Below are 115343 nucleotides of genomic sequence, written 5' to 3'. Positions count from 1 at the left end.
AGATCGCAGAGGAACTGATTGCTGCGATCACCACCATCATGCGCCGCGTCGAGACCGGGCCAACATGGGATGAGAAAACTCAATATAGCCCCATCATTTCGCAAAAGCAGATCGAACGCATCGACGCCATCGTACGCGCGGCCATCGGCGCGGGTGCCGAGTGCCTGACGGGTGGGCAGATCATGGATCGCGACGGCTATTTCTACGCCCCGACTTTGCTTGGCAACGTCACGCAGGATTCCCCTGCCGTGACAGAGGAAATCTTCGGGCCGGTTCTGACGTTGCAGACATTCCAGGATGAGGACGAAGCGCTCGCCCTGGCCGACCATCCGACATACGGACTGGCAGCAGGCGTCTTCACGCGTGATCTTTCGCGTGCCATCCGCGTGACCCGAAAGTTGCAAGCGGGTACGATCTGGGTCAATCGTTATGGCCGCTCTCGCGATCACATTCTGCCAACCGGCGGCTACAAAAGTTCCGGCATTGGCAAGGATCTGGGGCGCGAGGCCTATATGGCGAACCGGAAATCCAAAAGCGTTCTTATCGATCTCTAAGGCGGATATTGCATATGAAAAATCATTCCATCGCACTCATTCCCGGTGACGGCATCGGCACTGCTGTTATCGATGCTACCTGGGCCGTGTTGCAGGCAGCGGCCAAAAAGCAGGGCAGCTTCACGCTGAGCGAGACAACATTCCCGTGGTCTTGCGCCTTCTACAAGGAAACCGGCGCGATGATGCCAGCGGATGGAATAGAAACCCTGCGTGGTTTCGATGCCATCCTGTTGGGTGCCGTAGGTTGGCCGGCCGAGGTGCCGGATTCCGTTTCTCTGCACGGGTTGTTGCTGCCGATCCGCAAGGCATTCGTCCAATATGCCAATATCCGCCCCCACCGCCTGCTGCCGGGTGTCGAAGGGCCGTTGAAGAAGGACGCCTTCGATATTCTCTGCATCCGTGAAAACACGGAGGGTGAATATTCCGGTGCGGGTGGCCGGGTCCATGTCGGCACGCCGGATGAAGTGGCCGTGGAAACCTCGATCTTTACCCGCACGGGCGTAGAGCGCATCCTGCGCTTCGGCTTCGAGCAGGCACGCTCCCGTCGCAAGAAACTGGCGTCTATCACCAAGTCAAATGCCCAGAAATATTCCATGGTCTTCTGGGACGAGATGACGGCAAAAATCGCTGCCGAATATCCTGACGTGGAGGTGACGAACTATCATATCGACGCTATGGCGGCGCGCATGGTCATGGCACCGGAAACACTGGATGTCGTCGTGGCCTCCAACCTTTTCGGCGATATTCTGACCGATCTGGGTGCCGCCATTCAGGGCGGGCTGGGCTTTGCGGCCTCGGCCAACATCAACCCTGATCGCTCGTCACCCTCGATGTTCGAGCCCGTGCATGGCTCGGCACCCGATATCGCCCATCTCGGCATTGCCAATCCCATCGCAGCCATCTGGTCGGGCGCGATGATGCTCGATCATCTCGGCGAAAAACAAGCTGCCGCCGATATTATCTCGGCCATCGAGGCGGCCACCGCCAAGGGTGTTGGAACCGTGCCCGGCAAGGACAAAACCGACGTGATTACCGCAGCCGTGCTGAGCGCATTGGCTTAGAGGGAGAAAATGGAATGAATGCTCTTAAAGATCAGGGCCTGTTTCAGCAGCAAGGTTTGATTGGCGGTAAATGGCTGAACGCAGCGTCGGGCAAGACTGTCGATGTGATCGATCCCGCCACGCAAAAGGTGCTGGGAACCGTCCCGGATATGGGCGGGGACGAAACCCGCGCGGCTATCGATGCCGCGGCCAAGGCCTTCGAGCCGTGGAAGGCCAGAACCCATGCAGAGCGGGCAGCACTTCTGGAAAAGTGGTATGCGCTGATGATCGAGCACGAGGACGACCTCGGGCTGCTTTTGACCATGGAACAGGGAAAGCCGCTAAGCGAGGGCAAGGGTGAAATCCGCTACGGCGCATCCTTCGTCAAATGGTTTGCCGAGGAAGCCCGGCGCATCAACGGCCACACCATTCCATCCCCCACGACAGACCGCCGCATCGTCATCCTGAAAGAAGCGGTTGGCGTCTGCGGCATCATCACGCCGTGGAATTTCCCCAATGCGATGATTACCCGCAAGGTGGCACCAGCGCTTGCCGCCGGATGCACCGTCGTGATCAAGCCTTCCGAATTCACGCCCTATTCGGCGCTGGCTCTGGGTGTGCTGGCAGAGCGGGCGGGCATTCCGGCAGGTGTCATCAACATCGTCACCGGCATGCCAACGGACATCGGCAACGAATTGCTGTCCAATGAGACGGTGCGCAAGATTTCCTTCACCGGCTCTACGCGCGTCGGCTCGTTGCTGATGCGAGGTGCCGCAGACAGCATCAAGCGCCTAAGCCTCGAGCTTGGCGGCAACGCGCCTTTCATCGTGTTTGACGATGCTGATATTGATCTCGCTGTCGAAGGTGCGATTGCGTCCAAGTTCCGCAATGGCGGCCAGACCTGCGTCTGCTCCAACCGCATTCTGGTACAGTCAGGCGTTTACGATGCCTTCGCAGCCAAGCTGTCCGCAAAGGTTTCCGCCATGACCGTCGGGCCGGGCACGGAAGCTGGCGTCACCATTGGTCCGATGATCAACGCCGCCGCCATCGACAAGATCAACCGCCATGTTGAAGACGCACTCTCCAAGGGTGCCGAAATCCTGTCCAAGCGACCGACATTGCCTGCGGGCGATCAATTCACGGCACCCATCGTGTTGGGTGGCGCCACGACAGACATGCTGCTGGCCGGTGAGGAAACCTTCGGGCCTGTCGCCCCGCTCTTCCGCTTCGAAACCGAAGAAGAAGCGATTGCTATTGCCAATGGCACACCCTTTGGCCTTGCAGCCTATTTCTACACGGAAAGCCTGAAGCGGTCCTGGCGCGTGGGGGAAGCGCTAGAGTTTGGCATGGTCGGGCTCAACACCGGTTCCGTTTCCATGGAAGTCGCACCCTTCGGCGGCGTCAAGCAATCCGGCCTTGGCCGTGAGGGTGCGCAGTGCGGTATCGAGGAATATCTTGAGACCAAGGCCTTCCATATCGGCGGCCTGAACTGAAACGAAGAGGCCCGCAGCGTGATCGTTGCGGGCCTTTTACTTTCACTGAAACTTGTCGAGCATCTTGTAATAGAAGCCGACCACAGGCAGGAACCAGGGCTTGCCGGAATAGCCGGGCACGGCGTTCCAATCCAGACCTTTCAGCGGATTGCGATCCGGCTTGCCCAGCAGCTTATCGGCAATCAGCGTTCCCATATGGATAGACATCTGTGCGCCGTGGCCGGAATAGCCCATGGCAAAGTTCAGGCCTTCGACTTCGCCTGCGCGCGGGAAGCGGTCGCTGGTCATGCCGACAAGACCGCCCCAGCAATAGTCGATATCGACGCCACGCAACTGCGGGAACATCTCGGCAAGGCCGCTCCTTAGAATTTCACCGCTTTTCGCATCTGAGCGCGCATCCGATGTTGCGGAGAAGCGCGCGCGCCCACCGAAGATCAGCCGGTTATCCGGCGACAGGCGGAAGTAGTTGCCGATATTCATGGATGTAACGCAGGTGCGATTGCCGGGCATGACGGATGCCACTTCGGAATCGCTAAGCGGTCGTGTCGCCACGATGAAGCTGCCGACCGGAATAATGCGGCGCTTGAAATAATCGAACGGGCCGGATGTATAGGCATTGGTGGCAACGACGACATTGTGCGCTTCGACAAAACCGCGCGGCGTTGTCAGCCGATGAACGCCGCCATTTTCGCTGCGATCCGTCACGGGTGCCTTTTCGAAAATAGTCACGCCGTGGCGCACGCAGGCTTCCGCGATGCCATGCACGAAACGGCCCATATGCATCATGCCGCTTTTCTTCGACAGCATCGCGCCATGGAAGTCATCCGAACCGATTTCCGTTTTTAGATCGGCCTTGGAAAGAAGTTCGGTATCGGGATCGATCTCGCGATGGACAACCTCGAAATTCCTCGCAATCGCATCCATATGGGCGGGCTTCGATGCCAGTTTCAGCTTGCCGGCACGGCGGAAGCTGCAATCGATGCCCTCTTCGGCAACGATCGCCTCGATCGTATCGACTGACGCATCGTAGGCGCGGTAGAGCGCGCTGGCACGCTCCACACCCAAATGTTCCTTTGCAGAGATGAAACTGTGAGCGATGCCGTTGTTCAGATGCCCACCATTGCGGCCGGAGCCGCCAAAGCCGACATGCTGCGCTTCCAGCACCACCACTTTCGCGCCACCCTTGGCCAGACTGCGCGCGGCGGACAGGCCGGTAAAGCCGCCGCCGATAATGGCGACATCGAACGTGCCTTCCACCTGTCCCGTCGCCGCAGAGGTAAAGACGGGGGCGGTGTCGTGCCAGTAGGATTTGAACTGCATCGTCCTCATTCCCCTTGTTTACTGCGTTAAAGCCCGACGACACCAGCGAGACCAGAGATATCCTTGATTTCCGTATAGCCATAATAGGGGTTGGCCGGTTCATGGCCTCTGTTAACCCAGACCTTGTTCTTGATACCAAGATCATGTGCGGACATGAGATCGTAGCGGAACGACGAGGAGACGTGGAGAATGTCTTCCGGGCTGCAGCCCAGCATATCGAACATATATTCGAATGCCTTGAAGCGCGGCTTATAGGCATTGGCTTGCTGCGCGGTGTAAACCGCATGGAATGGCGCGCCCAGCTTTTCCACATTGTGCATGATCTGCTCGTTCATGGCGTTGGACAGAATGACCAGCGGAATTTCCTTGGCCACTTTGGACAGACCGGCGGGAACATCCGCGTGCGGACCCCAGCTCGGCACCTGCTCGTAAACAAAGCGACCGTCTTCATCCTTGAAGGTCACGCCATTCTTGCGGCAGGCGCGCTCTACGGCGTTGTGAATGACTTCATTATAAGGCTTCCAGTCTCCCAGAATTTCATCCAGCCGGTAGGCCGCAAAATTCTTGATGAACTGCGCCATCTGTTCGGCATCTAGCTGGTCGCCGTAAAGCGTCTGCGCTGCCTCGGCCATCTGGAAGTTGGTCAGCGTACCGTAGCAATCGAAGGTGATGTACTTGGGGCGAAACTGGGTCATGTCGTTCTGTCCTCTGGATTGGCCTTAGGGCTGCGCTCTTTATGACACCATAGTAGTTGCTGGAATTCGGCTGCGGTCACCGCAATCACCCTGAAGCGAAGCAGATTGTTGCGTAAAGATGCGGCGCTTTGGCAGAGAGTTGCGCAAACTCGTCTCGTCAGGGCGATCCTCCAGACCATCAGCCGTCGCCGCAGCATAAGATGCGGCAGCCACCGCCACAGACAGCGCAAACTGATCGAACCAACGCTGAGGTCAGGACGATCTTCTTTGCGCCAAGGGCTATCAATGAAGAAAGCAAACATGCCGCGAGGGAATACGCCATGCTGGCGAGCCAGATCGATCTCGTTGAATTCACGCCCGACCATCTGGAGGGTGCGCTGGCGCTTTCGCAACAGGCGCAATGGCCGCACCGGATCGAAGATTGGGCCATGGGCCTAGCACTCAGCAAAGGCGTCGCCGCCGTGCACCAGGGCCGCGTTCTCGGAACAGCCATGGCAACGCTCTATGGCGATGATGTCGCGACCATCAACATGGTCATCGTCGATGAAACCATGCGTGGGCTCGGCATCGGCAAGCGTTTGATGGATTTTGCGCTCAACGAAGCGCGCGGGCGCGAATGCAGGCTTGTGGCCACGCAGGACGGATTGCCGCTCTATGAAAAGCTCGGTTTTCGCGAGACCCACCGCATCGTCCAGCACCAGGGAAACGTGTCCTCCGTTCAGCCAGGTGACAGTGTGGAGTGGGCGGGGGCGCAAGATTTGTCGGAATGCCTGAGCCTTGATCGCGCAGCCTGCGGCATGGATCGCCACAATCTTCTTGGCTACTTGGCCGAATATGGCCGCCTTGCCGTCATTCGTCGTGGCGGCCGCATTTCCGGCTTCGGCGCGCTTCGCAACTTTGGGCGTGGTGAGGTCGCCGGACCTGTCGTGGCAGAAAATGCCGCAGATGCCAAAATGCTGCTTTCGTTTTTGTTTGCTGGAAGAGACGGACGTTTTCTCCGCGTCGACACAAGCGAACAAACCGGCCTTGCGCCGTGGCTGACGGACCTTGGTCTGTCCCATGTCGGCGGCGGTATCGCCATGGTGCGGGATGCAAAACCGCGAGAAAACACCACCGCTCAAAATTTCGCCCCTCAAACATTTGCATTGGCCAGTCAGGCCCTCGGTTGATCCTGGAGATCGTTATGCTCAGCAATTCCCTTATCGAACTCGACCGCGCACATCTGGTCCATCCGGTTGCGTCCTACAGAGGCCATGAAAAGCTCGGCGTGCGGGTGTTGAAATCCGCCAAGGGCGCCACTGTTACCGACATGAGCGGGCATCAGATGATCGATGGCTTCGCCGGTCTGTGGTGCGTCAATGCCGGTTACGGCCACGAAAGCATCGTGGAAGCCGCTGCAAAACAGATGCGTGAGCTTCCCTATGCAACAGGCTATTTCAGCCTCGGCTCCGAAGCCGCGATCCGTCTGGCATCGGAGCTGGCCGACCGCGCGCCCGGCGATCTCACCCATATCTATTTCACGCTCGGTGGTTCCGATGCGGTGGACAGCACGGTTCGCTTCATCCGTTATTACTACCACTCTCTCGGCACACCGCAGAAGGACCAGTTCATTTCGCTCGAGCAGGGCTACCATGGTTCCAGCACCGTAGGTGCGGGCCTGACCGCACTTCCGATATTTCATGCGGGCTTCGGCCTGCCGTTCGACTGGCAGCACAAAATTCCGTCGCACTATGCCTATCGCAACCCCGTCGGCACCGACCCACAAGCCATTATCGCCTCGTCCGTTGCCGCTTTGCGGGCGAAGATCGAGGAGATTGGGGCTGAGCGTGTTGCGGCCTTTTACGTCGAGCCCATTCAGGGCTCTGGCGGCGTTCTCGTGCCGCCGAAGGGCTGGCTGAAGGCCATGCACGAGGTCTGTAAAGAGTATGATGTGCTGCTGGTTGCCGATGAGGTCATCACCGGCTTTGGCCGCACCGGTCCGCTCTTTGCGTGTTCAGAAGATGATGTCGTGCCGGATTTCATGACCACGGCGAAAGGCCTGACTTCCGGTTACGTGCCGATGGGTGCTGTGTTCATGTCCGACAGGGTGTATAATGTCATTGCAGATGGTGCCGGTGCCGCCGCAATCGGCCACGGCTACACCTATTCGGCCCATCCCGTCAGCGCAGCTGTGGGGCTGGAAGTGCTGAGACTGTACGAAAACGGGCTTCTTGAAAACGGCGTCAAAGCGGGTGCGCGGTTGATGGCCGGACTTCATAGCCTTGCGGACCACCCGCTGGTCGGCGACGTGCGCGGTCGCGGCATGCTGGCGGCCATTGAACTGGTGACGGACAAGCAGAAGAAAACACCGCTGCCCGCCGCTGCCGATCCATCGCGCCGCATTTTCGACCGCGCCTGGGACAATGGCCTCGTCATCCGCGCCTTCGGCAATGGTGTTCTCGGCTATGCACCGCCGCTATGCTGCACCGAAAGCGAAATCGATGCCATCATCGAGCGTACGCGCATGACGCTGGACCAGACGCTGGAAGACCCGGACGTGCGCGCCGCTATGGCTTGAACGGGCTGCGCTGGAAATACCGCTTTGACGGCATATTCAGAATATTGTGCCGCAGGGGTCTGGTCTTTCAGCGAATCCCGCGATCAATTCTTGCGATGATGAACGGAAGAAGGCGGGAAAAGCGCGAAAAGCCACCGCCCAAGCCGGGAACAGAGCGATTACGGATCCAAACTGACAGCACAGAATTCTGCGACGACATCAAGACCATCCGTGATCCGCTTGCAAAACAGGAGCATGACATTGCCGAAGAGTTTAGCAGACTTCAAATATCTGAGCTTCGATGTGGTTGGAACGCTGATCGATTTCGAAAGCGGCCTGACCGCCTGCCTGAAGCAGATCGCTGAGGAGCATGGCGTCTCCATCGATGCCGAAGCTGCGCTGACGCTCTACCGCAAGGCTCGCTATCTGCCTGATGTCGGCCTGTTCCCGGATGATCTCGTTCGCGTTTATCTGGTGATCGCGCCGGACCTCGGCCTGCCCGCCGAACGCGCTCTTGGAGAACGGCTCCGCGATTCTGCAAAAAGCTGGAAGGCCTTTCCCGATAGCGCAGACGCCCTTGCGCGCCTGGCCAAGCGCTACAAGCTGATTGCCATGACGAACGCCCAGCGCTGGGCTTTCGAATGTTTTTCCAAGGAACTTGGAAACCCCTTCTACCAGGGCTTCACGGCTGATGACACCGGTACGGAAAAGCCCGACCCTGCCTTTTTCAACTATGTCTTCGAGTTCGTTCAATCCGAAGGCAATAGCAAAGACGACATTCTGCACGTCGCCCAGAGCCAGTACCACGACATCGGAATTTCCAGAAAGCTGGGAATGACGAATTGCTGGATCGAGAGACGCCACGCGCAGAAGGGCTATGGCGGAACCATCGAGCCGGAAAACTTTACCGAACCGGATTTCCATTTCACCTCCATGGCAGCACTCTCCGATGCTGTTGAGGAGAAAGCCAACGCCTGACACTGCCCGCCATGGGTAAAAGCGGCGCGCATAAGCCGTTCGACCCGCATGAATTTAACAAAAAGGGGAATGAACATGACCGATAAAACACTCATCAACTGGACCTCCGCCGATGATGCGATGGTCGAAAACGCCATTCGCCGTGGCGCGAGCCGTCGCGACCTTCTGAAGATGCTGATGGCGGGTGGCGTTGCCATGACCGCCGGCTCTGCCATTCTCGGACGCGCCGGCCAGGCCCTTGCCGCAGCCCCGGTTTCCGGCGGCTCTCTGAAAGCGGCTGGTTGGTCGTCTTCTACCGCCGATACGCTCGACCCGGCCAAGGCATCACTTTCGACCGATTACGTTCGCTGCTGCGCCTTCTACAATCGCCTTTCGACTATCGATCAGGCCGGCATGACGCAGATGGAACTGGCCGAGAGCATCGACAGCAAGGACGCCAAGGTCTGGACCGTCAAGCTGCGCAAGGGCGTAACCTTCCACAACGGCAAGTCGCTGACCTCGGCAGACGTCGTCTATTCTCTCAAGCGCCATCTCGATCCAGCCGTTGGCTCCAAGGTCAATTCCATTGCCAAGCAGATGACCGGTTTCAAGGCGGTGGACGATCTGACCGTCGAAATCACGCTTGAAAATCCCAACGCCGACTTGCCAACCATCCTGGCGCTGCACCACTTCATGATCATTGCCGACGGCACCACCGATTTCGCCAAGGCCAATGGCACCGGCGCTTTCGTCTGCGAGGTCTTCGAGCCGGGCGTTCGCTCGCTTGCCACGAAGAACAAGAACTACTGGAAGTCCGAAGGGCCTTATCTCGACTCCTTCGAGTTCTTTGCGATTTCCGACGACACGGCCCGCGTCAACGCACTTCTGGCAGGCGATATCCAGCTTGCCGCATCCGTCAATCCACGCGCCATCCGCCTGATGGAAGGTCAGCCAAACGTCGTCATTTCCAAGACGACATCTGGCAACTACACCAACCTCAACATGCGCCTCGACATGGCGCCGGGCAACAAGGCCGATTTCGTGCAGGGCATGAAAAATCTGGTCAATCGTGAGCAGATCCAGAAGTCCGTGCTGCGCGGTCTGGCCGAGCTTGGAAACGACCAGCCGGTTTCGCCCGCCAACATGTACCACAACAAGGATCTCAAGCCGAAAGCCTTCGATCCTGACAAGGCGAAGTTCCATTTCGAAAAAGCCGGTCTCATCGGTCAGTCCATTCCGATTGTCGCTTCCGAAGCCGCAGCCTCCTCGATCGATATGGCCATGGTGGTGCAGGCCGCTGGCGCGCAGGTGGGCATGAAGTTCGATGTCCAGCGCGTGCCATCAGACGGTTACTGGTCAAACTACTGGCTGAAGGCGCCGGTCCATTTCGGCAACATCAACCCGCGCCCGACACCGGATATTCTGTTTTCGCTTCTCTACGCATCCAACGCGCCATGGAACGAAAGCCAGTACAAGTCGGAAAAATTCGACAAGATGCTGGTGGAAGCACGCGGCTTGCTCGACATCGAAAAGCGGAAGACGATCTACAACGAAATGCAGGTGATGATCGCCGAAGAAGCTGGCACCATCATCCCGGTCTATATCTCCAACGTCGATGGCATTTCTTCCAAGCTGAAGGGCCTTCAGCCCAGCCCGCTTGGTGGCATGATGGGTTACGCCTTCGCCGAACACGTATGGCTCGAGGCCTGATCCCGGAACTTTGCCCGTCGCAACAGGCGGCGGGCAAAACTCCGTCTGCTCCCCCGCATTGCCATTGGCGCACTTTGGCCGGACAATGATTTTTAGCGGGAGCCAGGATTGTTTCCGAAAGAGAGGCCGCATGAACAAACATGTCCTTGCACTTGTGATAAACCGGCTCTTCGTGGCGATCATTACCCTCTTGATCGTCGCCTTCACCGTGTTTTTCGCAACCGAGATGTTGCCGGGCGATGTCGCGCAGATCCTGCTCGGACAATCCGCAACGCCGGAAGCCGTGGCGGGTCTCAGAACCGCCATGCATCTCGATGACCCGGCCATTTTGCGTTTTCTCCGCTGGCTTGGGGGACTGTTTGTTGGCGATCTGGGCAAATCCTACGCAAACAACATGGCCATCGTGGACCTCATCGGCGGACGTCTGGCCAATACGATGAAGCTCGCCGCCGTGACCGCGCTGTTTTCCATTCCCATCGCGCTGACGCTCGGCATCACCGCCGCCATCATGCGGGGCACGATTTACGACCGTATCGTCACGACAATCACCATCACGGTCATCTCCGTTCCCGAGTTCATGGTGGCGACCTCCGCTGTTTTGATTTTCGCGGTCTATCTGAAATGGCTGCCAGCGCTTGCTTTTGCCAATGAAGTCCATTCCTTCGGCGAATTGCTGCGCGTTTTCGCCATGCCCGTCATCACGCTCAGCTTCGTCATTTCCGCCCAGATGATCCGCATGACACGCGCTGCCGTCATCGAAACGCTCGACACGCCCTATGTGGAAATGGCGTTGCTGAAAGGCGCGTCACGCTCCCGCATGGTGTTGCGCCACGCTCTTCCCAATGCGCTTGGCCCCATCGTCAATGCGGTTGCGCTTTCGGTGTCCTACCTGCTGGGCGGCGTCATTATCGTCGAGACGATTTTCAATTATCCGGGCATTGCCAAATTGATGGTCGATGCCGTTTCCACCCGCGACTTGCCCCTTATCCAGACCTGCGCGCTGATTTTCTGCCTCGGTTATCTCATATTGATCACCATTGCCGACATCATCGCCATCGTCTCCAATCCGAGGCTCCGCTGATCATGGCAGGTTTTGCTCTTTCTCCCCGCAAGCTCGGATATCGTTTCAACGCGGTTGGTATTGCCGCTCTGACGGTCATTCTCTTCTGGGCCGTGATTGCGATCTTCGCGCCGCTGTTAATCCCCTACCCGGTGGGAGACATTGTCGATTTCGATTATTTCGGCCCGATGTCGCAAAAGTTCATCATGGGCACCGACTATCTTGGCCGCGATATCTTCTCCCGTATTTTGATGGGTGCTCGCTATACCGTCGGCATCTCTCTGGCATCGGTCGCCATCGCCTGCTTTTCGGGCGTGACACTCGGCATGTGCGCTGCCGTTACGGGCGGATGGTTCGATACGTGCTTATCGCGTTTTCTCGATGCGTTGATTTCTATCCCCAGCAAGCTGTTCGGCCTCGTCATCGTGGCGGCCATGGGGCCATCCATTCCGGTCCTGATTATGACGATGGCGATCATCTACACACCGGGCTCCTACCGCTTTGCCCGCTCGCTTGCCGTCAACATCAACACCATGGATTTCGTAACGGTTGCCCGCGCGCGTGGAGAAGGCGTTTTTTACATCATCCGTTCGGAAATCCTGCCCAATATCTTGGGACCGGTGCTGGCCGACCTCGGCTTGCGCTTCGTTTTCATCGTGCTGCTCTTGTCAGGCCTGTCCTTCCTCGGCCTTGGCGTGCAGCCGCCAAATGCAGACTGGGGTGCGCTGGTGCGGGAAAACATCGGCGGGCTTTCCTACGGTGCACCTGCCGTGATGTTTCCATCCATCGCGATCGCCACGCTCACCATCAGCGTCAACATGCTGATCGACAATCTGCCGCAGAAAATTCGTGACCGGAGTGCTTGATGGCCAATCTCGTTGAAATTCGTGACCTCAAGGTCGAAGCGAAAACAGACACTGGCCGCACAGTCGAAATCATTCGCGGTGTTAGTTTCGATATTGCCGATGGTGAAATCGTTGCTCTGATCGGTGAAAGCGGTTCCGGCAAGACGACCATTGCGTTGACGATGATGGGCCACACCCGTCCGGGCTGCAAGATCGTTGGCGGCTCGGTGCGTCTTGGTAACAACGACATGGCCGCAACATCACGCAGAGGCCTTGCGAAACTGCGCGGAACGGAAGTTGCCTATGTGCCGCAAAGTGCCGCTGCCGCTTTCAATCCCGCACAGCGCATCATGGATCAAGTCATTGAAGTTGTGCGCATTCACGGCCTGATGAGCGATGAGGCCGCCAAGGCCCGCGCCATCGAGCTCTTCCGCGCACTGGCCTTACCCAATGCCGATACGATCGGTGATCGCTACCCCCATCAGGTCTCCGGTGGCCAGTTGCAGCGGCTTTCCGCCGCAATGGCGCTGATCGGCAATCCACGCCTCATGATTTTCGATGAGCCGACAACCGCGCTTGACGTCACGACCCAGATCGAGGTTTTGCGCGCGTTCAAATCCGTCATGAAGGCTGGCAATCTCGCAGGCGTTTACGTCTCACACGATCTTGCAGTCGTCGCACAGATCGCGGATCGTATTGTGGTTCTAAAAGGCGGTGAAGTGCAGGAAATTGGCACGACCGAACAAATCCTGACCGCGCCGAAACACCCCTATACACAGGAGCTTCTTGCGGCTTTCAAACCTCATATTCACGCCAGTGCCGCGGAAACTGGCGCCAAGGTGCAAAAGCCGTTGCTGGAAGCCAAAGGTATCGTTGCCGGTTATGGTCCGATACAGGCAAATGGCATGCCGTTGGCGCTGGCCCTGAAATCGGTCGATATCTCGCTGGAAGAGGGCCGCAATCTCGGCATCATTGGCGAATCCGGCTGCGGAAAATCGACCCTTGCACGCGTCATCGCAGGCATTCTGCCGCCTGTTTCCGGCCACATCATCTTTGATGGCAAGGAGCTGGCCCCGGACGCCCGCCAGCGCCGGCGCGAAGAGCTGCGCAAACTTCAGATCGTCTTTCAGTTTGCCGATACGGCGCTCAACCCTTCCAAGGCGATTGGCGACATTCTGGAGCGCCCGCTGGCCTTTTATCACGACATGGACCGAGCCGCGCGCGAGGCACGGGTCGATCAGCTTCTCGACATGGTTCGCCTGCCCCGCACCCTGAAGTTCCGCCGTCCGTCAGAATTGTCTGGTGGGCAAAAACAGCGTGTCAATCTGGCCCGCGCTCTGGCTGCCGATCCGAAAATCATTCTCTGCGATGAGATTACGTCCGCACTCGACACGGTGGTGGCTGCCGCAATTATCGACCTGTTGAAGGAGTTGCAGCGGGAGCTGAAGCTTTCCTACATCTTCATCAGCCACGATCTCTCCGTGGTGCAGGCGATTTGCGATGAAATCGCCGTGATGTATGCGGGTGAAAAGGTGGAGCAGATGCCGCCATCTGCCGTGGGCAATGCCAATGCTCACCCCTACTCTAAGCTGCTGTTCTCTTCCGTTCCCAAACTCGATACCGGCTGGCTGGACGGTCTGGAACGAGACCCAGAACTGGTGCGGGCCTTCGCGCAGCGTTAGAGCGCTGGTTACATCGGAAACAGGCTGGTCAGCGGCATATGCGGCTTGACGATGGGGGATTTCAGCACGACGAAGCTGAAATATTTATCGATGCCGATATCCATGTCGATCAGCCGTTCCATGATCGTCTGATACTCGCCAATGCTGCCGGTGACGAATTTGAGCAGATAATCATATCCACCGGAAACCAGATGGCATTCGATGACTGAGTCCAGTTTCTCAACGGCGGCAAGAAACCGTGCAAAATCGATCTGGCGGTGGTTTTTCAACGTCACCTCGGTAAAGACGGTCAGTGTCTGGCCAAGCTTGCCGATATTGATCTGCGCCGAATAGCTGGTGATGAACCCTTCGGCCTGCAATTTTTTGACGCGCATTAGGCACGGGCTGGGCGAAAGGTTCACAAGTTCCGCCAGCTCGACATTGGTGATGCGGCCGTTCTTTTGAAGTTCATGGAGAATCTTGATATCGATTCGGTCAAGCTTCATTTCGCCAAACATCCTGCTGCGCCATCATCTCGCAGCATAATATGCGGCAAGGCCACTTTCGCAAGCAAAACCGCCCATACGGGCCCCTTCAAAAGCGTGAAAATCCGATTTTGGCAGAATGATGCGCGGCAAGATGCAGCTACAGAATAAAATGCTGCTCGCCGCTTGTCTTGCGGCAGGCGGGAGATTAGGCGGCTGCTAGAATGGTGCGTCGACAGGAGAACGCAATGCCCGCACCGCTGTATCGGATAGAATCCTCACCGCAACTGCCGAAAGAAGCCGATGTTGTCGTGATCGGCGGTGGCGTGGCGGGCGTGTTTTCCGCTTATTATCTGGCACAGCGCGGCTTGAAGGTGGCGCTGGTGGAAAAGGGCCTTGTGGGTGCTGAGCAAAGCAGCCGCAATTGGGGCTGGTGCCGCCAACAGAACCGCGATGCCCGCGAACTTCCCATGTCCACCCATAGCCTGACGCTGTGGGAACGCTTTGCCGAGGAAACCGGCGAAGACGCCGGTTTTCGCCGCTGCGGCCTTCTTTATCTGAGCAACGATGAGGCCGAACTGGAAGGCTGGGCCCGCTGGCGTGATTTTGCCCGCACCGTTAGCGTCACCACCCATATGCTGAATGCCGAAGAGACAAGGACGCGAGGCCACGCCACGAGCAGAGGCTGGAAGGGCGGCGTATTCTCACCGACAGACGGCATCGCCGATCCATCACGGGCTGCTCCGGTGGTGGCGCGGGCCATTCTCAAACGGGGCGGCACCGTGCACCAGATGTGCGCCGCGCGCGGTGTGGAACTTCAGGCTGGCAAGGTCAGCGGTGTCATCACCGAAAAAGGAACGATTGCGACCAAGACAGTCGTTCTGGCGGGTGGCGCTTGGGCCTCCTCCTTCTGCCACCAGCTTGGCATTCGCTTCCCACAGGCATCCACTCGCTCCTCGATTCTGTCTGTGACACCCGGCGCGCAGGGCTTGCCAGATGCCCTGCACACATCGGAAGTCTCCATCACCAGCCGTGGCGATGGCGGCTACACGCTGGCGATCAGCGGACGAGCGCGCGTGGACCCCACCCTGCAAATGCTAAGGTTTGCCCGCGAATTCGTGCCCATGTTCCTCAAGCGCCGCAAAAGCCTGGCACCGGGCGGGCTGGAAGGCTGGAAAGCGGGTCACGAATCTCTGAGCAAGTGGCGTATGGATGCGACCACGCCGATGGAGAAGAACCGTATTCTCGACCCCAAAGTCGACCAAAGCCAGATAGACGAAACCTTCCGCAGGGCGCTGAACCTGCTGCCGGAATTGCGCAAAACCACGATTGCAAACACTTGGGCGGGCTACATCGACAGCACGCCCGATGGTGTTCCGGCCATTGGTGAGGTCAGCGGCGTCCCCGGTCTGATCCTTGCTGCGGGATTCAGCGGCCACGGCTTCGGTATAGGGCCCGGCGCCGGGCATCTCGTTGCCGACCTCATCACTGGCGCGACGCCCATCGTCGATCCCATCCCCTACCGCCCAGACCGCTTGAATACGTCGGTCTGGGGCAAGGTCGCTGAGTTTTAGGCCGGGTTACGCAGCAATCTCAGGGCGTTGAGGGTTACCAAGACCGTCGCACCCGTATCCGCTAAAATTGCAGGCCAAAGGCCGGTGATGCCGAGAATGGTCGTGACCAGAAATACCGCCTTGAGCCCGAGCGACATGGCAATGTTCTGGTGAATATTGCGCATGGTGCGCTTGGAAAGATCGATCATTCGCGCGACATCGCCAACGCGGCCATGGAGAATGGCGGCATCCGCCGTTTCCAGTGCCACATCCGTTCCGCCGCCCATGGCAATGCCGATATCCGCAGCGGCAAGCGCTGGCGCATCGTTGATGCCATCCCCAACCTTGCCGACGATGAAGCCTTGAGCCTTCAACTCTCCGACAATGCGCTGCTTGTCTTCCGGCATCAATTCGGCACGAACCTCTATGCCCAGCGTCTGGCCAATGGCTGTGGCCGTTTGGGCATTATCACCGGTCAGCATCACAATCTTGACGCCTCTGTCCTTGAGGGATTTCAAGCCTTCGGCAGCGTCCATCCGTGGCTCGTCACGCATGGCGATGGCCCCGGCCAAGGTCTTGCCGATGATCAGCACCGAGACCGTCTTGCCCTCGTCGTTCAGCGTAGAGATGGTCTTCCAGTGTTGCTCAGAAATGGCCACACGCTCGGCAGCGGCCTTGGGAGACCCGAGGAAAATCTCCTGCCCGTCTATGATTGCGGTCACACCCTTTCCACCCAACGCTTTCGCATCCGTAGCTGAGGGAATGTCGATATTATTCCCCCCTGCCTTCGCCAGAATGGATAACGCAAGCGGGTGGCTGGAACCGGTTTCGAGTGCGGCAGCAAACTTCAGCACCTCTGCTTCTTCCGTGCCGAAAGATACGATATCCGTGACCTTCGGTTTGCCCTCCGTCAGCGTGCCGGTCTTGTCCAGGGCGACAGCAGTCAGCTTGCCCAAGCCCTCCAGAACGGCACCGCCCTTCATCAACAGCCCGCGCCGCGCACCGGCGGAAAGCGATGCTGCGATGGCAGCGGGTGTGGAGATGACCAGCGCGCAGGGGCAGCCGATCAAGAGAATGGCGAGGCCCTTGTAAATCCACTCGTTCCAATCAGCGCCAACAAAGAGCGGTGGAATGATCGCCACGAGAGCGGCGACAAGAACCACGGCGGGAGTGTAATATTTGGAGAAGCGATCGATGAAGCGTTCGGTCGGTGCCTTCTTCTCCTGCGCCTCCTCCACAAGTTTTACGACGCGGGCAATGGTGTTGTCCTGCGCCGTTGCGGTAACTGTTACGCGGAGTGCTGCATTGCCATTGACCGTACCGGCAAAGACGACATCGTCCTGCTTCTTGTTGACCGGCACGCTCTCCCCCGTCACCGGGGCTTCATCCACGGAGCTTTCACCGGACAGGATAACGCCATCAGCCGAGATGCGGTCGCCGGGGCGCACAAGAATGGTGGCGCCAATGGCAAGGCTTTCTGCAGGCACTTCGCGCGTTTTGCCAGCTTCCTCCAGAAGTGCGGTTTTGGGAACGAGAGCTGCGAGCGACTTGATGCTGTCTCTGGCCTTTCCAGCGGCAACACCTTCCAGCAACTCGCCGACCAGAAACAGGAAAACGACAGCTGCCGCCTCCTCCGTCGCATTGATGATGAGCGCGCCGATGGCGGCAATCGTCATCAGCATTTCAATGGAAAACGGCGTTCCAGCAAATGCCGCCATGATGGCGCGGCGCGCAATGGGAACCAGACCGACCAGCATGGCGAGCGCAAAGGCGTAGATTTGAATGGCGGGAAAGAGGTGGCCGATACCATAGGCGATTACCAGCGCAAGACCGGCCAAAATGGTCATCCGTCCCTTCTTGCTCTTCCACCACGGGCCGATGCTGGGGCCGTGGTCATGACCATGCAGACCTTCGACCGTAGCCACAGCACCCTTCTTATCAAGGGAGGCGTGGCTGTGATCGTGATGGTCGTGATTGCACGCCGGACCGTGTTGATGTGTCGCTTCAGACGTACTGGATGACCGGGCTGCAATCTGCTCGACATCATAACCGAGACCCGTCACCTTCTTGCCGATGGCGCTCAAATCGCTGCTTTCATCATGGCGGACGGTCATCGTGCCTGCGGTAACGGAAACCGAAACGTCGTCCACGCCGGGCATGCGGCGAACTGCGGTATCGATCTTAGCGGCGCAGGAGGCGCAATCCATGCCATCTACGCGAAATCTGGTCTGTAAAGACGTGCTCATATGCCATTCCTCTCAATTACAAACCACGTCTTACGACCTCTAGCAACTAGAGCTGCAAGAGCGAAAATCAGCTATTTTCATTTAAGTTGAATCGGAGAAGATGGGACCCGCCCGATTTTCCGCGAAATATAGGCACACGCAAATTCTTTTCCTAAGGCGGGTCTTTGAAGCAAGCTTTGCCTCTTGATTGCAGGCGCTGTCATGACTTATGTTCATTTTGTTCTCAGGGCGGGGTGCAATTCCCCACCGGCGGTATCGGGATTTTCCCGGAGCCCGCGAGCGCTTTCGGTGGAAGCCGAAAGGTCAGCAGATCCGGTGAGATGCCGGAGCCGACGGTATAGTCCGGATGGAAGAGAACAAGGTGACAGAACCCGCACACTGCGGAGGACCGTCGCGTTGTTCGCCCAAGGGAAATTTGGCGTTTTTAAAAAACGCGAAAGTGCTGGAAACGGCATAACCCTTGAAAGGCAAGACATGACTATTTCTAAAATTGAAGATGCGGTTGCAGCCATTGCACGCGGTGACATGGTCATCGTCGTGGATGACGAAAATCGCGAGAATGAAGGCGACATCATCGTCGCTTCAGACAGCATCACCGCCGAACAGGTTGCTTTCATGATGAACCACGCCCGTGGTCTCATCTGCGTGGCCATGCCGGGTGAGCGGCTGGATGAACTCGATATCCCCTTGATGGTGCCGCGCAATACCGAGTTCCACAAAACGGCATTTACCGTTTCGGTGGACTACATTCCCGGCACCACGACCGGAATTTCCGCCAGCGACCGCGCCAAGACGGTGCGCGCGCTGGTTTCTGCGGAAGCAAAGCCGGATGATTTTGCGCGTCCGGGTCACATCTTCCCGCTGCGCGCCAACCCGCTGGGCGTTCTGGGCCGCACGGGCCATACGGAAGCAGCGGTCGATCTCTGCCGTCTCGCTGGCAAGTTCCCCTCTGGCACTATCTGCGAAGTTGCCAATGACGATGGCACCATGGCGCGTCTGCCGCAGCTGGAAATCTTTGCGGAACGACACGGGCTGATCGTCGTAACAATCAAGGATCTGGTCGATTATCTGACGATGCGCGAGCACGGCGACATCGCCGAAAAGCAGGTCGCCTGATCAACGCAGCATTCCATGAAAGCAAATGCGCCCTGATGGGGCGCATTTTTGTTTGTGCATCTGTTTGCTCAAGGGGAGCGATCAGTTCGGATAACGCGATGTGTACCACGCCTTAAACAGCGCATACTGGTTTTCCAGCTGTCTGCGCTGGGAGGCGCTAAGCTCATCTGTCTCGTTGAAATGCAGCGCGTATTCGGTGTCGCCGTTCAAAACCATCAGATATTTGTAGTGAAGCACGAGGTCCGGGCCTTCGTCATAGGCGGAAAGAACGGTCAGCGCTTCTTCCAGCTCGCGTGCATCGCGACGCGCAGTCGCATCGCCTTTCGCGGCTTTTTCGCACAGGGAAACAAGGTGCAGCACTTCCTTCGGCAACGCATTGCCAATGCCGGTGATGGCACCGCCGGCACCGCAATTGACAAAGCCGTGATAAACGCCGGTATCGACGCCGACCATCAAAGTCAGGTCATCATCGCCTGCCGTGATGTTTTCAGCCGCATAGGTCATGTCGGCTTTGCCGCCGAATTCCTTGAAGCCGATGAGGTTGGAGTAGCGCGAGCGGAGATCGAAGAACAGGTCCGCGCGGGTGGCAAAGCCGTAATAGGGGCTGTTGTAGATCACCGCTGGCAGGCCGTTTGCGGCTTCCAGAATGGCCGAGAAATGCGCCTTTTGCGCAGAAGACGAGGAACCGCGCGACAGCACGCGAGGAATGACCATCAGACCCTTTGCGCCAACCTTCGCAGCGTGCGCAGCGTGGCTGACGGCAGACTTGGTGTTGATAGCGCCCGTGCCGACGATGACGGGAACGCCCGCTTCTGCCAGACGGCGCACGCCTTCCTGGCGTTCTTCATCCGTCAGCAAGGGCCAGTCACCCATGGAGCCGCAATAAACAACGGCAGACATGCCAGCAGCAATCAGCGCCTTGCCCTTTTTGACCAGCGCATCGAAATCCGGCGTGCGATCTGCCTTGCAGGGTGTCATGAGCGCGGGAATGCAGCCGGTGAATATCGTATCAGCCATGTTGTGAGCCTCTTTAAGCCAAGGGCGCAGAGGCCCAATCAATCTCTGAACAACCATCTAACACAGCGTCGAATTTTTGTCGACAAATAAAATACAGAGATTAAGGGCGTGTGAAATCACCTGCGTCAGGCCCTCAAATTTCAGAGAGACAGGTCCACGCTCTGGCGCGTATCGGCAGCGATGTAAGAGCGGATTTGCTGGACGATTTGGTCTGCATGGGCAACCGCAATGCGGTCTGCCTTTTCCACGTCCCGCTCAATGATCGCCTGGATCATGTCTTCGTGTTCAGTAACATAATGACGCGGCAGGACATCGTTGAAGGAAGAATAATAGAGACGCAGAATGCGGCGCCCTTCATCCAGCAATCGCGTGAAAAGCTCGGTGTAATGGCGGTTGCCGCCTGCAACAGCGATGGCAAGATGGAAATCGCGATTGGTCGCAATCATGGCCAGAACATCCCGCTCGTTCACAGCTGTCTCGAATGCGGTTTGAAACGCCTTGATCTTGGCGATGTCTTCCTCTGCATGTTTTGCAGCGGCTAGCCGCGTTGTTACGCGGTACATCAGCGTCAGCGCGTCGAAAAACTCCGGCAGTCCGAGAAAATCGATCTGCGATACGATCGTTGCGCGGTTCGTCAGGGTGGTAATCAGCCCCTCGGCAGACAGTTTGACCAGTGCCTCACGGATTGGCGTTCTTGAAAGCTCGAAACGTTCTGAAAGCTGCACCTCGTCGATGGGGCTGCCCGGGGCCAGTCTCAGCTCGATGATTTCATTGCGCAGCGTCTCGTAAACGGTGGAAACGCCAAACCCTCTGCGGTGGGTCTGTTTTTCCTTCTCGTCCACTTTATCGCTTACGCTCATGCCGCCATATCCCCGCAACCTTCTCGATAGGATCATTTACGATATTCAACGGGATAACGAAATCCCCAAACAGGCCCATGCCAGAGGCCAATGGTGCCGAAAGGAAGGTTTTGCGCCATTTTCGGTAACGCTATTCCCCTTCCCTCTTTCCCATCGAGAAAAAACTGTTGCGACCGTTGCCTTAAGTGAGCATGAGTTACTAAAGGCGATTCTAAATCGCCTCATATCGCGTTCATGGTAAGGGAGGAAATTCCATGAAAGTCGTTCTCACTTCGGTGACATCCGCAGTTCTTGCTACGCTCATGGCATCCAGCGCCATGGCCGCCACGGAAATCCAGTGGTGGCACGCCATGACTGGCGCCAACAACGAAGTCGTTGAACAACTTGCCAAGGAATTCAATGAAAGCCAATCCAACTACAAGGTTCTTCCGGTTTTCAAAGGAACCTACCCGGAAACCCTGAACGCCGGTATTGCCGCGTTTCGCGCAAAGCAGCCGCCTGCGATCATTCAGGTCTTCGATGCCGGTAGCGGAGTGATGATGGGTGCACAGGGCGCAATCGTGCCGGTGGCCGATGTGCTGGAAAAGGGCGGCTACAAATTCAACAAGGCCGATTATCTGCCGGGCATCGTGGCTTATTACTCCAAGCCTGACGGCACCATGCTGTCCTTCCCCTACAATTCATCGTCTCCGATCCTTTATTATAACAAGGACATCTTCACCAAGGCCGGACTGGACGCCGAGCATCCGCCGAAAACATGGCCAGACGTGTTCGAAGCCGCCAAGAAGATCAAGTCCAGCGGCGCAGCGCCTTGCGGCTTTACCTCCACATGGCTGACATGGATTCAGACCGAAAACTTTGCCGCCTGGAACAATCTTTCCTATGGTAGCAATGAAAACGGTCTGGCTGGAACGGATGTGAAACTGGCGTTCAACGCCGAGCCTTTCGTCAAGCACTTCCAGTCGATTGCCGATCTCGCAAAGGACGGCACCTTCCGTTATGGCGGTCGCACATCCGAAGCAAAACAGCTCTTTACCTCGAGCGAATGCGGCATCCTGACCGAATCCTCCGGTGGCCTCGGCGATATCGTCAAGAGCGGCATGAATTACGGCATCGGTCAGCTTCCCTATTACGAAGGCGACGGTCGTCCGCAGAACACCATTCCTGGCGGCGCCAGCCTGTGGGTCTTCGGCGGCAAGTCCGATGACGAATACAAGGGCACGGCTGAATTCTTCCACTTCCTGTCCCAGACCAAAATTCAGTCTCGTCTGCATCAGGTCTCCGGCTACATGCCCGTCACACTTGCGGCGTACGAGGACACCAAGAAGTCCGGCTTCTACGAAAAGAACCCGGCCCGTGAAACGCCGCTGCTGCAGATGATGGGCAAGCCGCCGACAGCGAACTCCAAGGGCGTTCGTCTCGTCAACCTCCCGCAGGTTCGCGACATCATGAACGAAGAGTTCGAGACGATGCTGGCGGGCAAGCAGGATGCGAAGGCTGCTCTCGACAAGGCCGTCGAACGCGGCAATGCGGCCATCCAGCAGGCCATCGGTCGGTAATGCGCTTTTGGCTGCGTGGTCTTCCAGGCCGCGCAGTCAAAGCTATCGAATGGAATGAAGATTCCATTTCGCTGCACGCATCCCAAACCCACGACCACCTTAGCTATCTCATAGAACGCATTTCGATGTTCTAAACCTCTACGCCATTCCATTCGCAGAGCCGCTTGCTGGATCTGCGCTAAAGGAGCCCGACTTTGCAAAGCGTTGTCTTTCCAAACAAGATTCTTCCCTATTTTCTCGTCGCTCCGCAAATCGTCCTGACCGTCGTGTTCTTCTTCTGGCCGGCAAGTCAGGCCCTTTATCAGTCGGCGATGCGGGAAGACCCGTTTGGACTTCAGAGCACATTCGTCGGTTTCGCGAATTTCTCGGCCATTCTTGCCGATCCCAATTATCTGCACGCGCTTCAGGTTACGGTGGTTTTCAGCGTTGCAACGGCGCTGCTGTCTATGGGCGTGGCGCTTTTGCTGGCAACGGCGGCTGATCTGGTGGTGCGGGGCAAGGGCTTCTACCGCACCATGATGATCATTCCCTATGCGGTGGCACCGGCGGTGGCCGGCATGCTCTGGCTGTTCATGTTCAATCCGGCCATGGGCACATTCGCCTATATTCTGCGCCGCAACGGCATTGCCTGGGATCCACTGCTGGACGGTAATCAGGCCATGACACTGGTGGTCGCTGCCGCCGCATGGAAGCAGATCAGCTATAACTTCCTGTTCTTCGTCGCGGGACTGCAGGCCATACCGAAATCGCTGCTGGAAGCCGCCGCCATCGATGGCGCACGCGGCGCGCGCCGGTTCTGGACGATCATCTTCCCGCTGCTGGCACCGACCACCTTCTTCCTGCTGGTGGTCAACACGGTCTATGCCTTTTTCGATACCTTCGGCATCATCCATTCCGTCACCGGCGGTGGCCCGGCCAAAGCCACGGAAACGCTGGTCTACAAAGTTTACAATGACGGCTTCGTCAACTTGAACCTCGGCTCATCCGCCGCCCAGTCGGTCGTCCTGATGGTCATCGTTATCGCGCTCACGGCCTTCCAGTTCCGCTTCGTTGAGCGGCGCGTGCATTACGGTTGAGGGAAAAACAATGATCCAGAACCGCCCTATCGCAACCTTGATGGCGCATCTAATGCTGGTCCTCGGCATCATCATCGTCGCCTTTCCGATCTACTATACCTTCATCGCATCCTCGGCGACGTCGACCGACATTCTTCGCCCACCGCTCTCGCTCCTGCCTGCGGGGCATCTGGCGGAGAATTATCATGAGGCGATTTCCGGCGGCGTCGAGCGGGTGGTTGGCGTCAGCCTTGAGCGGCTGCTGTTCAACAGTTTCGTGGTGGCCATGGCGATTGCCATCGGCAAGATCATCATTTCGTTTCTGTCTGCCTTTGCCATCGTCTTCTTCCGCTTTCCCTTCCGCATGGGCTTTTTCTGGATGATCTTCATCACCCTGATGCTGCCGGTAGAAGTCCGCATTCTGCCGACCTACAAGGTGATCGTTGATCTGGGCCTTTTGAACACCTATGCCGGTTTAACGTTGCCGTTGATGGCGTCTGCAACGGCGACTTTCCTGTTTCGGCAGTTCTTCCTGACGATACCCGGCGAAATGGTGGAAGCGGCGCGCATCGACAATGCCGGGCCATTCCGCTTCATGCGCGATATTCTGCTGCCGCTTTCCACGACGAATATCGCCGCCCTTTTCGTGATCCTCTTTATTTACGGCTGGACCCAATATTTGTGGCCCCTGCTGGTAACGGATCGCGCTGAAATGAACACGATCATAATCGGCCTGCGCCGCATGGTGGATTTCACCGACGCCTCGACACCCTGGAATTACGTGATGGTCACGGCAATCCTTGCCATCATTCCTCCGGTTCTCGTCGTGGTGCTGATGCAGCGCTGGTTTGTCAAAGGCTTGGTGGAGACTGAAAAGTAATGGCGACAATCGAACTCAAAGACGTTCGCAAGGTCTATGGCGGCAATGTCGAGGCGATCAAAGGCGTATCGCTGAGCATTCAGGATGGTGAGATGATCGTGCTGGTCGGACCTTCCGGCTGCGGAAAATCGACGCTTCTGCGCATGGTCGCCGGACTGGAAAGCATCAGCTCCGGGGATATCAACATTGCGGGCAAGCGGGTCAACGATCTGGAACCGGCAGAACGCGATATCGCCATGGTCTTCCAGAACTACGCGCTTTATCCACATATGACCGTAAGACAGAACCTGGCCTATGGTCTGAAAAACCGCAACACGCCGAAAGACGAGATCGACCGCCGCATTACCGAGGCGGCACGCGCACTGGAAATCGAACAGTTTCTTGAGCGCAAGCCCCGACAATTGTCTGGCGGCCAGCGCCAGCGCGTCGCCATGGGTCGCGCCATCGTGCGCAAACCTTCAGCATTCCTGTTCGATGAGCCGCTCTCCAACCTGGATGCAAAGCTTCGTGTGCAAATGCGGGTGGAAATCCGGCGTTTGCAGCGTTCGCTCGCAACCACCAGCATCTACGTCACCCATGATCAAATGGAAGCCATGACATTGGCCGACCGTCTTGTGGTGCTAAATGCAGGCCGCATCGAACAGGTCGGCACCCCAATCGAGCTCTATGAAAAACCCGCGACCAGCTTCGTTGCCACATTCATCGGCTCTCCATCCATGAACCTGTTGCCGCTCAACGGCTCGGTCTGGAAAGCGCCTGAGAATGGAACGATACCGGCCAATGCCAAGACAATCGGCATCCGCCCGGAAGACATCACCATTGCGGATGGCGTATCAAATAGCCCATTCCAGATTCCGGTAACGGTGGCTGCCGTGGAGCTGGTGGGGGCGGAAAGCTATGTTCACGGGGAAATGTCGGACGGAAGCCCAATCGTCTTTCGCGTGCCGGGCCGTTCCGCCATCGAGATCGCGGAGACACTGACCATCACCGCCGATCCTAGCCGCTTCCATCTTTTCGACGCGGAAGGAAAGCGCATCTGAACGGATGCGCCTTGGCGCTTAAACCACAGAGATCGGCATTACGAAGGTGAAACGCGTGGCGACATCATCGGAATGAACAGTGATTGTTCCCTTATGCGCCTTGGCAATCTCGGAGGCAATGTAAAGCCCTAGTCCCAGACCTTGCATACTGGGACGCACGTCTCGGCGACGGAAAGGCTGGAACAGCTTTTCCAATGTGTCCGGTGGGATCGGCGTGCCCGGATTGCTGACGCACAGTTCCAGATGATCGCCATTCATGGAACCGGTTATAGTGACAGGGCCGTTCTCGATGCCATGCGTCAAAGCATTGGACACGAGATTGGAGAACATCTGCGCAATGCGCAGACGGTCTATCAACAGCGGTGCCGGAATGTTGAAATCGACATCGATGTGCCTTTCGGGATGCGCGACACGGAGTTCATCGATGATGTGGGACAACGTCGTCGCAACATCATGCTCGGCAAGCTCCAGCGAAATACCACCGCCCAGCCGCGCCCGCGCAAGATCCATGACGTTATCGACCAGCCCGCCCATGCGGCCAATGCTCGATTTCATCAGCTTGAGAACCAGCGGACTGCGCTCCGTCCAGCCTTCTTTCAGCAGGCGCGATGTGCCTGCATCGACGGCGGCGATGGGGTTGCGCAGGTCGTGGCCGAGAACGGCAATGAACTGCTCGCGCAGTTCAGACACCTGACGTTCGCGCTCCAGTGAATTCTGCGCCGCTTTCAGCCTGTCATCCGCATCGAGATGGTGGCCGATCAATTCGGCAAAAAGCCTGAAGGCGCCCAGAACCTGCGGATTGTTGACCCGCGCCGGATTGGGGTCGATGGCGCAAAGCGAACCGAAGAACTGACCATTCGACAGGATGATCGGCACAGATATATAGCTGCGCAGGCCATAAATGCGTGGAGTGTGATGATCCTTGTAGAGAGGGTCAACGCTTGCATCATCGAAGACGACCGCCTCGCGGTGATCGCGGATTTCATTGCACAGCGTGCTTTCAATCGGCAATTCGTCGCCGGGTTTCAGGCCGAAACCGAGATGATCGAGCGACTGGCAGGTAATCCATCTTTCCTTCGTCACACGGGCGACGGCAGCAAAGCCCATACCCGTCATGCGAAGCACGACATCCAGAATGGTAGGAACGGCGGCAATACCGCCAACGCGCTCGATGTCTTTCAAAAAATCGTCCTGGCTGTCGCTATAATCCGGCAACTGGCTGCGCGCCTGCGCCAGATCATTGGACAGTGAACCGATGAGGTCGGCGGTTTCGAAGGCGGAGGCCGCCGCACTCGCCAAAGCTTCGAGCGTTTCGATTTCCCACTGCGTCGGCTCGTAGGCGTGAGACCAATATGCACCGATGGCTCCGACAGGATTTTCCATGCCGACGGGTGCCATTGCCAAAGCTTTTACGAAGGTGCCCGCATAAAGGTCATGCGGTATGCGCTCGTCCGTCACAATATCAGGAATGATCGCAGTCTTCTTGTTCACCATCGCCCAGCCGCTGATGCAGGCAACTGTCGGAAATCTCTGGCCTTTCCACAGTGGGCCGATGGCATCCTCTTCCACATAGTGGCAAAGGTCTCTGTCGCGGCGGATAATGGCGATGCCCTGGCAGCCGATCAATGCGCGTGCGGAAGACCTCACCGTCTCGATCACTTCGTCCCGTGTGCGGGCGCGCGAAATCCGAGCGGTTGCCTCAGTCAGACTGGCCAGCGACGTCACATTGATGGATGTAAAGTCCTGCAGCGCCATATCGGTCTTCTTTCCCGGTACTATGGCCGTGTTGCATATAGATCAGCACTTTCGCACATGTCCGAGAAGAGAGCAAATACATTGCATTCCAAGCCAATAGAGCCTGCTCGTTCATGTCGAACTGACGCCCGTTGAGAGGTCAATCCGGCTTTTTTTCATGTCAAATTGGGCGTCGTTTCCACAACAGGCTTGTGCCGCCCACGGCTCCACAGGGACTTGATGAAATCCGACAGTCGTTCGATTTCCACAAACACGACAGGGGTCATGAAGAGCGTCAATATCTGGCTGACGATCAGCCCCCCGACCACCGCGACACCCAAAGGCTGGCGCAGCTCCGAGCTTGCGCCCGTACCAAGCGCAATCGGTAGTGCGCCGAAGAGAGCGCAGAAGGTGGTCATCATAATGGGTCGCAGGCGGCGCACGGCGGCTTCGTGAATGGCCTCAAGCGTCGGCATTTTCTCATCGCGTTGCAGGGTCAGCGCCACGTCGATCATCATGATCGCGTTCTTCTTGACGATACCGATCAGCATCAAAAGACCGATCAGCGCGATGATGGACAGGTCGAACCCGAAGAGCTTGAGCGTGAGCAGAGCGCCGAAGGCAGCCGATGGCAGGCCCGAGAGGATGGTGATCGGGTGCAGGAAGCTTTCGTAGAATACGCCCAGCACGATGTAGATGGTCAGAACCGCCGCACCGATGAGAAGGCCGGTGCTATCGCTTGTCTGCTTGAATATCTGCGCGGCACCGGCAAGGTTTGTGGTGACGGTTGCCGGAAGATTGATCTGCTGCTTCAAGGCATCGATCTGCGCCGTGGCGGAACCCAGCGAGACACCCGCAGGCAGGTTGAACGAGAGAGTAACGGAGGTTAGCTGCCCTGTCTGGTTGACGGTGACCGGACCCGATACGCGCGACACAGTCGCGAAGCTCGACAATGGCACCAGCGTTCCGGACGAGGAGGCCACTCTGATTGCGCCCAGAGCCTGCTCCGTCCATTCGATGGACTGGTCATATTCCAGAATCACATCATAGCTGTTGCCAGTGGTCTGGATTTGCGTCGCGACATAGCTGCCGAAAGCCGCTTCCAGCGTCTTTCGTATGGACTCAGACGTCACACCCAAGCTGTTTGCCCGGTCGTGATCGACCGCGACATGAGCTTGCAGGGCGTTATCCTGCAAATCCGAGGCGACATCCACGAAGTAGCTGTTGTCGGCACGCATGGCGTCGGCCAGCGTTTGCGACCATTGCCGGGCAGCGGAGGCATCGATGGATTGCAGCACGACCTGATACTGGCTCTGGGTGCTGCGTCCGCCGAAACGAAGGCTTTGTTGCGGCGTGATAAAGGTTCGCAAGCCGGCAATCGTGGAAAGCGAATGGCGCAACTCGTTGAGCGTAACGTCAAGCGCCGGGCGGTTTTCGGCGGGCTTCAGCTGCACCAGAAGCGTGCCCGAATTCAGCGCCGAGCCGCCGGGGCCGGAGCCAAGCGTTGAGGTGACATGCGCCACGGCCTTATCCGCCGACAAAATCTCCGCCGCCTTGGACTGAAGAATGCTCATCGCCTTGTAGGAAATATCCTGCCGCGCCTGCGTGGAAACAGTCAGCAGGCCGATATCTTCGGTGGGGAAAAAGCTGCGGGCGAGGCTGGAAAACATCCAGCCTGAGCCGATCAGCGTCAGCACGAACATCAGCATTACGACCATGCGGTGCTCCAGGCACCAGCCGACCGACCAGCTGTATGCATCCGTCGCACGGTCGAACAGCGTTTTTTTGGCGTGTTCCGGTTCCTTGTGGTGCGGAAGACGCGCGGCCAGCATCGGCGTCACCGTCAGCGAAACGATGGCAGACGACATGATGGCCAGGGTGACGACGACACCGAATTCGTTCAGCACGCGCCCAACGATACCGCCCATCAACAGGATCGGCAAAAACACCGCGACCAGCGAAATCGACATGGAGATAATCGTGCCGGTGACTTCCTTGCTGCCTTCCACGGCGGCCTGAAATGGCGGCATCCCCTCTTCCACTTTGCGTACGATGTTTTCGAGCATCACGATGGCATCATCCACCACCAGACCGACAGAAAGCGTCAGCCCCAGCAGCGAGATGTTGTCGATGGAGAAACCCAGCGCATACATGGCACCCAGCGTTGCCACCAGCGACAGGGGAACGGCCAGACCCGGAATAAGCGTGGCCCAGACCTGACGCAGAAACAGGTAGATGACCAGAATGACGAGGCCGAGTGTGACCATCAGCGTCGTTTCGACATCGGCCACAGCGGCGCGGATGGAGACCGACGCGTCGTTGACGACATTGATATGCATGTTGGCGGGCATGCTGGCCTGAAGCTCGGGAAGCTTGGCCTTGATCGCATCCACCACCTGCACCGTATTGGCACCCGGCTGGCGCTGTACGGAAAGCACAATGGCGGGCGTGCCATCCAGCCAGCTGCCCTGATTGAGCACTTCAACGCTGTCATTGACGGTTGCGACATCCTGCAGGCGAACGGCTCGTCCGTTTGGATTGGCGATGATCAGCGTGCGAAAGGACGCGGCATCGGTGCGCTGGGTGGAGGCATCCAGTGTCAGCGCCTGCGACGAGTTCTGCAACGTGCCGATTGGCGACTGGTCATTGGCTGCTGCCAGCGTGTTGGACAACCCATCCAGCGACAGCCCGCGATTGGCCAGCTTGGATGGATCGACTTCCACACGCACGGCATAGGTTTTCGCACCGAAAATCTGCGCCTGCGCAACGCCTGAAATGGTCGATAGAGCCGGGGAAATAATGTTTTCGGCCAGATCGTCCATTTTTGTCAGATCGGCACCGTCGCTCGTCAGCGCCAGAATGATCACCGCCGCATCGGCGGGGTTGGACTTGCGGTAGCTCGGGGTCGACGTCATGTTATCAGGCAGTTGCCGCTGCGCGCGCGCAATGGCCGCCTGCACATCCGCCGCCGCGGCATCGATGTTGCGCGACAGGTTGAACTGGATGGTAATCTGTGTGTTGCCGAGGGAAGAGCTGGCGGTGATCGTATCGATACCGGCAATCGTTTCGAATTGCTTGATGAGCGGTGTGGCGACCGAACTCGCCATCGTATCGGGTGCAGCCCCGGCAAGCTGGGCCGAGACGTTGATCGTGGGGAAGTCGGCCTGTGGCAGGGCCGCGACCGGCAGGTTCTTATAGGCGGCGGCACCGGCAAGCAGCACGCCGATGATCAGAAGAATGGTCGCTACCGGTCGGCGGATGAAAATCTCGGAGATATTCATAGGGAAACACCGTTTTGAGATATTTCCGCCTTGGTATCCACAGGGTCTGCGGTCTGGTTGACCACCACATGGCTACCATCGGTCAGGCTCGCCTGCCCTTCGGTAACAACCAGCTCACCCTCTGTTATGCCTTGGGAGACACCGGCGAGGTTGCCATTGCTGAGCGCCAGCGTGACCTTTCTCTTCTCAACGGTCTTGTCCGGCTTCACGACGTAAGAGACATAGCCGCCCCCCTGCGGCTGAAGCGCAACCAGCGGCACCGTGACCAGATTGTCCATCTGCCCGGCATTGACGGTGACCTTTAGCGACTGACCCGGCCAGAAAGTTTCGCCTTGATTGTCCAGGAGAACACGCAGTTTGAAAGTGCCCGATGCCGCATCGACGTTGTTATCGAGGAACACGACGCTTCCCGAGGCGGACGCATCCTTGCCCTGAGCCTGCGTTGGGTAAACGTCCGCCGTCAAGCTTTTGCTGGCGAGGTTGGAACGGGCGAGATCGAGGTCCGGCTCCGGCAGCACGAATTCCGCATAAACAGGCTTCATCTGCGTCAGCAGCACGACGTCAGCACCAGGGGCGACATAGGCGCCTGCCGATAGAAGCACCGCACCCAGCTTGCCATCGAACGGCGCACGGATCTGCGTTTGCGACAGCGTGACATTGTCTGCCGCCAGATTGGCTTGATCGACCGCAACCGTGGCCGCAGCCTGTTTAGCGGCGGCAGCGGCGTCGCTGAATTGCTGTTGTGTATCGACACCGGATTTGCTGAGCGATTCCACCCGCGCCAGCGTCGTGTTGGCGGAATCCAGTGAGGCTTGGTCCTTGGCAAGCTGCGCCTCATCGCGCTGGATATTCGCCTTGATGGTGCGGTCATCCAGTTGAACCAGAAGATCACCGGCCTTGACCTCTGCGCCATCCTTAGCCAGCACATTGGCAACGATGCCGGAAATCGGGCTGGTCAGCGCTGTCGATGCCACCGGGACGATGGTCCCGATTGTCTGGCGAACCACCGGAATAGAGCCGGACTTTGCAACGGCCACTGTTACGGCAGATGTACGCGCGCCTCCCTGCGCTGCGCCGCCGCGCTTGTCGCCATTTCTGGTCTGGCCATTGGCCGCAGAATGGGTGGCACCCGAGGTTGCCTGTGTCGGGTTTGCCCATGCCGGCAGATAGGCCTCAAACTCTCCGCGATAGACAAAGAGCAGAAGAGAAATGGCGGCAACCAGCAGAATTGTAACGATGTATTTCATGCAGAAGTCCTTTGAGGAACCGAATCCGATGGACAGAAGGCACGTATGACGACGAGATTACACCAAGAAAAAACTAATTTTCACTTGCCGATGCTTGCCGTTGCTCGATGCGTATGCAGTTAACTTCGAATTGAATAATAAGCGCGGACGGTCTGGTGGGCTGCCGAGATAACCATGCCTCTTCAAGCTTTCACTATACAAAGAGGTCGGCAGACGGCGCAGCTGCCATTCTTCCTGGCGACCACTTAACGCGCCAACACAGGAAAACGAAAGATGATGGAAGATTAAATTACTGTAATATGTAAGCTATTTGGAAAGTAACGCTCTCGGATTAACTCACGCGAGCGACCGAGTTTTACCGTAGTTTGCTGGTCGCGGAGTGAAAGAAAGCGGATTTTTATGTTTGCGGGGAACGACATAGCGCGCGGACGGATCGGCACACAATACCGCGAAAACTGCTGCGAAGCACGGGAGGCGGCGACCGGTAGACTACTCGATCAGCTTGAATTCCAGCATCACATTTCGTTGCAGTAAGGAGTGGTTATCGTCAGAGACGACGATGAGGTGCGTCGAGCCGTCTGAAGCCTTCACGACATCGAGGCCTTCCATATTGTCGATCTGGTTGGAAAGATCGGCTTCGATGATGACGTCACCATCCACGATAGCGCCGGGCTTGATGGTTTCACCAGCAATCCGGCGGATGCGCATGCCGACGCCCTCGGCCAGATTGAAGCGTCTCTCCAACAGCAGCAAATCACCATCGTCCAGAAATGCACCGTCCGTGACAGCGAAAGAGCCGCCCTTGATAACCGAGAACAGCCCCTTGCGCGGTCCTTCCAGAATTGCGGCGTAGAGATTGCCGTGGCTATCGACACTCGCCTCGGCCACCGTGACCATGGCACCCCTCAGCGGGCTGTTGGCGGGTGATAGAGCGAGGGTTTCCATCCCTGCATTGCGGCGGAATTCATGATCGGGAATGAGATGCGGCAGTTGCCCGACTGGCTTGGCCGTTGCGAGATTGTCCGCATTGTAAATGTCGATGCGAGGTCTCTGTTCATAGCTGACAAAGGCCTGTTTGCCGCGTAGCGCCAGCCCTTCCGCATCCATATCGACCTTGCGCTTGGCCTCGCGTCCGTTCTCATCCAGCATGGGGTCGATGTGAACATTGGAAAGACCGGACAAGGCACCGGCCTGATTGCGCTCGATCTCCCCCTTCATCCAGTGTCCCGTGTCCAGCACGGCAAGAAAACTCCGCCCATCCGGCATGAAGCGGATGCTGGAGATGGCACCGAACAGCGGTTCAGGCGAATCCATGATCAGCCCGCCAACGAATTCCAGCTTGCCGAAGCGCTTCTGATCAGACCCAACCTTGAAAGCAGAGATCGGTCGCGCAGTGACCTCCACGTCAACTGTCGCTGCGGCCATGCCGGAAGGACAAAGCGCCCCCATAAGGAGGGCAGCGATTGCGAAGAGTTGACAGCGGATAAGATTGCCAGACCGTATCAAACCACGGTCGCCGCGCGGCTTAGCCCGCACGGCGCATCCTGCCGGAACGACGTGGCGCGGTACTGGTATCTTCAAACAGTGCAGCAAGCTGCTCGGTCATTGCCCCGGCCAGTTCGTCCGCATCCACGATGGTAACGGCGCGACGGTAGTAGCGCGTCACATCATGGCCGATACCAATGGCCAGCAGTTCGACAGACGAACGTGTTTCGATCTGCTCGATAACAGCCCGCAAGTGCCGCTCCAGATAGTTGCCGGGATTGACCGACAGTGTGGAATCGTCCACCGGTGCACCATCAGAGATCATCATCATGATCTTGCGCTGCTCTGGGCGGTTGATCAGGCGGTTATGCGCCCACATCAGCGCTTCGCCGTCGATGTTTTCCTTTAACAGCCCTTCGCGCATCATCAGGCCAAGGTTGCGGCGCGCGCGACGCCATGGGGCATCCGCCGACTTGTAGATGATGTGGCGCAGATCGTTGAGGCGACCGGGGGAAGGTGGCTTGCCACCCGCCAGCCACTGCTCACGAGACTGTCCGCCCTTCCAGGCCTTGGTCGTAAATCCAAGAATCTCGACCTTGACGCCTGACCGTTCCAGCGTGCGTGCCAGAATATCGGCGCAGGTGGCAGCAACGGTAATCGGGCGTCCGCGCATGGAGCCGGAATTATCGATAACAAGCGACACGACCGTATCGCGGAACTTCGTGTCGCGCTCCTTCTTGAAGGACAACGGCTGCATGGGGTCGATGATGAGGCGCACCAGACGTGCCGGGTCGAGGTAGCCCTCTTCCAGATCGAAATCCCAGGAGCGGTTCTGCTGCGCCATCAGGCGGCGCTGCAGACGGTTGGCCAGTCGTCCGACCGCACCCTGTAAATGCGCAAGCTGCTTGTCGAGGAAGGCCCGCAGACGGTCGAGTTCGGCTTCGTCGCAGAGTTCTTCGGCAGAAATCTCCTCGTCGAATTCCTGTGTGAAGATGCGGTAATCCACCTTCTCGTTGAAATCGTCAAAGGGGCTGTTGGGGCGGCGCGTTTCACCGGGTGTTTCGGAATCCTCATCGAGATCGTCGGACATTTCGTCCTCCGACATCTCAGCTCCGTCCATCTCGCCGTCTTCCATCTGCTCCTGAGAGGCTTCGCTCTCCTCGGCAGGGGCAGCATCGGAACCGGCGTCTTCTTCGACCTGTTCGTCCTGCGTTTCGTTGCTGGCGGGCTGGTCTTCGTCGGTTTCCGCTTCCTGAGTATCGGGCTCTTCTTCGTCGCCGAAATCCTCAGCCATCTGCATGGAGGTCAGCATTTTGCGGATGAGCTTCGAAAACGCCTTCTGGTCTTCGACAACGGTCGAGATATCGCGAAGGTCGGCAGCAGCCTTGTCTTCGATGAAGGGGCGCCACAAATCCAGCACCTTGCCGGCGCTTTCCGGGGGCTTTTCGCCTGTCAGACGCTCTCGCACCATCATGGCGACCGCTTCGGACAGCGGTGCGTCTTCCTGCGTATTGATGTTGACGAAATTCGCCTTGGCGTATTTCTCGGTGTTCATGGCGCGGATGTTGGAGGCCATGCCCGGCATGCGCCGCGCACCGATGGACTCAACACGTGCCTGCTCCACCGCATCGAAGATCAACCGTGCGTCGGCTCCCTGCGGGGCCATGCTGGCATGCACATCGCTGTCATGGCAGGCAAGACGCAAAGCCATGGAGTCGCCGAGACCACGGGTCACGGCAATTTCCTGCGCCGTCGGCTTCTTGGAAATTTCCGGTAGGCGCATCCGCTCACCGGCAAGGCCCGGACGCTCATTTGCGAAGACGACTTCAACTTCAGCGTCGCCAGCAATCGAGCGCACGCATCCGGTAATGGCCTGACGCAACGGTTCGGTGTCGATGACCATCCCCGATTTGGGTCTCACATTATCGCCGCGGCCTGCCATTGTCTTTCCTGTCGATTCTGGACGTTACCCACCTGCCGGAGGCAGAAGGATAACGTCTTCAACTCATCGGTGATGTTCTCCGGTCAAACCGGGGAAATCAGGCGCTCAGAACGATGTTCGCAGCGCTTTCCTTCAGCTCCACGCCGAATGCGCGCTGATACTGCTCAGCCACCAGCGTCCGCTCCAGCTCGTCGCACTTGTTGAGGAAGGTCACACGGAAAGCAAAGGCAATGTCACCGAAAATATCGGCATTTTCAGCCCAGGTGATGACCGTACGCGGGCTCATGACCGTGGACAAATCGCCATTGATGAAGGCCGAACGGGTTAAGTCCGCCACGCGCACCATCTTGGAAGCTGTCTCACGACCCTTGGGATTGTCGAGGCTCTTCACCTTGGCAACGACGATGTTCACTTCCTGCTCATGCGGCAGATAGTTTAGCGTGGTGACGACAGACCAACGGTCCATCTGCGCCTGGTTAATCTGCTGCGTGCCGTGGTAAAGGCCGGTGGTGTCACCGAGGCCAACCGTATTGGCGGTCGCGAAAATGCGGAATGCGGGGTGAGGACGGATGACGCGGCTCTGGTCGAGCAGAGTCAGGCGGCCGGAGGATTCCAGCACGCGCTGGATAACGAACATCACGTCCGGGCGACCTGCATCATATTCATCGAAAACCAGTGCGACATTGTGCTGGTATGCCCAGGGCAGAATGCCGTCCTTGAATTCAGTAACCTGCTTGCCGTCCTTAAGAACAATGGCGTCCTTGCCGACGAGGTCGATACGGCTGACATGGCTGTCGAGGTTGACGCGCACGCACGGCCAGTTCAGGCGGGCCGCGACCTGTTCGATATGGGTGGATTTACCAGTTCCGTGGAAACCCGACACCATGACGCGTCGATTGTGAGCAAAACCGGCAAGAATGGCGAGCGTCGTATCGCGGTCGAACAGGTAGTCGGGGTCTAGATCCGGCACATAGGCATCACCCTGCGTATAGGCAGGGACGCGCAGGTCCGTATCGATGCCGAAAACTTCGCGCACGGAAACAGTCGTATCCGGCAGGTTGGTAATATCCAGGTCAATTTTGCTCATAACGTCTCCAAGGCGGGTAGCAGCCACCCGGCCACATATCTTTCAGGCAATCACACAAAAGGGCTTAGCAGAAACCAGATTGCTTTAACAATTGGTAGGCTTGAATAACAGCACGAAAACGCTCTTCCGATCCGCGATCACCCCCATTAGCATCAGGATGATGCTTTTTGACAAGCTCCTTATAGCTTCGTTTTATATCTTCTTTCGCTGCATTGACGGAAAGACCAAGCGTATCGAAGGCTTTCTGTTCCAGCGTCTTCAACTTGCGGCTCTGCTGGTAACGCGGCCCGCCGCTACGCCCCTGCCCTGCAAATCCGAAGGGATCGCGGATGCGCGCATTGGCTGCGCCGGAGCGAAGTGTGGAATGCAAAGGGCTGTCACTGGCGGTTTTGTTCACGCCCACAGTCCAGGTGGGGCGGTGGCCGGTGATGGCCTCTTTCTGATAGCGCGCGATCTCGCTATCCGACAGGCCGGAGAAATAATTATAGCCCTTGTTGTAGTCCTTCACATGCTCGAAACAGAACATGAAGAATTGCCCCTCGGCATTGCGGCCGACGGGAGCACGGTGAACGCCCGGCTTGTCGCAGCCATCCCACTGACAGGTTACGGTTTGAACCTCAGGTTCCCGGTCCCGTTTGCGGCGCGTGCGAATGCGGTCGAAATATTTCGAATCCAGTTTCATGGTAACCTGATTATGGTGCGCGAAAACGCGCACAACAAGAATTGACAAAGCGGAATGTTACAGGTTTCTAGAGAGCCCCTTTTCACAGACAAACATCGATTTGGAGACCGAACAAATGTCCCTGCGCGAGCACATAGAAAGCAAGCTCAACGAGACGTTTTCGCCGGTCCGGCTGAATGTGATCGATGAAAGTCACATGCATGCAGGGCATCAGCCGGGCATAACCGGCACGGGCGAAACACATATGCGTGTTCAGATAGTGTCGGAGAGCTTCTCCGGCAAGTCACGGGTGGACCGCCACCGCGCCGTCAATGCGCTGCTGAAACCGGAGCTGGATGCAGGGTTGCACGCACTTGCCATCGAGGTCGCGGCCCCGGGTGAACCCACCCGGTTTTGACGGCGTCCCGTTAGCCGGGATGCTTCTCGCTGAGGAAGGACTGCACTTCCGACGACGCCACATCATCGGCCACGAATGACTGACCGATGCCGTGGGTCAGGATGAAAGTGAGCTTGCCGCCCTTGACCTTCTTGTCCTGCGCTATTGCCGTCATCAGCGTTTCAACTGGCGGCAGCTTACCCGGAATGTCTTTCATGGTCGTCGGCAGGCCAACAGCCTTCAGATGCGCCTCGACACGGGCGGCATCATCAGGGCTGGCAAGGTTGAGCCGCGCAGAAAACTGGTGCGCCAACACCATGCCTATGGCCACGCCTTCGCCATGCACCAGACGCTTGCTGTCATATTCGGTCGCGGCTTCCAGCGCGTGACCGAAGGTATGGCCGAGATTGAGAAGGGCGCGGACGCCATTTTCCTTCTCATCTGCCACGACAACATCGGACTTTGCCTGGCAGCTGATTGCAATGGCCTGAATGCGAGCCGGGCCGCCTTTGAGGACATCGGCCCAGTTCTTTTCCAGCCATTCGAAAAAGTCCGGCTTGTCGATGAGGCCGTATTTGACGACCTCCGCATAACCGGCGCGGAATTCGCGTGGGCTCAGCGTATCGAGGACGGCGGTGTCGGCCAGTACGAGATCAGGCTGATGGAAAACGCCGAGAAGGTTTTTGCCGTGGCGAGAATTGATGCCGGTCTTGCCGCCGACAGACGAATCCACTTGCGCCAGAAGCGAGGTCGGTATCTGCACGAAGCGCACGCCGCGACGCACGATGCCCGCGGCAAAGCCTGCCAGATCACCAATCACCCCGCCACCGAGCGCAATCACCGCATCGTTACGTTCAATCCGCGCTGCGAGTACGGTATCGCAAACCGTACCCAGATGCTCGAAGCTCTTGGTCTTCTCACCGGCAGGCAGTGTCAGCGAAACGGCCTCAATCCCATCCGTTTGCAGACCATCCATCAAGGCTTCCAGATAGAGCGGCGCGACATGCTCATCGGTGATGATGGCGGCGCGCTTGCCCTTGAGGCGGGAGGAGATTTCCCCACCGGCACGCCCGACCAGACCGGGCCCGATCAGAATGTCATAGGCGCGTTCGCCCAGCGGGACATGCACGAGGCGTTCTTCGATGTGGGTGTCGTGAGCGGTCATGGATCAGGCCTTCTGTTCGGTGCCAGCGATGGCTTCCAGCACTTCATTCACGATGATCTCCTTGCGGACATCGCGCGATTCGATCGTTATGTCGGCTTCCTCGTAGATCGGGTAACGCCGTTCCATCAGCGCCATCAGCGTGGCCTTGGGGTTTTCCGTCTTGAGAAGTGGCCGGTTGTCGCGTTTGTTGACCCGCTCCCACAACACGTCAAGGTCAGCCTTCAGCCACATGGAGATGCTGCCGCGCTTGATATGCCTGCGGGTGCTTTCATTGACGAACGCGCCGCCACCGGTGGAGACGACCTTCGGCCCGCCACGCAGCAGGCGCTTGATCACGCGCATTTCCAGCGCACGAAACTCGTCTTCTCCATAGGACGCGAAAAGCTCTGAAATCGTCATGCGCGACACGCGCTCGATTTCGACATCCGTATCGATAAAAGGAACACGGAGTTGATGTGCAACCATCCTGCCGATTGCGGACTTGCCCGCACCCATCAATCCCACGAAAACGAGGTTTCGTCTTCCGAGCTTAGCCCGTGCCCGTTCGCCGATACTTTTCTCACCCATACCGGGGTGAACCGCTGTGTTGGTTTCGCTCATGAATGATGGCCCGTTTGGCATCGGTATCTGCAAATGTTTACCAAGCGTCAAGCCTAATTGCGCCTTATAGAAAGAGAATCAGCTGGAAGACGCGCCTCTCGGCAGGGCATCGGCCTTGTCCTTGCTTCAGGCGCATCTCATATTATGCCCAAGACGTGCACCGGAGTGTCCATGCCTACCCTTTTCCGTTTCATCTTCGTGCTGGCTGCCATTGCGGGCATCATCTATGGCAGCATGGTTTCGCTTGTCATGCTGGTCCAGCCACGCGAACGTGAAGTGACGGTGCGCATTCCCTCCGAACGCCTGAACCCTCCTACCCCCTGACCTCTAGCGAAAGCATGAACCCATGGCCGGTCAGGATGCCGCAAGGCTCGACAGTTTTCTGGAGATGATGAGCGCCGAGCGTGGGGCTGCGGCCAACACGCTGTCGTCCTATGACCGCGACCTGAACGACCTCCGAGATTTTCTTCAGCAGCGCAAGGTGCCGATGTCTGACGCAGCGACCAGCGATCTCTCGGCCTATCTCGAACATCTTTCGGCCCAGGGATTTGCCGCATCCTCGCAAGCGCGCCGATTGTCCTCCATGCGGCAGTTCTACAAGTTTCTTTATTCGGAAGGTCTGCGTGGCGATGATCCGACGGGCATATTGGATGCGCCTAGGAAAGGTCGCTCCCTTCCCAAAACCATGAGCGTTGCCGATGTTACGGCACTTCTGGCTCAGGCATCCACCGAGGCCAGCAAGGAAGGGCCCGGTCAGGTCTCGCGAATCCGCATGCATCTTCTGCTGGAGCTTCTTTATGCCACCGGCATGCGTGTCAGCGAACTCGTGTCGCTGTCTGCAAAGGTTTTGCGGCACGAGGGTCGCTTCCTGATGATCCGCGGCAAGGGCAACAAGGACCGCATGGTCCTGCTCTCCCGCGCTGCCATGGAAGCCATGGACACCTATGACCGGGCGCGCAAAGCACTTATCCCCAAAAAAGAGGGCGTGCCGGAAAGCCCGTGGCTGTTTCCTTCCAACGGCAAGGAAGGACATCTGCCGCGACAGGTTTTTGCCCGCGACCTGAAAGACATTGCCATCCGGGCGGGTCTTTCGCCTTCGGCAATTTCACCGCATGTCATGCGCCACGCCTTTGCCAGCCACCTTCTTCAGAACGGTGCGGACCTGCGCGCCGTACAGGAACTGCTGGGCCATTCGGACATTTCCACGACACAAATCTATACACATGTGCTGGAAGAACGGCTTCAAGAGCTGGTACAAACGCACCACCCTCTTGCCAAACAGGCCAAAAACCTTGAATAGAGCGACCGGAACCGCCGGGACCACCCGGTCAAACCTTGCGCAAAACGATCGGAAACGGATCTCATGCACAGCTACCTCGACTTCGAAAAACCTATCTCGGACCTGGAAGGCAAGATTCTTGAGCTGAAAAAGCTCGCTGCCGAAGACGAGAGCATAGATACCTCGGAGGAGATTTCGCGTCTTGAATCCCGCGTCAACGACGCGATGCAGGACATTTACTCCAAGCTGAACGCCTGGCAGAAAACGCAGGTCGCGCGTCACCCGCAGCGTCCGCATTTCGTGGATTATGCCAAGGCCTTGTTTACGGATTTCACGCCGCTTGCAGGCGACCGCAAGTTCGCTGAAGACGCCGCAATCCAGGCAGGCCTCGGTCGCTTCAACGGACAGCCGGTTGCTATCATCGGCCAGGAAAAGGGCAGCGACACCAAATCGCGCCTGAAGCACAATTTCGGCAGCCCGCGTCCTGAAGGATACCGCAAGGCAATCCGCGTTCTGGAACTGGCCGACCGCTTCTCTCTGCCAGTCGTTACGTTGATCGATACGGCAGGTGCCTATCCGGGTGTTGGCGCGGAAGAGCGCGGACAGGCGGAAGCCATCGCCCGCTCGACAGAAATGTGCCTCAACGCGAAAGTTCCGATTGTTTCCGTGGTCATCGGTGAAGGTGGATCTGGCGGCGCAATCGCCATCGCCACCGGCAACCGCGTCTATATGCTCGAACACGCCATCTATTCGGTCATTTCACCGGAAGGTGCTGCTTCCATTCTCTGGCGCGATTCCACCCGCGCTAAGGAAGCTGCAACCAATATGCGCATCACTTCGGACGATCTGAAGGCGCTGGGCGTGATCGATGCGATCATTCCAGAGCCCATGGGCGGCGCCCACCGTGATCCCGCGAAAGTGATCGAAGCAACCGGCAAGACAATCGAAGCCGCACTGAAGGAACTCGTGCCTCAGTCCGGCACCCAGCTGCGCGCAGAACGCCGCCAGAAGTTCCTGGATATTGGCCGCAGCCTGTAATCCAACTCTATCGATGAAAAACAAGCCCACCGCGTGACAGCGCCGGTGGGCTTTTTGTTTGCATATAGGCCATCGATTCCACAAACAAAAAGGGCGGCGGCAATGCGCAGCCGCCCGATCATCAAGACGAAAGACCTGACCCGCCTTACTTCTTCAGTGCTTCCAAATCGATGTCGAGCTTGAAGTCTGGGCCAAGACCGAACTCTGTGAGTTTGGTGATGCCGAAATCGACGCCGTTGAAGCCACCCGTTGCGGAGAAGCCGGTCTTGATCTTCGTCGCATCCCATGGAAGCGGCGATTCATTGTTCCAAGTCACGTCGAGCGTAACGGGCTTTGTGGTGCCAGCCAGAGTAAGGTCACCGGTGACCTTCGCAGTCTTTTCGCCCGTCTTTTCGATGGCGGTGCTGGTGAAGGTGATTTCCGGGAATTCCTCGACGTTCAGGAAGTCCGGGCTCTTGAGATGCGTATCGCGCTTCTCATTGTTGGTGTCGATGCTGGCTGCATCGATCTTCAGTTCGATGGAGCTTTTCGTCACATCTTCCTTGTCGAAGGAGATGGTGCCGGAGACCGTCTTGAAGTTGCCATGGGCATTGGCCCAGCCTGCATGGTTGGTCTTGAAGTTGACCCATGCGTGGGTCGGGTCGATTTCATAAGCATCGGCAGCGAGAGCTGTGCCGGCGAGAAGGCCGAAAAGGGCGGCGGTCGTTGCAAGAAGCTTCATATATGTCTCCATTTGGGAAGATATCCGACGACATGTCGGACGGTTATCAGCCGGAAAATTGAACTCCGGCGATGAGGATGCCCGCAATCGCGGGAACGGCGGCCAGCAGGCCGAACAGAATGGGGCGCAAGCCTGCGGGAACGTTGGGCAGACGGCTGGTATGGGCGGATAGAGGCAACAAGCCAAGCGTGAGGCCGGTTGCGATGAGCGCAGCAGATGACGCAACTGGCGCAAGCATCGCGGTCGTGAGCAGTCCCATATAGGCAACCCATGCAAAGGCAAATCCACTGACATGACCCAGTGCAAAAGCTGTGCGGTCTCCGCGCAGGTAGGCGATGTAGATCACCAACAGATAACCGCCGAAGAGTGCCGTCAGCGCTCCGTTGAACATGGCCATGCCCATGTAGCCGCCAAGAATGGCGACGAGAGAAGTGGCGAGCGAAGTCGCAAAGACGGCTTGCGGCAAGACCGGGTTCTGCACGCCAGTCTCGGCCTTGCATTTCGATGCGAACCAGATAACCCCGGCAACTGCAATGGCAACAAGCGCCACAGTTATGATCAGTTTCTGCTGGCTGCTTGCAAGAATGTTTTTGCCAATCCACCAGACCGGCAGACCGAGAGCAATCAACGTTGCGACACCTGAGATAACAGCGGACTGGACGCGCAAGCGCCAGGAAGCGACAGCCAGAACCAAGCCGCCGATTACCAGGACATAGGGCAGCTTGTGCAGGGCGCGCACCGGCGGGAAGGCCGGAAATCCTTCAAGAATAATGAACACCGCCGCTGCGCAGACGGGAATTAGCAGTGCGAGAATGACCCTGCGGGCGCCCGGCAACTGTCGGGCTAGAAAGGCAATTGCAACACCAAATACCAAGGGAATGGCAATGATTGTCAGAAGCATGGTTTGCAGCATTTTTGTCGCTATACCTTTGAAATCTAAATTAGAATATTGAACGAAGCAGTGCGCGGGTGCTGCCCGATCTGCGCGCGACGCTAGTCCGAGTTTCAGCGTGCTTGCAACGGCGGTTCAAACACGAACCCGTGACATGAGGGGTGACGCTTTGTTCGATAAAAGTGAACAACTTAACCAATGATGCAGCAACGACTTGCGCAACCCATCAAGGCTGGACTACTTACGAAATATCTTAAAAACTGCGGGGCATGCGGTGGCAAAATTATCTGCGTTCATTCGCCGAACACTCATCATGTTGGGGCTGGGTGTTGCGTTGCTTGTCGGCATGGTTGCGACCTCACTCTGGCTGGTGCAGGCAAACAACAAATACTCGCAGGAAACTGCTGAACTACGCAGGCTGCGCGCCTCCATTCTGGACGTTCTGACAATGGTACAGGATGCGGAAACCGGGCAGCGCGGTTTTCTCCTGACCGGCGACGAGCGCTACCTCGCGCCCTATCGGGAAGCTCTGGAGACGCTTGGCAAGAAACGTGCGCTTCTCGTCGAGCGCATCGGTGAGCGCCCGGAATATGTCAATGATCTCCCCAAGCTCCAGTCCAATCTGGATGCGAAACTCGCCGAAATCGGTCGCGGTATCGACCTCGTGCGGGATAACCGTACACAGGAGGCCATCGACCTCGTTCGCAGCGATACCGGCCTCGCCTATATGCGGGAAATTCGCGACACCCTTAATCGCTACCAGCAGACGACCGATGATCGTCTACGCATCATCGTGGCAGACCAGCTGTCTGCGGCGGAAAACCTGCGTTGGGTAACGATCCTCGGTGCCGTTGCCATCCTTGCCGTGATTGGCGGTGCGCTTGCGCTGATAATGAAATATATTCGCGAGTTGATGCGCTCCCGCGAAGAGGTGGATGAGCTGAACCGCGGGCTGGAAGAGCGCGTGGATGAGCGAACGAGAGACCTCATTCGCGCCAATCAGGAAATCCAGCGCTTTGCCTATATCGTGACGCATGATCTGCGTGCGCCGCTGGTCAACATCATGGGGTTTCTGTCGGAGTTCGATTCATCGCTGAAGCCGGTGCAGGCCTATGTTCTTGCCGGTGACAATCCGGTTTCCGAACGGGATGCGCAGGACGCCAAGATCGCGGTTGAGGAGGATCTGCCTGAAGCCATCGGCTTCATTCGCTCCTCCACCCGCAAGATGGATCAGCTGATCAACGCCATTCTCAAGATTTCCCGCGATGGACGCAGAAAGCTTCAGGCCGAAAAGGTCGACCTCAAGGAGCTTCTCGTTGGCGCAGCGGCCAGTGTTCAGCATCAGGTCAGTGCTGTTGATGGCACCATTGATGTGGACGTCCAGAATTTCACTGTGATCAGCGACAGAATTTCACTGGACCAGATTCTAGGCAACCTCTTCGACAACGCCGTCAAGTATCAGATGCCGGGCAGGCCATTGCAGCTCTCCGCCCGCATTCTGCCGCAGGGTCGGGGCATTGTTCGCGTTGACGTCAGCGACAATGGTCGTGGCATTGCCGACGATGATTTTGAACGCATTTTCGAACTCTTCCGCCGGGCAGGCGCGCAGGACCAGCAAGGAGAAGGCATAGGCCTTGCCCATGTGCGCTCGCTCATCAGAAATTTAGGCGGAGACATTACGGTCACATCCGAACTCGGCAAGGGCAGCACATTCCACCTGACACTGCCGACAGATCTTCGGAAAATTACGCGCGGGAGCGACATATGAAAGCCACGGGACAAGAAGTTACGATCGTAATGATCGAAGACGATGAGGGTCATGCGCGCCTCATCGAAAAGAATGTGCGCCGCGCTGGCGTGAACAATGAGATCGTGCCCTTCACGCTCGGTCACCAGGCGCTGGACTTCATCCTCGGCCCGGAACGCGACGGGCTCGTCAGCAAGGATCGTTATCTGCTGATCCTGCTTGATCTCAATCTGCCGGATATGTCGGGCATCAAGATTCTCGAGCAGATCAAGAGCAACGAATACACAAAACGGCTTCCGGTGGTTGTACTAACCACGACCGATGACGAAACCGAGATACAGAAGTGCTATGATCTTGGCGCAAATGTCTATATCACCAAGCCTGTAGACTATGAGGGTTTTGCAACCGCAATCAGAAACCTCGGTCTCTTCTTCTCTGTAATTCAGGTCCCGTGAAAGCTTGATGACGTTGCGAATACTGTATGTCGATGACGACCCAACGCTCGCAAAGCTCGCGCAGCGCGTGCTTGGTCGCCATGACATAACGGTGGTTCATGCAGCGTCGGTTCACGCCGGACTGGAAGAGTTTGGGGCGAATACTTTCGATGCGGTGGTTCTCGACCACTATTTCCAGAATGGAACGGGCCTGCAGTTCCTCGCCAGCATTGGTGACGCCTGCCGGGATATTCCCGTTCTTTACGTTACCGGCGCAAGCGAAGCCCAGATTGCCATCGATGCGCTGAAGGCTGGCGCGGCGGATTACGTCATCAAGACCGTTGGTGACGACTTCTTCCCGCTTCTGCTGAATTCCATTCAGCAGGCCCTGGATAACTTCCAGCTGCGTCGCGAAAAGGAAGAAGCTGAGCGGCAATTGGTGCAGGCGAAAGAACGCGCCGAGCTGATGGCCAAGGAAATGAACCACCGTATCGCCAATAGCCTGTCATTGGTGTCGGCAATGATCCGCATGCAGCTGAACGCGGTGGCGACCGAAGAGGCGCGCACGGCGCTACTGGAAACCCAGAGCCGCATCTCAGCTATCGCAGGCGTTCATCGCAGTCTCTACACCGCTTACAATGTGGGCGAAGTGGAGCTTGATTCCTATCTCTCCTCCATCATTCACGATCTCGCGCGCTCAGGCCAAGACAGCGAAAAAATCCGCATCGTGACCGATATGGAAACCGTCAAGGCATCGCCGGATCAGGCCGTGGCTCTCGGCGTCATCGTCACCGAATTGACCACCAATGCCATTAAATACGCCTACCCTGACGGTGTCGGCGAAATTCGTATTCTGCTGAAAACGCAGGAAAACATGGTGCGATTGGTCGTTGAAGATGACGGTATCGGCATCAGCGGCAGCAATCCGCCAAAGGGCACGGGCCTCGGCACACGCCTGATAACCGCCATGGCACAAAGCCTGCGCGCAACTGTCAGCCAGTCTGCCACGCCTTCATCTCAGGGCGCGTCGATTTGCGTGCAGTGGGAAGAAAACGCTCCTTCCCACTGATCTATTGCTCAACGAGCTTAGTAAGGTTCTGCCATCGGCGCCATGGCAATGTTCTGGGAGCCCGGCGTTCCTGACATCACGACAATCGGTGTGCGGTCTGGCACACGATTGTAGAGATCGATGATGTCCTGGTTCATCAGTCGCACGCAGCCTGATGAAACCGACTTGCCGATTGTCCACCACTCCGGCGAACCGTGCAGACGGTAAATCGTGTCTACGCCATCCTTGAAAATATACAGCGCACGCGCGCCAAGCGGGTTCATGAGACCTGGCGCCATGCCGCCATTGGCCGCGCTATAGGGCTCAAGCTCAGGCTGACGGGCGATCATTTCCGTTGGCGGCGTCCAGCGAGGCCACTGGCGCTTATATTGAATAACACCCCTGCCCGCCCATTCGAAACCGGCGCGACCGAGACCCACGCCGTAGCGCATGGCCTGATTGCCCTCATAGGTCAGATAGAGGAAATGGTTGGCCGTATCGACCACGATCGTTCCCGGACGCTCGCCCGTTGGGTTTTCGACCATCTGGCGGTAGAAACGGCGGTCGATCTTCTCATAAGGAATAGCCGGCAGCGGGAACTGCTCATCCGGCTTCGGGCCATAGATTTCCGCGTAGAAGGGATCAGCCACCGGCCGGGTATTCTGTGCGACTTCGCGCGGCGTGGTAGTGCATCCGGCAAGCGCCGTCAGGGCCAGGCCTCCAGAGCTGAAGAGGAAAGACCGGCGGGTGGTGTCATGCATTGTCAATCGATGTCCTTGTCCAGATAATCATCTCGCACCCGCAAACGGGTCTGCGAGCGCCGCATCGGGGCGGCTGATGGGGTATTTCGTGCCGGAAACTTTTGCTGCCATGCTCTTTGCGCCATCGTTCTTCAACAAAGCGCGGAAGCTGGGGTGCATCCCGCCGTCGACATAAGCGTTGACCGCGCTTGAAGTTCCTTCGTTTAACGCAACTGTGAGCTTCTGTTGTTCGGCATCGAGCTTGGCGGCAATGGCCGGTTCCGGCTGGTTGATCGTCTGTGGGCAACTGGCCAGCGGATCGGATGGCTCACCGCCCGCAAATTCGCTGTTGAACACATAGCGACGGCCACAGACGGATACTTTCGGCTGACGCTTGGTCAGTTCGAAATAGTCATAACCTTCTTTCAGGGTTTTCCAGAAGGTGAAGTTGGGGTCGTTCTTGTACGCAGCCATATTGCGCGTCGTCATGCGAAACGGATAGGCCTGAACCTGGAACTGGTTCTGTCCACCCTTCAGGGCTCTATCAACGATGGCGTAGATTTCGCCGACCTGCTGGTCCGTCATGGCGTAGCAGCCAGACGATGAGCAGGCACCATGCACCATCAAGGCTTCGCCCGTGTAACCGAGAGCCGATTCCAGCCGGTTGGGATAGCCGAGATTGAAAGAGACGTAATATTGCGAGTTCGGGTTCAGCATGCCTGCCGAGACATGGTAGAACCCTTCCGGCGCCTGCCTGTCACCGCTTTTGGTTTTCGGGCCCAGTTTACCGGACCAGCGACACATGGGGTAAGTTTTGAACAGGGCGTAGTTGCCCGTCTTGTCCACTTTCCAGACCTCAAGTTCGCTCTCCTGCTTGAAGATGCGAACCAGCACCGGGCTTTCAGGCTTCATGCCCTTGGCGGACATGGAGGCAGCGACTTTCGAAGACAATTTCGGCGGGGCTCTGTTGGCGGTATCAAGCCCCATGGATGTGCAGGCCGCAAGAGCGCCACACACAACAGCGACGGCTGTTGCCCTCGCCGATGCGTTGAATACGCTCCGCAACTTCGCAGGTACGAACCTCGAAAGATGTAAAATGCTCATTAAAACGCCTTGCCCGCCTCTGTAAGCGAAACCGTACATAGAGAAGTTGGCCGCATGACGGCAACCATTCCGAGGGACAAAGAGTCGTGAATTTGCGTTACAGGTTCGTTAATCATACGAACACAACAAAGTGAGGCTGGAGGCTTTAGACCAGAAGCCCCTGCCCGCCATCGATCCAGACCGGGCTGCCGGTGATGTGGCGAGACTTGTCACCGGCCAGAAAAACGATGAGATCAGCGACATCCTGACTGCTGCCTGGCTGGCCACGCGATACCGGAATATTGCCCTGTGGCCACTCAACCGGAATCTCTGTCTCATCCTTGGAGCGAATATCCGTATTGTCATCGATTTCGGTTTCGATGGCGCCGGGGCAGATTGCATTTACCCGAATGCCATAACGCGCCAGTTCCAGCGCAAGCTGCTGCGCCATGGCCAATTGGCCAGCTTTGGTCACGGAATAGGCGGTTGCGCCGGGTGAAGTAAAGGTGCGGGTGCCGTTGATGGATGACACGATGACGATAGAGCCGCCGGTCGATTTCATATGCGGCACGGCTTTGTTGATGGTCAGATAAGTCCCGCGCAGATTGATGTTGATCGTCTGGTCCCACTCATCCGGTTTCAAATCCTCAATCGGAGCCCACACGCCGTTGATGCCCGCATTGGCCACGACGACATCCAGTCTGCCGAATTTGCTGACGAGCTCGGAAGTGGCGGCACCCATCTGCTTTTCATCCGACACATCCGCGAGCAATGTCATAGCCTCGAAGCCGCCCGCTCGGATGTTATCCGCCACAGAATCAAGCTCATCTTTCGTGCGTCCCAAGAGGCCGATGGCATATCCTTCTTTTGCCAAAGCAAGCGCCGCCGCTTTTCCGATACCCGAGCCTGCTCCCGTCACCAGCGCAACTTTTGCAAATGCCATGCTTTTCTTCCTCTATGACTATATCGTGTCTGCCGAACGGCTTAACAGAAACACAACAGCGCAGGCTCCCGCGTTGTTCCCGCCAAACACGCGTGCAAACATGACCGTCCTTCCGCAAAGCTTTTATTCCCGAGACGCCGTGATTGTTGCCAGAGAGCTCATCGGCTGCGTATTCCACGTCCAAAATACCGGCGGTATCATTGTAGAAACGGAAGCCTATCGCCCGGATGATCCGGCCTCGCACAGCTTCAATGGCCCGACGCCGCGCAACAAAACGATGTTCGGCCCGCCCGGCCATCTCTATGTCTATCGGTCCTATGGGCTGCATTGGTGCGCCAACATCGTCTGCACCCCTGGCTCTGCCGTGCTGATCCGCGCGTTAGAGCCGACGACAGGCATCGACCTGATGAAACTGCGTCGTAATATCAGCGACGTAACCAACCTCTGTTCCGGACCGGGAAAGCTGACGCAATCGCTGGGCATCACAGCCGAGATGGATGGCGTAGCGATGACGAGCGAACCCATCCTCGTCACAAGCGGCCCGGCAACGACTTCGACAATCGCCGGTCTCCGGATCGGCATTTCAAAAGCCATCGATCAACCTTGGCGTTTTGGACTGGACGGATCAAAATATTTAAGTCGAAAATTCTAAGAAGCTTATTGGCGGTTCCCCGGCCAGAGGCGGTTTTCCCAATCGGAACTCTCACCCACACTATTTTTAGGGGTCTGAAATTAACTCGTTTTTATATCCCCTCCTCCAGTTTGCCCTCAAGGGTTTAGGGTACAGGGGTACTTATGTTTTCTATTCGGAATATTCTGGTCACGGTGTTTTTGGTCATCAGCGTCGCTCTCGGCGGCATGGTTTCCAGGTCACTTTACGTTTCCTATAACAATTACAGCACGTTCAGGGATGTCTCGGCGCTAACCGCCGTCAACAAGGCATTGTTCGATTTTCTTCTGGGCTATCGTCTGGAGCGCGGGCATACCAACACTGCTTTCATCACCTCCATCGAGAAAGCGGGCAACTCTCTCAGCGACATCCAGACCGACCGCAAAATGGTCGATGATGCCATGAAGGATTTCCTGTCCAGCTCAGCTACGGTGAAGCAGCCGGAGCTCGCAGCAATCATGGACAAGATCAAGTCGAACTACGATGCGATCGTTTCATCGCGTCCACAGATCGACACCCAGTTGACGCTTGCACTGGAAAGCCGCGACAAAGCCATCAATACCAAGCAACTGTCTTTCGGCCAAACGGTGCTGGAAGACCTCGAAAAAGCATCCGAGCTGACGGAAGCCAATATTCGTGAACTGGATAATGGTCTGATGGACCTTCTGCAGATTCGCACGAATGCCTGGGCCGCACGTTCCGCCGCTGGTGGCCAGACGATCGTTCTCAACAAGGCAGCGACCACGAACGCGCCGCTTGCCATGGTGGATGTTGTCGAGGCAGCCAATCAGCACGCAAGAGTGCTGGCCGCATGGGCGCAGGTGCGTGCGCTGATCAATCACCCTATCGTCGGTGACGAACTGAAGCAGGCGCTGAAAGAGGCCGAGAATACCTATTTCACTGGCCCTCTCTGGGACATGCGCTTCAATATCTACAAGACCGTCACGTCCAATCAGGTCGTCAATGTGCCTGTGGCGGAATGGCTTGCAGCAGGTTCCAAAGGCCATGCGGCACTCGCCAATGTGGCGCTGGTCGCGATGAAGGCGGTCAATGACAAGGCGAACTCTCTGGCAGCAGCGGCTCTGTCGTCGCTCATTCTCTACGGCACACTGTTGATTGCGGCAGTCTGTCTTGCAGTAGCAGGCATGGCCATCGTCATGCGTCGCGTCGTTGCGCCAATCGATGGCCTGACACGCTCCATGGGCCATCTTGCCGGTGGCAATACGGCTCTGGCAATTCCATTTACGGCCCGCCAGGACGAAATCGGCGGCATGGCTCGCTCGGTGGAAGTGTTCCGTGAGGCAGCCATCCGCAACAAACAGCTGGAGGCTGATGCTGAGGTCAATCGCAAGCGTTCGGAAGAAGAGCGCGAAACCGTGCAGCGTGCGGCAGAAGCCGAAGCCGAGGCGCGTCTGGTGCAGGCCACCGGCACCTTTGCCGCCAGCATGAAGCGTCTGGCAGCTGGCGACTTGCTTTGCGAGCTGAACGAGCCACTGGCCTCGCAGTTCGAAACCCTGCGCATCGACTTCAACAGTTCTGTCCGGCAGTTGCGTGAAACGCTCGCAAGCGTCGGCCAGTCGGTCTCCACGGTGACAAGCGGTTCGCAGGAAATCTCTGCCGCATCCGACGACCTGTCCAAGCGCACCGAGCAGCAGGCAGCATCGCTGGAAGAAACAGCCGCAGCTCTCGAGCAGATCACTGCCAATGTGACCTCCACCTCCAAGCGGTCTGCCGAAGCGCGTGGCGTGGTCCGCACAGCCCGCGAAAAGGCAAGCAGCTCCAGTGATGTGGTACGCAATGCCGTGGCTGCCATGGAGAAGATCGAAGACTCCTCCAAGCAGATTAGCCAGATCATCGGCGTCATCGACGAGATCGCCTTCCAGACCAACCTTCTGGCACTGAATGCCGGTGTTGAAGCTGCGCGCGCCGGTGAGGCAGGCAAGGGCTTTGCCGTGGTCGCGCAGGAAGTGCGTGAACTGGCGCAACGTTCCGCCAAGGCTGCCAAGGAGATCAAGGAACTGATCGGCAATTCTGCAGTTGCGGTTGGTGAAGGCGTGCGGCTGGTCAGCGACACGGGTGCTGGTCTTGGCGAGATCGCCGAGCTGGTACAGTCGGTCAATATCCACATGGAAGCGATTGCCACGGCTGCGCAGGAGCAGTCCGTTGGGCTTGCCGAGGTCAATACCGCCGTCAACCACATGGACCAGGCCACGCAGCAGAATGCGGCGATGGTGGAAGAGATGAACGCTGCCGGTGCTTCGCTCGCACAGGAAAGCGCCAATCTGAACGGCCTCCTGTCGAACTTCCAGCTGGGCCAGCAGGATGCCCGCCGTCCGGCCCAAGCGACGACACGTTCAGCGCCGCAGTCGGCCTCCCGGCCTGCACCACGCCCGGCAGCTGCCCCGGCACGTCGCAGCATTCCAATGACGCATGGCAATGCGGCACTGGCGGTGACATCGGACTGGGAAGAGTTCTGAGGTTAAAGGCAAGGAATTGAAGAGAGGCGGTTTAACCGCCTCTTTTTAGGAGGGTCACCAGTTCCATCGTCACGGGGGTAAACCGGCAACGTTTATGGATTTTCCTTAGCGGCACTTTTTTCGAAAAACTGCGAGAAGGCGTGAAGCCCATTCACCAAGGCGACGAATTCGGTTTCGCCCAGCGCGTCCTTGAAGCGCTTCTGGGCCTTACGGGCGGCAGCGTTGAGCTTCTTCAGCATTTCTTCGCCATCCGGCGTGATGAAGAGCAAGCGAGCCCGTTTGTCCTTGGGGTCGATTTCACGGCGTATCAAACCGTGACTTTCGAGGCCTTCGACACACTTCGTAACAGAGGACCGGTCGAGCGCGATATATTCACCCAGAGCATTCTGGTTGATACCCGGTTCAATGTAGCTGACTGCCAGCGCGCTGTATTGGGTTGGGGAAAAACCAGGATATTCCGCCTCCTGTGCAAACACCTGCAAAGCCACCTGTTGGCTGCGGCGCAGCAGTATTCCATGGGAATGCAGAATTTCATCGGCCGTAACGATCACTCAGATATGCCTCCATATACCACGTTGACATTTTCATATTAGTTGGATAGCTGAAAATCAGCTATCCAACTAATTACGGTGGGGATGCCTACCCCGCCGTCGCGACAGAATGAGCCTGTCACTTCGCCTCTGTGTTTAATCATAAAAAGAGATTCATCACGTCGCTGCGCCTCCCCGCGCCAAATGCCACCCTCCAGGGCACGACAGTTGGCGACATTGCACGACATTTTTCACTTACGCAACGCGCCGGACGGGCCGAATGGTTTTTGCGGCGTCAAAAGCTTCTCCATGGTCAGGAAAGATATGACTGAAATGTCAAAAACTCCCAACGAAAAGCTGATGCTGTCGCGCCGCGGCGCGCTGCTTGGCGGCGCGGCCATTTTTGCCACCGGCATGATGGCCTCTCTCTGTCCCACCTCCGCGTTCGCTGCCGTCGATGCCGGCATGCAGACGCGCTTCATGCACCTGTCGAACCTTCTGATCGACCATCAGCTGAACCCAGCCGTGGGTGCCCGGATTGTTGAGACGGCAGCAGAGCAGCATGCCAATATCGCGACGATGCTGGATGCGATCATTGCGATTGCCGAGCAGAAGCAGGCGAGCAAGGTCGAAGACTTCTTCGCGGACATTCCTGACGGTGAACTGAAGGACTTCGCCCATTGGGTGATTTTTGCCTGGTACAGCGGCTGTTCCTCCGAAAAGCGCGACGCCAAGGTCTTCACCTATGAAGAGGCGCTGACGTTCAAGACCACGAGCGACGTCAACACCATTCCTTCCTATGGCGTATCGGGGCCAAATTTATGGAAACGCCCGAACGTGCCTTTGTCCGCGCCAATGCCGCGCTTCTGACGAAACCCTTTCAAGAGACATCATTCCCATGGTTACCAAAAACAGTGCCGACGTCGTGATCGTCGGAACGGGCGTTGTCGGTGTCGTCATCGCCGAACAATTGCTTGATGCAGGCCACTCCGTGCTGATGATCGAAGCCGGTCCTCGTGTTTCCCGCGCCGAAGTGGTGGAGAATTTCCGCAATGCGCCGCTCGGCGTGAAGGGCGATACCTCCGTCGCCTATCCGCCACGCCCCTGGGCACCGCATCCGACAGGCGCCGAAAAGCCTGAGAACGCCTATCTGCAACTGAGCGGACCCGATTCCTACGCACAGACCTTCATCCGCTATGCCGGTGGTTCGACATGGCACTGGGCTGGCACATCCTGGCGTCTGACGCCGGAAGACATGCGGCTCAAATCGATGTACGGCGTCGGTCGCGATTGGGCTTTCGAATACGATACGCTCGAGCCATATTACGTTCGCACCGAGCAGAAGCTGGGTATCTGCGGCCCGTCGGACACTGCCCTGCAATGGCCGCGCGTGCCACGTTCCGCACCCTATCCCATGCCGGCGCTGCCGTTTTCTCCGGGCGAAGAGCGCTTCACCGAAATCGTCAAGACGCTGGGCTATAACAATATTCCGGTTGCTCAGGCGCGCAACAGCGGCATGCCTTATGACGGCAGACCTGCCTGCTGTGCCAACAATAATTGCGTCCCTGTCTGTCCCGTTGCGGCAAAGTATGACGCCGAAACCGCGCTGAACCGTCTTGAGAAAAAAGGCGCGACGCTGCTGGTGGACTCCGTGGTCTACAAGGTCGAGACCAACGCGCAGAACAAGATCGAAGCCGTTCATTATTACGACCAGCACAAGGAAACGCATCGCATCAGCGGCAAGCTGTTCGTGCTGGCCTGCAACGGTTTGGAAAATCCAAAGCTGCTGTTGATGTCGGCGGATGACCGCAATCCGAATGGCGTTGCCAACCGGTCAGATCAGGTCGGCCGCAACATGATGGACCATCCACAGCTGACGCTAAGCGTAACTACGAAAGAACCGTTCTGGTCGGGTGTCGGCCCTGTCGTGAATAGCGGCATCATGGAAACCTCGCAGGGCGATTTCCGCTCTCAGCATGCGGGCGCCTATTTCCGCTACAACAACTTTGCCCGCAACCGCTTCGTCACTTTCGCGGCCCTGAAAAAAGGTCTCGTCGGTAAGGCGCTGGACGAGGAAATCCGCCGCATGACGGCCTGCACGGCTGATATCGTGGCAGCCCATGAGGTTCTTCCGGATGCCAATAACCGTCTGACCCTGTCTGACCAGAAGGACTGGCTGGGCCTGCCAAAGCCATCGATCTATTATGATGTGGGCGAATATACCCGCAAATCGGCGGAGGTCTATTCACTGCCCATCGGCAAGCGCATCGCAGAAGCGATGGGTGCAACCGATGTGAAAATCAGCCCCAAATTCGCACAGAGCAAGCACATCATGGGCGGCACCATCATGGGCAATGATGCGGCAAACTCGGTCGTCGATGCGGACTGTCGTGCGCATGACCATGAAAACCTGTTCATTCCGGGCGGCGGCGCGATGGCATCCACAGCCTGCGGCAACAGCACCATCACCATGGTCGCCCTTGCCATCAAGGCAGGCGACGCCATTGTCGACCAGATGCGGGGAGCATGATCATGAAAACTGCACACTCTCTCGCTCTCGCAGCCACGCTGGCAATCGGCACTCTGGCTCCATTGACAGCAAGCGCCCAGGAAGCCTCCAAGGAACTGATCGACAGGGGACGCTACCTCGCAACCGCGTCCGACTGTATCGCCTGTCACACCAACCACACCGGCGGCAAGCCGATGGCGGGTGGATTGCCGATGTCGTCTCCGGTCGGCACGATCATGTCGACCAACATCACGCCATCCAAGGCATTCGGAATCGGCAACTACACCGAAAAGCAGTTTGCCGATGCGGTTCGCAGAGGTGTTCGCGCCGATGGCGCCAATCTCTATCCGGCCATGCCCTACGTGTCCTATTCGGTAATGACCGATGAAGACATCCATGCGCTCTATGCCTATTTCATGCAGGGCGTCGATGCCGTGGAGGAGAAGGCACCCGAGACGAACCTGCCCTTCCCGATGAACATCAGAGCCTCGATGATGGGTTGGAACTTGCTGTTCCGCCCGAGCGAAACCCATGTCGATGATCCCAAGCAATCGGCTGAATGGAACCGCGGCAAGTATCTCGTGGAAGGCGCCGCACATTGCAGCACATGCCACACGCCACGCGGGCTTCTCATGCAGGAGCAGAAGAGCCTGAACTTGAGCGGTGGACAGGTAGGGCCATGGTTTGCGCCTGACATCACCTCCGACAAGGTTACGGGCATCGGCACTTGGAGCCAGCAGGATCTCGTTACCTATCTGAAAACCGGGCGTCTGGATAACAGGGCGCAGGCGGCAGGCAGCATGGCAGAAGCCATCGGCTACAGCTTCCAGCACCTGACCGATGCCGACCTCAACGCCATTGCGACCTATGTCCGCACGGTGCCTTCAGCACATGCGACAGCGGAAACGGGTGCTTCGCGCTTCTACAAGGGCACAGCAGGCAATGCGCTTGCTGGTTTCCGTGGCAAGCCCTATGCCGACGGCCTCAAGGGTGATGCGGCTGGCGCGCAGCTCTACAGCGCCAATTGCGCCTCCTGCCACGGCTATGATGCGGATGGCACGGCAGATGGTTATTATCCTAGTCTGTTCCACAATGCGGCAACGGCGGGCGATAATTCCAACAACCTCGTCGCGGCCATCCTTTACGGCGTAGACCGCCACACCGCCGAAGGCCACGCCTTCATGCCGCCCTTCGGCGATCAGGTGAATGCGGTCAACTCGCTGACCAATACTGAAGTCGCGTCGCTGTCCAACTTCATTTTGAAGAGCTATGGCAACGATAAGCTTGCGGTAACAGCAGACGATGTGCAGTCCATCCGGCAGGGTGGCCCAAGCTCGCCGCTCGTCACCTATGCCCGTATCGGTCTGGGTGCTGGCGCGACTGTGGCGGTGCTGGTGGTTTTAGGCCTGATCTTCTGGTTGCGCAGCAATCGCAAACGCTCACAGACAGCGTAATTATCAGATATCGAAACAGCGTGCGCCAATATTGGCGCGCGCTTTCATGCCGTGACCATGCGAACGTTCATTTTCGCGCTTTACGCGAAGGACAGAATTTTCAATATTCGGTCATCACTAGAAAGGTTGCGTCATGAATTATCACCTTGTTGCTGACTACACGGATGCCTATTCCAACGGCATTCACATTGCCGGTGGAGATCGCTGGCCTGCCGCTTGGGTCAAGCCTGCGGCGGACTATCGCGCGGCCATGTTGGCAAAGGGGCGGGCAAAGCTGGACGTTTCCTATGGGCCGGGTGAACGCAACGCCATGGATGTCTTCCTGCCGGAAGGCACGCCGCGCGGACTCGTCGTTTTCATTCACGGCGGCTTCTGGAAAAGCCTCGACCGGAGCTACTGGTCTCATTTCGCAAATGGCTGCGTTGAGCGCGGCTTTGCGGTGGCAATGCCATCCTACGATCTTTGCCCGGATGTTCGCATCACAGAGATCGGTCGCCAGATGGGTGCTGCTATTACAAAGGCGGCGGAAGAAATTGCTGGACCGATCATCGTCACCGGTCACTCTGCGGGAGGACATCTGTCGGCTCGCATGGTCAGCGCAGGATCTCCTTTGCCAACCGCCATTCTGGACCGCATTGAAATCGCCGCACCGATTTCGGGCCTGCATGATTTGCGCCCGCTGATGCGCAGCCAGCTCAATGAATCACTTCACATCGATGACGCAGAGGCGGCGGCTGAGAGCCCGGCGCTTTTGCGCCCGGTTGGCCATGCTCGCATCTGCGCCTGGGTGGGCGGCGCAGAGCGGCACGAGTTCATCCGTCAGAACGCGCTACTGGCCAACATCTGGACCGGGCTTGGCGCCGAAACATCGTGCTATGCCGAACCGAACCGCCACCATTTCGACGTGCTTGACGGCATGACGGACCCCAATCATCCCCTCACCCGCGCGCTTACCGACATTTGACGCACCGCATTGAGGGCTGAATCAAGAAGGGCGCGGAGAGTTCCACGCCCTTTTGCTCTTATCGAATAGCCTGATGCCGTTAGCCGCGGGAGGCAGCCACGGCGTCCAGTGCGCGTCCCAGCGCATCGAACATGTCATCGATCTGCTCAGCCGTGATGATCAAAGGCGGGCAGAAGCAGACGGCTTCGCCAACAGCACGGGCAATCACGCCCTCATGCTCCAGCGCCACTGTAACAGCCGCAGCAGCGTCTCCTGCCTTTGCATCGTTCCATGGCTTGATTTCCAGCGCGCCAAGCAGGCCAACACCGCGCGAGGAATGCGCAATCGGGTGCTTGGCCAACTCTGCCAGACGGGACAGGAATTTCTCCTCCAGCCGCGCAGCATTGCCGACCAGATCACGCTCCTGAATGATCTTTAGATTTTCCAGCCCAACAGCCGTCGCCACCGGATGGCCGGACGCGGTAAAGCCGTGACCGAAGACGCCGATGCGGTCGGATTCATCGGCTATGGGCTGATAAAAGCGGTCATTCATCAAAATGGCCGAGAGCGGCAGGTAGGAAGACGAAATCTGCTTCGACAGCACCAGCACATCCGGCTCGATGCCATAGGTCTGGCACGCAAACATATTGCCGGTGCGTCCAAAGCCGCAGATGACTTCATCGACAACGAGAAGAATGTCGTACTTCTTCAGAATGTCCTGCACGCCGGCCCAGTAACCGTCCGGCGGCACCAGCACGCCGCCTGCACCCATTACCGGTTCGCCCCAGAAAGCAGCGATGGTATCCGGGCCTTCCTTGAGGATCAGGTTTTCCAAATCCTTCAACATGCGCGCCGTGAAATCGACTTCGCTTTCACCGGCCTCACCGAAATGAACATAGGACGGGCAGGAGGTGTGGATCATCCGGTCGAGCGGCAGATCGAAGCTTTCATGGTTGCGCGGCAGACCGGTGATGGAGCCTGCGGCAATGGTCACACCATGATAGCCCTTGATGCGACCGATGATCTTCTTCTTGTCCTTCTTGCCGAGAGCGTTGGAGCGATACCACACCATTTTGCAGGCGAGGTCGTTTGCTTCAGAACCCGACGAGGTGAAATGGACCTTTGACATCGGCACCGGCGCGAGCTTGATCAGCATTTCGGACAGGTCGATGGACGGTGCATGCGTCTTATAGGCAAAGGTGTGGTAATAGGGCAGCTTCTCCATCTGCGCCTTGGCCACTTCCGCCAGCCGCTTTTCACCGAAGCCGATTGCGACCGACCACAGACCCGCAAGGCCTTCGATATAGCGCTTGCCGTTATTGTCGAAGACGTAAATGCCCTCACCGGATTCGATGACCAGACCACCGGTCTTTTCGTATTTCCTCAGATTCACGTTCGGATGCATCTGATAGGCAATATCGCGGCCTTCGATGGAATTCGGCATAATGTTCACAAGCTTGCTCCTACGTTCCCTGTTATTGCAGCTCAAACCTTTGGTCTGGAACTGTATCCGTGCTTTGACTGGCATCCACCTGACACCCGTGACTACATGCTATCGTCTGCTCTTTGCTTCACAAGCCATTTCTTAGCGAGATAATAGGAGGTCGCAATCGGCGAGCGCCGGAAGCTACCGCAAGACGCGCAAAACGATAAAGGGCGGATCAGAACAATCTTGCTCACGCCAAAAAATCCTTCCGCGAGAACCAAAAAGCGGCAGCGAGTGCAGAAAATAATATTCTGAAATCAGCATTCTAAGAGAAATCTATCTTCCGGCAGAGTTTCACCTTTCGAAAAGAAATTCTAAACAGGCGATAGAATTTAGTCGTTGGACCCCTCCCGATACGCTGCATATCGTCTCCTCAACAACAAGGTGAAAGGGGAATATCGATATGAAGTGCATCTCCATGAAAGTCCTTTCTGCTACTTTATTCGCGGCGACAATGCTGTCGGGAGCTTATGCAAGCGCTGCGGAAATCACCGTCATGGGCTACCGCGGCCCGTTCGAAGAAAACTACATGAAAGCCGTCGTCCAGCCCTTCATGAAGGCTCATCCCGATATCAAGGTGAACTATTACGGCGTGCAGAACGCAGCCACATCGCTCGGTAATATGCGCGCTCAAAGAGATGCGCCGCAGGTGAACGCCGTTATCTACGACCTTTCGGTCGCCAAGATCGCAAAGGAAGAAGGTCTCGTCGCAGAACTCGACACAGCCAAAACTCCGAACTACGCCGATCTCTTCGATATCGGCAAGGAGCTTGGCGGTGCCGCCATTCCGCTGACCTATGATACTTTGACGCTGATTTATAACAGCAAGGCTTTCCCCACCCCACCGGTCAGCTGGGAAGCGCTGTGGGATAAAAAGCAGGCAGGCAAAGTCATTCTGCCAGCGCAGGGTGGCGGTGACATTCAGGCCATCGTGCTGACAATCATCGCCAACCGTCTGGCGGGCGAAGAAGATTACAAGAAAACCATTGATCCCGGCGTTGAGAAGCTGGTGGAACTGGCACCGCGCGTTCAGACTTGGGAGCCCAAGCCCGATGCCTATACGCTGATTGCCAACGGTACTGCCACGGTTTCAATCGGCTGGAACGCACGCTCGCAATTCTATTTCGATCAGACGGAAGGCCGTCTGAATTCGATTGCCCCTGCGGAAGGCACCGCGTCGCAGATCAACGTTATCAGCGCCATCGAAAAGGCGTCCGAAGCCGAGGCAACGCAGACCTTCATCAACTACGCGATTGGGCCGGAAGCACAGGCAGCCTTTGCCAAGGCTATGTTCTACGCCCCCACCAACAAAAAGGCGGAGGTAGACGAGGCCACGGCCAAGCGCATTCCGATGATGGACCCGGCGCAGCAGGAAAAGCTCATCAAGGTCGACTGGATGACCATTGGCGAGATGCGCGATGATCTCCTTCAGCCATGGCGCCGCAAGATCATTCCAGCGGGTCGCTAAGACCTGAAAGCTGGAAGCGCGCTGCTCTTTACCAACATGACATTGGTTCGATGACCGCAACGCGTGCCCGCACGCGATTGCAGCCACGTCCCTAGCGTTTGGCAGCGCGTTTCCCTCCCACGATGACGACCTCAATCCGCGGATGGTGACGACATGTATACGCAACAACGACAGCTGGATGATCAGGCCGCCTCGCCCGCCGGTGATCAGACCTTTCTCAAACTTGAGGGCGTGACCAAACGGTACGGCGTCGATTATCTGGCGGTCGATGATCTCGCCATCGACGTTCCCAAGGGCAAACTTCTTGGACTTCTGGGACCTTCAGGATGCGGCAAGTCCACGACCTTGCGCATGATCGCAGGCCTGCTGGACATCACCAAAGGGAAAATCTCGATTGACGGCGACGATATTTCCCACAAGCCACCGCATAAGCGCGACATTGGTCTCGTCTTTCAGAATTACGCCCTGTTTCCGCACATGACGGTGGCGGAGAATGTGGCTTTCGGTCTCGAAATGCGCGGCATATCCCGCATCGAGGCGCGGGACCGCGTGGAAGAGGCGCTGGAAATGGTGCGGCTGCCCGGTTACGGCAGCCGCAAACCCAAGGAAATGTCCGGCGGCCAGCAGCAACGTGTGGCACTAGCCCGCGCCCTTGTCATCCGCCCGCGCCTTCTTCTTCTCGACGAACCGCTTTCCAACCTCGATGCCAAATTGCGCGACGATATGCGCATCGAAATCCGGGAAATTCAGCAACGCCTGCAAATCACCACCGTCTTCGTGACCCACGATCAGGTGGAAGCGCTGACCATGTGTGATTTTGTCGGTGTGATGCACCGTGGCAAGCTTGCGCAACTCGGCACGCCAGAAGACATCTATGAGCGCCCGGCCGATCTGTTCGTCGCCAATTTCGTCGGCCGCACCAATGTTCTAGATTGCGAGATCGAAGCGCTCGACCGCGTGCGGATCGGCGGCTCCGTCTACCCTTGCAAGACGCAAGGGCTGACATCGGGCAAAGCCAAAGCCGCCATTCGCCCCCACCGCATAAGCCTGACGCCAAGCCGCGACCGCAGCCTCGTCAGCATTGCGACCAACTCCACGCACGGCAAGGTCGTGCGCGTGACCTATATCGGCGACGTCGTGCAATATGACGTCGATATCGGCGGCAACATTCTGACCACCGAAGTGCATACGGCCAGTGCAGGTCACAGCTTCCAGAGTGGCGAGAAACTTCTCTGTGAGTGGAAGCCGCAAGACATGCAAGTTTTCGGGAGCTGACCCATGGCAACCGTAACCGACACTTTTCCAATTACCCAGGCACCGACGCGCAAACGAACGTTTCCGTTTCTGATCATCGCTCTGCTGTTACCGATGGCGATCATAAACTTCATCGCCTTCGTGCTGCCCGTTGCAAGGCTGGCGATGATATCCTTCATCGAAAGCCGAAGCGGCGGCGTGCTGACGAACAACTACACGCTGGAAAACTACGTCGATTTCTTCACCGACAGTTTCAGCATCGAGCTTATCTCCAACTCCCTGATCCTGGGTTTTGGCGTGACCTGCATCACGCTCTGCTGCGCCTATCCGATTGCACTGTTTCTGCACAGGGTTTCGCCCAAATGGCGCAACATGCTGTTCGTCATCACCGTGTCGCCGCTTCTCGTCAGCAGCGTTGTGCGCACCTATGGCTGGATGGTCATTCTGGGAGATCAGGGCGTGGTCAACGGCATATTGATGTCATCGGGCATCATCGACAGCCCCTTGCGCCTGACCAACAACACGCTGGGCGTCTTTATCGGCATGGTCGAAGTGCTCATTCCCTATATGGCACTGTCGCTGATCGCTGGCTTTGGTCGTCTGGAAAATGTCTATGAGGAAGCGGCAGCCTCTCTTGGGGCCAACAGCTGGACCCGCTTTCGCCGTGTCATTCTTCCGCTGACGGCACCCGGCATCGCCCTTGGTTGCCTCCTCTGCTTCGTCCTTTCCATCAGTTCCTTCATCACGCCGAAGCTTCTGGGCGGTGGGCGCGTATTCCTGCTGGCCACTGAAATCTACGATCAGGCCGTCATCCAGCTGGAATGGCCAACCGCTGCGGCGATCTCCGTCATCGTCCTCATCATTTTCGGCATCGCCCTTGCCGTCTACTCCCGCGTCGTCAAGCGCTTCGACTAGGAAGGAAATTGATATGATCGGCCAATTGAGCATTCCGTTCCGGCTTCTCGTCGCCAGCATCTATCTCTTCCTGCTGGCTCCCATTCTAATCGTGCTGCCACTGTCCTTCAGCAATGACAGCTACATGACCTTCCCACCGGAAAGCTGGGGCATCCGCTGGTATGTGGCGATGTTCAGCCACAGCGGTTTCATCAACGCGCTCTGGATCAGCCTCACAATTGCGGTCACCGTCACGGTGCTGGGACTGGCAGCCGGTGTGCCTGCGGCCTTTGCCATCCGCCGCCGGAAATTCATTGGCCGGGAGTTTCTGCTGAACCTCTTCACAGCGCCCCTGCTTCTGCCATCCATCGTGCTTGGCCTCGCCATTCTCTTGGTGTTCGTTCAGGCACGGTTGCTCGGCACATATACGGGCCTGATCATCGCGCATTTGATCATCACCACACCCTATGTGATCCGCATCATGCTGACGGCGTTCTCCACCCTGCCGCCATCCGTGGAAGAAGCGGCGACCATGCTCGGCGCTTCCCCATTCACCGTCGTGCGCCGCATCACACTGCCTTTGATGATGCCCGGTTTCATCGCCAGTGCCGCACTCTCCTTTCTCCTTTCCTTTGACGAGGTGGTTATCTCGCTGTTCATCACCGGTCCGCGCCTGCGCACTCTGCCAGTGGAAATCTTCGACTATGTGGAGAGCCAGACCGACCCGATGACCGCCGCCGTTTCGGTCGTTCTCGTGGCCGCCACCCTTGCCATCATCTTCCTCATCGAACGCACGCTCGGCCTTTCCAAGACCGTCGGCAAATAACGACTTTGCAATGGAGACTTCTGACATGGACAATATCGCGCTCTGGATGTCGCAACCGCATTTCGGCTTTCTGGAAATCGCAAAGACCTGCGGCGTCAAGCAACTGGTGATCGAGTTGGAACACGGCACGTTCGATCTTGCCACGCTCGATCAGTTTCTGGCCTTTTCCAAATCGCTGGGCATCCCGACCCTGACCAAAGTCATCGCGCCGACGACGGAAGCCATTCAGCAGGCGCTCGATTTCGGCTCCGATGGCGTTATCCTTCCTCACATTCTCGGCGTCGATCATGCGCGGGAGGTGACGAAAGCGGCAAAATATCCGCTGCTGGGTATCCGCTCCTATGCCGGTGGCCGCGTCTTTGGCTATGCCCGCCCCTCTTCCGATGCCTTCGAGGCCGAGAACAAGCGGACCAAGTGCTATGCCATGATCGAAACGGCAGAAAGCCTGGCCGACGTCGAAAAGATCATCGCGCTCGATACAGTCGATGGGCTGTTCCCCGGACCATCCGATCTGGCACTGGCCTGCGGTCGTGGCGCCTATGCGTTCAACGATGCGGATCGCAAGGACCTGTCCCGCATTGCCCGCGCCGCGCGTGAAGCAGGCAAAAGCTGGGTCATGCCAGCCTGGACACCAGCAGAGCGGACCTTTGCGCTCGAAGAAGGCGCAGAAATGCTGGTTGTCGCCACCCAGACCATGACGCTGCGCGCAGGCATCATGTCCACCATCAATGCACTCAAGCAGGAAAAGATCGTCGCCTGATGGCGGTCGACACAACCGGAGGGAAATCCATGAAAATCAGCCTTATCCAGACCAACCCACAAAAAGACCGCGACGCCAACCTGAAGATCACCCGCGACCTGATGACGGAAGCGCTTAAAGCCGACCAGCCGGACCTCATCGTTCTGCCGGAGTATTTCGAGGTTTATGGCACAACGACAGAAGAAAAACTGGCGCTTGCCGAACCCGCCGGTGGAGCCGCCTACACCATGGCGCAGAACTTCGCCCGCGAGAACAAGGTGTTCGTCCATGCTGGCACCATCATGGAAAAGGTCGAGGGTGAGAACCGTATCTACAACACCAGCTTCGTGTTCGACCGCGAGGGCAAGCAAGTCGCAGCCTATCGCAAGATACATATGTTCGACATCGTCGCACCCGATGGTACGGCCTATAAGGAATCGGCAACCGTCAAGCCGGGCGAAGACATCGTCACCTATGAGATAGACGGCATGAAGGTGGGTTGCGCGATCTGCTATGACATCCGCTTTTTCGAACTCTTCCTGCAATTGGAAAAAGCAGGCTGCGACATCATCGTGCTGCCCGCCGCTTTCACGCTTCAAACCGGCAAGGACCATTGGGAAGTTCTGGCCCGCGCACGCGCCATCGAAACGCAAACCTATTTCGTTGCCTGCGGCCAGACCGGCAGCGTCACCGTCAATGGTGAAAAGCGGGCCTGCTACGGCCACTCGCTGGTCTGCGACCCCTGGGGCCACACGATTGCCCGCGCGTCGGATCCGGTCGGTTACGTCACAGCCCGCATCGATACAAAGGAAATTGCGCGGGTCCGCAATCTCATCCCCATGACCCAGCATCGCCGTCTGGCCTGCGCTTAAAGGAGGTTCGATCATGTACGTCATCAAGGACATGCCGGAACAGGTTCCACAGGAAGACCTTGATCTCTTGAGTGGTGTGGAGACGGCAACCGTAGGCCACTGGCGTCTGCTCGGCTTCATGGATCGCCAGATCCAGCCGCTGCTTCCCGGTCGTCGCGTGGTGGGCACCGCGGTCACGCTGGCCATCGCAGGCCCGGATTCCACGCTGTTGCACCACGCCACCGGGCAGTTGCGACCGGGGGATATTCTCGTTGTGGACCGCTTGGGCGACGACAAATATGCCTGCTGGGGTGGTGGGGTAACCGTTGCGGCCAAGGCGGCCGGAGCGGTTGCCGGGATTGTGGATGGTCCGTGCACCGATCTCACCGAAATTCAGGATTCCGATTTTCCAATGTGGTCGCGTGGCCTCTCGCCCATCACAACCCGGCTTTACGATCTCGGTGGCGGCTTCAACATTCCCGTCAGCTGCGGCGGTGCCGTCGTCATGCCGGGGGACGCAATCCTTGCCGATGAGAGCGGCGTGCTGGTTATTCCGCGTGATGAGGTGCGGGCTGTTTCCGAAGAGGCACTAAAACGTCAGGAAACCGGCAAGAAGCGCGAAGCCAGCGTTCGCGACAAAGTGCAGAAACTCGGTGACATGACCGGTGCCAGCGCCAAGGTTCTGGCAAAGCTTGCCTGATGATTTTCAACGATGCGGTCCGGGCATATCGTCCGGGCCGCATCGTTACGACGATTTCACAAACTCTACCGACCCGACGTTGTCATATTGCCCCTGCGGTGTAACGTGGTGACTGGGAACATAGTCTGTAAAAAACAGCAGCTTCCGACAATTCTTGCGCCACTTCGCACGATTTTGTCGAAAAACGGTGGGGCGCTTTCACGCAATGAATATTCGTTTTCTGGAGACAGTAGTCTGGCTTGCCGAACTGAGAAGTTTTCGCGTCACAGCCGACCGCATGAACATCACACCAGCCGCTATTTCCAACCGAATTTCGGCCATGGAACAGGAACTCGGCATCCGGCTTTTCGAGCGCGATACGCGCGATGTGCATCTGACGCGTGAAGGGCGCGCTTTCGTCTCGGGCGCACGGGATATCATCACCCGCTACAATCGCCTGGTCTCTGACGTTGCTCCGCCGGAAACACTAGAGGGCACCATCCGCATCGGTCTCGTTCCCTCAATGGCGCTGGCTATCCTTCCCGGCATCATGGAAACGCTCCGGCAACGGTTCCCGCGCGTCCGCGTGGCTGTGACCACGGACGCGTCGCAGACAATTCTTTCCAAACTGGAAAAGCGGGAACTGGATATCATTCTGGGTTTCCACGGCACGCAGGTGGAAAAATACCGGATCGTTGATCTCTGCACGCTCGGCATGTTTTGGATTGCCAACAGCGCTTTCCCCGCCGACGAAGACAATATGAGCCGCGCCGACCTGATGCTGCACCCGATCATTTCCTACGAAGTCGGAACGCAGGCCTACAAGCGTATGGTCGAATATCTGCCGACCAACTCCTTCGGGCAGGGCGTGGTGCACTACTCCAACTCGCTTGCGACGACGATCAGCATGGTGGCGGCAGGCATCGGCATTTCAGTTTTGCCGCCCATCGTCATCCAGAATGAACTCAGGCTCGGCACGCTCAAAGTGCTGAATGTCCGCCACCCGTTTCCGGCAACGGACTATTTTGCCGTCTATCTGGAAAATCCGTCGTCCCGCCTCTCACCGCTGATCGCGTCCATAGCAGCCGAAGTGGCTGCCGACTTCTGCTCGCTTTATGACAATGCACTCGCGGTTCACCTGTGAACCGATCACTCCATCACATGTCACAAACAAATAAGCACCACGCCTGAAACAGGCGTGGTGCGCTGATGCTGATTGTTGATACCATCAGGCCGTCTGAGGGAGGTCGACTTCGAATTCGCGCACGATCTGCTCTTCGGCGGCCTTTGGATCGCGGTTGGCCAGTTCGGCTTTCGCTGGATCGAACTCGTTGCACAGCTTGGCAGTCACCACAGTCGCCACGCAGTTGCCGACGACGTTGCAGGTCGCGACCGCCATGGACATGAAGCGGTATACGCCAAATAGCAAGGCTAGGCCTTCGACGGGTATGAAGCCGGATGCGGTAACAGTGGCGGCGAAGACAACGAAGGTGCCACCGGATACGGTTGCCGCACCTTTGGATGTCAGCAGCATGATGGCCATCAGTGTGCCCAGCTGCGTCCAGCTTATGCTGATGCCATAGGCATGGCTCAAGAAGACAACACCCATACCCATGTAGATGGACGTGCCATCGAGATTGAAAGCATAGCCCGTGGGCATCACCAGACCGACCGTCTGCTTGGATGCGCCGTAGCCGGGAAGCTTCTCAAGCAGTTTCGGCAAGACGCTTTCGGACGAGGCCGTGCCAAGAACGACGATGATCTCGTCTTTGATATAGCGCAGCAGACCAAGGAGGTTGATCTTGAAGATGGCGCAGACGGTTCCCAACACTATCGCAATAAAGGCGATGATCGTCAGGTAGAAACTCAGGACGAGCCAGGCCAGCGCAATCAGGACGTCCGTGCCGTTGGCGCCAACGGCATAAGCGACGGCGCCGAAGGTGCCGATAGGCGCAAGCTTCATGATGAGATGAATGAATTCGAAGAATGCCGTGGAGATTGTTGCCAGACCGCTTTCGATTGGTGCGCGTTTCGCGGGCTTCAGAGACAGCAAGGCAGCACCGAAAATGATGGCGATGACGAGGACCTGAAGAAGCTCACCCTTGGCAAAAGCTCCCATGAAATTGTCAGGGAAAACATTGAGGAAAAACTGGCTGAACGTCGTGTGCGAGTCTGCCGCTTTCTGTGCCGCGTCGGCAGCACCCTTGGCTGCGCCCGCAGAAGCTGTTGTCTGGCCCATGCCAATACCGACGTCGAAGAGATAGGCAGCGGCGAGGCCGAACACGATTGCGATCGTCGAGATGATCTCGAAATAGACCGTCGCGATCAGGCCGACTTTTCCGACGCGTTTGAAGTCACCGGCAGCAGCGATACCCGCGACAACCGTCAAGAAAACAAGGGGTGCAACTGCGGTCTTGATCAGGCGCAGAAAGATGTCGCCGAGCAGCTTCAGAGATGCGCCGAATTCTGGCCAGATAAGCCCGACGAGAATGCCCAGCACCATGCCGATAACGACCTGGAAGCCGAGCCCACGCCACAGCGCAGGTTTTGGTTTGGGCGATGCTGTACCAGCATGCGGATGCGAAACATCAGTCATGAGTGTCCTCCCGCGCAATACCCTCCCGGCATGCGCACTGTAAATTTTAATGGATGAAGGGTGCAGCGGAAAGCAGCACCCTTGATGTGCTGAAATCAGCGACCGTCGACGGCGCGATCAACCATCTCACCACTCAGGCCGAGATAGTTTGCCGGATCACAAGCACGATCGATCGCTTCAGCTCCGCCAAGCGCTGATACCACTTCGGCGTTTTCCTTGAGCAGGTCGGCAAGCATGCCGCCGCCTTCGATTGCCTTGCGGCAGGCTTCGTAAACCACGTCATGCGCGTGTTGACGCCCCAGCTTTGGAGCTGCTGCCATCATCACCGCTTCGGCGACGATCAGACCCTTGGTCAGATTGAGGTTCTCGCGCATGCGTGCCTCATGGACCACGAGACCATCGAGCATATATCTGGCGTTTGCCAGGGCTGAAGCGGTGAGAATAAAGCTTTCTGGAACAGCGATCCACTCGAGATGCCAAGGGCCGGTCGCACGTTCGAAATCGTGGATCATGCCGTCGAGCATCGTCGCGACCTGCTGGCGAACAGATTTGGCCGCGGCGAGAATGAGCTCGCTCGAAATCGGATTGCGCTTCTGCGGCATGGTGGACGATGCGCCACGGCCCGGAACGAAAGGTTCCGAAACTTCGCCGAATTCGGTCGACATCATCATCATGACATCAGTGGCGATCTTTGCCAGCGAGCCGGTTACCAGACCAAGGAATGTCACGACTTCCGCGATACCGTCACGGGCAACGTGCCATGTGGCTGGTGGTTGCGCCAGATCGAGTTCATTGCAGAACTCGGCCTGCATTTCGAGACCGCCCTTGCCGATGGAGGCAAGCGTTCCAGCGGCACCGGCGAATTCACCGAAAAGCACACGGCTGCGAAGCTGCTGCAAGCGCTCGGCATGTCTGTCGAGTGGCGCCAGCCATACAGCAACCTTGTAACCGAAAGTAACGGGAAGCGCCTGCTGAAGATGCGTGCGGCCCGCCATTGGCGTATCACGGTATTTCTTGGCCAAGCCGACGAGAATGCCGCGCAACGCCTCGATGTCCGCATCGATGATATCCAGCGCGGCACGGATCTGAAGGATATTGGCGGTGTCCATGATATCCTGGGTGGTCGCACCCCAGTGCACATAACCACCTGCATCACCGGCGGCGTCAGCCAATTGATGCACCAGCGGGAGGATTGGATATCCAACGATTTCCGTTTCGTGACGAAGGCGGTCGTAATCGATCTCGATCGCGCGTGAGGCGGCGTCGATCTTGGCACCGGCTTCGGCTGGAATGGCGCCGAGTTTGGCCTGCGCCCGCGCAAGCGCAGCCTCTGCTTCCAGATAGCGGCCAACGAGCGATGTGTCGGAAAAAACGTTGCGCATTGCTTCCGTTCCGAACATATCCCGGAATAGCAATGAATCGAATACAGTGCTGGACATAAGCATTCCTCCCTTTTGTTCGAACAAAACATATTGTACGAACAATGTCAATCGATCTGCAGGAGCGATCATGAAGAAGCGATACGAGCAGGTGGCGAGAACACTCACAGAACGCGTAGCCGATGGCGTTTACCCGCTTGGCTCGACACTGCCGAGTGAGCCTGCTCTGGCGGAAGAACTTGGCGTCAGCCGCTCGACCGTGCGGGCGGCATTGTCCGAGCTGCAACAGCTGGGAATGGTCAGCCGCCGCCCGTCTTTAGGCACGCGCGTCGATTCCATTCGCCCGGTCGGCAGCAGTGGTGGATACGCGCAGACAATCGAAACCATCGATGCTCTCGTTCAATATGCAGCCAAAACTCGCCGAACGATTCTGGACATTGTCGATATTGTTGCGGATGACGTTCTGGCAAAAAAGCTGGATGTTCGTGCTGGCAGCAGATGGTTGCGCGTCTCCCATCTAAGACGTGACCCTACGGATATGTCCAAGCCACCTATCTGTTACACCGAGGTCTATATAGACGCGCGATATACAGAAGCGCTGAAGGAGCGGGTTCGGGATTACCCCGGTGCCTATTCAGAAATCATCGAGGAAGTATCGGGACGGCGTGTCGTGGAAATCGAGCAGACATTGTCCGCATCCGCAATTACAACCGAGACAGCCGAGAAACTCCAGGCTTTAGCAGGCCACCCCGCTCTGGAAATAACACGCCGCTATTACTTTGCAGGCAACGATCTTGCAGAGGTGACCGTCAGCGTTCATCCGGCAGACCGGTTTCAATATACGTCCCGGCTGAAGCGGGTGGAGAGTGTGTAGCACCCGGCAGGTCTGCGGCTGAACTTAGTATCCAGGCACAATACGTCCGAGGATTTACCTAACTTTACAATCTCCTGACCGCACTTAACGTTGGCTCGAATAGCTTGCGATGAGCCGACTTTGACACGGGAAAGGGTGCCCGCCCCCCATCCGTTAAAAGCCTGCGGCTGGCTCTGATCGCCAGAGAGCCCTACGAGTGCCAAGAGCTCCCCCAGCTGGTCACTCGTGGGGCTTGAGTCGGTCGTCGCTTTATTGAACCACTGGAGGTTTGAGCGCGTGACATATCTGCACCCGGCAAAAGACGTGAAAAGCAGCGGCAAGATGTACCCTGTATCACCGAAAATCATCACCGCGGCATTGGCGCTGTTGGCGACACTCCTCGCTCTGCCGCCTCTTTTCTTAGAGTTGACGACACCACGCTTCGTCGGGTTGCTGGCTGGCGCAAACTTTTTGGCGCTCCAGTTTGGAATGTTTTGGCGCCTGCTGAAAAACAGTGCGGCCCACCGCCTACTTCATAGTCGCGGCAATCGGGTAACAGATTAAATGCAAAACGCTGACATTGAGCCGAGGCTTCTCGAACATCATCGTGACATTCCGTCATCGCTTGCAAAAAGCCCGCCGTCTTTTTCGGCCTTCTCATATTTCAATATCGGCTCTCATCTTCGTGCACATGGCATGAGGCTGCTGATCAGTAGCGCACTTGTCTGCGTGCTGGCGGGCTGCACGAATGTCGCGGTTGCGCCGCCACAGATCGAGACACCAAGTAAATTCGCCTATGCAGCATCGGAGACCAAAGCGCGATCCATTCAGAAAAACTGGTGGGCGGCTTTCGATGACAAGGCGCTATCGCGCTACATCGAGAAGGGGCTTGCCCAAAGCCCGCAACTTCAGCAGGCGACAGCAAAGGTCGATCAGGCGAAAGCGAATGTCGGCCTGGGGAATTCCAGCCTCTTCCCATCCCTCTCCACAGGCGCTGGTGTTGCGCGAGGCGATAAATACGGCTTCGGCACTTCGCAAAGCAGCAAATACAGCACCTTGTCCACGGACTGGACGGTCGATCTCTTCGGCGGTGTACGTGCAAAGAAACGCGCTGCAGAAGCAGATTTGGCGTCAGCTTTGTCATCAAGAGACCAGACCGAGGATAATCTCGTTTCTGCAATCGCGTCAGCCTATGTTGATATACGATATTATCAGGCGCGAATTGCGATAGCCCGTTCTACCGTGGCCAACCGAGAGAAGAACCTGAAATCGGTGGACGACAGTCTCGATGCAGGCAACGCTTCGAAAATACAGGTCGTGAATGGACGGCAGCTTGTCGCCCAGGCTGAGGCGACTCTACCTTCGCTCGAAGTTCAGCTTGATTCATCCATTGCAACCCTTGCCGAACAGGTTGGAGACTCGGTCAGCCACGTCAAAGCGGATGTCGCACGCTCCACTGGGCAACCGGTGGCACGTTACAGGATCGGCACCGGTGTTCCGGCAAATGTTATCCGTAACCGTCCAGATGTCAGAATGGCAGAAAGCAATTTCGCCTCGGCAGCAGAAAGCGTTGGGGTTGCCAAAGCTGCCTTCTATCCTAGCCTCGATCTATCCGGCTATCTGACTCCGACGCAGATCCTCGAGACGGGCCACGTCAATGTTTGGCTGATTTCCGCCGCTTTGAGCGCGCCACTCTTTGATGGTGGAAAGAACAAGTCAAACCTCGCCAATGCGAATGCGAAGCTTGAAGAAGCGCGTGGTGCTTGGCGTGCAGCCGTATTGACCGGCATCACCGATATCGAAAAGGCCCTGGCTGCGTACAATAAAGACGGCGCCAATATCGCCGCCCAGCGAAAGCTGGTGGCGACGTCGAAGGAAACCGTCGAAATGGGCCGAACGAGTTTCCAGCTTGGAGCAGATCCCATCTCGATTGTGCTCAATTCGGAAAAGGATTATCTCACCGCGCAAGAAGGTCATGCCGACGCGGTCAGGCAGCAGGCCCTGCATTATATCACCCTGTGCAAAGCGGCTCCGGCAGAGCGGCCTGATCACTTGCTCGAAGTGCGAAACACAGAAATCGCCCTCGCGAAGAAATAGACTTCGCGCCCTTAGCTCGGATCAACGCCTACCTGGCGCTTGCCAGATGTGGCCCTTCACGGACATCTGTAACCGCAGGCTTGGATGAATCGATCTCACGACTCCAGCCACCGCCAAGCGCTTTGTTAAGCGAGATGTAGTAGGTCGCGACATCGGACCGTGTTTCGATCAAATCCTCTTCGACCGAGTAAAGCGACCGTTCCGTGTCCAGCAGACTGAAGAGGTCGCTATCGCCCGTTTTGTTCAGTTCGGTCGAAACCTGTAAAGTGTGTCGATATCGCTGCGCCGAAACGGCAAGCCTCGACTGACGAATTCTGGACTGATTGACTGCTACGATGGCGTTTTGAACGTCTTCCATGGCGGACAGGACAGCGGATTGATAGGCAAAATAGTATTGGTCGCGCTGCGCCTTCGCGACATCGACGGCAGCCTGTAACTTGCCACCTTGGAATAGCGGTATGTTGATGCTTGGACCTATCGACCAGCCGATTGTCGATTTCCTACCGATATCGCTCAAACTCCCGCCCGACGTATCGATGGACCCGGATAGCGAAATAGAAGGATATCGGTTGGCCTGCGCCTGACCGATTCGTGCCGTGTATTGCGCCAGTTCGCGCTCTGCCTCACGAATATCCGGTCTGTTGACCAGAATATCGGCCGGTATTCCCGTCGAGGTCGATGCAGGTGGTGACGGTATCTTGCGCTTCTTTCCCAAGACGGCATCGAGCGCCGATGGCGGCTGACCCGTGAGCACACTCACCCGATGCACATACTGCGCGTAGGAAATTTTATAGGAAGGGATATCTGCTTCCGTATAAGCGGCTTGCGCTTCGGCCTTGGTAACATCCCCCATGGTCGCGTAGCCTTCGTCCAGCAGTTTCTTCGTCAACTGTACCGTTTGGCGCTGTGATCTCGATGATCGTTCAGCCAGATCAACCAACTCCTGATATTCCCGCGCCTGAACGTAATAGGCCGCAACATCGCCAATCAGAGTCACCAGAGTATCTTGCAAGGCTTCTTCGGTGGCCTGCTCGCCAAATCTGGCCGCTTCGATCCCGCGCCTGTTTTTGCCAAACAAGTCGAGTTCCCAACTCGAGTCGAATCCCGCCTGAAATTGGCTTGATGTCGAGGCGCTTTGATCGGTGCTGGCTGCGGTTTTGGCACGGGTCGCAGAAGCTGAAGACGAGACGGTGGGGAATAGCCCTCCGACCTGCTCTCGCGTCGTCGCACGCGCCTCGCGAATTTTCGCTTTCGCAACCGCCACATCCAGATTGTCCTGCACGGCCCGGGCGACAAGATCGTCCAGCACGGGATCATCGAGCCGTTTCCACCACTCATGTAACTGTGGCGCTTTGACAGGTGACTTATCCTTCGAACTCCACTTTGCGGGCATCGAAAGAGACGGTTTTTGATAATCGGGGCCGACGACACATCCCGTGAGCATCGACGTCACAAGCAGGAGTGAAACGCGACGATAAAGGTGGAAGGTGCGTGGTCTGGAGGATGTTTCCCGATCAATGGTCAGCAAGGCAAGGCTCCCTATAGACAATGATCACCATCCATAGAGAGCCAAACGTTAAGCGCTGTAAACGACCTGTAAAGTTGAGTAAATGTAAGTTTCGTGGCCTGTGCCGTGAACACGCTGGATCACCGCATGACGAACGGACCGGCGGCTTCATAAAGGCCGATCCGAAACGACCATGGCAATTCAGTCAACGTGAAGCAAGCACCGGAAGCCTTAAAAGAGTTGTCGGCATGCCTTTGCAATTCTGGCCATGGCTTCCTTCAACTCCGCTTCTGATGTCGCATAGGAAATGCGGAAATATGGGGAGAGGCCAAAGGCCGAACCGGGAACAACGGCAACGTGCGCCTCTTCCAAAAGATAATCGGTGAAATCGCTGTCTGCTTCGATCCGTTTGCCTTTCGGTGTCATCTTGCCGATGAGGCCCTTGCAGCCTGCGAAAGTGTAAAAGGAACCTTCCGGAACACGGCAATCGATGCCGTCGATGGCATTCAGTGCAGAAACCACGAGATCGCGCCGCGCCTGAAAGCTCGTCCGACGCTCTTTCAGAAAATCCTGCGGCCCGTTCAGCGCTTCGATGGAGGCTGCCTGACCGACCGAGGAGGGGCAAGAGGTGGCCTGGCTCTGGATCACCGCCATGGCCTTGATCAGAGCTTTTGGCCCGCCAGCATAACCGATGCGCCAGCCTGTCATAGCATAGGCTTTGGAAACACCGTTGATCGTCAGCGTCCGCTCCTTCAAAGCCGGCTCCAGCGCGACCGGGGTGACGAAGTCGAAATCGTCATAGACGATATGCTCATACATATCATCGACCATCAGCCAGACATGCGGATGCTGCAACAGAACATCGAGAAGCGGTCTGTAGTCCGCGGCGCTATAAGCAGCGCCTGACGGATTGGATGGTGAATTGAGCAACACCCAGCGCGTCTTCGGTGTGATCGCTTTTTCCAGCTGATCCGCCTTCAGTCGAAACCCTGCCTCGGCGTCACAAGGGATCAACACCGGCACCCCGCCGCAGATTTCCACGATATCTGAATAAGAGGTCCAATAGGGTGTAGGAATGATGACCTCATCGCCCGGATCGATGCTGGCCATGAAAGCATTGAACAGGATTTGCTTGGCACCCGTTCCAACCGTGATTTCGTCCAGAGCGTAATCGACGCGGTTCTCGCGGCGGAATTTTCCTGCGATTGCCTTTTTCAATTCCGGCGAGCCATCGAGGGCGGTGTATTTCGTCTCGCCGCGGTCGATGGCTGCCTTGGCGGCTTGCTTGACGTTTTCAGGCGTATCGAAATCCGGCTCACCCGCTCCCAGAATGATGATCGGCAGGCCATCACGCTTCATCGCAGCGGCGCGTGCGCCTATCTGCAAAATTTTTGATACACCGATTGAGGCGATCCGCAAGGCAGGCCGAAACGCAGCATTTTCGATTTTCGTTTGCACATTCATGAGCTTTACTCGATTGGGCGGCCGTGCCGCTAGAAGTTGACAGTTCCAAGCGGTGCAGGCGACGTCATCGCCTTCAAACCAGCCGCCAAGCGGCGAACCTCTTGCGGCGTGTATTTGTCGTAGAAACTCTGGTTCTTGCGGCCAAGCGCGTGCTCGGCGCTGAAACTTCCGCCAAAATCCTCGACGGCGATCTTGAACACCCACTCTCTGAGAGAATGTTCGAAGCCAGTGTCCGCCAGTCTCTGATCATCTTTCGCGACCACGAGATTGAAGTGCACGCCGCCATCGCCAATGTGGCCGAAGTCGCAGATCGTGACGCCCGGAAAAGCCTGCGGCATCTCCAGCTTCATCCGCTCAAGGAAGCGCATGATATCGCCGCGCCGGAAGGACAGATCGAACGCTATCAGCCGTCCCATGTGCTTCACGCCTTCTGAGAGCGCGTGGCGCAGCGCCCAGATTTCATGCGGCGGGCCGACGAAAGCATCGGCAAGCGGCGCATCGTCGCGTTCCCAGATCGCACCCAGAACCTCTTCCAGCACGGCATCCAGAGGCTGCTCACCCTCGCGTAGAGCGTTGGAGCGGGAGATTTCCGCAAGGATGACGAAATCCGGCACGGCTCCATTCTGGAACGGATTGCGCAGCGATGGCACATGATCCAGTGCTGCGCGCACCGCGTTGCCCGACATGCCTTCGAAGGCGGAGAGATAGCTGCCGAGCGCCTCTTCCATCGCGATTAGAAGTTCCGGCACCTGCTCGGGCGAAGAAGGAACCAGCAGCGCAGTTGCGCTCTGGCGTGGTGCGGGTTCCAGATTGAGCACGCATTCCGTCACGATGCCAAAGGCGCCGGACGTGCCGATGAAAACCTGTTTCCAGTCTATGCCGGTATTGTTCTTGCGCAGCCCGGAGGACAGGTCCAGCACCGTTCCAGCCTCATCGGCCAGCACGACGGTAAGGCCGAGCGTGTTGCGGCGAACATCGCCATAGCGCAGAAAGCGGGACCCGCCAGTATTGGTGGCGATCATGCCGCCGAGACGCGGATCGGCCCCGAGATCGATTGGGAAGAACAGGCCGCTTGCCTCGAGTTTTGCGTTGAGGTCCGAAAGCCTCAACCCGGCACCGGCCTTGACGGTGCGATTGATGCGGTCTAGCTCATAAGGTGCAGTCAGGCGGTCGAGACTGAGAATGCCCTGCTGCCCGGAGCCATCCGGGGTCGATCCCGACACCAGCCCCGTATTGCCGGATTGGGGCACGAGAGCGATCCCATTCTTCACGCAATAGGAAACGATGGCCGACACATCTGTCGTGGAGGCAGGGCGTGCAACAAAGGCTGCACGGCCCTGATCGTAACGGGCACCTGTCTCGTAGGCGACCATGTCGGACGCCGCAGTCAGCAGGCCCTTATCGCCGAGAATGTTCTTAAGCGCATCGATATGCCGAGGCTCCATCATCTCAGCACTCACTCCGCAGCAGCGGAACTGCGGACGACTGAGAGGCATGCCTCAAGCGAAGCGCGTTCGATGCCCGCATAATGCTGGAATTCATCCAGCACCCCCGCCCCGAGATCGCGCTCGAACATGACCTGATTTGGGCTGGCGATGAATTCCTGCGCAACCTCGTCACCAAGGTTCGACTGGAAGATGCCCGCAGCGCTGACCGGCAGGAAGTCTTCATAGACGATAGGATCGAAGCGGACATAGCCCTGATCGATCGCGTCTTCCAGACCAAGCGCTGATATACTCGCAGCCTTGCCTTCATCCGTCAGGGAATAGCTGAAATAGCCAAGTCCCGCCTTGCGAATGGAATTCCAGTCATCCGGGAAGGCTTTGAAAACATCCGCCAATGCGGCTTCATAAGCATCGGAATTGGAGCCATCGGCGGTAGGGCGCACACGTGCACGAGTCTCGTTGAGCAAAGCATCGTAAAGCGCCCGCCCCTTTGGTGTCAGCGCCACACCGCGCTGTTCGATTTCGCCGAAACGGGCCGTATGCGAGCCTTCCTGCCATGTGCCATCTGTCCCGATGAAAGATACGGCCTCTTCCAGCGCCTTGAACGAAGTCTGGCGCAGAAGAATTGGACATGCGCGTGTCGGCGGCCCCTCGACCACGGCCTTCGGCGCGATGCCCTCTTCCGGCATCAGCGTTTGAACCTTGTCGATGTCCAGCGTACGCGGGGTCAAATGGTTGATGTGAGGGCCTTTGAACGACACCACATCGGCAATCAACCGATGCGCATCATGCAGCCGCTTGTACATCTGCACATCGACGATGGCCTTGTCATGCCAACGGAAGGTTTCCAGCACCTCCTGAATGAAACGCGACGCATCGGCAGCATCGAGACCGCCATCTTTCTCTGCTTTTTCCACCAAAGCGACCGCCGCATCGGTAAAAATCTTGCGTGACGCAAGAACCGTCGCAGCTTCAGCGCGCAAAGCTTCATCGGCGATCAGATCGAGCCGGAGCAGCGAAGTAAAAACGCGGAAAGGATTGCGGTTGAGGCTCTTTTCGCCAACCGGGCGAAACGCCGTAGAGTGAACGGGAACGCCAGCGGTGGAGAGATCATAATAACCGACCGGATACATGCCCATCACAGCAAAGACGCGGCGCATCATGTGCAGTTCCTGCGGCGTACCAAGCCGGATCGCGCCGTGGCGCTCTTCCGAAATGCGCTCCAACGTATCCGTGGCTTCCAGCCGTTCTTTCAAATGCTGGTCGGCTGCAAGCGTTGCGTTGTTCACCTTGGCAACCAGTGCCATCAGCGTACCGTAAGCCGGCACTTCATCGCGATACATGGCCGACATGGCCAGAGAAAAATCAGAACGGATGTCGTCTGGAGACATAAGGGAAGTAGCGGTCACGGCGTTTACCTCAAGGCATTGAATGATGAACTTCATGCGTTAGCGGCACCATACCAAGCCGCAAAGCGCAAATCTCGTGAGCTTTATGACTATGTTGATGCAAATATGGAATTAATGCCGTTTTGAAAAACACACAGGAGAGATCAGCCACGCCCTGCGGGGCAAGTAAACTCTTACATTCTGGAGCGAACCTTAGCCGTCCGACTCCGCCTTAAGAAACGATCAGGGACGATACGGTTCTGGCGGTTTCGTTGAGCAACGGCACGAGGCGATCCTTGACGGAGTCAGTGGAATGGCGAACTCGCAACGCAGACAGATTGATCGTGGCGATAACTTTGCCACGATAATTGTAAACGGGCACGGAAGCGGAGAGTGAACCGAGATCGAGGTCTTTCTCGGTTAAGGCGTAGCCCTGCTCCTTGACGATAGCGAGTTGCTCGCGAAACTCTTCAAAGCCGATATTGTCGATACGCTTGTGAGAGCTGGGCAAGGCCTTGTCGAAGATCATCTTGACCTCGTCATCCGAGGCATGCGCCAGAAAGACCTGCCCCGATGATGACGACAGCGTGGGATAACGCGATCCCACCGGCAATGTGATGGCAGACCGATGCGGGCTTGGGACACTGCTCATCACGACGATGTCTTCGCCGTCCAGCTCCACCCAGGAAACGGTTTCTTCCGTCTTTTCGGCCAGCTGCGTCAGGAGATGGAACGAGGATTCCAGTGCGCTGTTGGCGGAAAGAACGCCCTGAACGAAGCGCAGGACGCGGTTTGACAGACCGAATTTGCGCGATTCCGGATCACGTCTGAGATAGCCGATCTTTTCGAATGTGTAGGCGAAGCGTTGGGCCGCACTGCGACCCAAGCCGGTTCGTTCGGCGATTTCCGAAATGGACAGCATGCGATTGTTCTGGTCGAACGCTTCCATGACGAGCATGGCCTTCTGCACCGACCCTACGAACAATCGGTCGTCAATCGGAACCTGAACATCCCCTTCCGCCATCGTCTCTACCTTCATTGTAAGCACGTCTCTAAAATCATCAAAACAACCGAACCGCAAGCATGTTCAACACGCTCAGGCATTCTCGAAATGCTTAATATACTGGTTTCGCAACTCGCTTTTCTTGATCTTGCCCAAAGCGTTACGCGGGAATTTGGCGACGATTTCAAAATGCTTGGGCACCTTATAACCGGCAAGCGAGTGGCGAAGCAATCGGCGCATTTCGGCGGGTTCGGGCAGAACCTGCGGCTCTGCCGTTTCGATGACCGCAACGACGACTTCCCCATATTCCGGATGCGGCAGACCGATGACCGCCGTCTCCGAAACGCCCGGCAATGTGTTGACGAGTTCCTCGACTTCCTTGGGGTAGACATTCAGCCCACCGGTAACGATGAGTTCGCTGCCACGCCCCAGCACGGTCAGCCGACCCGCAGCATCCAGCCTGCCGAAGTCACCGGTGATCATCCAGCCATCATCGGTGAAGCTGGCAACAGTTTTGTCCGGCGCATTCAGATATTGCCGGAATGGCATGGGCTGGCGGATTTGAATCATTCCCACCTGCCCCTCCGGCGTCGCCTGCCCGTCCTCCTGAACCAGACGGATGTCGCTGCCCGGTAGAGGATAGCCACTGTTTTCAGCGAGGCGTGCCTCGCCCGCACGATTGGAGGTGATCAGAAGCGCCTCAGTCATGCCATAACGGTCGAGCAGCGCGTGACCGGTCCGCTCGTGAAAGGCCTCGAACAAATCTGGGCGCATCGGTGCCGAGCCGGTAATGAAAAGGCGCATGTTGCGAATGCGCTCCAGCGTGAATTCGGGCGCATCGAGCAGGCGCTTGTAGACGGTCGGAACCGTCGCCAGCATGGTCGCCTGCGAAATTGCCGCGACGATGCCATCAATATCCGATCCCGGCAGGAACATGATCGATGCCCCGGCTGCGTAGATGGGAAGCAGGGTGGCGAAAATGCCGAAGGCCATGAGATTGAGGTGCAGCAGAACGTCTTCGGAGCTGATGTCCCACACATCTCGGACGGCGGATATATTCCACACCACTTGGCCGCATCCAATCCATGCGCCTTTTGGTTTTCCTGTCGTGCCGGATGTGTAGACCAGCGCATTTGGGTGTTCGTGGTCACAATCCGCAAGCGTGGCCAATGGCGCGGCGGTTGCGGCTTCATCCGTGAAGCTGCCTTGCCCGCTGATATCGAGTGTGAGGGGCGGTTGCGGAAGCAAAGGTGTGACCAGCGCCTCGAACCGTGGATCACAGATGGAAAGCTTCGGCTTTGCATCCTGAAAGATGTGGGTTATTTCCGTATCCGTCAGTCCCGAGTGGACAGGCAGGAAAACCGCCCCGATCCTTGCCAGAGCCAGATAAAGCATCAGACCTTCTGGAGACTTGTCCAGCAGAACAGCGACGACATCTCCCTTGCCGATGGCCTTGGACTGAAGTGCACCGGCAAACCTTTCGGTCGCCTGTTCCATATCGCCGTAGGACAGAACCGTACCCGACATCTGGCGTATGAATGGTGCATCGGAATCGAAATATTTCGGTCTCAGCGCACCAAACACATTCCAGCGCCCCGGTTGATGGGGCGTTGGAACGTAAGCGTCTGTGATTTCCACCATGGTCTCAGCCTTCGAACTTGCGGCTGCTGCGGGCCTGCAGGAAAGCCCCGACCGCCATGATGGACAGTACGATCAGCAGGACGATGGTCGAGACCGCGGACAGTTGAGGATCGACCTGCATGGTGGCCGCGCTCCACATTTCCTTCGGCAAGGTCGCCGACATGCCAGCGGTGACGAACAGCGAGATGGTCAAGTCATCGAAGGAGGTGACGAAGGCGAAGAGGAACGCTGCCAGCATGCCAGCCCTGACCAACGGAAACTGGATGCGCCAGAAGGTTTTCCAGGGCGAAGCTCCCATGGTCCATGCGGCTTGCGTCAGTCTGCGATCATAGTTCTTGACCACGGCCATCACGGTAATGACGACATAGGGCAGAGCGATGACGGCATGACCGAGCATCAATGCGCCTTTTGATCCGATCAGACCCAAGGGCGCAAAGACATAGAACAGGCCGACCGCGAAGATCACATGGGGTACGATGAGCGGGAGGATGAGCAGCAACAGCCAGGCCGAACGACCCTTCACGCCCTCGCTGGCCAAGCCGATTGCTGCAAGCGAACCGACGATGGTCGCGACCAGGGATGCGCCGATACCGACGATGACCGAGTTGCTGAGCGCCCGCAGCCAGAGGGTGGAGTTGAAGAAGCCTTCATACCATTGGAATGAAAACAGCTTTGGTGGCCACGTCAGATATTTCTGTTGCTGCAAGGAAACCGGGATCACCACGAAAATCGGCAAGACGAGAAACACCAGCACCAGCACGGCCACGAACCAGACCGGCGCTTTGGCCCATGCACGGTTTGGACGATCTGCGCGAGCCGGAAAGATGTTGCCAAAGAACTTCTCCACCGCCGTTCCAGCACGGGCCGGCACCTCAAGTGCAGCGGCCCAGAAGCGTGACACACCGGCGGATTTGTTCTTGCTCTCGCCAGCCAGATTGGAAATGCCGACAACCCTGTCGTAAGCCAGAAAGAGCAGGCCAGCGGTTGCCAGCAAAAGAACCGAAAGCGCTCCGGCAAAGCCCCAATCCAGCCCCTCTTCCACCTCACGGATGATGATGCGGCTGATGACCGTTTCCCCACGACCGCCCAGCAATGTCGGCGTCAGGAAGAAGCCGATGGAGGTGATGAAGACGAGGATGGCACCGGCGGCGACGCCCGGCACGGACAGCGGGAAATAGATCTTCCAGAATGCCTGCGAGTGGCTTGCGCCCATGGTTGCGGCGGCATTGGAAAGGTTGCGATCGATACGCGCCATGGTCGGCGCTGCCGCGATGATGAAAAGCGGCATCAGCGAGTGAACCATGCCGATCAGCGCGCCGTTGAAATTGTAGATAAGCTGCAAGGGCGCATCGATGAGGCCAAGGCTTTTCAATATGCTGTTTACGGCACCGGTACGACCCAGAAGGATCATCCATGCGAAACCGCGAACGAGGAAGCTGGTCCAGAACGGCAGCATGACGAGCACGAGAAGTTTGCGACTGACACTGTTTGAACTGGAGGTGAGAAGATAGGCGACGGGATAACCGCCGACAACGCAGATCACGGTGGTAATGAGGCCGAGCTTGAAGGTGATCCAGAGCGAGTCCAGATAGACCGAGGCCGAAAATATCTGTGCGTAATTGGCAAGCGTCAGTTCACCCGTTTTGCCGTCTACGAAACTGAGGCGCAGAATGTGTAGGACAGGCACGGCGAAAAGCAGCAGCAGGAACACCATTGCCGGTACCAGCAACAGCAACCAGCTGCGATTGCGTGCAAACCAGTTGGTCGAAGGGGCACCGCCCTCCACGGCGGCAATATCCATGACGCTCATTTGCTCTCACCCTTTGGAAAATACCGTGTGAAAGACACCGGGAAGGAAAGAGACAAAGCGCTTCCACGCTCCACACCTTCGGTAAAGAACTGCGACAGGCAACTCATGGAAATCGGCGTCGAGGCCGGACCATCGAAGAAGATGCGACGCGTGCCACCAACCAGAACGGTATCTCGAACCGTTGCCGAGACAACATTGTCCTGCTCCGGTGCCGCCTTGCCGGAAATGGTGACGTGTTCCGGGCGGAACATGATTTGGACGGATGTTCCGGGCGTCAGATTATCGAGCGATTTCGGCGCGCGGAACTTGCTGCCATCAGCCGCCTCGATAACAGCGACCTCGCCTTCGTAACCCAGCAGGACTCCATCCATAAAGTTGCTATCGCCGAGAAAGCTTGCGGCGAACTGCGTGCGTGGATGGAAATAGAGTTCCTGCGGTGCACCGAGCTGAACAATGCCTCCGCTCTGCATCAGGCAGACGCGGTCGGACATGGTCATGGCCTCATCCTGATCGTGCGTCACATAGATGATGGTGGTGCCCAGCTGGCGATGCAGTTCCTTGATTTCATACTGCATTTCTTCACGCAGATTGCGATCCAGCGCGCCGAGCGGTTCGTCCATTAGGATGATCGAAGGCTTGTAGACGAGGCAGCGGGCCAAAGCGACACGCTGCTGTTGACCACCCGACAGCGCCTGCGGCAACCGGTCGGCTACGTGGCCAAGGCGGATGGTTTCCAAGGCCTGGCGAACCTGAACACGGATTTCGGCCTCTGGAACATGGCGCATGCGGAGCGGAAAGGCGATGTTTTCTGCTACAGATAGATGCGGGAAAAGCGCATAATTCTGGAACACCATGCCCAGATCGCGCTTCTGGATCGGCAGATAGGTCGCTTCGCGCTCATCAATCCACAATTGGCCACCATCCGGTGTGGCAAGACCGGCGATCAGGGTGAGAAGCGTTGTCTTGCCGGAACCGGATGGGCCGAGCAGACTGACGAATTCGCCAGCGCGAACTTCGATGGAAACATTATCGAGGGCGACAACGGGACCATAGTGCTTGCTGAGCTTCTGCGCGCGCAGCTTGAGGGGATTATCCGATGCGGCAGACGCATGTATTTGGGTATTGGACACGTTCATGTTCATGGCTTTCGTCTCGCAATTCAGGTGCCCGTGAAAACGGGTGGTCGCTTGGCGGCAAATGCGGCCGCGCCTTCCTTGTAGTCATTGCTGCGATCAGCACGCTCCGACAGAGCGCGTATCTTGCCTTGGACTGCGGTCAACTGGCCAATCGCGATGGCGTCACAGGCGATTTTCGATGCTTCGATGGCAAGCGGCGCGTTACCGGTAAACTCTTCCGCAAGGCTGAGCGCCGAACCAATGACATCGCTTGTATCGGTGCCGAGACCGAATGCCAGCCCGCTCTCCACAGCCTGAGCCGCATCGAGCCGGTTACCGGAGTAAAGCATATATTTCGCAGTGGAGACACCGACAGCTGTGACCAACAGGGCCGTGCCATCTGCAGGATAGACCAGTCCAAGTTTCGCCGGAGGAATGGCGAAGCTAGCGTTGCTTCCCACAATTCGGAAATCACAGCGCAGTGCCAGCGTACAGCCACCGCCATAGCATGGACCATCGACCGCAGCGATGACCGGAACCGGTATGGCGCTCACGGCAGCATAGGCTTCCATGATGCTGTCCCAGTAAACCTGCCGCGCCAGCGGATCGGCCTGCACCGCCCGAAACGCCATAATATCGTCACCCGCGCAGAACGAACCATCCGTTCCCGCCAGTATGACCGCTCTGACAGAGCGATCATTGGCGAGTTCACGAAAGGCCTTGCCCAGATCAGACCAGCCCGACTGGTCAAGCGCGTTGCGCTTTTCCGGTCGGGAGATCGTGATCTGCGCGACGTTCTCCCGCGGACGGCTGACCTTGATGTAGGACAAGGCTGCGACCTTGGAAGCGGCGGCGGTCATGACAGCAACCATGCATCGAATCGTGCTTCGATAGCAGCACGATTCTTGGCCCAGAATTGCGGATCGACCTTGACCAGCTTGCTGAAGATTTCAGGGTTGGTGGGCAGACCGGCACCGGCTTCCGGCGTCATGAAATCGAATGCCTTGGGATGGACGGGTCCAACGGCCAAGGCCGGTGTCCATTGGGCAAGACGCTCGGGATCCGTCGAGAAGCTGATGAACTCACGGCAGAGATCGGCCTTTGGCGTGCCACGCAGCATGCCCCAACCCGCGGTGTTGTAATAGCCCTGGTTCCAGACGAGCTTGATCGGAAGACCTTCGTTGATGGCAGGCTGAAGCCGTTGCGACCAGGTGGCGACCATGTCCACTTCACCGCTCGAAATGACGTGGGTGGATTGCGGGCTGTTTTCCCACCAGACGTCGATGTTCTTCTTGACCTTGTCGAGCTTGGCAAAAGCGCGGTCGACATCCAGCGGATAGAGGTCGGCACCGGAAACGCCATCGGCCAGAAGTGCCGCTTCCAGCGTATCGAGTGCTGCGCGACGAAGAGAACGCCGACCAGGAAAATCCTCGAAATTGAAGAAATCGGCCCAGCTTTGCGGCGCGGCGCGACCGGCAAAGGCCTCCGTATTATAACCGAAAATACCGGGATAGAGATAAAGCGGCACATAGATGTTGGAGCGCAAATTGGCCGGTATGGCCGATACGTTCTTGTCGTTATCCATGTTGATCGGCTCGAGATATTGATCTCCGAGCGTCACGGTCGAGAGTTCTGCAAACTCCGCCATGTCCCAGCTATAGGTCTTGGTATCGACCATGCCCTTGATCATGTTGAGCGGGGCCTGACCCGAGGTCACCATGACGACTTCGATACCGGATGCGGCCTTGAAGGGATCGATGATGAATTTCTTGTAGGCGTCTGCCAGCGCGCCGCCGGAAACGCGCAGGACGATGGTCTTCTCCTGAGCGCTGGCCGTGCGCATGATGGATGGTGCGAAAAGTATTCCGCCCGCTCCAATCGCGGCAGTCTTGAGGAATGTTCGCCGCGATGCCTCAAGGGCACCGGAGGTTTTTTTGGCTGATGATTGCTGTTCCATGTCAACTTCTCTCCAAACATAGGGGGACGGAGGACGCCTGTTTTGTTGAATTGCTCGCAACCTGAACATAGACGTAAAAATTGCATTGCAATTACCGTAATTATTTATCGACATTTCTTGCCTGTCAACCGGTTTTCCACTCTTGACGGAGTTATTTTAATCGAAATATAATTTACGCAATTGCATTACAATTAATTGAGGTGCGCAATGCTGACGAAGACGAGCCTGAAAACGGTTGATGACCATGTGGAACTGCCGACAGCCACGATTGCAGAATTGTGGACCGCCAGAGCGGCGCTGGACCCAGACCACGTTTACTGCACCTATGAGGGTGAGGACTGGACGATTGGCCGTATGCATGATCGCTCCAACCGTATCGCCAACGGATTGCTGACCCAGCTGTCTACCGGGGATCGCGTCGCCGTTATGCTGCCGAATGACCCGGAATATGCAGCTGTGATCTTCGGACTGGCAAAGGCTGGGCTGGTACGCATTCCCGTCAACGTCCACTTGAAGGATCTGGCGCTTGAATTCATTTTCGAACGCTTCGATCCACAGGGATTGATTGCCGATGTCAGCTACAAGGCGGCGCTGGCACCGATACTGGAAAAATATCCGGCATTGACGGTCATCTGGCGCGATTCATCCACACCGGAAGGCTGTGCACTCAGCACGCTCGCGGCAGCGGCGAGTGCGGAGAACCTTGAGGTCGGTGTCACGCCGGATACGATCATTGCGATCACACCGAGTTCCGGCACCACCGGTGAGCCGAAGGGCGTGTTGAAGAGCGATCTGAGCCTTCGCGCCGGGCCGCTGGGTATCATCGCGCTGACCGATGCCGATGTTGGCGACGTGCTGTTGCACTGGGAACCGCTCTATCACGGCGCGGGTGTTGCAGTGCTGATCGCGGCAGTGATGAAGCCTTTGAAACTGGTGATGATTTCCCGATTCAGCGCATCCCGCTTCTGGCCGCAAATCGCCGATAACGGCGTGACGCTGATCCACTATCTGGGTGGTGTTCTCCAGATATTGCTTGCGCAGGCACCACACCCGGCAGAAGAGCGGCACAAGGTTCGCCTTGCCTGGGGCGGGGGTTGTTCGGCGGAGGTCTGGAAACGCTTTACTGAACGTTTCGGCATTCCCATGCACGAAGGCTACGGCCTTTCCGAAGCCACTACCTTTGTGACGATCAATCGTGATGGCCCCGCCGGTTCCTGCGGCGTGGCGCTGCCTTTCTACGATGTGCGCTTGCATGACGACGGCGACGACGCAGACCCTGACGTCGGAGAACTGCTCATTCGTCCGAAAACCCCGGGACTCGCGTTTAAGGGCTATTACGGCCGCCCGAATTCCGTCAGCGAGCTGGTGACAGACGGCTGGTTCGCCACCGGCGACCTGATGCGCAAGGACGAAAATGGCTATTTCTATTATGCGGGCCGTCTAAAGGACAGCGTGCGCCGACGCGGCGTCAACATCTCGTCCTGGGAAGTAGAACGCGTCTTTCAGGCCCATGAAGAGGTCGAGGAATGCGCATTGATCGGCGTGCCCGGCGAATTCGGTGACGACGATCTCAAACTCTTCGTCAAACGGTCCGATGGCGCGTTGATTACCGACGAGGGCCTGCTGTCCTGGGCAAAGGAGCGGATGCCCTATTTCCAGCTTCCACGCTACCTCGCTTTTATCGATACATTCGAAAAGACGCCGACCCAGCGCATCATAAAGGCAAAACTCTCAAAGGAAATCAGCGATTGCTATGACTATGAAGCGCAGGTGGGTCGCATCTCTGGCAAGCGCTAAGGTGCAGGAAACTTGCAAACGAGGTTGCCACTTTGACTTGGCAACCTCTCACTCCGTTTCGGATGGAAGGTTCATCAGCCGGTCACGCATCGTGATCAAATCCGACGAGACACGCTCGAGATCGGAAAGCGCAAATCCTTTCGCATGTGGCGTTCCGGCGTCTTCCAAAAGCTCCTTCAGCCTGTTGTGATAGTGAACCGCGCCGTCACTCACCGTCAGACCTTTTCTCTCCTCGAAGGCTTCATTCCATTCGATGGCGTCTTGTTCGCTCAATCCTTGCGGCAAATCCAGCACCAGTTCACCGCTCTCCAACCGAACCGGATAACCGCCGGGCAAACCGTTGGGGCCGGGCACATGGCCTTCCCACTGTTTGCCTGCAACCAGCGCGCAGATCAGCGTCACGCCTGATGCACCCGAAATTTCGATTGCCGGTTCGGGCGTCAGCTTGCACGATGCGAAAGCCTCGAACGGATCCTGTATCTCCTCATCACCGATGAAGACGCGCGGCGATGGCAGACCCGAGCGCTCACTGGATGGCAGCCGCCACGGCGCGAGGCATTGATAGTGTGCCAAAACACGCAGCTTGCCATCGGGCAATGCGTTACGCGCACCGGCAAAAATGTTGGACAGGATCGCGACGTTGCCGGTGCCGCACAACACGCGGTGCCCCAGCCCGACAATCATGCCGTTGACGACATCGGGAAAGGAGCAATTTATCAACTTCGTGTCCGGGGCGATCTCGCTGATCGCTGCCGCCATGCGCACGGAGATAACGGCCTGAAAGACAGCAGTCGCGCTCAATCCGCCCTTCGCAACGAGATCGGTCCATCGTGAACCTTTGTCCGAAATCACCGTGGAGGTCTGGATCGACGCCGCCTGGACGACCAGTTTAGGTGCATATTGACGAAGCAGGCCTGCACTGGCGGAGGGTTCAAGCAGATCTATCTCCTGCGTGGAGAATCTGGCCGCTGTGCCAAACATCGCAGCGCGCGCGTTACCCGCTGTGCGCAGCCAATCGAGGCGGGTCCGGTTTCTGCCTGCAATGACGACATTAATCGGTTCTTTCGCCGTCGCTGCAATATCCAGCGCAATGCGTCCGGCGAACATCCCAGTCCCGGTTATCAGCACATCACAGCTCATGATCTCGCCCCCTGATTTATGTCGGCCTTGCGGCTAGACGTCGCTTCCCAGCGATTATCCGGCTCTTTTGGCAACAGATGTTTCTGGATACGTTGGCTGGGCGTGCGCGGCATATCTTTTGTCAGCACGATGTAACGTGGCCGCTGGTGCGGTGCCAATTGCTCTGCCATCCACGCCCATATCGAAGCGGGATCAGGATTGGTGCCGGCACGCGGCTCGATGAAAAGCTGGATATCATGCTCGCCAATATCGGCAGGTACGCCCACCATGGCGGCATCCAGAACATCCGGATGTCTTGCCGCGACACTTTCCACCTCGAACGCCGAGACGTTTTCGCCCTTGCAGCGCACGGAATCCGTCATGCGTCCGTGAAAGAGCAGCATTCCATCCGCGTTCAACGACCCCAGATCTCCTGTATGAAAGCCGGTGGGACGGATGGCCTTTTCAGTTGCCTCAGGATTGCGGTAATAGCCTCGCGTGATTGCGCCCGGCAGCGACGTGCGCACCACGATCTCACCGCGCCCCTCACCAGGACCCAATATCCGTCCAGTTTCATCGATAAGGTCGATCTCGAACCATGGCATGGGCCGACCGACGGAGCCGACGACCCATTCATTGTTCCATGTGGTCAGGCTAGAGCATTCCGTCATCCCGTAGCATTCGCGGATTTGCACGCCGAAACGTTCCTCGAACGGGCGCCAGGCATCCGGCGCGCAGCCTCCTCCCCAGGCAATGCGCACCTTGTGAAGGTGCTCGAATTCACTGACAGGCTGCTTGAGCAATATCTGGATGATGCCTCCGAGATGATGGATATGGGTGCAGCCGGTCTCAACCAGTTGCTGCCAGAACTTTGACGCGCTGAAGCGCTCGGCAATGGACAGGTGCACATCGCGGATAAGCGGCAGCAGAAGCACCTGTGCACCACCGATATGGTAGAATGGCTCCCACATGAACAGATTGTCGCCGGGCACGAGATCAGCACAGAGCGCGACACCCTCAGCAGCCAGTTCCAGCATCATGTGGCTGACCATAACGCCTTTGGCCGGACCGGTGGTGCCGGAGGTAAACATGATGGCCGCGAGATCGGCAGGTTCGGGAAACCGTTCATCGAGCGCGGGGCCAGCCGTTGGCAGACCGTGATCGGAAATGATTTCGACTGGAATATCGGATGCGCTGCCGCAGGCAAGAATAGATGCTTCCAGCCCCGCATCACAAATGATGCGGCTAGGCTGGGTGGTGCGGATGACGTGAGCAAGCGGCTCGCCGACCAAAGCCGGATTGACCGGCACCCAGACGAAGCCACCGCGCAGAAGACCGTAGATCATTGCCAGCGACGCCACGCTGTTGGCCATCATCAGCACGACCCGATCGCCTTTGCGCAGACCCTGCTCGTGCAGACGCGCAGCAATGCCATTGGCTGCTTCCGCCAGTTCGCCGAAGGTCAGAGAGCTTTCGCCAAGCTGCGCGAAAAGCCGTTCCGGCGCGGTATCGCCCAGCGCCTGCAAGCGATTTACAAGTCCTTGGATTTGCATCGAAAATTACCTTATATGCCGATCATGGGAGATCATCGCGTCTTTTGCATTTTTTGCGCGATGAGAAGGATCAATGTCACGATCACCAGAACCACGACCGAAACGGCCGCCAGCGTCGGATTGAGCTGCAGGAACATGTCGTCCCACATTTGTTTGGGCAGGGTTGTCTTCAGCCCGCCTGAGATGAAGATCGCGATGGTCAGTTCGTCGAAAGAGGTGACGAAGGCAAAGAGTGCAGCCGACAGGATGCCTCCGCGAAGAAGCGGCAGCGTGATGCGGCGCATGACGGTGAACCGCCCGGCACCCAGCGTTTCCGCAGCGTCGTTCAACCGCCAATCATAGCTTCTCAACACTGCTCCGATGGTAATGAAGCAATAGGGAATGGCAAGCAGCGTGTGGCCGATGACCAGTCCAAGATCGGTCGCCACCAATCCGATTTGCGCCATAAGATAAAAGAGGCCAACCGCCACCACGATGCGGGGCACGACCATGGGCGCCAGAATGAGCGCGAAGATCGGACCTTTCCACAGGGAGCGTGAACGACCGAGCGCGAGCGCCGCAAACCCTCCAAGCACCGTTGCACAGAACGCTGTTGCAAAGGCAACGCCAAAGGACCTCACAGTCGCGGCCAGCCAGACGGGCGATGACAGATATTGCTCGAACCAGCGCAGCGAGTATCCCGGCGGCGGAAATTGCAGGGACGTTGCCGAGGTGAAGGCGATGGGAAAGACGATCAGCAGCGGTGCAATAAGAAAGGCGAGCGCAAACAGGGGATAGATGCCCATGCCGCCGCCATCGGCTCCGCTGTGAGGCCGAATTCTGTCGAATGGTGCTGATACCCACGCCATGAAGCGAAGCACCCGACGTCCGCTGTTGCGCAACACGCTGTTGCGATTGGGCAGCGTATTGCTTTCCCGGCCGGAAATGGCCGACAAGCCAAAGAGCCTGTTGTAAATCCAGATAGATGCCAAAGCAGTCACGACGAGAAGGCTTGCCAGCACCGCGGCGAAGGACCAGTTCACCAGTTCCTGCACCTGCGTAATGATCGCCTGCGCCAGCATGGTCTGGCCACGGCCACCGAGAAATGCCGGGACGATGAAGAAGCCGAGCGATGTTATGAATGTGAGAAGCCCAGCCGCAGCGGCACCCGGCGCCGACAGCGGAAAATAGACCAACCAGAAGCGCTGCGACCGGCTGGCTCCCATGGTGCCAGCCGCAAGGGATAGCCTTTGGTCGATCCCGTTCATAACAGGCAGCATCGTCAGCACTGCCAAAGGCATCATGGCGTGAACCATGCCGATGATGACACCGAGTTCGTTATACATCAGACGCAAGGGCCTATCGATCAGGCCGACATCCATGAAGAGTGTGTTGAGGACACCGCGATTGCCCAGCAGGATCATCCAGGCGAACGTCTTGACGAGATAGGATGTCCAAAATGGCAACAGAACCAGAAGTGCAACCGTCGCCTGCCTTCCCTTCTTCATACGCGACAACCAAAGCGCCAGAGGATAGCCAAGGAGCACTGAAAAGAGGGCCGTGAGAATGGCGATGCGGAAGGTGATGACGAGGATGCGCCAATAGACGGGCGTATCTAGCACGCGCGCATAATGTTCGCTCGTGAATGTGCCAGTTGCCTGATCCTGCACGCCCAGCAGAAACAGCCGTGCCATCGGAAAGAGAAAGAAAATGGCAAGCAGCGCAACGGCGGGCAAGGCCAACCAGATCGGGCCGAGACGAAATTGCTTGGGAGACGCAAGGTTCTGGGCGGTCCTCATGCCACGATCCTTGCAAGAGATTTCAGCCAGTGAACATCGATCTCATCTCCTACAGTCGGCAGGGCACCCAAAGAGGGATCGTGTCGCAGCATGAAATCCGAACCATCGGCAAGCCGGAGCAACAGCCGCGTCTCCGAGCCGAGATAGATCAATTCGGACAAACGACCGCGCAATCCTTCGAAATCACCTGATGGAGAAGGGCCAAGGCGGATTTGTTCAGGGCGGATGACCAGCGCCACTTCGCTGGTGGATGTATCGCGAGCGGTGTAGCGGCCCGAAAATATGCCGTTACCGGTCTTAACCGTTGCCGACTGCCCATCGACGCTCTGACGCATGCCCTTCAGCACATTGGAATTGCCGATAAAGGTTGCGGAAAAAATCGTCGTCGGGTCGGCATAGATTTCCTGCGGGGTGCCAAGCTGCTCAACCTTGGCATGGTTCATCACGCAGATCCTGTCGGACATGACCAGTGCTTCTTCCTGGTCATGCGTGACGTAGATGACCGTCGTGCCATATTCGCTGTGCAGGCGGCGGATTTCCAGCTGCATCCGCTCCCGCAATGCTTTGTCGAGCGCACCGAGCGGTTCGTCCATCAGGATGATATTGGGCCGGAAGACAAAACAGCGTGCCAGAGCCACACGTTGCTGCTGGCCACCGGAAAGCTCCTGCGGAAAACGGTGAGAAAAGCTATCGAGCTGCACTTTGCGCAGCGTTTCTGCCACCTTGGCACCGATATCGGCAGCGGGCAGTTTGCGCATTTCAAGCGGAAAGGAGACGTTTTCCTCCACCGTCATATGGGGAAAGAGAGCATAATGCTGGAAGACCAACCCCATGCCCCGCTGGTTGACCGGGCGGTGTGTCCAGTCCTGACCATCCACCATCAGGCGGCCCGCCGATGGCTCGGCCAGACCGGAAATCATTTGCAAAAGGGTTGTCTTGCCGGAGCCGGACGGACCCAGCAATGTCAAGAACTCACCCTCCTTCACGTCAAGACTGGTGGGCTCCAGCGCGGTGAAAGTACCATAGCGTTTCGACAGGCCTTCAAGCACAATTTTGCTCTCACCAGTTACCGTCGTCATCGTCGCTCCTGCAAGTCATAGAAGGCTATAGGCACCGGATAGAGGGTGCGCCTGCGTTTTATCGGGCTGGCATCGCGAGGGGCTATGAAGCCCCACACGAAAACGGCAATCACATCAAAAGCCATCCATTGAAGCGCTCCGTCAGTGCAGAGCGATTGGTTTTCCAGAAGGGTTCGGACGCCAGCGACATGGACTTCAGGTTCTGCGGGGCGGTCGGCAGGACCGAAGCACGGTCGGCGGAAATATGGTCATAGGCTTTCAGATTGGTCGGACCATAGGCCAGCTTATCCGTAAACTTTGCCTGCATGTCAGCCTGAGCGCAGAAAGCCACGAATTCGCGGGCGAGATCGGCTTTTGGATTGCCCTTTGGAACACCCCAGCCCTCAATCGAATAAAGCCCGCCGTTCCAGACGATCTTTGCCGGTGCGCCATTGTCGATGGCAGCCTGAAAGCGTGCGTTCCATCCGGCGATCATATCGACTTCGCCGCTTTCCAGAAGCTGTGTCGATTGCGCGCCGCCCGTCCACCAGACGTCGACCTTGTCGCGGATCTGGTCGAGCTTCTTGAACGCCCGGTCGACATCCAGCGGATAGAGATCGGCCGGTTTGACGCCATCCGCCATGAGAGCAATTTCAAGCGTGTCGATCGGGTTTTTGCGAAGAGACCGGCGGCCGGGGAAGCGATCGAAATCCCAGAAGGCGTCCCATCCAGCTGGTGCATCGGAAAACGTGTCGGTATTATAGGCAAGCACGGTCGAGTAGACATCCGTACCCAGCATGTTTGGATGGACTGCTTCGGGCATGACGTCGGCAACCTTTGCCGGGTCGAGCTTCAACGGCTCCAGCAAGCCTTGTTCTTCGAGAATGAGGCGAGCCGATAGGGTCAGCGTGCAGACGTCCCAAATGTAGGAACCCGTTTCGACAATAGATTTAAATTGCGCTGTCGGCTCCGCGTCGCGCGCGACACCATTGATGGAAATGCCGGTTGCTGCGGTGAAGGGCTCGTAAAATGCCTTGCGATAGCCCTCGGTAAACGGGCCACCGGGATCTGCCACGACGAGCGATTCGTTTGCCCATGAGCGACGGGTCAGCATGGGTGTGGCAAGAGCGGCAGTCCCTGCCACCAGAAAGCCACGACGGGATAGGTTCAGTAAACTGGTCTTGGTCACATCATTCTCCTCTGTGGTTTTTTAGTTCGGCATCGTTGATCGATACTCGACATTGGCGCTTCGGCGTTGCCGCCGAAGCGCTGTCACTCACGCCCTGCGTGCAGCCCGCACGGCCAGAAATTTCTCCATCATTGCCTGTGGTTCGCCGGAAGCGTAGGCTTCGCGCTGGATGCGAACGCCAGAGGTCATGGCATCGTCAAAGCCTTCCTGTGTCAGTTCGGCAAAGCGCTGGCGGTTCAAGCGCATGGCGCCCGGTGGCTTTTCGGCCAGGAATTCTGCAAGCGCCAAGGCTTCCGACTGAACCTTGTCCTCATCCACCAGACGTGAAATCAGTCCGAAGGAGAAAGCCTCTTCGGCTTCAAGCATGCGACCGGTCAAGGTAAGGTCGATGGTGCGAGCGGTTCCGATGAATTCCCGCATGATCCAACTGCCGGTGACAGTGGCAATCCCGGAATTGATTTCGGGCTGGCCCATCTTCACGCCGGCATGCGCCACGCGAAAGTCGCACAGCAGCGAGACCTGAAACGCTGAACCTGCCGCGATGCCGTTGAGGGCCGCAACGATTGGCTTCGAGCCGAGCCTGAACAGGTTATAGAGCCGCTTCCACTCTCCCATCCAGCTAACCGCGCGGTCGGCATCAAAGCTCTTGCTTTCAGACAAGTCCTGTCCGGCACCAAAGGCCCGATTTCCTGCACCTGTCAGAACAATGGCCCTTACAGAACCGTCAGCCTCTGCCGCCTCGAGGGCTGCAATCAGGTCTGAACGCATTTCCGTGTTCCAGGCATTGAGTTTTTCAGGACGGTTCAGTGTCAGCCTCCGCACGGAACCAATTGTCTCAACCAGTACAAAATCCGACATGTCTACCTCATATTGCATAGCGATAACTTTTATCGTATGTTGATATCGACATCGGGAATGGTCAAGTTAAAAAATGCACGGTCGATGATTTAGGTGGGCGTGGCATTGCAGAGCGGTTGGTTGTAAAGCTGTCGACCTGCCGCTTAGGGCGGAGTGGAAGCTCGAACAAAGAGCGCAGCGGTATCGCGAAAGTCGGACTAAGGCAGATATGGAAAACGACAGCCCACGGACCAAACGTGCAGAACCCTTGATGGTGAACTCGGTCGCCAAGGCGTTCAAGGTTTTGAATGTATTCGACAAGGGGCGGGGATCGCTGACGCTGTCACAGATCGCGCAGTTGACCGGCATGGATGTCAGCGCGGTTCAACGGTTCACCCATACGCTGACGCAACTGGGCTATCTGCGAAAAGACCCGCTGACGCGCCAGTTCGAGCTGTCGATCAAAACACTCGATCTCGCCTACCATTACACACGCGGTTCGCGCCTGGTGGACCGGGCGATGCCTGTGCTCCAGCACCTCAGCAAGGAAACGGAAGAAGCGGTCAGCCTGACCATTCTTGATGGCACCGAGATCGTTTTCGTATCGCGCTTTCTCAGCCGTCAGTCTCTCAATACCGACGTCATTACCGGTTCGCGATTGCCAGCCTATTGTACATCGCCAGGCCGCGCCATTCTCTCACGCATGTCGGAAGAAGCGGCCCTCGACGTGCTTGGACAGACGAAGCTTCAGAACCACACGCCCTCCACGCCGCGAACCATCGAGGAGGTGGTGGAGCGTTTGAAGGAAGCACAGAAAAACGGCTATGCCTTCGCGTTCGAAGAAATTTATCACGGCGACGCCTCGGTCGCCGCCCCCATTCTTGGCCCCGACGGCGAAGTCGTGGCTGCCGTCAGCATTGCCGTGCCTCTGGCGCGAATGGGCCGGGATGAGATTCTTGAGACCTTTCCGAAACTGGTGATCGCAGCCGCTCGCGGCATCTCTTTTACCTGATCCTCAACATTAGAAATTTCGACAATTGACAGCGAGTACGATTCGGGATTGTCTTATTGCAATAATTTTTATTGCATAACGATAAGATGGCCTCCATGTGTTCTCGTCGCCCGCAATTCTATCCAGCCGTCTCCTCACGGCCCGATACCGTCATCCGTATCGACGGCGACGACATCCCGGCATGTGTGGGTGACACGGTCATAACGGCTTTGTTGCAGTATGGAGAAATCATAGGCCGATCCGAGTTTGATGGAACGGCACGGTCCGGCTTCTGTCTTATGGGCGCCTGTCAGGACTGCACATTATGGACGGCATCCGGCAAGCGGCTGCGCGCCTGCATGACGACAGTCGAGCCGGGCATGGAGTTGCGCAGGACACCGTTGATCGGAGATGCAGCGCCATGACCCCTCCAACGCCCCCGGTCATCATCGGCGCAGGTCCGGCGGGGCTAGCATGTGCCCGCGCTTTGGTTGAGGCCGGAATAAGGCCTGTAATTATCGAGGAAGGTCTCCGTCCGGGCGGACAAGGAACAAGACGCCTGTCCGGGGCGATGACCAAAGAAGCCACACGCTTCATGGGGCGTCGTGCAGCGGCAGAAGCCTCGGCTCGAGAACGCTCTGAAGATCAAATCCTCGCTGCTTGCGACTGGCGTCCAAAGACACTGGCATGGGGCATATTTGCCGACCGGGTGGAGACGGTCCGCGAAGGTCGTCACGAGAGTATTCCCTATGATCAGCTCATGATTGCCGTGGGTGCGACAGACAGGATCATGGCGATGCCGGGCTGGACATTGCCGGGCGTGTTTTCGCTGGGTGGTGCGCAGGTTGCCTTGAAAACCCACGCGTCATTTATCGGGAAGCGTGTGGTTCTCGCTGGGGCATCGCCCCTGCTCTACCTCGCAGCGGCGCAATATGCGCGAATGGGCCTGCGCGAACTCACGGTCGTCGATACCGCCCGCCCTTCAGCCAAACGAAAGGCGGCGCTCGGCATGGCGATGACATCGCTATCGACGCTGCTTGAAGGCATCCAGCTTCTGCGCGAACTCAGACGCCACAAAATTCGCACCATAACCGGCGCGACCCTCGTCAAGGCATCCGGCATCGAACGGCTCGAAACAGTTCATATCCACCACGCAAACGGAGCATTGGAAGCGATTGATTGCGACGCGCTGGCCTTTGGATATGGATTGCGGCCAGAGACGCAACTTGCCGAGTTGGCGGGCGCGGACTTCCGTTTCGACGACACGCTTCGCCAATGGTTTCCCACAAGCGACGCAGATGGCCGCGCCGGGCCAAAGCTCTGGCTCGCCGGTGACAGCGCATTGACTGGCGGGCGCGTGGCAGCAGCAAAAAGCGGACGGCTGGCGGCACTTTCAATGATCGCGGCGAGAGAGAGCAAACCCAGCGATACGCAAGAGATGAGGCAGTTGCGGAAATCCGTTTCACGCCTGCGTCGGTTTCAGATGCACATGGCTGGCGCTTTTCCCTGGCCGCATGAGGCGGCAAAGGACCTTCCGGAGGAAACCATCGTGTGCCGTTGCGAGCGTGTGTCCGCGGGCGACATTCGTGATGCTGTTCGCAAAGTTGCGGGGCCAGTCGAGGTCAATCGCGTCAAGGCGATCACCCGCTGCGGTATGGGCCGCTGTCAGGGGCGTTACTGCGCGCAGACCCTTCAGGAGTTGACGGCAGCCACAAGCGGAAGACCCGTGGCCGATGTTGGCCGGCTGCGGGCTCAGGCGCCGGTGCGCCCCATTCCGATGGGTGTTGACGAAGACGGAGGCGACCAGCGATGAGCGCGCAGTTCGACGTCATCATCATCGGCGGAGGCCTTTTCGGCAGCTTCACGGGCCTGTTTCTGGCACGGGCGGGCAAGCGTGTTGCCTTGATAGAGCGTGGCTTCGTCGGTGGGCAATCGAGCGGCGCCAACTTCGGGGGACTTCGGTTGCAGGGACGCTCGCCGGAGCAATACCCACTGTCGCTTATGGCCCAAAGACACTGGGAAGACTTCGAAACGCTCGTGGGGGAAGGATGCGAGTATGACCGCAACGGGATGGTCTACTTTGCTCACACCGAGGCTGGCAGGGAACGCTTGCTGACATATGCCTCGCAATCACGCGCCTGCGGGCTTGAAATCGAGATATGGGAAGATGCCGACATCCGCCACCGCATGCCCTGGCTGACAGGGAGCGGATTGCTGGCATCCTATTCACCAAGATGTGCCGTCGCTAATCCGCGTATCAGCACGCCTGCCGTGACACGCGCAATGGTGCGGGCCGGAGGTCATGTTTTCGAGCAGACCGAGGTGGTGGAGATTGACCATCACAATGAGATGTTCACGATCAGGACCGCCAATCTGCCGACAATGAAAGCACGTGTGCTTGTAAATGCAGCGGGAGGCTGGGCTGGATCGATCAGCCAGCATTTCGGCGAAACAACACCGTTGTTTTCCGCAGGCCCACCGCAATTCGTGACAGAGCCGATGCCCTATGTGCTGAGACCTTCAGTCTACGCCATCGAAGGCGATCTCATCCTGCGGCAGATTCCGCGTGGCAATTTTATTTTTGCCGGATATCCGCGCACCCTTTCGAATGAAGATGGACAGCACACATTCGTCCCGCCACAGAAGACGCTCAATGGAATGCGCGCGGTATCACGACACATGCCAGGCTTGCGGAACGCGGAGATCATCAGAGTGTGGTCTGGTGTCGAGGGATATCTGCCCGATATGTTGCCGGTCATAAGCGCCAGCGAAACGACCCCCGGCCTCTATCACGCATTCGGCGGCAGCGGCGGCGGATTCCAGATTGCCCCGGCGGTTGGAGAATGTCTTGCGCTTCAAATCTGCAGGCAGACGCCACCCGTTGACCTCTCGCCCTATTCCATCGGACGATTTCGATCTTCCATTAAGGCAAGCGACAAACTCGCAAAGGAGTTTGACGGCACGCATAAAGGCTAGTCCTAATTTCTATCGAACCAATGCGCGGAACAACTCTAAGAACCTGAGCAAATCCTGAAGGCCAGATGTTTTGACACTCTCCTCCACCATCGTGCCCGCACACAGGTCGCCATAAAATGCGATTTTCTCCGCAGACAGGCCATTCGCCGCTCCATCCGCGCGGAGAAAATAAAAGTCATCCACCATTTGCCGAAGTGGCAGAGGCGTAAATTGCGGCCATCGCTCAGTCAGCCCTAAGGCGTCTACATCGAAGAGTTGCCCAATCGAGGTATCGAGAGTGGCTCGAAATTCTGGTGTCCAGTCTTCTGGTAGATGCCTATTCTCGATCAGGTTTTGCAGGTGCGCACGTAAAAAACCTGAGTAGTTTGGAGCGGCAAGAGCGTTAGTAAAGGCGTCATTGCTGGTATGTGCGGTCTGCGCGCGATAGGCGAGGAACGCGACGTCGTAACCGTGAACCTCATCAAGCTGGACGGTTTCTATGTCTACCTTGTCAGGGTCGGTATTTACGATGGCATAGCCACCCGGATAGGCGACGGGGGATGGCACTGCGATGTTGACCAGGCCGTCCAGTTCCATTTGTCCACCAACATGCATATGCCCGCTGAAATGCCAACGGATGCCAGCCTTTGCGAGTTGTCTGCCGCTTTCAGGTGATGGCATGCGCTTTAGCCAATCCGGCGTGCATGCGGCCCCTACAGCATCGCCTTCCCCGGCCAAGGCCAGTGGCAAAGCAGGATAATGGGAAAAGGCCAGAAGGGTCTTGCCTGACTGGGCTGCGCGCCGGGCAACATCGGTAATCCATTCCAAAAGATATGGACGTGCCGCCAGAACATGGTCCCAGGCGGCATCTGCCCTGAGCTCCCAGACATCGCCAACCTTCTGAAAGACGTTGGCATCCAGCATGAGCAGCCATAATCCATCCTGCGGCTCCACCAGATAGGAAGCATCGAGCCCTGAAGCGTCGCTGCCTGCCGTTCGGCGGTCGTTTGGTTGGTCGCTGTCGCCGAAAGGTGTTTCCCAGTGCAAGACATCAACTGGTCGCGCTACACCATAGTTCGCCATCGCCTCCATGGCTTCCAAGGTGGACATTCCACGCATGTCAGAGCGGATCAGGGCTGTCTCGTCAGCATGCTCATCGCTCGTCACGATGACCGGCTGAAGCCCATCAGTCTTCGTAAGTCTCTTGGCCTGATGACGTGGCTCCGGGCCGTAACAATCGTGATTGCCGAAGGTGAGGAAGAAACGCAGCCCGTGTTTTTCCTCATAAGACGACAGCAGGCATTTGACCGCCGATACGGCGCCTAACTGACCATCGTCGGAATAATCTCCCAGCAAGACCACATCACGAATGCCGCGCTGAACGATATCTTCAAGCACCGCGATAAATGCCGGGTAGCTTTCGTTGAAGACACGCGTGGAGGCCATCGTGTCTTCGAGCGTGCGCAGGGCAAGCGCGTCGCCCCCCTCTTCCAGCATGCCGTAACCGCCGTGGAGATCATGCAGATGAACGTCGGCGACGACTGCGATCTTCATTATGCGGCGGCTCCGCGCAGTTCCCGGCGGGCGGATTCGAACAGGTCCGGGCGGTCGAGATTGATGTAATCGACGCCAGCCTTTGCAATCTCGCGATGAATGGCCATATCGTCTCCGCCGTAATAGGTCATGACTTCAAGCCCGGCCTTGGCGCATGCCTGCAGCAGGCCCGGCCTGCGCATCTGCTCCACCGTGATTTCGATGATCGACGCATGGTGAACTGCGCCCACCAGAGACGGTGATTTGGCGATGTTCAACGTCATCATCTTGCGAAACTCCGGCGCAATCAATTGCAGATCACGGCGCATTTCCTCGGAGAACGAGAAGTAGAATGTGTCGCGCACCATGCCAAGATTGCGCACCAGCGAAACCACTTTGGCAGGATCGCAATATTTGAGTTCGATGTAGACGCCTGCACGACCGCGCAGATGTTCAAGATAGGCATCGAGCCGCGGCACGACGGCACCCTTGAAGGCGTCGCCGAACCAGCTTCCGGCATCCAGCGCATCGATTTCGCTCGACAGCGCATGGCCGAGGGGACCGGTGGCATTGGTGGTACGATCCAGCGTTTCGTCATGGAAAACATAGAGAACGCCATCGGCACTCTCGCGCACATCGAGTTCGATATAATCAGCGCCCTGCTTGATCGCGAGGTCGGCAGCGGCGAAGGTGTTTTCAGGCGCAAAATGGTTTGCACCGCGATGGGATACGATCTTAGTCACGAAAAAGTCCTGTCAGTTTGCGGGTTCGAGTGTTTTGACCCGGATGTCTTGATGCGAAACATGGGCGTGGAGATCGACAATGCGATTGCCCGACACGTCGAACAGAAGCGTGAGGTCGGATTTGCACGCAATGCCCACGGACGCACCCGGCGCGTGGCGAACCAACTCGCCATACTCAAGCGCATGAATGGGCCCGGCTGGTGTATCGATGGTGTAGAACACTTCGCGGCCCATGGGCTCGACGGTGACGATCTGGCCCTTTAACGTTGCATCGGCATCTGAGCCAAGGGTGATATCTTCCGGTCGCAGACCGAAGGTCACCTCGCCATCATATTGCGAGGTGAGGTCCAGCGACGTATCCCCCAACCGCAACCGGCGTCCGGCAGACTTGCCCTTGATCAGATTCATGGGCGGCGTGCCAATGAAACCTGCAACGAACAGATTGTTGGGACGGCGGTAGAGATCATCAGGCGTGCCGATCTGGGCAATTTCACCATTGTTCATGCAGATGATCCGGTCTGCCATGGTAATCGCTTCGATTTGGTCGTGAGTGACGATCAGCGTGGTGAAGCCAAGCCGCTTCTGAATGCTTTTCAACTCTGCCCGCATGGTGATGCGCAAGGTGGCATCGAGGTTGGAAAGCGGCTCGTCCAGAAGGAGGATGTTCGGCTCCTTGACGAGCGCACGCGCCAGGGCCACGCGCTGCTGCTGTCCGCCGGAAAGCTGTGAAGGGCGGCGGTCGAGCAGGGCGCTGATCTGCACGAGGCTTGCCGCCTCTTCCACCCGTTTCGCGATTTCCTGCTTGCCCATGCTTTTGAAACGCAGTGGAAAGGCGATGTTTTCCCGCACGGTCAGGTTCGGGTAGAGCGCATAGGACTGAAAGACGATACCGACGTTGCGGTCGCGTGCATCAATGCGATTGACATTGTGCCCATCGAACGAAATCTGCCCGCCCGTCGGCGCGTAGAGACCCGCCAGCAAAAAGAGCGTGGTGGATTTGCCGCAGCCGGACGGCCCGAGGACAGCGACGAATTCGCCATCTTCGATGGTCAGGTTCATGGGTTTCAGAACCTGGGTCTCGCCCCAGCTTTTGGTGACTTTATCGAGAGTGATCTTGGCCATGAAATTATCCCTTGATCCCGCCGAAGCTCATCTGTGTGATGTACTTCTGCGTGAAGGTGTAGAGGAGCAGCACAGGCAGAAGATAGATGATGCCGACAGCGGCGATCATGCCGTAGTCTGCGCCCATATTGTCCTGTGCGACGAAGAAGAGGTAGAGGCTCATCGTCATCTGGCTCTTGTCGATGAGCAACGTCTGAACGAAGACATATTCCTCCCAACCTCTGAGGAAGGTGAAGGTCGCGACCGCGATCAGGCCGCTACGCACCTGCGGCAGCACGATCATGCGAAACGCCTGCGAACGGGTGGCACCGTCGGTCACGGCGCTCATTTCGATATCCCAAGGCACATTGTCGAAGAAGCTTTTGAGCACGAAAATTGCAAAGGGCAATTCCAGTGCGCTCATGACCATCACCACACCTGCGAGGTTGTTGAGCAGCCCCATATAGTGGAGCTGAATAAAGATCGCGACGGTCAGTGCCAGTGCTGGGAAGGCGTGCAACAGCAACAGGCCCCGCAGAAAACTTTCACGACCGGCAAAGGCGAAGCGAGACAGAGCATAGGCCGCCGGGGTGGCAACGAGCGTGACGATCAGCGTCTGGCTAACAGCGAAGATCACCGAACTTCCGAGCGCCGTCCAAATGGAAGGCATCAGGTCTATGATGGTCGTTTCTGTTCCAGCGATGTCTCGATTCCACAAGAAACGGTAGTTATCTATTGTCATGTGCGGGGCGAGCAAAATCGCAACCAGAATAAAGATGACAATGCCAAGCGCCGACCAGGACAGAGCGGGTTTGCGCAGACGATCAGCTAGGAAAGCCAAGGCAATCGCGCCGAAATAGGCAACGAGCGCAATCCCTGCGGTGCGCCACAGAACCAGACGGCTGACGGCTTCATCCGACGACGTCAGCGATTTCACCAGCAGCCAGAGATACGGCAGGAGAACCGGGACGGAAACAATCGTCAGAAACAGGATGATTGCCGATAAAAAGCCAGCCCTGTTGGCAACACCGCGGCGCTCAAGACGCTGCCAGTGTGCGGAGGGGGCGGCAGGCATGGTATCGGTCTGGACGAGCGTCATCACAGCACCTCGATCTTCGGAGCAGAAAAGGTGGAGCGCATATTGCTGACACGCCACTGGATGAGCGTTACGACCACGCCAATGACCATCAGGCCGAGTGCCAGCGCAGCACCATAGGCATAGGCGCCGTTTTCGAATGCGCGACGATAGATATAGAGTGCGTATGGGGTGGAATCGTAGACCGGGCCGCCGCCGGTGATCAGCAGGATGTACTCATAGGTCGTCATCAGCGAAAGCGCCTGATAGATCGTGATGAAGCGGATGGGCTGTGAAAGCGCAGGCGCCACGACATACCGCAGCACACCCCATTCGCTGGCACCATCAACCCGCGCGGCGTTGGCAAGGTGGGACGGGATCGAGCGGATGGACGACGTCAGAATGACCATGGCGAAAGACGCGCCGACCACGCCATTTGCGAGAATGACGAGCAAGAGCGGAAAGTCGTTGCGCAGGTTGAGCGTCGGAAGGCCGAAGGTGCTTGTGACCTGGTTGAGCAGACCTGATGGTGACGGATCGGCAATCCATATCCACAAAATGCCGTAGAGGACGGCCGGGCTCATGCGCGGCAGAAGCCAGAGGCCGCGGAAGAAATTGCCGAGTTTGTCAGGTATGGCGGTAGACGTCATCGCCAGCAGCGTGCCGAGGCCGATGTTGAAAATGAACAGAGTTGCGGTGACATAGATCAGCGTCGTCAGCAGCACCATCGGCATGCGGGCATCCCGCTGCACGATGCGTTCGAAGTTCTGCGTCGTGAACTGCCCGACGCGCAGATTGGCACCCATATCGGTAAAGGCAATCACCGCATTGACGACGATCGGCGCCAGAAAAAACACGGCAAGCAGCGCTATCGCTGGCGCAAGATAGAGCATGGGCCGTGCCGGACGGTGCGCTCGGAGCTGGAATTGGGACATTGTGAATTACCGGTGAGAAAAGGCGTTGCCGCCCGGCGTCATGCCGGGCGGCAGGCAATGAAGTGAAATTTTAGTTGCTGGCGCTATCGCGGATTTCGATGTCCTTGCCGAACTGCATTTCGAGCTCGTCGGCGATGAAATCGACAGCCTGTTCAGCCGTCATCTTGCCGGTTTCAACAGCCTGAAGACCATTGAACAGAACTTTGTTGTAGCTACCAAACTGAGTGTGGTTCGGAACGAACTGGGCATTCGCCATCATCGGAGATGCCGCAGACAGGACCCAGTTTTCCTTGTATTTTGGCATCGCCGTCTGAGCGTTGCTGATTGCCGTGTGATAAGACGTCACGGCATGCTCATTGTTGAAATAGGGCAGCGATGCGAGCGCTACGAGGTCGGCAGCGATTTCTGCATTCTTGCTCTTGGGGTTGACGGCGTAAAGAATGGGGTGGGAAAGGTTGGCAGGCTTGCCGCCCTTTTCTGCGGCAGGAGCAGGCAGCCAGCCGATCTTGTGGAAGTAACCTTCCTTGTCGGTCGGCCATGTTGCACCGTTCTTTTCACCAACCTGCCAGGCAACAGCCCAGACGCCCTGATGGAAGATGAATGCCTTTTCCTGCTTGAACGCGCCCTGGATCGCTTCCCAGCTCATGGCCGTATTGTCGATAGGCGTTACGCCTTCCTTGGCATTGCGCTCATACCAACCCAGCGCCTTGGTCATCTCGGCCTTCGGGAACACCAGCTTGCCGGTCTTTTCATCCATGAACTTCACGCCGTAGGACTGGAAGACCATGAGATAGTCGATACCGACATTGGGGCGATGCAGCATGCCGTACTGGGCAGCCTTGCCGTCTACGACTTCCTTGGAGAGAGCGGTCAAATCATCCAGCGTGAATTCACCTGCCTCGACCTTGGCTGGAAGGCTTTCGATGAAGGCTTCGTCCTTGCCGATTTTGCGCAGCATATCTTTATTGTAGAAGAACATGCGGATTTCGGCATCCTGCGGAACGCCGTAAATCTTGCCATCATTGGCCTTGGCGGAGTTCCACAGCACCGGCAGGATATCGCCGTAAACCCATGGCGACGCAGCGATCCGCTCATCCATCTGCATTGCATAACCATCTTGGGCAAACTGATCGATCCACTCGTGCGGCACGGTGTAGATGTCTGGACCCTGACCGACAGAGAATGCCTTCAAGTTTTCCAGCGCCAGATCGTCCCAGCCCTTTACGGCGCTGTTGTTGGCTTCGATGACGATGTGCTTGTCCACGCCCGCTGACTTGAACTGTTCGTTCATGATCTTGGCCGCACCTTCAATATTGGTGATGCGACCCGGCGCCGTCTTGTCGGCCAGCGTGGAAATCTTGATCTTGATGTCTTCCGCATGCGCTGCGCCTGCGACGAGAGCGGAGATCGCAACGGATGTGAGAAGGGAAACAAATTTGGTCATGGAGGCGTGATCCAGTTGAAGAATGATTATTTAATTAAGTTGCTTAAGTAATAGATTTATGACATCGCAAATTAAATATGTTGAGGATGGACAACCGTGCTGAAACGACTGCGCCCGCTTGACGAGATTGGCGATACACAAGCTGCGGTGCTGAGATTTCTGCGCCGCAGGGGTTCTGCCTCACGCGCGGAGATTGCTGAATTTTGCCGCGTTACCCCGGCAGCCGTCAGCATGATGGCGCGTGACCTGATCGAACGCGGTATCGTCATAGAAGGTGCACGGCGTGCCGGCGGGCGTGGTGCGCCACACATCGATCTGATGCTGGATGGCAATGTTGGCTATGCGCTGGGCGTCCATGCGAACCGCTATACGCTGACGATGACACTCCTGGATTTCTGCGGCAAACGGGTTGGAGAGCAGCATTTACATGGCCCTTACGACACCCTCGCCGACATCCAGACATCCCTTGGCAGACTCAAGACGGACCTTCTCGGCACGCACGGAATCGATGAGCGCCTGCTGATCGGCGCTGGTATTGCCATGCCGACCCGCTTCCGTCAGGGCGCGACCGTTCTTGATCTGGCAGAAGAAGTGATTTCCTGGGCAGGTTCCGATCTGACGTCGACGCTCAACGACGCGCTTGGCTGTCCTGTCATCATCGAAAACGATGCCAACGCCGCCGCCATGGGTGAGCTTGCGCTGGGCAATGCGGATGAACACGACAACTTTGCCTATCTCTACCTGTCCGAAGGCATCGGCAGCGGGCTTATCATCGGCAAGGAGCTTTATCGCGGCAATCTGGGCAATGCGGGCGAAGTTGGCGCGCTTCGCGCACGCGGCTTGACACGCCCGTCTTTCGAAGACCTCGCAATCTGGTGCAAAGAGCATGTCGGGCATATTCCAGATGGCCGAGCGCCCGACCAATGGACAGCCTATCTCGAGGAAAACCACGCAGTTCTAAACGCTTGGCTGGAGCGCGCCGGACCGCAGACCGCGCAACTTGCCTTCTCGATAGCGGCTGTTCTCGCGCCCTCCGCGATTTACATCGGTGGCACCCTGCCCCCTATGGTCCGTGAAGAGTTGGCCAAATGGCTGGACTTTGCGACGTCCAAACCGTTCGAAGGCGCGCGCGTTCTTCAACCTGACATCCGCATCCCGCAAATCCCGGCAACGGATTCCGTCGCTTTCGGTGCCGCCGCCATGATACTGCACAGCATTCCGCGACAGAACGCCTGACACCGAACTGCTGGTTTCAAAACGACAAAGGGACCGAGCTCAACGCTCAGTCCCCTCTGTGTTTTAGGCTGTGATGACTTACTTACGGATTTCCGTCAGCTCGGCAATGATCGAGTCAACAACATCAGGACCAATCTGGGCCTTGTGCTTTTCATAAACGACCATCGACTTTTCGCGGATACGCGCCTGTTCTTCCGGCGACAGCGTATTCACCTTAAGACCGGCTTCCCTGATTTTTTCAAGCGACGTCTTGTTCAGCTCCTGAATAACCTTGCGTTCTTCATCACGACCAACCACGGCGCATTCACGAAGGGCAGCCTGCTCTTCCGGCGTATAGGTATCGAAAATTGCCTTCGAGAACAAAAGCAGGAATGGCGTGTAGGCGTGGTTCGTCTCGGTAATGTATTTCTGGACCTCGAAGAACTTCGACGTGTCGATCGTCACATAGGGATTTTCCTGTGCGTCGATGGCGTTGGTTTCCAAGGCCGAGAAGACTTCACCGAATGCCATCGGCGTGGGGTTTGCGCCAAGGTTCTGGAATGTATCGAGGAAGATGTTGTTCTGCATGACGCGAACCTTCATCCCTGAAAAATCTTCCCACTTGGTGACGGGACGTACGGAGTTCGACAGGTTGCGGAAACCGTTTTCCCAATAAGCGAGATTGACGAGACCAGCCCCTTCCAGCTTCTCGTTCATCATGTCACCGAATTTGCCGTCGAGCACTTTGTAGGCTTCCTGCGGTGTGGCAAACAGGAATGGCAGATCGAAGACGCCAAGCGCTGGAATGATGCCGACCAGCGGTGAAGACGAGGTGACGACACCTTCCTGTACGCCGGAACGAAGAGCCTGCGTCGCCTGAAGGTCTCCACCCAATGCACCGCCCCAGAAAGCCGTGATCTTTAGCTTGCCGCCCGACTTTTCGTCGAGGCAGGCCTGCATCGCCTTGATGCCATTTCCGACGGGGTGGTCTGCATTGATACCGTTGGAAATGCGAATATTGCGGGCGTTGAACTCGGCAAAGGCCGGAGCAGCGGCTGAAACGCCAAAAGCAATCGCCGTCGTGGCTAGAAGCAGTTTTCTCATAATATCCCTCCCTGGATTATTGAAAACATCATGTATGGATCGCCGGTTGCTACCGCAGCCAGCGGGCAGGCACGAGTACGAGGTCCGGAAACACGACCAACAGGAACAGCACGATGGTCTGCGCCGAAAGGAATGGCCACACACCTATGGTGACTTTGCCGAGCGGGATCCGCCCAACACCGCTGACGACATTCAACACGACACCAACCGGCGGTGTGATAAGGCCGATACAATTGTTCATGATGAACATCACACCGAAATAGACGGGGTCGATACCGGCCTGTTTGATGATTGGCATCAGCACCGGCGTCAGGATCAAAATGGTTGGCGTCAGATCCAGCGCCGTGCCGACGACCAGCACAAGGATCATGATAACAAACATCAACAGCATCGGACGATCGATCAGCGGTTCGATATAACCGGCGATTTCTGCCGGAATATTCGCAGCCGTGATAAGCCACGCAGAGACCAGAGCTGCACACACCAGAAACATGATGACGGAGGTCGTCTTGGCAGCCTGCAGAATGACGCGCGGCAGGTCCTTTGGCTTCAGTTCGCGGTAGATGACCATGCCGACGAACATTGCATAGGCAGCAGCGATAACCGCGGCTTCGGTCGGCGTGACGATACCAGCCTTGATACCACCCAGAATGATGACGGGCATGCCCAGCGCCCAGGCAGCGCGCCCGGTTGCGTTCAGCCGTTCCGACATCGGCGCCTTCGGCAAGGGCTCGACCTTGTCTTTGCGAACAACGATCAGCCAGGCGATGACAAGCGCCAGCCCCATCATGATGCCGGGCACGATACCGGCCATGAAGAGTTGCGTGATGGAAACGTTTGCCGCCACACCGAAAACAATGAAGGCCATCGATGGCGGAATGACCGGCGCGATGATGCCGCCAGCCGCAATCAAACCGCCAGCGCGTGGCACGTTGTAACCGGCCTTCGCCATCATCGGCAGAAGAATGGCGGCAAGCGCTGCGGTATCAGCGGCGGCTGATCCCGAAATACTGGCCATGATGATCGCCGCCAGAATGGCGACGATGCCGAGGCCGCCGCGGATGTGGCCGACGCAGGCAATCGCAAAATCGATGATGCGGCGGGAAAGACCGCCGGAATTCATCAACTCACCGGCCAGAATGAAGAACGGAATGGCCAGAAGCGTGAATGTATCGGCACCGGCAATCATGTTCTGCGCAATGATCTGCGTATTGAACATGCCCATGAACCACATGAGCATGACGCCGCAGAACATTAGCGCGAAAGCAACGGGTACGCCGATCACCATCGCTCCCAGAAGCGACGCGATAAAGACGAGAAGGGTCATATCAGGTGCGCTCCGCCAGTTGCTCGATGGTCAGGTTTTCACCGGCGAAAGCAGCAATTTCATCATCTGTCACGCGGCCCGTCAGCAAGCGAAACAGGCGCTCGAGCGCAATGATCGTCATGCCTGCACCTGTGAAAAGGCCGATGCCATAAACCCAGATCATAGACATGCCCGTGACCGGTGCCGCCATGCTGGCATTGATGGGAAACTGCTTCCAGGTACCCCAGAAGAAGATGGCGGAGCAGGCGATGATGACCAGATTGGACAGGATCATGCAGATGATGCGACCACGACGCGACAGGAACATCACCAGCGTTTCGATGCCGAGATGGCTGTGTTCGCGAAAGGCGACGACGGCGCCGATGAAGGTTAGCCAGACGAAGAAATAGCGTGACAGCTCTTCGGATACGTTGAGGCCCGAATTGAAGCCGTAACGCATGATCACGTTGACAAAAACCATGATCGCCATGCCGGACAGGAGAATGATCAGCAGGACTTCAAGGAAGCGGTAAAAGAGGTCGATTGCTCTTTGCATACCTCACACCTTTCCCAAAAGACCGCGCCCAGCGAGATTGCGAACCAGCGCGCCGACTCCGAAGCTCCATTCCGGGCAGGCATCCGTGCGCTCGACCCAGTTTACAAGACGACCGAGTTTGGCTGTCGAGATTTCCACCCGGTCACCCACTTCATGGGTAAAGCCTTCGCCAGCGCCGCGACGATCCTTTACCGGCGCAAACATGGTGCCGAGAAACAAAACCGCGCCATCGGGGTACTGATGGTTACGGTTTCTGAGTTGCGAGGCGAGGCTTTCCGGTGAACGGCTAATCGCTTCCATGGGGCTTTCGCCCGTCATCTCGAAGCCGTCTTCGCCATGAACCTTGAGAGCTACCCGGACCTTGCTCAAATCATCCATGGTGAAGCCGCTATCGAACAGGCGAATAAACGGGCCAATGGAGCAGGAGGCGTTATTGTCTTTCGCTTTGCCCAGAAGCAAAGCGGAGCGCCCTTCGACATCCCGCAGGTTCACGTCGTTGCCCAAAGTGGCACCGACAATTGTGCCATCGGCGCGCAGAACGAGGACGACTTCCGGTTCCGGATTGTTCCACTGCGAAATGGGGTGAATGCCGACAAGGTCGCCACATCCGACTGACGACATGGGCTGCGACTTCGTAAAGATTTCTGCATCGGGGCCAATGCCGACTTCCAGATATTGCGACCACAGGCCCATATCCTGCAGCAGTTTCTTAACCTCGGCAGCTTTCTCAGAACCGGCAACGAGCCCCCGAAGACTGTCCCCCAGAACCGGAGCGAGTTTGGCGCGGATATCCTGAGCGCGACGGGGATCGCCCTTGGCCTGCTCTTCGATGACGCGTTCCAGCATACTGTCGGCAAAGGTGACACCAGCAGCCTTGATGGCCTGGAGATCGATGGGGGCAAGGATTTTACCGGTTTCACCGGAGAGAAAACTTTGCAGGCTACCAAGGTCGGGCAGGCTGGACGCGGCATGCAGCGTTTGCACTAGACTATCCATCTCCAGAAGTCCGGACATGGTGGCGGCAATGCCGGTGAGGTCGAGGACGCGCCCGTCCGAAATCAACACCGGGCAAGGGCCGGCGCTGGCATTCGACCAGACACGCCCAACCAAAAGAGCCTCGGCTGCGTCATCCGGCAAAATGGATTCTGCGCGCAATACACGTTCGGAATTCAAAACTCGTCCTCCACATTCCCCAGGCAAATGCGCCCTCCAGCGCCGCTTGCCCTATTGTCAGGATGTCTGACAATGCTCCTGATTGCATTTCTAATATGGCTTATTCGCTATGTCCAGCGCTCTCGCGCCAGTAAAATTGTATAGGCTGTGGCTACCAACCCAACCGCCACACCTCAATAGACTTCGAGTATCAGATCGAGGCGTTGTGCCGCACCAATCAAGTGATGGCGCATTGCCGCACGCGCCTTCAACGGGTCGCGCGTCACCAAGGCATCACGGATGGCCACGTGTTCAGCAATGGTCGTTTCGACAATTTCTTCAAGAACAGCAGCGGCGCGCGCTGCGTTGATGGCGAGGCTGATACGCTCGGCAATGAAGCCTATGAAGAGGGAGAAATACTCATTGTGCGTGGCCGCGGCCAAAGCACGGTGGAAAACGAGATCGGCAACGATGCCTTGGTCCGTCCATTTCTCCGCACCCGTCATCTGCGCAAGCGCATCATCGAGCTTTTGCAGATCGGCATCGTCGTGGTGAACGGCCGCCAGACCGGCGGCCTCGATTTCGAGAGGCATGCGAAGCTGGAAAAGGCTGCGAAAGCTTTCCCGATCATACAGCGCGTTCTGCTCTATGCGGATGGAGCCCCGCCCCTTGGCTTCGGTCACGAAAGCACCGATGCCCTGGCGGGTTTCGACCAGTCCTTCATTGCGCAACTCGGCTATGGCTTCCCGCACCACCGAGCGACTGACACCAAAGGTCTTGGCAAGAACATGCTCTGTCGGCAGCTTATCACCGGGCAATATCCGGCCTTCCGCGATTTCCTTGCCGATGTGACCGGCAATGCGCGCCGGGAGATGTTCATTCCGTCTGATCTGGCTGAAATCCGCCGTCATGCACTTGTCCGCCTTTGATGATGCCAGACTATTCTACGATATGTCGTTGAAATTCAATTGGCAGCCCGGGTTCATCACCATCGACGGATCGATTGCTCTTTTGACCGCCGTCAGCAAGGCGCGCTGCGGTGATGGCAAACGCTCTTCAAAATCGCCCCGCTTCAAACGACCGATGCCATGCTCGGCACTGATGCTGCCGCCATAGATGTCCACGACCTCGTTCACGACGACCTTGGCTTTATAGATCATGGCATTCACTTCATCCGCCGGTAGGCCGGATGGCGGCAGAACATTGAGGTGCACATTGCCGTCCCCGACGTGCCCGTAGGAAACGCTGACACAGGTTGGAAGCGCATTCGACACCGCCTTTTCTGCGTCGCGAACGAAATCCGCAAGGCGTGAAAGCGGCACCGAAATGTCCGTGCGCATATGCGGACCGCGCTTGGCCTGCCCCTCATTCATGCCTTCGCGGATCAGCCAGAGATTGCGTGCCTGAGCCTGCGAGGACGCGATCACACCATCGATCACAAGGCCATCCTCCATGACACCGCCCAGAAAACGCTCCATCAGATCTGGAATATCGACCAAGCCAGAGCCGGAGATTTCCATCAGCACATAGGCTGGATAGTTCCCCGCAATCGGCAAAGGCAGATCGGGCATTGCTTCGCGGGCGAGAGTAAAGGCAAGCGGCGGCATAAATTCGAAAGCTGACATCAGATCGCAGCAATCGCGTCGCGCGCGGCGGTACAGAGCGATGACATCATCGAGCGAATTCAGACCCAGCAACGCCGTTGCGACCTGATCGGGGTTCGGCATCAGCTTGATCGAAACCGCGGTAATGATACCGAGTGTGCCTTCGGCCCCTATGAAAAGCTGTTTGAGGTCGATGCCGCGATTGTCCTTGCGCAGCGTGGATAGTCCATTGAAGATCGTGCCATCTGGCAACACCACCTCAAGCCCCAGCACCAGTTCCCGCGTCATGCCGTAGCGCAAGACATTGATGCCGCCTGCATTGGTCGACACGTTGCCGCCGATGCGGCATGAGCCCTGTGCACCGAGCGCAAGCGGGAAATACATGCCCTTGGCGGCAACCTGCTCTTTCAACTCTGACAGAATGCACCCGGCCTCGACCACCGCAGAAAAATCATCCGCATCGATGTCGCGAATGGCCGCCATGCGCTCTAGACTGAGGATAACCTGGCGATCAGGCTGATCGGGAATCGCGCCTAGCACAAGCCCGGTGTTACCACCTTGCGGAACGATGGAAAGCCCAAGCTCCCGGCAGGCAAGAACCGCAGCGCTGACACCTTTTGTCGAACGCGGGCGCAAGACCGCAATCGCGTCACTGGTCACGTCGCCGTGCCAATCCCGACAGAAGCGCTGCATTTCGGCCTGATCCGTCAACACGATATCGCTGGTCAGTGCCGCGCGGAGAGATTCCTGCAAATTCCGAACCGCGCTTGCGACATCGGCTGTCATAGTCCCGCCTTTCCAATCGTACCGCAGTTTCAGGACCCATGCCGATGTTCCTCAGCGCGGACTGTTTTTGCGGGTGGTAAGTCAAATCCCTGTTTTCAATCCAGCAATATATGGTTATCAGACAACCTTACAACGAAAATTTTTGGCGTCATCTGAGATGCTTGTTGTCGTTACGGAGGAGAGACGAAATGCATATTCTGATCATTGGTGCGGCAGGCATGGTGGGCCGTAAGTTGACGAAACGGCTTTGCAAAGACGGACATCTGGGCGGCAAGCCGATTTCGGAGATGACGCTGGTTGATGTCGTCATTCCAGAAGCTCCCAAGGGCTTTAGCGGCAAGGTGAACACCAAGGAAGCCGATCTATCGGCACCGGGCGAAGCTGAAAAATTGGTGGAAGCCCGGCCAGATGTCATCTTTCATCTGGCCGCAATTGTGTCCGGTGAAGCGGAGCTCGATTTTGACAAGGGGTACCGGATCAATCTCGACGGCACGCGCCATCTCTTTGACGCCATCCGTTTGGCCAACGGGGTGGACGGCTACCGACCCCGCGTCGTCTTCACATCCTCAATCGCGGTTTTCGGCGCACCTCTGCCATACCCCATCCCCGACGACTACCATACGACGCCGCTGACCAGCTACGGCACTCAAAAGGCAATCTGCGAGTTGCTGCTCTCGGACTACAGCCGCCGCGGTTTTCTGGATGGTATTGCCATACGCCTGCCAACAATCTGCATTCGCCCCGGCGTCCCGAACAAGGCGGCATCCGGCTTCTTTTCCAACATCCTGCGAGAGCCGCTGGTTGGAAAACCCGCCGTCCTGCCGGTGTCTGACGACGTTCGCCATTGGCACACGTCGCCACGCTCGGCTGTCGGCTTTCTCATTCACGGCGCAACTATTGACTTGGAAACGGTCGGCCCGCGCCGTGCGCTTTCCATGCCGGGCCTCAGCGCCACGGTGGGTGAACAGATCGAAGCGCTGCGCCGGGTAGCGGGTGATAGTGCCGTCGCTTTGATCCGCCGCGAACCCGACGACATGATCATGAAGATGGTGGCTGGCTGGGCTCCGGGCTTTGATGCAAGCCGCGCCACATCGCTCGGGTTTCAGGCAGAAACCTCCTTCGACGACATCATCCGCGTGCATATAGAAGACGAGCTTGGTGGAAGCATCTAAAAGAGGTCGATGAGCAGAAAGGCACTGCTGTCCGGTTTAATCTCACACCCATTGCATTACCATCTGGTCTTTGTGTCGGTTGGTGCTGGGTGGTGGTTT

General features: G+C 57.4%; 99 protein-coding genes and 1 riboswitch (1 of these 100 running past the window's edge). Of the genes, 47 read left to right on the top strand and 52 right to left on the bottom strand.

Annotated elements, in window-relative coordinates:
* The 3 genes in view from ABUK73_RS19235 to ABUK73_RS19225 are tightly spaced (at most 14 nt apart) and all read left to right on the top strand, a layout consistent with a single transcriptional unit that may run on beyond the window.
* A protein-coding gene (locus ABUK73_RS19235; RefSeq protein WP_353578701.1) for an aldehyde dehydrogenase family protein crosses the window boundary here: on the top strand, positions 1-554 show its end. Its footprint begins 910 nt before the window's first position; only the last 554 of its 1464 coding nucleotides appear in the window; its start codon lies beyond the left edge, outside the window; it ends in the stop codon at positions 552-554.
* Between the two features lie 14 nt (positions 555-568).
* On the top strand, positions 569-1615 hold the full coding sequence (locus ABUK73_RS19230) for a tartrate dehydrogenase (RefSeq protein WP_353578700.1): 1047 nt from the start codon (positions 569-571) through the stop codon (positions 1613-1615).
* Between the two features lie 14 nt (positions 1616-1629).
* Positions 1630-3087 (top strand): NAD-dependent succinate-semialdehyde dehydrogenase, encoded by a 1458-nt coding sequence (locus tag ABUK73_RS19225; RefSeq protein ID WP_353578699.1) that lies wholly within the window; start codon positions 1630-1632, stop codon positions 3085-3087.
* A gap of 42 nt (positions 3088-3129) precedes the next feature.
* Here the strand turns inward: ABUK73_RS19225 and ABUK73_RS19220 are convergent, their stop codons facing one another.
* Both ABUK73_RS19220 and ABUK73_RS19215 read right to left on the bottom strand, forming a co-directional pair.
* Positions 3130-4407, bottom strand: a complete 1278-nt coding sequence (locus ABUK73_RS19220) for an NAD(P)/FAD-dependent oxidoreductase (RefSeq protein ID WP_353578698.1) — start codon at positions 4405-4407, stop codon at positions 3130-3132.
* A gap of 26 nt (positions 4408-4433) precedes the next feature.
* Entirely contained in the window at positions 4434-5102 is a 669-nt protein-coding gene (locus ABUK73_RS19215; protein ID WP_353578697.1) for a haloacid dehalogenase type II, read from the bottom strand.
* 320 nt (positions 5103-5422) lie between these two features.
* Here ABUK73_RS19215 and ABUK73_RS19210 point away from each other — a divergent pair, with 320 nt between their 5' ends.
* The 7 genes from ABUK73_RS19210 to ABUK73_RS19180 all read left to right on the top strand — a co-directional run bounded on the left by ABUK73_RS19210 (position 5423) and on the right by ABUK73_RS19180 (position 13892).
* A complete protein-coding gene (locus ABUK73_RS19210) occupies positions 5423-6271 on the top strand; it encodes a GNAT family N-acetyltransferase (RefSeq protein WP_353578696.1) in 849 nt (282 codons plus the stop codon).
* Between the two features lie 14 nt (positions 6272-6285).
* Positions 6286-7659 (top strand): aspartate aminotransferase family protein, encoded by a 1374-nt coding sequence (locus ABUK73_RS19205; protein WP_353578695.1) that lies wholly within the window; start codon positions 6286-6288, stop codon positions 7657-7659.
* Between the two features lie 240 nt (positions 7660-7899).
* Complete coding sequence (locus tag ABUK73_RS19200) at positions 7900-8616, top strand: HAD-IA family hydrolase (RefSeq protein ID WP_353578694.1); 717 nt, start codon at positions 7900-7902, stop codon at positions 8614-8616.
* 75 nt (positions 8617-8691) lie between these two features.
* Positions 8692-10305 (top strand): ABC transporter substrate-binding protein, encoded by a 1614-nt coding sequence (locus ABUK73_RS19195; protein ID WP_353578693.1) that lies wholly within the window; start codon positions 8692-8694, stop codon positions 10303-10305.
* 130 nt (positions 10306-10435) lie between these two features.
* Positions 10436-11386, top strand: coding sequence for an ABC transporter permease (locus ABUK73_RS19190; RefSeq protein ID WP_113086463.1), 951 nt, complete (start codon positions 10436-10438; stop codon positions 11384-11386).
* A 2-nt stretch (positions 11387-11388) separates the two neighbouring features.
* Complete coding sequence (locus ABUK73_RS19185) at positions 11389-12231, top strand: ABC transporter permease (RefSeq protein ID WP_113086464.1); 843 nt, start codon at positions 11389-11391, stop codon at positions 12229-12231.
* Positions 12231-13892, top strand: coding sequence for an ABC transporter ATP-binding protein (locus ABUK73_RS19180; RefSeq protein ID WP_353578692.1), 1662 nt, complete (start codon positions 12231-12233; stop codon positions 13890-13892). Before ABUK73_RS19185 ends, ABUK73_RS19180 begins: the two co-directional genes overlap by 1 nt.
* An 8-nt stretch (positions 13893-13900) precedes the next feature.
* Here the strand turns inward: ABUK73_RS19180 and ABUK73_RS19175 are convergent, their stop codons facing one another.
* The gene (locus tag ABUK73_RS19175) at positions 13901-14377 is read right to left on the bottom strand and encodes an Lrp/AsnC family transcriptional regulator (protein WP_113086804.1); all 477 of its coding nucleotides are present in this window, start codon (positions 14375-14377) and stop codon (positions 13901-13903) included.
* 227 nt (positions 14378-14604) lie between these two features.
* Here ABUK73_RS19175 and ABUK73_RS19170 point away from each other — a divergent pair, with 227 nt between their 5' ends.
* Positions 14605-15930: an NAD(P)/FAD-dependent oxidoreductase gene (locus tag ABUK73_RS19170; protein WP_353578691.1), complete on the top strand. Its 1326-nt coding sequence runs from the start codon at positions 14605-14607 to the stop codon at positions 15928-15930.
* Here the strand turns inward: ABUK73_RS19170 and ABUK73_RS19165 are convergent.
* Positions 15927-18155, bottom strand: coding sequence for a heavy metal translocating P-type ATPase (locus ABUK73_RS19165; protein ID WP_353578690.1), 2229 nt, complete (start codon positions 18153-18155; stop codon positions 15927-15929). The two genes, ABUK73_RS19170 and ABUK73_RS19165, sit on opposite strands and share 4 nt — an antisense overlap.
* 215 nt (positions 18156-18370) lie before the next feature.
* Positions 18371-18517: riboswitch (FMN riboswitch) on the top strand.
* Positions 18518-18629: 112 nt separating this feature from the next.
* Between ABUK73_RS19165 and ribB the strand changes: the two genes are divergently transcribed.
* The gene (ribB, locus tag ABUK73_RS19160) at positions 18630-19271 is read left to right on the top strand and encodes a 3,4-dihydroxy-2-butanone-4-phosphate synthase (protein WP_353578689.1); all 642 of its coding nucleotides are present in this window, start codon (positions 18630-18632) and stop codon (positions 19269-19271) included.
* Between the two features lie 81 nt (positions 19272-19352).
* On the opposite strand, the gene ABUK73_RS19155 is transcribed toward ribB, so the two are convergent.
* Both ABUK73_RS19155 and ABUK73_RS19150 read right to left on the bottom strand, forming a co-directional pair.
* Positions 19353-20288 (bottom strand): dihydrodipicolinate synthase family protein, encoded by a 936-nt coding sequence (locus ABUK73_RS19155; protein WP_353578688.1) that lies wholly within the window; start codon positions 20286-20288, stop codon positions 19353-19355.
* 140 nt (positions 20289-20428) lie between these two features.
* Positions 20429-21148, bottom strand: a complete 720-nt coding sequence (locus ABUK73_RS19150) for a GntR family transcriptional regulator (protein WP_353578687.1) — start codon at positions 21146-21148, stop codon at positions 20429-20431.
* Positions 21149-21402: 254 nt separating this feature from the next.
* Here ABUK73_RS19150 and ugpB point away from each other — a divergent pair, with 254 nt between their 5' ends.
* From ugpB to ABUK73_RS19130, 4 genes are all read left to right on the top strand, one after another.
* On the top strand, positions 21403-22707 hold the full coding sequence (gene ugpB, locus ABUK73_RS19145) for a sn-glycerol-3-phosphate ABC transporter substrate-binding protein UgpB (protein WP_353578686.1): 1305 nt from the start codon (positions 21403-21405) through the stop codon (positions 22705-22707).
* Positions 22708-22901: 194 nt separating this feature from the next.
* Positions 22902-23783, top strand: coding sequence for a sn-glycerol-3-phosphate ABC transporter permease UgpA (ugpA, locus tag ABUK73_RS19140; protein WP_113086472.1), 882 nt, complete (start codon positions 22902-22904; stop codon positions 23781-23783).
* A gap of 10 nt (positions 23784-23793) precedes the next feature.
* A complete protein-coding gene (ugpE, locus tag ABUK73_RS19135) occupies positions 23794-24642 on the top strand; it encodes a sn-glycerol-3-phosphate ABC transporter permease UgpE (RefSeq protein WP_353578685.1) in 849 nt (282 codons plus the stop codon).
* Positions 24642-25682 (top strand): sn-glycerol-3-phosphate import ATP-binding protein UgpC, encoded by a 1041-nt coding sequence (locus ABUK73_RS19130; RefSeq protein ID WP_353578684.1) that lies wholly within the window; start codon positions 24642-24644, stop codon positions 25680-25682. The genes ugpE and ABUK73_RS19130 overlap by 1 nt, the downstream gene beginning before the upstream one ends.
* An 18-nt stretch (positions 25683-25700) precedes the next feature.
* On the opposite strand, the gene ABUK73_RS19125 is transcribed toward ABUK73_RS19130, so the two are convergent.
* The 7 genes from ABUK73_RS19125 to ABUK73_RS19095 form a co-directional block, all read right to left on the bottom strand.
* Complete coding sequence (locus tag ABUK73_RS19125) at positions 25701-27437, bottom strand: sensor histidine kinase (RefSeq protein ID WP_353578683.1); 1737 nt, start codon at positions 27435-27437, stop codon at positions 25701-25703.
* A gap of 155 nt (positions 27438-27592) precedes the next feature.
* Positions 27593-30697, bottom strand: coding sequence for an efflux RND transporter permease subunit (locus ABUK73_RS19120; protein ID WP_353578682.1), 3105 nt, complete (start codon positions 30695-30697; stop codon positions 27593-27595).
* Positions 30694-31944: an efflux RND transporter periplasmic adaptor subunit gene (locus ABUK73_RS19115; RefSeq protein ID WP_353578681.1), complete on the bottom strand. Its 1251-nt coding sequence runs from the start codon at positions 31942-31944 to the stop codon at positions 30694-30696. Before ABUK73_RS19115 ends, ABUK73_RS19120 begins: the two co-directional genes overlap by 4 nt.
* 489 nt (positions 31945-32433) lie before the next feature.
* The gene (locus ABUK73_RS19110; protein WP_454892395.1) at positions 32434-33369 is read right to left on the bottom strand and encodes an esterase-like activity of phytase family protein; all 936 of its coding nucleotides are present in this window, start codon (positions 33367-33369) and stop codon (positions 32434-32436) included.
* A 100-nt stretch (positions 33370-33469) separates the two neighbouring features.
* Positions 33470-35371 carry a cobaltochelatase subunit CobT gene (gene cobT / locus ABUK73_RS19105; protein WP_353578680.1) on the bottom strand — a complete coding sequence of 634 codons (1902 nt, stop codon included), beginning with the start codon at positions 35369-35371 and terminating at the stop codon, positions 33470-33472.
* Positions 35372-35468: 97 nt separating this feature from the next.
* Positions 35469-36458 (bottom strand): cobaltochelatase subunit CobS, encoded by a 990-nt coding sequence (gene cobS, locus ABUK73_RS19100; protein WP_353578679.1) that lies wholly within the window; start codon positions 36456-36458, stop codon positions 35469-35471.
* A gap of 64 nt (positions 36459-36522) precedes the next feature.
* Positions 36523-37140 (bottom strand): J domain-containing protein, encoded by a 618-nt coding sequence (locus ABUK73_RS19095; protein WP_113086806.1) that lies wholly within the window; start codon positions 37138-37140, stop codon positions 36523-36525.
* A gap of 115 nt (positions 37141-37255) precedes the next feature.
* Here ABUK73_RS19095 and ABUK73_RS19090 point away from each other — a divergent pair, with 115 nt between their 5' ends.
* Positions 37256-37537: a BolA family protein gene (locus ABUK73_RS19090; protein WP_353578678.1), complete on the top strand. Its 282-nt coding sequence runs from the start codon at positions 37256-37258 to the stop codon at positions 37535-37537.
* Between the two features lie 10 nt (positions 37538-37547).
* On the opposite strand, the gene aroB is transcribed toward ABUK73_RS19090, so the two are convergent.
* Positions 37548-38681 (bottom strand): 3-dehydroquinate synthase, encoded by a 1134-nt coding sequence (gene aroB / locus ABUK73_RS19085; protein WP_353578677.1) that lies wholly within the window; start codon positions 38679-38681, stop codon positions 37548-37550.
* Between the two features lie 3 nt (positions 38682-38684).
* Positions 38685-39281, bottom strand: a complete 597-nt coding sequence (locus ABUK73_RS19080; protein ID WP_353578676.1) for a shikimate kinase — start codon at positions 39279-39281, stop codon at positions 38685-38687.
* Positions 39282-39452: 171 nt separating this feature from the next.
* Between ABUK73_RS19080 and ABUK73_RS19075 the strand changes: the two genes are divergently transcribed.
* From ABUK73_RS19075 to ABUK73_RS19065, 3 genes are all read left to right on the top strand, one after another.
* Positions 39453-39605, top strand: a complete 153-nt coding sequence (locus ABUK73_RS19075) for a hypothetical protein (RefSeq protein WP_113086483.1) — start codon at positions 39453-39455, stop codon at positions 39603-39605.
* A 22-nt stretch (positions 39606-39627) separates the two neighbouring features.
* Positions 39628-40581 (top strand): site-specific tyrosine recombinase XerD, encoded by a 954-nt coding sequence (gene xerD / locus ABUK73_RS19070; RefSeq protein ID WP_353578675.1) that lies wholly within the window; start codon positions 39628-39630, stop codon positions 40579-40581.
* 63 nt (positions 40582-40644) lie between these two features.
* Positions 40645-41598 (top strand): acetyl-CoA carboxylase carboxyltransferase subunit alpha, encoded by a 954-nt coding sequence (locus ABUK73_RS19065; protein WP_113086485.1) that lies wholly within the window; start codon positions 40645-40647, stop codon positions 41596-41598.
* Between the two features lie 145 nt (positions 41599-41743).
* Here ABUK73_RS19065 and ABUK73_RS19060 read toward each other — a convergent pair whose 3' ends face one another.
* Both ABUK73_RS19060 and ABUK73_RS19055 read right to left on the bottom strand, forming a co-directional pair.
* The gene (locus ABUK73_RS19060; protein ID WP_353578674.1) at positions 41744-42319 is read right to left on the bottom strand and encodes a YceI family protein; all 576 of its coding nucleotides are present in this window, start codon (positions 42317-42319) and stop codon (positions 41744-41746) included.
* Between the two features lie 46 nt (positions 42320-42365).
* Entirely contained in the window at positions 42366-43232 is an 867-nt protein-coding gene (locus ABUK73_RS19055; RefSeq protein ID WP_353578673.1) for a hypothetical protein, read from the bottom strand.
* A 292-nt stretch (positions 43233-43524) separates the two neighbouring features.
* On the opposite strand from ABUK73_RS19055, the gene ABUK73_RS19050 reads away from it, so the two are divergent.
* Genes ABUK73_RS19050 through ABUK73_RS19040 form a run of 3 tightly spaced genes read left to right on the top strand, consistent with a single transcriptional unit; the run spans position 43525 to position 46461 of the window.
* Complete coding sequence (locus ABUK73_RS19050) at positions 43525-44979, top strand: sensor histidine kinase (RefSeq protein ID WP_353578754.1); 1455 nt, start codon at positions 43525-43527, stop codon at positions 44977-44979.
* Positions 44976-45413 carry a response regulator gene (locus ABUK73_RS19045; protein WP_353578672.1) on the top strand — a complete coding sequence of 146 codons (438 nt, stop codon included), beginning with the start codon at positions 44976-44978 and terminating at the stop codon, positions 45411-45413. Before ABUK73_RS19050 ends, ABUK73_RS19045 begins: the two co-directional genes overlap by 4 nt.
* A gap of 7 nt (positions 45414-45420) precedes the next feature.
* Positions 45421-46461: a response regulator gene (locus tag ABUK73_RS19040; protein WP_353578671.1), complete on the top strand. Its 1041-nt coding sequence runs from the start codon at positions 45421-45423 to the stop codon at positions 46459-46461.
* A gap of 17 nt (positions 46462-46478) precedes the next feature.
* Here ABUK73_RS19040 and ABUK73_RS19035 read toward each other — a convergent pair whose 3' ends face one another.
* The 3 genes from ABUK73_RS19035 to ABUK73_RS19025 all read right to left on the bottom strand — a co-directional run bounded on the left by ABUK73_RS19035 (position 46479) and on the right by ABUK73_RS19025 (position 49206).
* Complete coding sequence (locus ABUK73_RS19035; RefSeq protein WP_113086491.1) at positions 46479-47201, bottom strand: L,D-transpeptidase; 723 nt, start codon at positions 47199-47201, stop codon at positions 46479-46481.
* Between the two features lie 27 nt (positions 47202-47228).
* Positions 47229-48284: a murein L,D-transpeptidase family protein gene (locus ABUK73_RS19030; protein WP_353578670.1), complete on the bottom strand. Its 1056-nt coding sequence runs from the start codon at positions 48282-48284 to the stop codon at positions 47229-47231.
* 145 nt (positions 48285-48429) lie between these two features.
* Complete coding sequence (locus tag ABUK73_RS19025) at positions 48430-49206, bottom strand: SDR family oxidoreductase (RefSeq protein ID WP_353578669.1); 777 nt, start codon at positions 49204-49206, stop codon at positions 48430-48432.
* A 100-nt stretch (positions 49207-49306) separates the two neighbouring features.
* On the opposite strand from ABUK73_RS19025, the gene ABUK73_RS19020 reads away from it, so the two are divergent.
* Together ABUK73_RS19020 and ABUK73_RS19015 are read left to right on the top strand one after the other, a co-directional pair.
* On the top strand, positions 49307-49858 hold the full coding sequence (locus tag ABUK73_RS19020; RefSeq protein ID WP_353578753.1) for a DNA-3-methyladenine glycosylase: 552 nt from the start codon (positions 49307-49309) through the stop codon (positions 49856-49858).
* A gap of 143 nt (positions 49859-50001) precedes the next feature.
* Positions 50002-52353 carry a methyl-accepting chemotaxis protein gene (locus tag ABUK73_RS19015; RefSeq protein ID WP_353578668.1) on the top strand — a complete coding sequence of 784 codons (2352 nt, stop codon included), beginning with the start codon at positions 50002-50004 and terminating at the stop codon, positions 52351-52353.
* Between the two features lie 92 nt (positions 52354-52445).
* On the opposite strand, the gene ABUK73_RS19010 is transcribed toward ABUK73_RS19015, so the two are convergent.
* Positions 52446-52904: a MarR family winged helix-turn-helix transcriptional regulator gene (locus tag ABUK73_RS19010; RefSeq protein WP_113086495.1), complete on the bottom strand. Its 459-nt coding sequence runs from the start codon at positions 52902-52904 to the stop codon at positions 52446-52448.
* A 312-nt stretch (positions 52905-53216) separates the two neighbouring features.
* Here ABUK73_RS19010 and ABUK73_RS19005 point away from each other — a divergent pair, with 312 nt between their 5' ends.
* From ABUK73_RS19005 to ABUK73_RS18990, 4 genes are all read left to right on the top strand, one after another.
* Positions 53217-53753 carry a sugar dehydrogenase complex small subunit gene (locus tag ABUK73_RS19005; protein WP_353578667.1) on the top strand — a complete coding sequence of 179 codons (537 nt, stop codon included), beginning with the start codon at positions 53217-53219 and terminating at the stop codon, positions 53751-53753.
* A gap of 28 nt (positions 53754-53781) precedes the next feature.
* Positions 53782-55413: a GMC family oxidoreductase gene (locus tag ABUK73_RS19000; RefSeq protein WP_353578666.1), complete on the top strand. Its 1632-nt coding sequence runs from the start codon at positions 53782-53784 to the stop codon at positions 55411-55413.
* A gap of 2 nt (positions 55414-55415) precedes the next feature.
* Entirely contained in the window at positions 55416-56846 is a 1431-nt protein-coding gene (locus ABUK73_RS18995) for a cytochrome c (protein ID WP_353578665.1), read from the top strand.
* Positions 56847-56979: 133 nt separating this feature from the next.
* Positions 56980-57810 (top strand): alpha/beta hydrolase, encoded by an 831-nt coding sequence (locus tag ABUK73_RS18990; protein ID WP_353578664.1) that lies wholly within the window; start codon positions 56980-56982, stop codon positions 57808-57810.
* 79 nt (positions 57811-57889) lie between these two features.
* Here the strand turns inward: ABUK73_RS18990 and ABUK73_RS18985 are convergent, their stop codons facing one another.
* A complete protein-coding gene (locus tag ABUK73_RS18985) occupies positions 57890-59242 on the bottom strand; it encodes an aspartate aminotransferase family protein (RefSeq protein ID WP_353578663.1) in 1353 nt (450 codons plus the stop codon).
* A 451-nt stretch (positions 59243-59693) separates the two neighbouring features.
* Here ABUK73_RS18985 and ABUK73_RS18980 point away from each other — a divergent pair, with 451 nt between their 5' ends.
* The 8 genes from ABUK73_RS18980 (at position 59694) to ABUK73_RS18945 (ending at position 67130) form a co-directional block, all read left to right on the top strand.
* Complete coding sequence (locus tag ABUK73_RS18980; RefSeq protein WP_353578662.1) at positions 59694-60743, top strand: extracellular solute-binding protein; 1050 nt, start codon at positions 59694-59696, stop codon at positions 60741-60743.
* A gap of 153 nt (positions 60744-60896) precedes the next feature.
* On the top strand, positions 60897-62018 hold the full coding sequence (locus tag ABUK73_RS18975; protein ID WP_353578661.1) for an ABC transporter ATP-binding protein: 1122 nt from the start codon (positions 60897-60899) through the stop codon (positions 62016-62018).
* Between the two features lie 3 nt (positions 62019-62021).
* Positions 62022-62912, top strand: a complete 891-nt coding sequence (locus tag ABUK73_RS18970) for an ABC transporter permease (protein ID WP_353578660.1) — start codon at positions 62022-62024, stop codon at positions 62910-62912.
* 13 nt (positions 62913-62925) lie between these two features.
* Positions 62926-63717, top strand: coding sequence for an ABC transporter permease (locus ABUK73_RS18965; RefSeq protein ID WP_320194523.1), 792 nt, complete (start codon positions 62926-62928; stop codon positions 63715-63717).
* A gap of 25 nt (positions 63718-63742) precedes the next feature.
* Complete coding sequence (locus tag ABUK73_RS18960) at positions 63743-64477, top strand: HpcH/HpaI aldolase family protein (protein ID WP_353578659.1); 735 nt, start codon at positions 63743-63745, stop codon at positions 64475-64477.
* Between the two features lie 29 nt (positions 64478-64506).
* Positions 64507-65328 carry a carbon-nitrogen hydrolase family protein gene (locus ABUK73_RS18955; RefSeq protein ID WP_353578658.1) on the top strand — a complete coding sequence of 274 codons (822 nt, stop codon included), beginning with the start codon at positions 64507-64509 and terminating at the stop codon, positions 65326-65328.
* Between the two features lie 13 nt (positions 65329-65341).
* Positions 65342-66007, top strand: a complete 666-nt coding sequence (locus tag ABUK73_RS18950; RefSeq protein WP_284774407.1) for an RraA family protein — start codon at positions 65342-65344, stop codon at positions 66005-66007.
* Positions 66008-66212: 205 nt separating this feature from the next.
* Positions 66213-67130, top strand: coding sequence for a LysR family transcriptional regulator (locus ABUK73_RS18945; protein WP_353578657.1), 918 nt, complete (start codon positions 66213-66215; stop codon positions 67128-67130).
* Between the two features lie 84 nt (positions 67131-67214).
* Here the strand turns inward: ABUK73_RS18945 and ABUK73_RS18940 are convergent, their stop codons facing one another.
* Positions 67215-68582 (bottom strand): cation:dicarboxylate symporter family transporter, encoded by a 1368-nt coding sequence (locus ABUK73_RS18940; RefSeq protein ID WP_353578656.1) that lies wholly within the window; start codon positions 68580-68582, stop codon positions 67215-67217.
* A 95-nt stretch (positions 68583-68677) separates the two neighbouring features.
* On the bottom strand, positions 68678-70021 hold the full coding sequence (gene pcaB / locus ABUK73_RS18935) for a 3-carboxy-cis,cis-muconate cycloisomerase (RefSeq protein ID WP_353578655.1): 1344 nt from the start codon (positions 70019-70021) through the stop codon (positions 68678-68680).
* A gap of 70 nt (positions 70022-70091) precedes the next feature.
* On the opposite strand from pcaB, the gene ABUK73_RS18930 reads away from it, so the two are divergent.
* The 3 genes from ABUK73_RS18930 to ABUK73_RS18920 all read left to right on the top strand — a co-directional run bounded on the left by ABUK73_RS18930 (position 70092) and on the right by ABUK73_RS18920 (position 72911).
* On the top strand, positions 70092-70835 hold the full coding sequence (locus ABUK73_RS18930; protein WP_353578654.1) for a GntR family transcriptional regulator: 744 nt from the start codon (positions 70092-70094) through the stop codon (positions 70833-70835).
* Between the two features lie 276 nt (positions 70836-71111).
* Entirely contained in the window at positions 71112-71378 is a 267-nt protein-coding gene (locus ABUK73_RS18925; RefSeq protein ID WP_353578653.1) for a hypothetical protein, read from the top strand.
* Positions 71379-72911 carry an efflux transporter outer membrane subunit gene (locus tag ABUK73_RS18920; protein WP_353578652.1) on the top strand — a complete coding sequence of 511 codons (1533 nt, stop codon included), beginning with the start codon at positions 71379-71381 and terminating at the stop codon, positions 72909-72911.
* A 28-nt stretch (positions 72912-72939) separates the two neighbouring features.
* On the opposite strand, the gene ABUK73_RS18915 is transcribed toward ABUK73_RS18920, so the two are convergent.
* From ABUK73_RS18915 to ABUK73_RS18870, 10 genes are all read right to left on the bottom strand, one after another.
* The gene (locus tag ABUK73_RS18915) at positions 72940-74355 is read right to left on the bottom strand and encodes an efflux transporter outer membrane subunit (RefSeq protein ID WP_454892396.1); all 1416 of its coding nucleotides are present in this window, start codon (positions 74353-74355) and stop codon (positions 72940-72942) included.
* A gap of 294 nt (positions 74356-74649) precedes the next feature.
* Positions 74650-75882: a pyridoxal phosphate-dependent aminotransferase gene (locus ABUK73_RS18910; RefSeq protein ID WP_353578650.1), complete on the bottom strand. Its 1233-nt coding sequence runs from the start codon at positions 75880-75882 to the stop codon at positions 74650-74652.
* A gap of 29 nt (positions 75883-75911) precedes the next feature.
* Complete coding sequence (locus tag ABUK73_RS18905) at positions 75912-77330, bottom strand: FAD-binding oxidoreductase (RefSeq protein WP_353578649.1); 1419 nt, start codon at positions 77328-77330, stop codon at positions 75912-75914.
* Between the two features lie 8 nt (positions 77331-77338).
* Complete coding sequence (gene hglS / locus ABUK73_RS18900) at positions 77339-78736, bottom strand: 2-oxoadipate dioxygenase/decarboxylase HglS (RefSeq protein ID WP_353578648.1); 1398 nt, start codon at positions 78734-78736, stop codon at positions 77339-77341.
* A gap of 211 nt (positions 78737-78947) precedes the next feature.
* Positions 78948-79754, bottom strand: coding sequence for an IclR family transcriptional regulator (locus tag ABUK73_RS18895; RefSeq protein ID WP_353578647.1), 807 nt, complete (start codon positions 79752-79754; stop codon positions 78948-78950).
* Positions 79755-79811: 57 nt separating this feature from the next.
* Positions 79812-81359: an AMP-binding protein gene (locus tag ABUK73_RS18890; protein WP_353578646.1), complete on the bottom strand. Its 1548-nt coding sequence runs from the start codon at positions 81357-81359 to the stop codon at positions 79812-79814.
* A gap of 4 nt (positions 81360-81363) precedes the next feature.
* Positions 81364-83169: an ABC transporter permease subunit gene (locus tag ABUK73_RS18885; protein WP_353578645.1), complete on the bottom strand. Its 1806-nt coding sequence runs from the start codon at positions 83167-83169 to the stop codon at positions 81364-81366.
* A complete protein-coding gene (locus ABUK73_RS18880; protein ID WP_353578644.1) occupies positions 83166-84311 on the bottom strand; it encodes an ABC transporter ATP-binding protein in 1146 nt (381 codons plus the stop codon). The genes ABUK73_RS18885 and ABUK73_RS18880 overlap by 4 nt, the downstream gene beginning before the upstream one ends.
* Before the next feature lie 17 nt (positions 84312-84328).
* Positions 84329-85144 (bottom strand): enoyl-CoA hydratase/isomerase family protein, encoded by an 816-nt coding sequence (locus tag ABUK73_RS18875; RefSeq protein ID WP_353578643.1) that lies wholly within the window; start codon positions 85142-85144, stop codon positions 84329-84331.
* Positions 85141-86241: an ABC transporter substrate-binding protein gene (locus tag ABUK73_RS18870; RefSeq protein ID WP_353578642.1), complete on the bottom strand. Its 1101-nt coding sequence runs from the start codon at positions 86239-86241 to the stop codon at positions 85141-85143. The genes ABUK73_RS18875 and ABUK73_RS18870 overlap by 4 nt, the downstream gene beginning before the upstream one ends.
* 207 nt (positions 86242-86448) lie before the next feature.
* On the opposite strand from ABUK73_RS18870, the gene ABUK73_RS18865 reads away from it, so the two are divergent.
* Positions 86449-88038, top strand: coding sequence for an AMP-binding protein (locus ABUK73_RS18865; protein WP_353578641.1), 1590 nt, complete (start codon positions 86449-86451; stop codon positions 88036-88038).
* A 48-nt stretch (positions 88039-88086) separates the two neighbouring features.
* Here ABUK73_RS18865 and ABUK73_RS18860 read toward each other — a convergent pair whose 3' ends face one another.
* The 6 genes from ABUK73_RS18860 to ABUK73_RS18835 form a co-directional block, all read right to left on the bottom strand.
* The gene (locus ABUK73_RS18860) at positions 88087-89178 is read right to left on the bottom strand and encodes a hypothetical protein (protein ID WP_353578640.1); all 1092 of its coding nucleotides are present in this window, start codon (positions 89176-89178) and stop codon (positions 88087-88089) included.
* Positions 89175-90710 carry a class I adenylate-forming enzyme family protein gene (locus ABUK73_RS18855; protein ID WP_353578639.1) on the bottom strand — a complete coding sequence of 512 codons (1536 nt, stop codon included), beginning with the start codon at positions 90708-90710 and terminating at the stop codon, positions 89175-89177. Before ABUK73_RS18855 ends, ABUK73_RS18860 begins: the two co-directional genes overlap by 4 nt.
* Before the next feature lie 32 nt (positions 90711-90742).
* Positions 90743-92488 (bottom strand): ABC transporter permease subunit, encoded by a 1746-nt coding sequence (locus ABUK73_RS18850; RefSeq protein ID WP_353578638.1) that lies wholly within the window; start codon positions 92486-92488, stop codon positions 90743-90745.
* Complete coding sequence (locus tag ABUK73_RS18845) at positions 92485-93567, bottom strand: ABC transporter ATP-binding protein (protein ID WP_353578637.1); 1083 nt, start codon at positions 93565-93567, stop codon at positions 92485-92487. The genes ABUK73_RS18850 and ABUK73_RS18845 overlap by 4 nt, the downstream gene beginning before the upstream one ends.
* A 109-nt stretch (positions 93568-93676) precedes the next feature.
* A complete protein-coding gene (locus ABUK73_RS18840) occupies positions 93677-94735 on the bottom strand; it encodes an ABC transporter substrate-binding protein (RefSeq protein WP_353578636.1) in 1059 nt (352 codons plus the stop codon).
* Between the two features lie 87 nt (positions 94736-94822).
* The gene (locus ABUK73_RS18835; RefSeq protein ID WP_353578635.1) at positions 94823-95593 is read right to left on the bottom strand and encodes an enoyl-CoA hydratase/isomerase family protein; all 771 of its coding nucleotides are present in this window, start codon (positions 95591-95593) and stop codon (positions 94823-94825) included.
* A gap of 208 nt (positions 95594-95801) precedes the next feature.
* Between ABUK73_RS18835 and ABUK73_RS18830 the strand changes: the two genes are divergently transcribed.
* From ABUK73_RS18830 to ABUK73_RS18815, 4 genes are all read left to right on the top strand, one after another.
* Positions 95802-96584 (top strand): IclR family transcriptional regulator, encoded by a 783-nt coding sequence (locus ABUK73_RS18830; RefSeq protein ID WP_353578634.1) that lies wholly within the window; start codon positions 95802-95804, stop codon positions 96582-96584.
* Between the two features lie 95 nt (positions 96585-96679).
* The gene (locus ABUK73_RS18825; RefSeq protein WP_353578633.1) at positions 96680-96988 is read left to right on the top strand and encodes a (2Fe-2S)-binding protein; all 309 of its coding nucleotides are present in this window, start codon (positions 96680-96682) and stop codon (positions 96986-96988) included.
* Positions 96889-98376 carry an FAD-dependent oxidoreductase gene (locus ABUK73_RS18820; protein WP_454892394.1) on the top strand — a complete coding sequence of 496 codons (1488 nt, stop codon included), beginning with the start codon at positions 96889-96891 and terminating at the stop codon, positions 98374-98376. Before ABUK73_RS18825 ends, ABUK73_RS18820 begins: the two co-directional genes overlap by 100 nt.
* Positions 98373-99539 (top strand): NAD(P)/FAD-dependent oxidoreductase, encoded by a 1167-nt coding sequence (locus ABUK73_RS18815; protein WP_353578631.1) that lies wholly within the window; start codon positions 98373-98375, stop codon positions 99537-99539. The genes ABUK73_RS18820 and ABUK73_RS18815 overlap by 4 nt, the downstream gene beginning before the upstream one ends.
* A 9-nt stretch (positions 99540-99548) precedes the next feature.
* Here ABUK73_RS18815 and ABUK73_RS18810 read toward each other — a convergent pair whose 3' ends face one another.
* The 6 genes from ABUK73_RS18810 to ABUK73_RS18785 all read right to left on the bottom strand — a co-directional run bounded on the left by ABUK73_RS18810 (position 99549) and on the right by ABUK73_RS18785 (position 106349).
* Positions 99549-101072, bottom strand: coding sequence for a metallophosphoesterase family protein (locus ABUK73_RS18810; RefSeq protein WP_353578630.1), 1524 nt, complete (start codon positions 101070-101072; stop codon positions 99549-99551).
* The gene (ugpQ, locus tag ABUK73_RS18805; RefSeq protein WP_353578629.1) at positions 101072-101794 is read right to left on the bottom strand and encodes a glycerophosphodiester phosphodiesterase; all 723 of its coding nucleotides are present in this window, start codon (positions 101792-101794) and stop codon (positions 101072-101074) included. Before ugpQ ends, ABUK73_RS18810 begins: the two co-directional genes overlap by 1 nt.
* A 12-nt stretch (positions 101795-101806) precedes the next feature.
* Complete coding sequence (locus ABUK73_RS18800; protein ID WP_353578628.1) at positions 101807-102916, bottom strand: ABC transporter ATP-binding protein; 1110 nt, start codon at positions 102914-102916, stop codon at positions 101807-101809.
* A gap of 4 nt (positions 102917-102920) precedes the next feature.
* Entirely contained in the window at positions 102921-103994 is a 1074-nt protein-coding gene (locus ABUK73_RS18795) for a carbohydrate ABC transporter permease (RefSeq protein ID WP_353578627.1), read from the bottom strand.
* Positions 103994-104905 carry a carbohydrate ABC transporter permease gene (locus ABUK73_RS18790; RefSeq protein ID WP_353578626.1) on the bottom strand — a complete coding sequence of 304 codons (912 nt, stop codon included), beginning with the start codon at positions 104903-104905 and terminating at the stop codon, positions 103994-103996. The genes ABUK73_RS18795 and ABUK73_RS18790 overlap by 1 nt, the downstream gene beginning before the upstream one ends.
* A gap of 70 nt (positions 104906-104975) precedes the next feature.
* Positions 104976-106349: an ABC transporter substrate-binding protein gene (locus ABUK73_RS18785; RefSeq protein WP_113086523.1), complete on the bottom strand. Its 1374-nt coding sequence runs from the start codon at positions 106347-106349 to the stop codon at positions 104976-104978.
* Between the two features lie 96 nt (positions 106350-106445).
* Between ABUK73_RS18785 and ABUK73_RS18780 the strand changes: the two genes are divergently transcribed.
* Positions 106446-107585: an ROK family transcriptional regulator gene (locus ABUK73_RS18780; protein WP_353578625.1), complete on the top strand. Its 1140-nt coding sequence runs from the start codon at positions 106446-106448 to the stop codon at positions 107583-107585.
* A 78-nt stretch (positions 107586-107663) separates the two neighbouring features.
* On the opposite strand, the gene ABUK73_RS18775 is transcribed toward ABUK73_RS18780, so the two are convergent.
* The 6 genes from ABUK73_RS18775 to ABUK73_RS18750 form a co-directional block, all read right to left on the bottom strand.
* A complete protein-coding gene (locus ABUK73_RS18775; RefSeq protein ID WP_353578624.1) occupies positions 107664-108668 on the bottom strand; it encodes a TRAP transporter substrate-binding protein in 1005 nt (334 codons plus the stop codon).
* 49 nt (positions 108669-108717) lie between these two features.
* Entirely contained in the window at positions 108718-109995 is a 1278-nt protein-coding gene (locus tag ABUK73_RS18770) for a TRAP transporter large permease (protein ID WP_353578623.1), read from the bottom strand.
* A gap of 1 nt (position 109996) precedes the next feature.
* A complete protein-coding gene (locus ABUK73_RS18765; protein ID WP_353578622.1) occupies positions 109997-110530 on the bottom strand; it encodes a TRAP transporter small permease in 534 nt (177 codons plus the stop codon).
* Positions 110531-110533: 3 nt separating this feature from the next.
* Entirely contained in the window at positions 110534-111703 is a 1170-nt protein-coding gene (locus tag ABUK73_RS18760; protein ID WP_353578621.1) for a fumarylacetoacetate hydrolase family protein, read from the bottom strand.
* Positions 111704-111876: 173 nt separating this feature from the next.
* On the bottom strand, positions 111877-112593 hold the full coding sequence (locus ABUK73_RS18755) for a FadR/GntR family transcriptional regulator (RefSeq protein ID WP_353578620.1): 717 nt from the start codon (positions 112591-112593) through the stop codon (positions 111877-111879).
* 33 nt (positions 112594-112626) lie between these two features.
* Entirely contained in the window at positions 112627-114072 is a 1446-nt protein-coding gene (locus tag ABUK73_RS18750) for an FAD-binding oxidoreductase (protein WP_353578619.1), read from the bottom strand.
* Positions 114073-114260: 188 nt separating this feature from the next.
* Here ABUK73_RS18750 and denD point away from each other — a divergent pair, with 188 nt between their 5' ends.
* Entirely contained in the window at positions 114261-115244 is a 984-nt protein-coding gene (denD, locus tag ABUK73_RS18745) for a D-erythronate dehydrogenase (RefSeq protein WP_353578618.1), read from the top strand.
* Positions 115245-115343 lie beyond the last annotated feature (99 nt).

Source organism: Agrobacterium vacciniicorymbosi (assembly GCF_040427045.1).
Classification (GTDB): Bacteria; Pseudomonadota; Alphaproteobacteria; order Rhizobiales; family Rhizobiaceae; genus Agrobacterium.
This window is presented reverse-complemented; position numbering and strand designations above follow the sequence as displayed.

Bases quoted from the DNA above. Each gene is read 5' to 3' on its own strand.
- ABUK73_RS19230 (WP_353578700.1), top strand. From the start codon at position 569: ATGAAAAATCATTCCATCGCACTCATTCCCGGTGACGGCATCGGCACT.
- ABUK73_RS19225 (WP_353578699.1), top strand. From the start codon at position 1,630: ATGAATGCTCTTAAAGATCAGGGCCTGTTTCAGCAGCAAGGTTTGATT.
- ABUK73_RS19220 (WP_353578698.1), bottom strand. From the start codon at position 4,407: ATGCAGTTCAAATCCTACTGGCACGACACCGCCCCCGTCTTTACCTCT.
- ABUK73_RS19215 (WP_353578697.1), bottom strand. From the start codon at position 5,102: ATGACCCAGTTTCGCCCCAAGTACATCACCTTCGATTGCTACGGTACG.
- ABUK73_RS19210 (WP_353578696.1), top strand. From the start codon at position 5,423: ATGCTGGCGAGCCAGATCGATCTCGTTGAATTCACGCCCGACCATCTG.
- ABUK73_RS19205 (WP_353578695.1), top strand. From the start codon at position 6,286: ATGCTCAGCAATTCCCTTATCGAACTCGACCGCGCACATCTGGTCCAT.
- ABUK73_RS19195 (WP_353578693.1), top strand. From the start codon at position 8,692: ATGACCGATAAAACACTCATCAACTGGACCTCCGCCGATGATGCGATG.
- ABUK73_RS19190 (WP_113086463.1), top strand. From the start codon at position 10,436: ATGAACAAACATGTCCTTGCACTTGTGATAAACCGGCTCTTCGTGGCG.
- ABUK73_RS19185 (WP_113086464.1), top strand. From the start codon at position 11,389: ATGGCAGGTTTTGCTCTTTCTCCCCGCAAGCTCGGATATCGTTTCAAC.
- ABUK73_RS19180 (WP_353578692.1), top strand. From the start codon at position 12,231: ATGGCCAATCTCGTTGAAATTCGTGACCTCAAGGTCGAAGCGAAAACA.
- ABUK73_RS19175 (WP_113086804.1), bottom strand. From the start codon at position 14,377: ATGAAGCTTGACCGAATCGATATCAAGATTCTCCATGAACTTCAAAAG.
- ABUK73_RS19170 (WP_353578691.1), top strand. From the start codon at position 14,605: ATGCCCGCACCGCTGTATCGGATAGAATCCTCACCGCAACTGCCGAAA.
- ABUK73_RS19165 (WP_353578690.1), bottom strand. From the start codon at position 18,155: ATGAGCACGTCTTTACAGACCAGATTTCGCGTAGATGGCATGGATTGC.
- ribB (WP_353578689.1), top strand. From the start codon at position 18,630: ATGACTATTTCTAAAATTGAAGATGCGGTTGCAGCCATTGCACGCGGT.
- ABUK73_RS19155 (WP_353578688.1), bottom strand. From the start codon at position 20,288: ATGGCTGATACGATATTCACCGGCTGCATTCCCGCGCTCATGACACCC.
- ABUK73_RS19150 (WP_353578687.1), bottom strand. From the start codon at position 21,148: ATGAGCGTAAGCGATAAAGTGGACGAGAAGGAAAAACAGACCCACCGC.
- ugpB (WP_353578686.1), top strand. From the start codon at position 21,403: ATGAAAGTCGTTCTCACTTCGGTGACATCCGCAGTTCTTGCTACGCTC.
- ugpE (WP_353578685.1), top strand. From the start codon at position 23,794: ATGATCCAGAACCGCCCTATCGCAACCTTGATGGCGCATCTAATGCTG.
- ABUK73_RS19130 (WP_353578684.1), top strand. From the start codon at position 24,642: ATGGCGACAATCGAACTCAAAGACGTTCGCAAGGTCTATGGCGGCAAT.
- ABUK73_RS19125 (WP_353578683.1), bottom strand. From the start codon at position 27,437: ATGGCGCTGCAGGACTTTACATCCATCAATGTGACGTCGCTGGCCAGT.
- ABUK73_RS19120 (WP_353578682.1), bottom strand. From the start codon at position 30,697: ATGAATATCTCCGAGATTTTCATCCGCCGACCGGTAGCGACCATTCTT.
- ABUK73_RS19115 (WP_353578681.1), bottom strand. From the start codon at position 31,944: ATGAAATACATCGTTACAATTCTGCTGGTTGCCGCCATTTCTCTTCTG.
- ABUK73_RS19110 (WP_454892395.1), bottom strand. From the start codon at position 33,369: ATGGCCGCAGCGACAGTTGACGTGGAGGTCACTGCGCGACCGATCTCT.
- cobT (WP_353578680.1), bottom strand. From the start codon at position 35,371: ATGGCAGGCCGCGGCGATAATGTGAGACCCAAATCGGGGATGGTCATC.
- cobS (WP_353578679.1), bottom strand. From the start codon at position 36,458: ATGAGCAAAATTGACCTGGATATTACCAACCTGCCGGATACGACTGTT.
- ABUK73_RS19095 (WP_113086806.1), bottom strand. From the start codon at position 37,140: ATGAAACTGGATTCGAAATATTTCGACCGCATTCGCACGCGCCGCAAA.
- ABUK73_RS19090 (WP_353578678.1), top strand. From the start codon at position 37,256: ATGTCCCTGCGCGAGCACATAGAAAGCAAGCTCAACGAGACGTTTTCG.
- aroB (WP_353578677.1), bottom strand. From the start codon at position 38,681: ATGACCGCTCACGACACCCACATCGAAGAACGCCTCGTGCATGTCCCG.
- ABUK73_RS19080 (WP_353578676.1), bottom strand. From the start codon at position 39,281: ATGAGCGAAACCAACACAGCGGTTCACCCCGGTATGGGTGAGAAAAGT.
- ABUK73_RS19075 (WP_113086483.1), top strand. From the start codon at position 39,453: ATGCCTACCCTTTTCCGTTTCATCTTCGTGCTGGCTGCCATTGCGGGC.
- xerD (WP_353578675.1), top strand. From the start codon at position 39,628: ATGGCCGGTCAGGATGCCGCAAGGCTCGACAGTTTTCTGGAGATGATG.
- ABUK73_RS19065 (WP_113086485.1), top strand. From the start codon at position 40,645: ATGCACAGCTACCTCGACTTCGAAAAACCTATCTCGGACCTGGAAGGC.
- ABUK73_RS19060 (WP_353578674.1), bottom strand. From the start codon at position 42,319: ATGAAGCTTCTTGCAACGACCGCCGCCCTTTTCGGCCTTCTCGCCGGC.
- ABUK73_RS19055 (WP_353578673.1), bottom strand. From the start codon at position 43,232: ATGCTGCAAACCATGCTTCTGACAATCATTGCCATTCCCTTGGTATTT.
- ABUK73_RS19050 (WP_353578754.1), top strand. From the start codon at position 43,525: ATGTTGGGGCTGGGTGTTGCGTTGCTTGTCGGCATGGTTGCGACCTCA.
- ABUK73_RS19045 (WP_353578672.1), top strand. From the start codon at position 44,976: ATGAAAGCCACGGGACAAGAAGTTACGATCGTAATGATCGAAGACGAT.
- ABUK73_RS19040 (WP_353578671.1), top strand. From the start codon at position 45,421: ATGACGTTGCGAATACTGTATGTCGATGACGACCCAACGCTCGCAAAG.
- ABUK73_RS19035 (WP_113086491.1), bottom strand. From the start codon at position 47,201: ATGCATGACACCACCCGCCGGTCTTTCCTCTTCAGCTCTGGAGGCCTG.
- ABUK73_RS19030 (WP_353578670.1), bottom strand. From the start codon at position 48,284: ATGAGCATTTTACATCTTTCGAGGTTCGTACCTGCGAAGTTGCGGAGC.
- ABUK73_RS19025 (WP_353578669.1), bottom strand. From the start codon at position 49,206: ATGGCATTTGCAAAAGTTGCGCTGGTGACGGGAGCAGGCTCGGGTATC.
- ABUK73_RS19020 (WP_353578753.1), top strand. From the start codon at position 49,307: ATGACCGTCCTTCCGCAAAGCTTTTATTCCCGAGACGCCGTGATTGTT.
- ABUK73_RS19015 (WP_353578668.1), top strand. From the start codon at position 50,002: ATGTTTTCTATTCGGAATATTCTGGTCACGGTGTTTTTGGTCATCAGC.
- ABUK73_RS19005 (WP_353578667.1), top strand. From the start codon at position 53,217: ATGTCAAAAACTCCCAACGAAAAGCTGATGCTGTCGCGCCGCGGCGCG.
- ABUK73_RS19000 (WP_353578666.1), top strand. From the start codon at position 53,782: ATGGTTACCAAAAACAGTGCCGACGTCGTGATCGTCGGAACGGGCGTT.
- ABUK73_RS18995 (WP_353578665.1), top strand. From the start codon at position 55,416: ATGAAAACTGCACACTCTCTCGCTCTCGCAGCCACGCTGGCAATCGGC.
- ABUK73_RS18990 (WP_353578664.1), top strand. From the start codon at position 56,980: ATGAATTATCACCTTGTTGCTGACTACACGGATGCCTATTCCAACGGC.
- ABUK73_RS18980 (WP_353578662.1), top strand. From the start codon at position 59,694: ATGAAAGTCCTTTCTGCTACTTTATTCGCGGCGACAATGCTGTCGGGA.
- ABUK73_RS18975 (WP_353578661.1), top strand. From the start codon at position 60,897: ATGTATACGCAACAACGACAGCTGGATGATCAGGCCGCCTCGCCCGCC.
- ABUK73_RS18970 (WP_353578660.1), top strand. From the start codon at position 62,022: ATGGCAACCGTAACCGACACTTTTCCAATTACCCAGGCACCGACGCGC.
- ABUK73_RS18965 (WP_320194523.1), top strand. From the start codon at position 62,926: ATGATCGGCCAATTGAGCATTCCGTTCCGGCTTCTCGTCGCCAGCATC.
- ABUK73_RS18960 (WP_353578659.1), top strand. From the start codon at position 63,743: ATGGACAATATCGCGCTCTGGATGTCGCAACCGCATTTCGGCTTTCTG.
- ABUK73_RS18955 (WP_353578658.1), top strand. From the start codon at position 64,507: ATGAAAATCAGCCTTATCCAGACCAACCCACAAAAAGACCGCGACGCC.
- ABUK73_RS18950 (WP_284774407.1), top strand. From the start codon at position 65,342: ATGTACGTCATCAAGGACATGCCGGAACAGGTTCCACAGGAAGACCTT.
- ABUK73_RS18945 (WP_353578657.1), top strand. From the start codon at position 66,213: ATGAATATTCGTTTTCTGGAGACAGTAGTCTGGCTTGCCGAACTGAGA.
- ABUK73_RS18940 (WP_353578656.1), bottom strand. From the start codon at position 68,582: ATGACTGATGTTTCGCATCCGCATGCTGGTACAGCATCGCCCAAACCA.
- pcaB (WP_353578655.1), bottom strand. From the start codon at position 70,021: ATGTCCAGCACTGTATTCGATTCATTGCTATTCCGGGATATGTTCGGA.
- ABUK73_RS18930 (WP_353578654.1), top strand. From the start codon at position 70,092: ATGAAGAAGCGATACGAGCAGGTGGCGAGAACACTCACAGAACGCGTA.
- ABUK73_RS18920 (WP_353578652.1), top strand. From the start codon at position 71,379: ATGCAAAACGCTGACATTGAGCCGAGGCTTCTCGAACATCATCGTGAC.
- ABUK73_RS18915 (WP_454892396.1), bottom strand. From the start codon at position 74,355: ATGCTCACGGGATGTGTCGTCGGCCCCGATTATCAAAAACCGTCTCTT.
- ABUK73_RS18910 (WP_353578650.1), bottom strand. From the start codon at position 75,882: ATGAATGTGCAAACGAAAATCGAAAATGCTGCGTTTCGGCCTGCCTTG.
- ABUK73_RS18905 (WP_353578649.1), bottom strand. From the start codon at position 77,330: ATGATGGAGCCTCGGCATATCGATGCGCTTAAGAACATTCTCGGCGAT.
- ABUK73_RS18895 (WP_353578647.1), bottom strand. From the start codon at position 79,754: ATGAAGGTAGAGACGATGGCGGAAGGGGATGTTCAGGTTCCGATTGAC.
- ABUK73_RS18890 (WP_353578646.1), bottom strand. From the start codon at position 81,359: ATGGTGGAAATCACAGACGCTTACGTTCCAACGCCCCATCAACCGGGG.
- ABUK73_RS18885 (WP_353578645.1), bottom strand. From the start codon at position 83,169: ATGAGCGTCATGGATATTGCCGCCGTGGAGGGCGGTGCCCCTTCGACC.
- ABUK73_RS18880 (WP_353578644.1), bottom strand. From the start codon at position 84,311: ATGAACATGAACGTGTCCAATACCCAAATACATGCGTCTGCCGCATCG.
- ABUK73_RS18875 (WP_353578643.1), bottom strand. From the start codon at position 85,144: ATGACCGCCGCCGCTTCCAAGGTCGCAGCCTTGTCCTACATCAAGGTC.
- ABUK73_RS18870 (WP_353578642.1), bottom strand. From the start codon at position 86,241: ATGGAACAGCAATCATCAGCCAAAAAAACCTCCGGTGCCCTTGAGGCA.
- ABUK73_RS18865 (WP_353578641.1), top strand. From the start codon at position 86,449: ATGCTGACGAAGACGAGCCTGAAAACGGTTGATGACCATGTGGAACTG.
- ABUK73_RS18860 (WP_353578640.1), bottom strand. From the start codon at position 89,178: ATGAGCTGTGATGTGCTGATAACCGGGACTGGGATGTTCGCCGGACGC.
- ABUK73_RS18855 (WP_353578639.1), bottom strand. From the start codon at position 90,710: ATGCAAATCCAAGGACTTGTAAATCGCTTGCAGGCGCTGGGCGATACC.
- ABUK73_RS18850 (WP_353578638.1), bottom strand. From the start codon at position 92,488: ATGAGGACCGCCCAGAACCTTGCGTCTCCCAAGCAATTTCGTCTCGGC.
- ABUK73_RS18845 (WP_353578637.1), bottom strand. From the start codon at position 93,567: ATGACGACGGTAACTGGTGAGAGCAAAATTGTGCTTGAAGGCCTGTCG.
- ABUK73_RS18835 (WP_353578635.1), bottom strand. From the start codon at position 95,593: ATGTCGGATTTTGTACTGGTTGAGACAATTGGTTCCGTGCGGAGGCTG.
- ABUK73_RS18830 (WP_353578634.1), top strand. From the start codon at position 95,802: ATGGAAAACGACAGCCCACGGACCAAACGTGCAGAACCCTTGATGGTG.
- ABUK73_RS18825 (WP_353578633.1), top strand. From the start codon at position 96,680: ATGTGTTCTCGTCGCCCGCAATTCTATCCAGCCGTCTCCTCACGGCCC.
- ABUK73_RS18820 (WP_454892394.1), top strand. From the start codon at position 96,889: ATGGACGGCATCCGGCAAGCGGCTGCGCGCCTGCATGACGACAGTCGA.
- ABUK73_RS18815 (WP_353578631.1), top strand. From the start codon at position 98,373: ATGAGCGCGCAGTTCGACGTCATCATCATCGGCGGAGGCCTTTTCGGC.
- ABUK73_RS18810 (WP_353578630.1), bottom strand. From the start codon at position 101,072: ATGAAGATCGCAGTCGTCGCCGACGTTCATCTGCATGATCTCCACGGC.
- ABUK73_RS18800 (WP_353578628.1), bottom strand. From the start codon at position 102,916: ATGGCCAAGATCACTCTCGATAAAGTCACCAAAAGCTGGGGCGAGACC.
- ABUK73_RS18795 (WP_353578627.1), bottom strand. From the start codon at position 103,994: ATGACGCTCGTCCAGACCGATACCATGCCTGCCGCCCCCTCCGCACAC.
- ABUK73_RS18790 (WP_353578626.1), bottom strand. From the start codon at position 104,905: ATGTCCCAATTCCAGCTCCGAGCGCACCGTCCGGCACGGCCCATGCTC.
- ABUK73_RS18785 (WP_113086523.1), bottom strand. From the start codon at position 106,349: ATGACCAAATTTGTTTCCCTTCTCACATCCGTTGCGATCTCCGCTCTC.
- ABUK73_RS18775 (WP_353578624.1), bottom strand. From the start codon at position 108,668: ATGAGAAAACTGCTTCTAGCCACGACGGCGATTGCTTTTGGCGTTTCA.
- ABUK73_RS18770 (WP_353578623.1), bottom strand. From the start codon at position 109,995: ATGACCCTTCTCGTCTTTATCGCGTCGCTTCTGGGAGCGATGGTGATC.
- ABUK73_RS18765 (WP_353578622.1), bottom strand. From the start codon at position 110,530: ATGCAAAGAGCAATCGACCTCTTTTACCGCTTCCTTGAAGTCCTGCTG.
- ABUK73_RS18755 (WP_353578620.1), bottom strand. From the start codon at position 112,593: ATGACGGCGGATTTCAGCCAGATCAGACGGAATGAACATCTCCCGGCG.
- ABUK73_RS18750 (WP_353578619.1), bottom strand. From the start codon at position 114,072: ATGACAGCCGATGTCGCAAGCGCGGTTCGGAATTTGCAGGAATCTCTC.
- denD (WP_353578618.1), top strand. From the start codon at position 114,261: ATGCATATTCTGATCATTGGTGCGGCAGGCATGGTGGGCCGTAAGTTG.